Here is a 115,343-nt window from a genome sequence, read left to right on the forward strand (position 1 = left end):
TAACCTTTCCTTCCACTGCTATATATGAGACTGCACAAAATTATCAAATTTATTAATTTTTCTGTCTTAATCTTAAGTAAGAAAGAAAGAAGAAGTAACCAGGAAAAGGGAAGCAGGAAAAAAATTACTTTCTCTGAGTTTTAAGTTCTCGATCTTTCTTAACCTTTCCTTCCACTGCTATATATGAGACTGCATAGAATTATCAAATTTATTAATTTGTCTGTCTTAATTTCAAGTCAGGAAGAAAAAAGAAGGAAGAAGGAAAAGGGAAGCAGGAAAAATATTACTTTCTCTGAGTTTTAAGCTCTCGATATTTCCTCACCTTTCCTTCCACTGCTATATATGAGACTGCACAGAATTATCAAATTTATTAATTTGTCTGTCTTAATTTCAAGTCAACTCTGATTAAAATATTGTTCTATGCAATTTAGAAATGAATTTGGCATTAGACTTTTAGGGAAAAGTAAATAGGAAATGGCAAATAGCAACCAATAAAATTTTCACTATTGAAGAAGAAAGAAGAAGGAAGAAAAAATGGATGGGGACTCAAACCCCAACCAATTGTTAATATCGTGTAGACGGTGGGGTATTAAACCCAAAATAAAAAGATAATTTAGGACTGCTATATAGTGTTTCTCAAGTTACTGATTTACAGTTATTTTTCTTTTTTTCTACTCCCTACTCCCTACTCTCTACTCCCTAAAGCAAAATAATTTTGTACCTCACGCTTTTTGGGAATTGCTATATATAATTTCACTTTGTTTTACCCATGTAATAAACTATGTTCAAACGCCTACTAAAAATCATCATTTATTGGCTCGACTCACCATGCTAAACCAATTATTTTTAATATTAAACTACAGAATTTCAAAAAAATCATTATTATCAATTATATTAGGAGGATTTTTAGCGATAAATAACCAAACTATCGCTCAGGGTAAAGTAATTGCAAGTCAAAGTTTACCAACCAATAAAAGTCAAAGCAAAACTACAACTTTTAGTTCCAATAGCAATACAAAAAAACAGACATCATTAATAGCAGAAAATTCCAGTTTTCCCAAAAATTTTGAAGTATTACCTCCATCAACAGTAAGACCATCAATTCGACAACAAGAACCAATATTTAATCCCATCGAAGTAAATCCATTTCCCAATTTACGATATGTTGTCTATATTGAATCAGACAGTGCCTTATTGTTAGGAATTATTCGGCGAAAAATCGAACCAAGGGCAGTATTGCGCTCTTTTGCAGGCAACGACGTAATTCAAGTAGGAAGTTTTTCTCAGTTATTTTTCGCTTTAGATTTGTTAGATTATTTGGAAGAAAGAGGAATTAATGCCCAACTAGAAAAACTTGATTCAAATGAAGCTTTTGGTGAACCTGTAAAACCTGCAATTTTAGCAGCTAGTGTATATCCTCCAGTTAAACGTTCAATTGCTTATGGACTAAGTAATAGTAAATCTTATTATTTATTAATTCCTAGTAAGTCAACAAATTTAGCTTTAATTACATATAAATTGCGATTATTAGGAATTCCCGACCAAGGTATTCAAGTGACAGAAATTCCCGAAAATGTAGCGATAGGACCTTTTGAAAAGGAAGAAATAGCAGAAAAGTGGCAACGCTATTTATTAGATTCGGGGTTTGTTAATGTGGTTATTTACTTTGGTCGTTAAAAGTCAGTCAGAAGTTAAATTTAAAAGTTGATTGAAATACATTTTTAGGCAACAGGCAACAGGGAATATAGAATAGGGAATAGAGAATAGGGAATATATAGGAAAAAAGTATTTTTGTAAATATGAGATGCACCCTCCAAAACTGCTTTAAGTAAAATTTCAAGTCCCTTATGTATCAAGAAGAAAAAAGACAAAAAATCCTTTTAGTAAGTCCTATACTTTTAAACATAGGTAATTAGGGTTTGCTGAATCTTATATAGCGTTTCTCAAGTTATTGAGGTACATTTTTTCTTCTTTTCTACTCCCTACTCCCTACTCTCTACTCCCTACTCCCTAAAATCAATGAACAATACTAAAGAAAAATTTGTAGTTACTGCTGCCCAAATGCGACAAATAGAAGAACGAATATTTGTTGCCGGAATGCCAGTAGCAGCATTAATGGAAAAAGTTGCAGGATTAGTAACACGAAGAATCGTAAAATTATTCAATCGTAATATTAGTAAAATTGGTATATTAGTAGGTCCTGGTCATAATGGCGGAGATGCTTTAGTCATAGCCAGAGAATTATATTTCCAAGGTTATGAAATAATAGTTTACTGCCCGATACCAAAACTTAAAGAATTAACAAATGCTCATAGTAAGTATCTCCAATCTTTAGGAGTTAATTTTGTTGATAATATTTCCCCGGTCAAAAATTGCGACTTGCTCATAGACGGTTTATTTGGCTTTGGTTTAGAACGAGAAATTACCGGAGATTTAGCTGTAGCAATCAATCAAATTAATAGTTGGAAAAAACAGATATTTAGTATCGACTTACCTTCTGGAATTCATACAGATACAGGAGAAGTTTTAGGAACAGCAATTTCTGCTAAACACACATTTTGTTTAGGTCTGTGGAAACAAGCATTTTTACAAGACCAAGCCTTAGAATATATAGGTACATCCGAATTAATAGATTTTGATATTCCTCTGGCAGATATTACAGAAATTTTAGGAGAATTTCCCACTATTGAAAGAATCACAAAAACATCTGCTATAACAAATTTCCCCTTACCTCTTTCTCCAACAACCTATAAATATAAAAACGGTAATTTATTATTAATTGTAGGTTCCCATCGTTATAGTGGAGCAGCAATTTTAACAGGATTAGGAGCTAGAGCAACAGGTGTCGGAATGTTATCAATTGCCGTACCAAAATCAATTAAACCTATACTAAATAATCATTTACCAGAAGTACTAATTATTGGTTGTCCCGAAACAGAAACCGGAACAATAAAACAATTACCAAAAGATATAGATTTAAGTAAATTTGAAGCGATCGCCTGCGGACCTGGTTTAACCACAGAACCTAAATCTATAATAGAAGCAATATTATCCGTAAATTGTCCGATAGTTCTAGATGCTGATGCTTTAAATATTTGTGATAATTTAGAGAAAAATTATTTAGTCAGTCAACGTCAAGCACCAACAATTATTACACCCCACCCAGGAGAATTTAAACGTCTATTTCCACACCTAGAAAATCAACTCAATAATCGGATATTATCGGCTAAAAAAGTAACTAAAAACAGTAACCTGATTTTAGTTTTCAAAGGAGCAAAAACAATTATTGCCAATAGTCAAAAAATATTGATTAATCCAGAAAGTACCCCTGCATTAGCAAGAGGAGGTAGTGGAGATGTATTAACAGGATTAGTTGGAGGTTTATTAGCTATTACTTCAACTCAAACTCCACCACTAGAAGCTGTCAAAACAGCAGTTTGGTGGCACGCTCAAGCAGCAATATTAGCAGCAAAAAAACGAACCGAGTTAGGAGTAGATGCTTTTACTTTAACTCAGTATTTAATCCCCGCACTAGAAAAAATATATAGCAATTCCTAAGAAGCGTGAACTACAAAATTCCTTGGTTTTAGGGAATAGGGAGTAGTAATTCGGGCAACAGGGAATAGCGGTGTGACCCCGCGAGGTGCGTTTGTCGCACCTAATAGCGCACTCCTGTGAGAAAAGAAGAAATGTCATTGCACCTCAGTAACTTGAGAAATGCTATAACCTTTCTTAGTTTGATAAGAAACCAAAATCTGGAAACTGAAATACCTCCTTATTTATGCCTCAAAATTCTATCAGCACTTATTAACTAGGCAGGCATAAAAATATATATAAAACTGGGATATGGTGTTAAGTATTGAGGAGTCAAAATAATCCTTTTTCTCTTTTAAATTAACAAAAAATATCCGGCCTCAATTTTTATCTTTATAAAGAGATAAAAAAGAAAATCCTGAATCTTCAAAGCTTCCCTATTCCAGGAGTTACTGATAACTGATAACTGAATAGACCATTACTAGGTTTTTATTCCCTCGTTTAATTGTTCTTTTTTTAATTTAAACTATAGTTTTTTTATATGAGATGTAAATGTAGGTTAAGGTTTTTTATAATAAAAAAAGCACGCTTATTGATTGCTTTACCTCCTTGTATTTGCTAATATTTAATGCTGTTCTCCCTTCTTTACTATTCCCTCCATACCTTTTTCATAACACTTGGTTTCCACATCCCACATAAAAACGCCATACCGACTTTAAGTCTAAAAATGCTACAATTAAATGTTTATTCGGAGGAAAACCATCAATGGCAGGTGCTAAACTTAATACAAACTTATGGTTCGCTGAACAAATTACACCTTGGGATATTTATAAACATGGCATCGATCGAGTGCTGGTTTATCAAAAAACTAAATACCAGGAAATGCATATTGTTGAAGGTATTTATGGCAAAGCTTTAATACTAGATAATAAGTGGCAGTCGTGCACCAAAGAAGAATTTCTCTACCATGAATGCTTAGTACATCCAGCAATGATTTTTCATGGGTCGCCACAAAAAGTCTTAGTACTTGGAGGTGCAGAAGGAGCAACATTACGAGAAGTATTACGCTGGAAAACTGTAGAAAAATTAGTTATGGTTGATATAGATGGGGAAGTAGTAGATGCCTGCAAAAAGTATCTACCAGAAATGCACCAAAATTCTTTTGAAGACCCTCGGGTAGAACTAATTATTGATGATGCTCAGAATTTTTTAAACTCTTCTTCAGAAACTTGGGATGTGATTATTTCCGATCTGACAGACCCTATTGAGTCTGGTCCGTCTTTTCCCTTATTTACTCAGGAATACTTTCAAAAAATTCGCCAAATTTTATCTCCTGATGGAGTTGTTATGATACAAGCAGGTTCAATTTCTCCTGCCGAAATGTATCTTCATGTCCGCGTGCTTAAAACTTTACAAACTGTGTTTAATTATACTTATTCTGTAGAGCCTTATTCTGCCAGTTTTGGAACTCCATTAGGATTTGTTATTGCTTCCGACCAAGAACTTTCCTCTACACCAAACCCAGAAAAAGTAGACCTTTTATTAGCAGAAAAAACTATCGGTAGTTTAAAAGTTATGGATGGTATTTCTTTGTTAGGAATGTTGCAAATACCTTTGAATGTACGACAGGCGATCGCTACAGAAACTCAGATATATACTTTGAAATCTCCACCAAAATCTCTTCAGATTTCAGGTTGAAAACTAACAAGAAAATTACTACTCAATCAAGCAGTTGTAAATAATTTCATAAATTAAATTTTATCGGATAAAGCCATTGGTAGAAAAACATACAGGAGTCAGAATGAATAGCTTCTGTAGGATTTCTTAAGTCGGAACTTCTACCAATTTGAAAAAAGAATGTGTTCAAATAATAAGTGCGATCAAAAGATTTTGTAGGAAATGTCCCTTTGACGAAAAAGAGAATTTACGACCGTTCAAACTGGTATTGAAGCAATTATCGTGTGACTCGGTCCGACTGACTTCCCCTCCTGGGAGGGGTTAGGGGTGGGTTTACTCCTAAGAAATAGCCTAACTATTTGTAGCAAACATTTATCAAATTGGTATTATCTATCTTTTTAGTCAAAGAGATATCTACTGTAAAGTCTTTTAATGGCCAAAATTAATTCGTAACATTCTTTATTCTACGTTTGCTATTAGATATCTTAAAGTTAGAATATGAAGCACATTCGTACTCCTAATTAGCTAGGTTTTAAAATGTTAAAACCTTAAAATTTAGACAACACAAATTTTTCCAACTTCCTTCTTCCTTCTGCTATATTTATCCTTCATATAATAAATAAAATCTAGTTTTAATTATTAAAGTAATTTGATTAGAAAAAGGTGTAAAAGTTTAGCCAAAAACTTTGCAATTATTCCAGGAAATACACCAACTGGTGAAAAGATTAACAATTGATATCAAATGATATCAAATGATTTCGATATTTGAGTGTGTAGTTATATCATGTCCGCTGGTATCGTTATGTATAAACCCAAGGGTGAATATCTACAAAAAATTTAAGTTTTTTTGGACTTTTAAGTCTTCCGTTCTAGATAACTAAAGCCTTCTTCCCTCTTCCAACTTCGGTCCTTCCTTACCTTTACAATACTGATGCTACCAGACTTGATATTACACCTTATATATCTTTCAACAGCACTTTAGAGAGTGTTTGTCAAATAAATATAAGACCGCGTAGGGTACCAAGGGTGTTACGTAATGCACTATCCAACAGCACGCGGTTCGTGAGGTGTCAAACCGACCATTATTCCATAAATTAAATTGTAAGCGTACCGTCACACACCCTACTTAGTTCTTAGGGCCACTTTCAATTTATTATAGATAAGTAAAAAACCACATAGAATAATCTTCTAACAATTCAGCATTCTCAGAATCTTCCATAACAGCTTCTAATTCAGCTAGTGGCAATATAAATTTTTGACTATCTGTAGTGCGCTCCAATTCTGCTAAGATTCCAGACTCTAAATCTAATTTATCATCTAACTTTAGCAGATTAAACACATCTGTATAGGATGGTTTTTTCTTCTTCAGCTTCTGATATTCTTTTTTACTCCCTGGACCCATAGTATAATATACTTCCCACTCAAATTCTTCTATTCCTGTTACTAAACAAGGAAATTCAAGATTTTGCTTGAGATATTTAAAAAAAGATTTTAAATTACTTTGATTAACTTTGAAATTACTTGTATTGAAAATTTCCTCTAACTTTTGCTCAAAAACTTCTAAATTAATTTGTTCTGCTTGATCATCATCTTCCATCCCTTGAAAAGCACCGATCTGCTGTAAAAAATTATCAATAGGTACACTAATAGTTATATTTTCTCCATTATTCAACTTACCAGTTTTCCCTGATATAATAGTCTCATCAATCTCAATTGGTTTTAGTTTTCTGGTATCAGGTTGAGACTTATTTTTATTTTGTTTTTGATTAGATTTTGGCATAAAGTTCTCCCCTTATCCAGGTTTATGATTAAAGAATATCTATAAATTAAAAAAATCAGTCGATCTATATTTCTTTAGGAGTAAATTATGACACAAATACTACAATCTCCAGAACCGATAGTTTATCAAGGACATTTTGGAGAATTTACTATCACAAAAAGCGATCGCCTTAGTGTCATTATTTATCGTAGTGGCCTGATGATAGCTGCCCTTAGTTTTGCATTAGGCAGCACCTTAGTCTTATGGCAAGGCAACAACCCAGCAGTGATTAAAGCACTAACACCCATCTATGGCTGTTTTTGTCTAGCTTTAGGTCTAAGTTTAGTCACTATTCATATCTATATGGCCATTTTACACCGACTACTCCAACTATTTTGGATTATAGGGACTATTACTACAGTAATCTTAGCAATTAACAGTACTCAGCCCCTGTTCTTAGTAGTTTACACTAATCCAATTACCATTTTGGGTGTTGGTTTTACCTTTGCTGCCTTGACTGGTATTTATTTCAAAGAAGCTTTTTGTTTTAACCGCCTAGAAACAAAATTCCTCACACCTTTAGTACCTTTTTTACTACTATCTCATATGGCTGACTTTTTATTACTTGAAGTCAAAGAGTTTTTATTGGGAATTTGGGCATTTCTATTTATAGTTTTTGCTATCCGAAAGGTATTCCAAGCAATACCTCCAGATATTGGTGATAAGAGTGTTTTTGAGTATTTACACAAAAAACAAGAAGAAGTAGCTCATAGCTAGAAAGAGCTATTAACAGTAAATATTACTGAAGTTAAATCAAGAAGATTGAGTCTTTTTGAATAGATAGCAGTTATAGCAAATCTAAAAAATTTTGCTACCTACATTTAGTTAAGAGTAAAAGTAATCAATAGTCAGTAGTCAGGAAAAACAGAATAACAACATTTACAGCAGATTCCAAGTATATGAAGACATATATTAACAATTAAATGTTACCACTGCGGGCATCTTGCCCGCTATAGTTGTACCTCAACCCTGATGGAATCTACTCTACCAAAAGTCCTACTACGCTCATAACTTTGATTTTGCAAACTTATAAAGCACTCAAGTATAGCAAGATTTTTAGTAATTGATATTATCTAAAATTCAGTTTAAATAAATTACTTATGAAGGTCAAGAGTAAAGAACAGAAAAAAATTATAAATCTGTTTTATTAACCGGATTTAGTGTGAGATGAAATCTGTTACTTTCTTTCTTCTTTACTTCTTAGTTGATTACTTAAATGTATCCAAAAAACATTTTATTACAATGGCAGGAAAAATTAATTTTAATAATCCAGGTATGGATATTAATTCTAGGATTAATTATCTTTCTAATTACGATTTGCTGCTTTAATATTTATTCATTCTTAGCACTAACCTCCCCCATAAAAGCAGATATACTAATAGTTGAGGGTTGGATGTCTGACTATGCAGTAAAGTTAGCGATCACTGAATTTCAGCAAGGTGCTTATCAAAAATTAATTACCACAGGTTCGCCCATAGGTAAGGGATATTATCTATCAGAATACAATAACTTTGCCGAACTAACAGCCGCAACTTTAATTGCCTTGGGTGTCGATCCAGACCGAGTAGTTGCGATACCAACTCCTCAAGTTGTTAAGTATCGCACTGCTGCCTCTGCTATTGCGGTTAAAGAATGGCTAAAAACTTCTCATATGAAAGTAAACTCTATCAATATCTATACCTTAGGACCCCACGCTCGCCGTAGCTGGATGATTTATCGAAATATTTTCAGTCCAGATATTCAGGTAGGTGTGATTGCTCTTGAACCTAAAGATTATAATCCTCACAGATGGTGGCAGTCTAGTGCAGGTATGCGGACTGTTGTTGGAGAGGCGATCGCTTATTTTTATACCCGTTTTGTCAATTGGACATCTTGAAGAAGAAATTAGGAGTTAGTAGACAGGAAAAAGCATTAATTAGGCATTTAAGACCCATCACTCATTAAAGACTACCAAATTTTATGTTTGCTAGAGGGTCTTAAACGCACTTGCGAAACATAAAAATTTTACAGAATTCAATTCAAAATTCTGCACTTTGTTAATCCAACGTTTCCCTTACCTAAATTCTTTCTTGATAATTATAGGAGCTAAACTAAGTCCTATAATTAACTTTAATAATAAAAATGAATTAAATTAGTAGCGACGAGAGTTGTTTCTGCGACCACCGCCACCAAAGGAAGGTCTTTCCTCCCGTGGCTTAGCTTTATTAACTTTTATTTCGCGATCCATCCATTCAGCACCATCAAGTGCAGCAATGGCCGCTTCTTCTTCTGCCTCAGTATCCATTTCCACGAATCCAAAACCACGAACGCGTCCTGTTTCACGGTCAGTTGGTAAATGAACCCGTTTAACAGAACCATATTCCTTAAAAACCTCAGATAGATCATCCTGCGTGACATCGTAGGATAAGTTGCCTACATAAATTGACATAGATATTCTCCAAAATTAAGATTTTTGTAGAGATTTAGATTTCGGAGAGAAGCTTGTCAATAGCGACAGGAAAGTAGCCCTCAATATAAACAAACATTATAACCGAATTTATTCTCACCTTCTATAATAGCACAATAGATATTTATATTCAGAGACTTTTTTGAAAATATTGAAAATATTTAAGACGAGAAAATGACCAACTAAGTTCGTTTCACTAAAGTCAGAAGTCAAAAGTCAGAAGTCAGAAGTGATATTTTAGACACTTATATAAAATCCGGTTATACAGTTATCGCACTTTCTACTTCCATTCAATGCAGACTTGAAGAAGGAGACAGGAGACAGGAGACAGGAGGAAAATTACATGGGGATAGTCAACAAAGGGCCGCTCCGCGTCTACGCTCCCCCAAGTAATTTTGAACACCCCCGTTGACGGTGGGGTATTAAACCCACAAAGAAAATGATAAAATGCCGGAATATCCCCAGATAATTCCAACTCTCATCCTTTCTTCTTACTGACTCGTGAGTTCTGAGTTCTGACTCCTCTCATCATACAATAACTAATTATCCGGAACTATATTAAAACCTCTACTCTACAGTAATTTTAGCTTATTATTTGACTTCATCAGTTACCAACTATTTGTGACATTTTTTAAGTGAATTGGTATAAGTTCGTGTAGTCTTCTGTAAGGAATAACAAGAGCAAACAAAATAATGAAAAATAATTTACTCTGGAACACTTAAAATGAGCATTGCTCAATGAACAATGCTCAGTATTGAATGGGTTAGAGGTAAGCGCTTTGAGACAAATATTATGCGCTTACCACAGCTAAATTTAATTTTAAGACCCCGAATTAAAGTTGCTTAACCTCAGAAACCAACTTAGCAACCATATCCTTAGCACTGCCAAATAGCATCATAGTTTTATCCTTGTAGAACAAGTCATTGTCCACACCAGCAAAACCAGTGCTAAGACCGCGCTTAATCACAATAGTATGCTTTGCCTTATCAACATCGAGAATGGGCATTCCATAAATCGGACTATTCTGATCCGCACGCGCCGCCGGATTAACCACGTCATTCGCTCCAATCACCAAAGCTACATCTGCCTGGTCAAACTGAGGATTAATGTCATCCATATCATATAACTGGGGATAAGGCACATTTGCCTCTGCCAACAATACATTCATGTGTCCAGGCATCCGTCCTGCAACTGGGTGAATAGCATACTTAACCTCAACACCCAATCCTTCCAACTGGTCTGTCAACTCACGGACAGAATGTTGTGCTTGAGCAACAGCCATACCATAACCAGGTACAATTACCACAGAACGCGCATAACCCAACATCATTGCACCCTCTTCAGGGTCAATACTACGAACAGACTTATCAGTTGTACCACCAGCAGCAGCAGGACCACCACCTTCACCAGTACCAAATGCAGCAAACAGTACATTAGTCAAGGAACGGTTCATACCCTTACACATAATTACTGTGAGAATAATTCCAGAAGCACCAACCAATGCACCAGCAATGATCAACATATTGTTCATCACCACAAAACCAGCAGCACTAGCAGCTAGTCCAGAAAATGAGTTCAACAAAGAAATCACAACTGGCATATCGCCACCACCGATGGGGATAACAAACATTATACCCAATATTAGGGATACACCTACCAATGCTAAAAATATGGGTAAGTTGAATGGTGTGACACATAGATAAACGCTACCAACAATAAACCCACCAAATAGGAGAGCATTAACAGGTTGTTGCAATGGGAAAGTGATCGGAGAACCACTCATAATTCCCTGTAGTTTAGCAAAAGCAATTACAGAACCTGTAAAAGTTACACCACCAATTAATACGCCCAATAATGCTGTAATAGTAGTAGGCAATGGAGGAGACTGAGCAACAGCCAAATACCGCCAAAACTCACCTACTGCCACCATCGCAGAAGCAGCACCACCCAAACCGTTGAACAAACCAACCATTTGAGGCATATCAGTCATTTCTACTTTGTAAGCACCGATCGCTCCAATAATTGAACCGACAACAATTGCTACCAAAATCATTTCATAGTTGATTACTTCTTTTTCTAGCAGGGTTGCTACAATAGCAATCAACATTCCCACTGATGCTAATAAATTACCATTACGAGCTGTAGCTGGAGAACCCAACTTTTTCAGTCCCACGAAAAACAAGGATACCGCTACCAAGTAGCTTAATTGGATTCCGGTAGGTATAAAATCGCTCATTATGCAGCCTCCTTCTTCTTGAACATTTGCAACATCCGGTCTGTAACCAAAAATCCACCAACTACGTTAATGGTGGCAAATACTACAGCAATTAAACCTAAAATCACAGTGACATTCCAATCTTTGTCACCAGCGATAATTAGTGCGCCCAAAACAGCAATCCCTGAAATAGCATTAGCTCCAGACATCAGGGGTGTATGCAGAGTTGGAGGCACTTTATTAATTACTTCAAATCCGGCAAATGATGCCAAGACGAATACGAATAAAGCTGCAATTAATGTTTCACTCATAGTCCTTTTACAGTTAATTTTTGACTTTTATACGGCATTAGCAAGGTTTTCAATTCCTTCTCAACAAGAAAAAACGCTCTTGCTGAGTGCCGATCGCTGACTGCTGACTGCTTAACTAACTACCAACAGCAACACCTAAAGCATCTTTGACTCTTTGATTGCGAATTTCACCACCATGGGCAACACAAGCACCAGCAATGATATCATCCTCAAAATCAAGATTTAGCTCTCCATCCTTAATCATCAACTTGAGCAAAGCAGAAATATTTTTGGCATACAATTCACTAGCATGAACTGGCATAGTTGCTGGCAAGTTGACCGGACCAATAATAGTCACACCATTCCACTGTACGTTTTTGCCTGCTTCAGTACATTCACAGTTTCCACCCTGTGATGCTGCCATATCAACTATCACTGCACCTGGTTTCATTTGGTCTACCATTTCTTTAGTTACTAGCAATGGTGCTTTTTTACCAGGAACTTGAGCAGTAGTAATTACAATATCTGAAGCAGCAACGTGTTGGGTGAGAACTTCGCGAGTGTGTTGTTTAGCTTGCTCAGAAAGTTCTTTGGCATAACCACCCTCAGCAACAGTATCTTCCTGGAGAGTTACATCTACAAACTTTGCTCCCAAACTTTGCACTTGCTCTTTAACTTCTGGACGAATATCAAACGCTTCTACCACCGCACCTAGACGACGAGCAGTAGCTATCGCCTGTAAACCTGCAACCCCCGCACCCATTACTAATACCTTTGCAGGTTTAATAGTACCTGCTGCAGTAGTTAGCATTGGGAAAAACTTGGGTAAAGCAGCAGAGGCAAGCAAAACTGCTTTATATCCACCAATATTAGCTTGGGAAGATAAAGCATCCATAACTTGCGCTCTACTGGTACGAGGAATCAACTCCATACTGAATGCAGTTATTTTCCGTTCCGCTAAACGTTGGACGATAGCAGGGTTTCCTAAAGGATCGAGAAAACTAATTAAAACAGTACCCTCTGGTAATTTATCAATTTCTGATTCCTGTAGTACCCCAATTTTTAGAAGTACTTCTGTTTCACGCCACAGGGCGTCACTATCAGAAATTATTTTTGCTCCAGCTTGTTCGTAAGCTCCATCAAAGAAGAAAGACTTTTCTCCCGCACTTGCTTCTACCTGGATTTCTAATCCCTGTTTAACTAATCGTGCTATAACATCGGGAACTAAGGCCACACGGGATTCATTGACCAGAGTTTCCTTAGCTACTGCTATTCTCATAAATTCTCCTTGTCTACTTAAAGTTTGATTTCCTTACCTAAGAACCCTACCTAAAATAATGGGCCTGAGTTAGCTAGCTATAGCTATATTTATTGTTCTTTTACTAATAATTATTAGGCTGATATTTCGTTGCTCATTGCTATCTTTAACTTGTCTTATGAATTCAAGGTGGACATTAAGAAAATATGTGATTTTTAAGACTAAATACTTGGTCATTATTGAAGCTTGAACAAATTCAAAAAAATTGCTAAATAAAGAGGGTATTAAATAAATTTGTGGAGATTACTCTCAAAGTCAATATTTTTAATTTGTCAGTTTGAATAGAGATACTACTCCCTACTCCCTACTTTGGTGGAAATATCTATTTTAAAAATCCTGTTTATACTATTAGGCATCTCCAAAAATCAAAAATCAAATCAATTATCATAAATAAATCATCAATTATTTCCCCTACTCCCTACTCCCTACTCTCTCAGATGTCTATTTTCAAAATCCCTAATGCAGGATGGCGAAAATAACTGACCAGTTACAAAAATTACAAATCAATTTTGACTGTCAGATGTGCGTCTTACATTCTGTTCGCGGAGTGTTTCTGGAGGAAACGGAAACCTCGCCAATTAGCACTCGCTTTTGACTTTTAACTTTTGACTTTTAACTTCCGCGTAGCAGCACTAGCCGTATATATAAAATCTTGATAAAGTTTTAGTGAAGAGATTTTAAAATTAGAGGAAGTTTTATGAAACGTATACTTTCTACTTTGCTGGTTAGCAGTTGCTTATTAACAGGTGTACCAATTGCTAGCTTGGCTCAAGGGATGCCAGGATTTACATTATTTGGTGGCCCAGAACAAAAAAATCAGTTAAACTTCCGTTTAGATTCTGGTAGGTCTGGGACTTGGGATCGTTATCGACTACGGATACCAGCAAACAAATTAAATTTAGCAGTTGCCCAGTTATCAATTTTTTATCCCAATTACTACAAAGGTTCATTTGATACTGACAAAATAGAAATTCGTGTTGGGGGAGGAAGTTCAGAAAAACCAGAATCAATACCTATTGATGAAATAGTATGGGACAAAGAAAATAATTTTGTCGAAATTTACCCTGCTGAACCTATTCCTGCGGGTAATAAAATTGAAGTAGTTTTCAGCAATGTCAGAAATCCCAGATTTGGTGGAATGTACCACTTTAATGCCAATATTAGGACTCCTGGTGATGTGCCTTTACTACGTTATATTGGCACATGGCTTTTGACCATAGAATAGAATATTTGATTGAAAAATAGACGATAGATTTGCCCTGTTTTACTTTATATGATATACGTGCTATGATTAGGGATTGTGACTTTAAATTGTTATTAGATTAGTGGCTAAGGAGTAGAAAAAATGACTCAAAGGACTTTACATGGAACAAGTAGAAAAAGAAGAAGAGTATCTGGCTTTAGAACAAGAATGCGTACTAGAAATGGCCGAGCAGTAATTAAAGCACGTCGGCAAAAAGGGCGGGAGCGTCTAGCAGTCTATTAGAAAAAGAAAATTAGTGCAGGATGGCAGAAATAACTAACAAGTTACAAAATCCTAAAAGCCTTACCAATCAATACTTTAGAGGGCGTTAGCGGCAGCTTGGCGCTAGCCAATGCCATTTTTTCCTACGACTTTTGACTTCCGCGTAGCGACACTAGAAATAATTCTGATGATTATAGACAAATTTTAAATAATCTCACTATGTTGCCTATCGAAAACAGGCTGCGTCATTATAAAGATTTTGGTGCTGTATATCAAAAAGGAATTCGCAAGAATAGTTCTGATCTGACATTAAAGGCTCTGCGTCATCAGCAAGAGCCTAAATTACCTCAAGGTACAGATAATTTAGAATCTCTGCGACCTACTCGCATAGGCATTACTATTAGCAAAAAAGTGAGCAAAGGAGCAGTAGTCCGAAATCGAATTAAACGCCAAATTAGAGCAGCTTTACGTCAAATGTTGCCATTCATTTCCAAAGGATGGGATATAGTGATTGTAGTTAAACCAACAGCTCAACAGTGCAATTATTCTCAATTTCTGCAACAATTAGAAGAGTTATTGACACAAGTGGAGGTGTTGGATGGGTATTCGAGAGGAAGCCTTTTATGAAGGTGGTCCCCACATAGGAGATTTAATTCTTAACTTATTAATTGGTTTAACAATTATTGGCCTACCTCTAACTGTTGCTGCTATTGTTAGAGCTTTATGGCTACGTTATAGGATTACTAATAGGCGAGTTTCCGTGATTGGAGGCTGGATGGGACAAGATAGAACAGATATTGTTTACTCAGAAATTGTCAAAATAGCAAAAGTCCCCAGAGGATTAGGAGCTTGGGGGGACTTAGTAGTTACTCTCAGAAATGGTACTCGTTTAGAACTAAGAGCAATACCAAGATTTAGAGAAATTGAATCTTACATAACTGAAAAGATGGCTGCAAAAGCTCAAAAAACTAATAGTCCTACTAATTGATAGTTATTTAACTATTATTTTTCAAAGCTACTATGTCTTTCAATTAGCTACTACTATAATATCGACCTAGTAAATGTTCTTATAAATGACTAATTTATATGTATTGAACTAGATACCTTTATTATATAGTAATCAAAAATTAAAAATAGTCGAAATTAGAAATATCACCAGCCCCAAGGTTGACATAAAATAATGGATTTTGGTATAGGTTTTCTTTCCAACAATATAATGCTGCCGATCCTAGATTTTTTCTACGGGATCGTACCAAGTTATGGTCTAGCGATCGTAGCTTTAACTCTTGTAATTCGCGCAAGTCTCTACCCGTTAAATGCGGGGTCAATTAGGAATATGCGTAAGATGAAAGTTACGCAACCTTTGATGAAAAAGCGACAAGAGGAGATTCAAAAACGCTATAAAGACGATCCACAAAAACAGCAGGAAGAAATGGCTAAACTGATGAAAGAGTTTAATCCATTGGCAGGATGTTTACCATTGCTATTTCAAATGCCTATACTGTTTGCCTTATTTGCAACTCTGCGTGGATCGCCCTTTACTAATATTAACTACACTGTAGATGTACAAATATTTCCTCAAGAACAACTAGAGCGAATTCAGCCACAAGCTTATACAACTTCACCTCAAAATATATATGTTAATGATGGTGTCCACTTTCCGATTTTGGCCTTGATGCCTAGTGGTAATAAGTTAGTTGTTGGAGATAAAACTCACGTCGAATTTCAAACAGTAGAGGGTAAATCTCTAGAAACTCTGAAACAGGAATATAATCAAACTGAAGTTAAACCTACATGGACTATAACTAAAGGTTCAGAAAGAGTTCAAATTGATGGAGACGGTAACTTAGTAGCTTTACAACCAGGGGACGCTACAATTCAAGGTACTATCCCAGGAATTGCAGCAAACAAAGGATTTCTATTTATCAAAGCTCTTGGTCGTGTAGGTGCATTTGATGACAATGGGGCGATTCACTGGGATATATTAATTATGGTGATTGGTTTTGGAGTTAGTATCTATGCTAGTCAGACAATATCAGGAAAAGGACCTGGTGCTAACAATGCTAATCCTAATCAAGACTCCATCAACAAAATTACTCCCATTTTGTTTTCAGGAATATTTTTGTTTACTCCTTTACCAGCAGGTGTGCTACTTTATATGCTCATCGCTAATATATTTCAAACGGTTCAGGCTTTTATTTTATCTAAAGAACCATTACCTGAAAACCTGCAGAAATTAGTAGAAGAGTCACAACCAAAAACAACAAAAACAGGAAAGGGAAGAGAAGCACTACCCTTTGAACCAGGACGTTCTAAGAAGAAAGCTTAATGCTAGTAATGAACGATAGTTATTATATAGAGCAAGGACTAGACCAAGGAAAGCGATGGCTAGAGAAACTGCTAAACTTAGCAGAAATTCCAGCAAAAGTCATAGCTCAAGAGCAAGAAGACGGCTATTGGTTAATCATAGATGAGACTAATCTGACACAAGAACAAATTTCTACTCTACTAGGATTTGATGGCAAAGTAATTGATGCAATTCAGTACCTTGTTAATACAATTCTGAATATAGGTAACGATTCAGAACAACATTTGTCCTACACTGTGGAAATAGCAGGTTATCGAGTTCGCCGTCAAGAAGAACTCTTGTTAATAGCAGAGTATGCAGCAAAAAAAGTACGTTTGACTGGTGAAGAGCATGAGTTAACATCTCTATCTTCTGCCGAACGTCGTCAAATACATACTATGCTTCAAGACTGTGAAGATTTAGAAACTTACAGTCATGGACAGGAACCAGACCGCCGTTTAGTAGTGAAAATTAGAAGCTAACTACCAATAGAAAATATATAGAAAATATTTGGAGAAAAGAATGAGTTATAGAGATTAAAATCATTAGTGTAAGTAAAGCAAATTCAGAATTCTATCAAAAATGGAGCGAGAGGACTCCCGGTAAATCTGAGATTATACCGGGAGATGGATCGCGACCAAACAAACAATAAGCACTCCATTAAGAAAGTATCTGTAAAATAAATCTTAAGAGATGCTCAAAAGTTTAGGTTTTACTGGGTTACGGTGAATCACAAAGCTAACTATTAACTTTAACCATGTAATCTGCGCAATCCAAATCGTGAGGTTTGGGAGTCTCACGTTATAATCGCGAGATTTAATGGGAGAGGATGTCAAACTCAGAATTCTGAATAGCTGATATGGAATAAGTGAGGTATAAGGAAGATGGAAGTAATACATATTCCCAGTCTACTAAAAAAAACTGAGCAGACTGAGGCTATTAAGTTTGAAGAATTTATATCAGACTTGGACACACTGACTCCAGTTAGAGGCTATTTACAAGTAACTCATCATGGCAATTATCTGGAAGTTAAAGGAAAATCAGAAACAATTATTACTCTCACTTGTGATAGATGTTTAAAACAGTACAACTATAAATTGGCGATCGCTCCAAAAGAATTAATTTGGTTTCAAGAAATTAAAGAGCAAAAGGATTTATTTCAGATAGAAGTAGAAAATTCTGTGGAAGATTTGGTGGAAACTTTACCTCCAGATGGATATTTTAACCCTAAAGAATGGGTATATGAACAGTTGTGTTTGGCAGTTCCTCCCAGAAAGTTATGCGATAAAAATTGCCAGGGAATTAAATTATCTGAAAAAAATGGCTCTTCATTAATGATAGACCGGCGATGGGCTGGTTTAGAATCTATCAAAAAACAACTGAATATAAATAATAATTGAAATTTTAATCAGAACAGTTAGCTGTTAAATATTAAATATAAAAAAATGTTTTTTACTGGCAATACACTGAAGATTATCAAAGTGGCAACTGACAAAAAAATATTATGAGTTTTCAAGAAGAATTTGAACTACTACTACGTTCGCGCTACTCGATAATTTATATCCAAACTAGGGAAGAAGAGCGAGTCGAAAATGCAATTATTCAATCAGCAAAAAGACAGGCTAATAGAGCGGTTTATATATGGGATTTTGTCGAAGGATATCAAAATAATCCTAATGATATAGGGTGGGGAAAAAGAAATCCTCTCCAAGGTTTAGAGCTTTTGGAAAAGTTACCGGAATCTGCTCCGGCAGTCTTTATTTTGCGTGATTTTCAAAGATTTTTGGAAGATATTTCTATTTCGAGAAAACTACGAAATTTGGCAAAAAAGTTAAAATCTCAACCTAAAAATCTAGTTATTCTTGCTCCTCAAATATCTGTTCCAGAAGATTTAACTGAAGTTATCACAATTATAGAATTCCCACTGCCAAATAGTCAAGAAATTTCCCAAGAGGTAGAACATCTATTAGTGGCAATGGGTCAATCTTTAGACAAACGTTTATTAGATGAAGTTGTTCGAGCAGCTCAAGGATTATCTATTGAAAGAATTAGAAGAGTTTTGGCTAAGGCAATTGCTACTCACGGAGAACTACAGCTTAATGATGTTGATTTAATATTAGAAGAAAAACGTCAAAATATCCGCCAAACTCAAATATTAGATTTCTATCCTGCTCGTGAAAATATTTCTGATATTGGGGGTTTAGATAACCTTAAAGATTGGTTATTGCGACGTGGAGGAGCATTTTCTGAAAGGGCCAGACAATATGGTTTGCCTCATCCAAGAGGTTTACTTTTGGTAGGAATACAAGGTACTGGCAAATCTCTTACTGCTAAAGCGATCGCTCATCATTGGCATTTGCCTCTACTACGTTTGGACGTGGGACGTTTGTTTGGAGGGTTGGTCGGAGAGTCGGAGTCTCGTACAAGACAGATGATTTCTATTGCGGAAGCTTTAGCACCTTGTGTTCTCTGGATCGATGAAATTGATAAGGGTTTTGCAGGGTTGAAAAGTCAAGGAGATGCTGGTACTACCAGTCGTGTTTTTGGTACATTTATTACTTGGTTAGCTGAGAAAAAATCTCCTGTATTTGTGGTAGCTACTGCTAATAATATTCAATCTTTACCTCCTGAGATATTAAGAAAGGGCAGGTTTGATGAAATATTTTTTGTTGGTTTGCCTAACCAAGAAGAAAGAACAGCTATTTTTGAGGTACATTTATCTCGACTAAGACCTCACAATATCAAAAATTATGATATAAATCGCCTAGCTTATGAAACTCCAGATTTTTCTGGTGCAGAAATAGAACAATCTCTAATTGAAGCTATGCACATTGGATTTAGTCAAAATCGTGAGTTTACTACTGAGGATATTTTAGAGTCTGCTAGTCAAATTATCCCTCTTGCTAGGACTGCAGAAGAACAAATTAAGTTTTTACAAGATTGGGCAGCAGCAGGTAAAGCACGTCTTGCTTCTAGATATGGTGGCTTAAAAGGTAATTTTTAGAATAGCAGAAGAAGGAAGAGGAAAGAAGGAAGAGGGAAGAAGAAAATAGTGATACTTAATTATTGATAAATGTTTCCTACAAATAACTTTCTAGGTGTTAGGTGTTAGGCAAATTATTAATTGTTAGTTATTAATTATTAATTATTTACTAGCCAGTTTATTTTTAACGTTCTTTTTTCACCCTTGGTATTACATCTTAATTTGTGATTGATTCCTACAATAAAAAAATCTATATTCCATAAAATAAAAAAATCAACCTTTTTGATTATGTTTTTCTTTCTCTATTCCCTATTCCCTGTATTGTGACTGTAGTAATATTTTATGAAATTGGTTATTAAAGTTATGAATTTTTATAGCTTATTCAAGTTTTTAGTAGGGTTTATTTTAGCAATACTATTGCTCATTGGTGCTAGTGCAGCATCAGTGCTCTACTTTGCAGCAAAACTAACGAAAATGCCTGAAAAACCAATATTTACTAATGAAAAACCTATCGCCCAAAAAGTGAGTACGTCTTCTCCAGGAACTACAAATAAAAATTTATCTAATCAATTAGACCCTGGAGCTTACAGAGCTATTGTAGTTGAACCTATTGGTTTGATTTTACGGGATACTCCTAGCAGAGATGCTAATCGTATTGGTGGTGTTTCTTATCAAGAAAAAGTTATAGTTTTGGAAGACAGTTCAGATAAAAGATGGCAAAGAATTCGAGTGGATGATGGGAGTAATCGTACAGGGTGGGTATCAGGTGGTAATACTGAAAAATTGGAGTAAATTCTCTATTCTTTAATATCATTGAAAACTTACCTAATAAATATAAATTTTGAGTATAAAAACATATTTCTAGGTAATTATTTAATTTTTTTATCTTCTCTGCTACCTTTTCCCAACTTCTGCAAAAAATTTATCATTAAATAGTCTTGATTTGTTAAGAAATTTAGAGAAATTTTAATCTTAATTGCAAAACCAGGATAATTTCCATCTTAATTATTAATTCAGTGATAGGCTGAAACAACGTTGTTAGTTATGAATTGTTTAACAAATCTATCTGGAATTAATAATTATGTACAAAAATCGTTCAAACCGCGATCCATTGGTTGCTGCCGTTACTGCTGCTTTAGGAGCTGGTGTAGTGACTTCTTTTGCTGTTAGTCAGGGTCAAAATCCTTTAACTGCTTTAGGAATAACTATTTTTGCTGCTTTAGTAGCTCTGATTTTTGACCGGGCAGGTTTAGTTTAAGCATTTTATAGTACGGCAAAATGATAGAACATTAGATAGGAAATTTTAAATTAAATTAACCTATATATGTTCTTTCAGTACGTTATTCTACCTAATAATTTAATACACTAATAGCAGTTTAATAAAGAATAAACATAAACTAAAATATAGAAGTCTTTACAAGGAGAGAAAAAAGCCTCTATATTTAATAGGGAAATTTATGTGAATATTTGAAGTGATAGATTCAAATATTCCCCTCTCTTGATCGGCTAGAAATTTTATTATAGTTATATATAAATATATAAAGTCTCAATTTCTATTCATAATAATTTTCTGAATTATACTCTGTTGAGAATTGCTATAATACCAAATTAATATGAAGTTGTTATAAAATAATATTTTAATCAGAGTTAACTGTAGATCGAGGCAGACAAGTAATAAATTTCATGATTTTGTGCAGCCTCACATAAAATTGGTATAACTTCTTTAAGATAACAAACTAAATTGATTGAGTTTGTTAGTATTAAAATGTTAAAGTACCCCAGGAAAATTTATGGAATCTCTTGCATATATAGAAGTTTTTCTGGCTAATCAAGAAAACAAAGACTTCAAACTTATTGAAGGACTCAAATGGGAAAAACTTTCTAGCTTCGCTTACATAAACTTTTTATCAAAAATGATAATTAATTTAATTATTATTGATTCTTGTTGGGCTAGAAGGCCAGAAATTCCTAGTCCTGAAACAAATAGTTATTTTAATGTTAGTCAAACATACCAAGGACAAATAGCAACAAGCTCTTTTTTTTCTGGCACTTCTAACTTTAGACCAGAAAGCAATGCAATTCTTTCCCCTAATAGTGCAGTCTATCTAAGACGTGGAGATAATGCCGCAACGGTGGCTGCAGTTCAAAGAAAACTTAGAGAATTAGGCTATTTTTCTGCTAATCTAACTGGTTATTATGGTCCTATTACAGAAAGAGCTGTAAGACAGTTCCAGCAAGACAATGGTATTACAGTAACAGGCCAAATTGAACCTACTACTTGGTCATTACTATTTGTAGGTAAGAGGTCTAATCAAATTAATTCTTCCCTATTAAATTCTTCAACAAGACCATTATCTTTTGGACAAGTTAGCCCTCAAGTAGCAATTATTCAAAGAAGGTTAGCAGAATTAGGGTTTTACAGAGGTCCAATCAATAGTATTTATGACCAAAATACTAGAACTGCAGTTATCAGATTTCAAAACTCTCACAGAATTACGCCTACGGGTCAGGTAGGTATTACAACTAGAGAATATTTGTTTGGCACTAGACCTGTTCCTGTGGAGAAAGTATTTCTTCGACCTGGAGAAACAGGTGTAGAGATAGGAAAATTACAACAACGTTTGAAAAATTTAGGTTATTATCAAGGACAAATAACTAACTATTTTGATCGAAGTACTGAGATAGCAGTAATTGAATTTCAAAGGAGGAATAGAATTACTCCTACAGGTATAGTAGGACCAACAACTCAATCATTTCTATTTAATCCTAGTCAAGTTCTGCCCCCAGGTCCTGTGTCTGACTCCAGGCAAAACTACACCACTAGGCAATACTCCTACTCAAGTTCTCTCAGAAGGGGTGATCGAGGTTTGGCGGTAAAACAACTCCAGATTTTGTTAACAAGATTGGGTTATTATCCTGGTGTCATTGATGGTGTTTTTGGACCTGCGACTGAGTTTGCTGTCAGACGTTTTCAGCAAGATGCGGGAACAAACGCCAGTGGAGTAGCTACAAGAAATACATTGCAAGCTCTAAGGCATCCTATGATTGTTAATCCAAGTGCTTCCAAAGGGGGAGCTACTTATATAGGTAGTCAAGCAAATGTCTTAGAACTGCAAAAGAGACTTCGGCTACAAGGATTTTATTTTGGTCCATTAAATGGAGTTTACAACTCAGAAACAAGAGTAGCAGTGGCGAAAGCTCATCTGCATTATGGTTTAAGTGCTAAAGATATTGGAAACTAATTATTAGATTTATAAATCTTTTTTTATTTACCCCACTCAGAGATTAAGTGGGGTTGTTTATTTTATTCAGAGTTTTTTTATTCAGAATTTTCCGCATCTGCAAGTGCTCGTGGACAAGACCATTCACAAGATACTAGAGAAGGCCAGCCCATTCTTAGGGCTTCATAACAAATTGTATGAATAGTTAATTGACAATCTAAGAGATGTAACCCAGATTTTTCTGTCTGCTTAAGACCAATTTTTAAAATAGAATCATTCTTAAATTCAACAGTTTTATTGCATTGTACGCAGACAAGATGGTGGTGATGATGGGGATAAGGTTGATTTATCTCATAATGTTTATGTCCCTCCGCTAGTTCTAGTTCTCTGAGAATTCCCATCCTTGCCATTAACTTTAAAGTTCTGTAAATGGTAGATAGACTAATTCTTTCACCCCGATTTTGTAGCATATTATAAAGATCTTCGGCACTCAGATGATTGCCTTTAGGAAGATTTTGAAAAACGTGCAAAATGGTCTCCCGTTGGGGAGTCATTCGCCAACCTTTGTCATTTAGTTCTGCTTTAAATGAAGATGGTGTGTAAAGGGCCACGGTACTTTATCAAAAATGTACGCCTATTGATAATCATACACAATAACTAAACGATTGTCAAAAAAAGATATTATTGAAAATTGCCTGAAAATTTTTGGGAGCTTGAGAGTAATATCATGTCCGGTTGAATACTTATAAATCAGGGAGTAGGGAGCGGGAAGCAGCGATAATAGGGAGATTTGCCCTGTGTAAGAGGATAGGTTTTTTTATAACTAATTATCCGGACTTAATATCATAGACAGTAGATAGAAATACCGAATACACTTTATCCTATAGGCAAAAAAAAGATTATTTAGAGTTTGCAGAAAAACCCTTCAGAGTTTTAAAATGATAAACTTGTCGCTAAATAAAACCCTAAAAGTGGCAAAACAAAATTGTAAAATTGTGGGTTGGAGCTATCAAAATTAAGCGACAAGTCTAAGGATCGATCTTCTTAATTTTGGATTAAAGGTTGAAAAACTTCTAGTTGAGAGCTTTTTATAGTATCAAAAGTAATATCTTTTTTGAAGATAAAGGAGTAAAATTCTGGGGTTGTAACAAGAAAAATTTCCCTACTTTCTGTTCCTTAAGCTAAAACTTAGGACTTTTGAGGATACCCTAATTATTAGTATTTAACCATACAATACATAGTTTAATTTTCATTAAAACTCATTAGGTAATCCTCTGTAACTATTCCAAACTTTCCACAGGAACAGGTTTCCAAACTTCACCATATTTTTCTTTCAACCCTTGCCAAGATTCTACCTGTCCAGGTTCATATTCTCCTGGTTTTCCCCATTGTAAAAATGCACTCAAAGCAATTTTATCTTCACTATCTAAGAAACGAATTGCATAAGTAGTAAAATTTCCTCTTTTTGCCTCCCCAGTCTCAAACTTTACCTGTTTAATCATATCCATGTTTAGATGGAACTCAACAATATCGGTGTGCATATTGGCATACTTGCCTTTAGGAAGTTCAGCATAAAATAACTTTTGAATTTTGCCCCTAACTTCCAATACGGCAGCAGTACTTGTCACAATTAAACGTAAAGTTCCCAATTGTTCACAAGCTTCTAAAAAATCTTTTAGGTTAGTAGTCATAGATAAAAATATTATTTAATTATTTATTTTTGGCGTTGGCGATTTAAGATATGATATAATAACTAGACAACTAGGGATAAAACTCCGTTCCGCGCTCCGCCTTACATATCGCGTAGCTAAACAAAAAAACTTTCTCCTTCTATTCTTCTGTTGTTTCTTCTTCTTTCTCCCCTCCTAACTCCTGTTCCCCTCCTGGGAGGGGTTAGGGGTGGGTTGACTCCTAAGTAATTAATACTAATATCATACACTAATTCAGCAACGTCTTATTTTTCATACTGCTCGTAAGCAGCAACTATTCTCTGTACTAGAGGATGTCGTACCACATCTGCTTGGGATAGTTCACAAATAGCAATACCCTCTACATTTCGCAGAATTTTCATAGCAACTGTTAAACCAGATTTTTGACTTAGGGGTAAATCTGTTTGAGTAATATCTCCCGTTACCACCATTCTTGAGCGGAAACCCAAGCGAGTTAATACCATTTTCATCTGAGCAGGAGTGGTATTTTGAGCTTCATCAAGAATCACGAAAGAGTTATTCAGAGTTCGACCTCTCATATATGCTAAAGGCGCAACTTCAATAGTGCCTTTCTCCATCAAAGTAGTTACTTTTTCTGGTTCTATTAATTCATAAAGAGCATCATATAGAGGTCGTAAATAGGGATTAATTTTCTGTTGCAAATCACCTGGTAAAAATCCCAATTTTTCTCCAGCTTCTACAGCAGGTCTAGTTAAAATCAAACGTTCATATTGGTTATCTAAAAGTGCTTTAACTGCTAGAAGTGCTGCCAAAAATGTTTTACCTGTACCAGCAGGACCCACACAAAAAGTCATATCGCGGGTGCGGATAGCTTGTGCATATTTTCGTTGACGGAAAGTTTTAGCACGAATTTCTAACCCACGACGGGTTTTAACTAGAACGTCTTGTTGAAGTTCTTGTAGGTCATCTTGACGGTTAGTATCAATAGCATGGCGAGCAGTGATAATTTCTACTCCAGTAATTATTTTACCATGTTTCCAGAGGCTTTCGAGCGATCGCACAATTTGTTGGCATCGTTCTATTTGAGTTGCCGTGCCACTGATAAATAATTCTTGTCCACGCAGTACAACATTTGCCCCTGTATGTCGTGCCAGTAGTTTAATATTTTCTTCCTGATAACCAGAAAGATTGATCGCGCTATCAATACTAGGCAACTCTACTCTTACTGTCTCTGTCATGCCAACATGGTTCTCCATTCCATATTTGCTAAGACTCCCTAACAAATACTTTCTGTTTTTTTATCATTTTCTTTGTGGGTTTAATACCCCACCGTCAACGGGGGTGTTCACGCATTACTTGGGGGAGCGTAGACGCGGAGCGGCCCTTCGTTGACTATCCCCATGTAATTTTCCTCCTGTCTCCTGTCTCCTGTCTCCTGTCTCCTTCTTCAACCAAGTGCTAGCACTAGATAACCCAAAGGCTGTCACAGTTGTTGGCAGTAGCAAAGCAAGTTGCTCAATGACCGCCCAACGCAAATTTATCTTATCGGTTTTTAAACTAGGAAACCATCTATATATTTTTATCAATAAATAGTCCTCCAATCTTAGAATAATGAAAGTAATGCCCCACTATTCCTAATAAAAGTTTTAGTGGTGGCATTGTGATAATTTTTACCTCATTCCACGATCGTCTCGTTTATATATAATTGGACTTGGAGTTGTACTACGACTACGAGATACTCTTTGTCTGTTGTAGGATGGGCGACTAATTGGCATAGTCTTTCTATCATAAGTCCCTTCTTCTCGATTGCTATCAGAGTAAGAAGGAGAAGGGCGTGGTGTCTCTGAATGGTCTTCGTATATCTCCAAATGCACAGATTGACCTGCTGTTTGAGCTAATGCTGCTAACACAGTACGAACCGCTTGGATATTACGTCCTCCACGACCATATACTCGTCCTTTTTCGAGTTCATCAAAAGCTAGACGAATCCAGGCTTTTGCTTGCCGAGGATTTACTTCACAGTCCACTCGTAAAGACTCTGGTGAATCTAGAAATGGCTCAATTAAAAATCTTACTATTTCCGCGTAATCAGGGTTAGCTGAGTGAGAATTATTCCTCAGACTCGGTAGCTGCTGTTTCAGTTGACTCACTGTCACTGGTTTGGCTGGCTTCGGTATTGGCAGTTTCTTCGCTTGGTTGATTATTGGCAATGGCTTCTGTCGATTCTGCATGGGAAACTGATACGTTCTCTTGGGTGTTAATTCCGGTTCTTGGTGATTCAAGGACATTAGCTTTTCTCAATATGTCACGCACTGTTTGTGTTGGTTGAGCGCCTTGTTCAAGACGTCTGGTAATTCCTGGTACATCTAGCCTAGTTTCATCTGTTCTGGGATTGTAAAAGCCGAGTTCTTCTAATGGACGGCCATCACGTCGGGAACTGCTGTTCATTGCTACTATCCGGTAGCTAGTCTCCCGTTTTTTTCCATATTTCTTTAATCGCAGTTTGATCATTTCGAGTGATTATACTCCTGTTTGGAATTGTAAGCTATTATGTTTCATGGTAACGAAGAAATTATTAGGCATCTTTTGTCAAATTTACAGTTTGCCACCATATATTTATATTTTAGGACTCTTAATACCTGCTACCGTATTCTTAAAGTTGCCCAAAGCCCTTTTTCTTTTTCTGTTTCTTTTTCTTTTTGCCACCACCCATACCGGGGTAGTTTGGCAATCCTGGAGGTGTTCTGCCTCCTAGCATTCCTGGCATTCCCATACCTGGCATTCCTGGCATCCCCATACCTGGCATTCCTCCTTGGCCCATTTGTTGCATGAGCGATCGCATTTTTTGGAAGTCACTCACCAGTTTACTAACATCTTTTTCAGCATAACCTGAACCACGAGCAATACGTTTTCGTCGAGAAGGAGACTTGGCTAAAAGTTCTGGGGTTTGGCGCTCTTGCTTTGTCATTGAATTAATCATTGACTCACAGCGTTTGAGTTGAGTTTCTCCCTGCTGTAACTGATCGTCACTCAATTTATTCATTCCAGGAATTAATTTCATAATTCCTCCCAGAGAACCCATGTTCTTCATCAGTCGCGTTTGCTTCAGGAAGTCAGTAAAGTCAAACTTAGCTGAGAGAATTTTCTCTTGCATTTTTTCTGCATCAGCTATGTCAAACTCTTCCTGAGCTTTTTCTACCAGGGTCAGTACATCTCCCATCCCCAGAATCCGAGAAGCCATCCTCTCTGGGTAGAAAGGTTGTAGGGCTTCTACTTTTTCTCCCACCCCCACAAATTTTATGGGCTGACCAGAAATTCTACGTACTGATAATGCTGCCCCACCTCTTGTATCCCCGTCCATTTTTGTGAGGATTGCCCCTGTAATCCCAATTTGATCGTTGAAGGTACGGGTTAATGTTGCCGCTTCTTGACCTGTCATTGCATCCACTACTAGCAATGTTTCTTGGGGCTTAACTGCTGCTTTAATTTTGGCGAGCTCCGCCATCATATCTTGGTCAATCTGTAGCCGACCTGCTGTATCTATAATTACAGTATCTATGCCCTCTGTCTTTGCTTTTTCAACACCTTTTTGAGCAATTTCTACAGGATCTATATCTATGCCTAATTCAAATACGGATACATCTATCTGCTTACCTAGAGTAACTAGCTGGTCTATAGCAGCAGGTCTATAGATATCAGTAGCTACTAGCAAGGTACTTCTGTCTTGCTTCCGTAGATGTAAGGCCAATTTAGCTGAGGCAGTGGTTTTACCTGTCCCTTGTAAACCTGCCATCAGAACAATAGTTGGTGCTTGTTCAGCTTTTGCTAGGGGAGCATTGGTTTCTCCCATGACGCGCACTAGCTCATCATGGACTATTTTGATGAACTGTTGATCTGGCCTTACTCCTGTTAATACATCTGCCCCTTTAGCCTTATTGCTAACCTCGGCTATAAAGTCTTTCACAACCTGTAAGTTAACATCTGCCTCTAATAGAGCACGACGGACTTCTCGTAGGGCTTCTTGAATATTGGAGTCTGTAATTTTATCTTGACCCCTTAGTTTTTTCCAGGCGACTTCTAAGCGGTCGGCAAGGGCTTCAAACATAAAGCAATTTCAGCTAGCTAGTAGTAGTTTTTTATTATATATCATCTGAAAGGTTTTTTCTTTTTTTTACCTAACTTTTTTTCCAACTGTGAAATTCAAAGCGTTCTGAATATAGACAGTTAGCTTCTGTTTAAATTTTATTTATTGCTTCTTTAAAGTAAAAAAAATTTTCGTTAAATCATTGCTTTTTCTCTTTTACAACAATGTAATCTTTTATTCCTAACCTAATTTCCTATTTCCATAATCGATAACTATTTTGGTTTTTTATTCAGCTCTTCATAGATATATAGAAAATTCAGTGCATATTTTTTTCATATCTGCAATGTTGGATATCTTTCAATATTTTTAGTACAAAATATTTCTCGGCATTTTTTGTAGCAAAACAAAAATTATATAATTTACTTCTTCAAAACAACATAAATCACGATTTTCTAACTTTAACTCTACTCAATATTCAAGCAAATCGTAAATATTAATCTATATCTTTATCTTTAATTATATTATATTTACCATAGTGTATATATTCTGTCAATAGTTTCCATTTTATGGGGTTTTACCCATAATATTATTAACCTATCAGTAAATATTTGTCCAGTATCAAGCTTACTTGTCCAGATATATAGCTTCGATCTTGGATTTTATGGCCTATTATTAAAAACTCGGCCTAGTTTAAGATCGTATATATAACCCATTTGAGAGTTATCTAATTGATATAGTTTAAACATGGGGAGATGGGGAGATAGGGATATGGGAGCATTTTTCTACCTGCTTGGTGCGCGTTCCCTTGCGCCGTGCGAAGGCGCGGGGTCGCATCTGCTTTTTCCCCTATTCTATTTCTGAATTTCCTGACTTCACCAGGACTGAGTTCTGAATTCTATGCCAAAAACACATACCGTGTGCAAAGAGACCAAATGGGTTCTCATAGATACATAAAATAAATATTCAAAACATCAGGTGTAAAACAGATGCATACTTCCAAACAAAAAATTACAGATAAACATAACAAATATTATACAAAAGCTTTACCAGGGAAAACTTCTTCCATCCCAAACCATCAAAACAGTGAGGATATCAATATAGAGCAACTATTGCAAGCTCTAGCATCTCAACTATCCAATCACCATAATCAAGTCGATCAACTAAAAATTTGGAGACAAATAATAGAGCGACTTGAAGATTTTCCACACCAAAGCAGAATATTAACAGCAATTGTAGAACCAAGTAACCTCAGCATTAAATATGCTAATCATGCTTTTTGCCAGCTAATGGGAATGAATCAGATCGATGAAATAGAATCAAAGCAAAACATTAAGCTGAATGAGTTGGTAAGTGATTGGGAGAAAACAGAACTAGAAAAAATTTACCGCCTGCAAATTTTGCACTGGATACTCAAAGAACTTTATCAAATAAATACAGCAAATCTACAATTTCAACATTATTCAATCATATCAACCATTAATTGCCCACAAAACTCAGAACCACAGTATATAGAATTCTGGTTTTGTTGCTCACAACAAAAAGTACAAAGAGTTGAGAAAACTGTAGACGATTTTACAGATATCAATTTCCAATCAATGTCAACATCTGAACAAATAGCTTGGTTGATACAACCGGGAAATCTAGAAATTTTAGCCCAACAGTTAAAATTGGAAAATTTCCAACTAGAGGGTTTGTTTTTACTCGAAGGATTGGATGTAACTGTTAAAGAACAAAAACGAAGACTAACTCAACTGTTAGTAGAACCAGAATCATTGATGCAGCAAGAAAAATTTCAGCAAATTGACAAACAAATGCGGTCGCTATTCCGGGCAGATGATATGATTCTACTGCGCAATGAAGGAGAAAAACAACTAAAATTATTTATCAGCAGTGAGTATTTAACCACAAGCAACTACCCTGGACTATATTCCACGCAGAGTCTACAGGATTCTCCAATCTTCAAAACTGTTAAAGATAATCAAATTCAGAATATTCCCGACCTGAAGATACATTGTCAAACTGAGTGTGAACAAAATCTATATCAAAAAGGAGTTCGCTCCTTGCTACTAATTCCTCTAGTAATTAAAGCTGCCTGTCCACAAGATAGTTCTGGACTTCAAGCAGTTTTGGGAATAGTAGGATTAACTAGCAAGCTCCCCAACAATTTTTATACCTCTGATTACAAACACGCTCAGGAACTTATTTCACCTTTAACCACTGCGGTTCGTCAAACAATTCAACAACGGTTCACAAATATTCGTAATATTCACCCGGCAGTTGAATGGCGATTTTTGCAAGAAGCAGAACGCCGTCGTTGGGGATTACCGCCAGAAATAATCGTTTTTGAAGATGTCTATCCTCTTTATGGTATCTGTGATATTCGTGGATCTTCCAGCGAACGCAATCGAGCAATTCAAACCGATCTGCTGACACAATTTTGCTTAGGATTGACAATTGTCGAAACTGTTTGTCAAATCAAAGATAGTGCTTTTTGTCAGCAACTACGGCAAGATCTGTTGGAATATATTAAGTCTCTAGAAGCAAAAGTATCAGTGGATAGTGAAATTACAGCGAGAGATTATCTACATTTACATTTAGAAATCTACTTTGATTATTTTGTGGAATGTGGAGATGCTGTTAAAACTGCTGTAGAAGCTTATCGAGCTGCTTGTAGCAATGAACATCATAGCGTATATCAAGCTCGCGATCGCTACGACCAGATGTTGCACAAAATTAACTACCATCTTCAAAATACTTGGGAAAAGTGGCAAAAGCAGATGCAGCAAATTATACCCCACCATTGTGATTTTGAGGCTACCGATGGCATAGACCACATGATGTATCTGGGGAAATCTATTAATCCTAAATTTAGTCAATTTCATCTCTGTAGTTTGCGTTATGAGCAACTACGAGCAATTTGTGATTGTGCTAGAACAATTTTGCGCCTGAAAGCTGAATCTGAGGAAGTTACTTTGGGAGTTGTGCATCTGATCTTAGTGCAGAATTCTACAATTGATATTTATCACAATGAAAGTACAGAAAGATTGTTTGATGTCAAAGGTAGTCGCGATATTCGTTATGAAATTGTTAAAAAGCGAATTGATAAAGGTGTGGATCAGGAAACAAAGGAGCGGATAACTCAGCCAGGGATGTTGACTGTGGTTTATTCTACTGATGAAGAGTGGCAAGAATATCAACAGTATTTCCGTTATCTAGTTCGTGAAGGTTGGGTGGAGGATAAATTTGAGAGTGGTTTGGTTGAACCTCTACAGGGAGTAAGTGGTTTACGGTTTGTTCGAGCAAAGGTACTGTTGCCTGAAGAAGCTACATCTACTAAGTAGGTCGATAAAGTTGGCGTTGTCAGAAAAGAAGATGATTGAGAGAATGATCAGCGTGTAAAGTTCAAGGAAAAATGCAATGGAATGTCCAGAATGCCACAGTTACCACATCCATAAAAATGGTCACGCGAAAAGGTAAACAAAATTATAGCAATGTGCGCTGGCATATTTACAAATTACAAGAACTGTCCAGTAGCTAAAAGTCTTATATTATAGGTTTTTTATTCCCCCTTCCGGAGCTGTTGCCTTCCGGAGCTGTTGCCTGCGCACAGCGCTATATGTCTGTGTCAAGTGTGGCCGTCAATTGATCCCAGAATATCAACCCATACGGATATAGTGATGATGCCAAACGCAACTGCTGGAAAATGTATGTTAATGGCATGGGTTTTCGTGCCATAGAGAGAATTACAGGAGTTTCACGCACAACTATTATAGATGGGGTTAAACTCGTGGGAACACTTCTACCAGATACCTATGAGGCAGAAACTATGCCAGAGGTAGGAGAATTGGAGCAACTGGAAACCTTTGTTGGAAAAAAAAATCAAATCTGGCAGAGGAGCTGCTGTTGGGTGAGGGATGGTAATCCAGTTTATAGCAAATTTATTCCAGCAGGAGATCAGATTGTGAGCAAGACTTACATGACTGGTGTAGAGGAAGAAAATACACCTTTACGTCATTACTGAGCTATGTTAGATGGCAAAACCTTGTGCTATTCCAAGTCTGTTGAAATGTTAAAGCACTCAATTCAACTACTGATTCATTACCTTAAGTTTAAAGAGGTCTCTGTTCCCACCCTGTCCCTATAATTTATCTTTTAATCTGACAACGCCATAAAGTTATTATTATGATAGCAGGAGTCGGGGGTTGGGGAAAATCAGGTAAGAAAGGTATTTCTACTGAACTCGTCAATCTGATAGTTTTATAGATTGTGTATTATCCAGACATGATATAATATCAAGTCCGGTTGAACAACCTCACTTCAATTTAGTAGTCAGTAGTTAGTGGGACTTAAACATTTTTAGGTCGAAAAATGGCGCTCGTGTCAGTCTAGATAAAGGAATTACGTCAATGGCCTAAAAATGCCTAAAACCCTTGGTAATTAAGAATTTATGCCTTTTTGATGTCAAAGCCTCTTTCTGTCTATATTTGAGCCTATTTTCGACTTCTATTTTGTGTAAGTCCCATTAGTAATCAGTACGCGGATGCCAAACCCTTAAATGTTAATTATTGCTAAAAATTTGCTTCTGCTCAAAGAGTTACCCTCTAAAAACTCCAAAATCGCACCTTGGAGTTGGTAGGACTCAATCACTTATCCCACATTTTACTGATGCACTACCGTAATTCTTAGCGATGATAGCGGGTGAGGATTCTCGTCCTGGTGGTATAGTTGCTGTTCGCGTTCCTTAGCACTCAGTTTGAGACTGTCTGGGAGCATAAATGTATCAAGAGCCTCGATCTTTACAGTCCGTGTTTCGATCTTCTCATTCCCCTTTTTAAAGTTCCAGCGGGCAGCTAGAACTCCTATACGCAGTCCTCCTGTCGCAATCCAGTTAGCATAACCCGGGTCCAATTCAGAAACAATAATTCGGACCTTACCATCGGTATCTGTCACAACGTCTTGATTATTGATTTGCACTGGAATTGAGGAATGCTCCAACCCTTGAAACCAAAAGTTGTGGGCAGCGACTGACCAGTAGGCCGCTTCTGTGGGAACAATCTCGATAAGAAGCACCTCGTCTTCGGAAAGGTTCCAGGAACCTATATAGTATTCATTTTCTTGTGAGGCACCAAGGTCAGCCTTGAGGTCATCCGGGAGAGGCTCAAGAGCATTAGGCATAGAAATCGCCAAACGACTCGTGTCAAGGTAGGCCAAGGCCAAGTTTTTAATGAACCCTGTGACATTGGATAGCTTTTCGGCAAGTGCTTCTGGCTTGTCATATTCCTTGGGAACTGTCAGAGGCCGATCAATTCGATCAATCCTCAAAGCATAAAGATTTCCTCGCGAATCATCAGGAATATATTGTCTCGCCATGAGATGGGTAATATCTGGTGTCAGCTCCATGTAATTCCCACTTCGACTGGGGCCACCGATAATCATTTCAAAGCTTCCATCAGGCTCGAGATCGAAGTCGAAAATACTTTGTGTCTTCACTGTTTTGTTGGGCAGTCCGGGTGTCCACCATCCCGACATGGTTTGAATCGTTGCAGTAGCCGGCAGTCCGCCCTGAGCTTTACCAATAATCCTGTAGACTCCGGATGGATCGATCTGGGTGGAATGGTAAGTCCCGTCTCGTTGGTCTCCACCATACCGAGCATAATTTGTGAAAGTGACAGTCCATTGTGGACGATCCGGATCGGCATTGAGCAAATGAATATCTAATCCAACATTAAGCAATGTCGCCAAGTAGCGATAACCATCCGAATGAATCTGCGGATCGTCTTGAGGTACGCCTTCCTGGCTCATTAGCCAAGGTCCTAGTTCTCCAATTTGTTTTGAGAAATCATCCCAAGCTGTAAATTTTTTCATGGTTATTTGGTATTGTCGGGGGTTGGTTTTCCGGTCGTGAATTAGATATAGGTATAGTAATGTTTCTCAAATGTTTACTGCGGAGCAATCCGAAAATGTTTCTCAAATATTTACTGCGGAGCAATCCGAACTGGTCCGAATATTCCCGTCAAATAGATGCCACCATCAGGAGTGGGCATTGCAAATGTGCCACCAGTATTAAATTTGACGCTCTGACCGAAAGAGATGTCAGCGACCTTTTCTCCAGTCTCCCAATCAAATCCAACCAATCCGTACACGCCCTCTCCTACGGTTGCAAGGTAAGCCGTGCCATCCTTGACAGAAACAGGCGAAAGCGTCCAAGTGAAAGTCTTTTCGTCATAGACCCAATCACTCTTGAATTCGTTTTTCTCCCAATCCCAACTGAACTTTTCAGCACCACGAGGAGCTGGACGTGTTAATCCCATGGTCACCTGAGTTGAGACTAGATCAAATTCTCCATCTAAGTAGACAGGTTCGGGAAACTCTGAAGCAAACATCATCATGCCATTTCCGAAGACGTGCGGCGACCATTCAATTGTTGTCGCAACCGGAAAAGAAAGCGGAATAGACGCAGCAGTTCTCTGAGTCTTCGCGCCTTCTACTTTTTTGGCATCCTCTGGTATTTCATCACGCCAGAAAGCCACTGCTTTTACCGGATCGCCTTGATCGGCGATTATTACAAGTTTGTCCTCTTCCTCTCCAAATCCCAGCAATGTTGGGGTCGTGCCGCTGCCATTTGAAAGAGACCCCTCTTTTTTCACCCAGTCATAGGGTTCTTTCCAAGCGCCATCTGCTTCCTCTAGGGATATATCGGTGCCAGTCCAAACGAGTTTTCTCATGTACTGGTCTGTGACGACGTAAATACCACCTTTCTCATCTACACTGACGCCGTTATCAACAATTTCACCAGGGATTGGGGCGATCTTGACATTAGACATATCGCGGTCTACAATCGCAATTGCTCCTGCCATGGCCACTACAATCTTTCCGTCATAGGTCATATTTACCCCAAGGAAACGGCTAATCTGCTCTTGCAAATCCTCAGGCGCATCCAGGCGAAGGTCTCTGGAGTTCACAATTTCGATTTCAGAAGCAGGATCATCAGGTGATATATCGCCGACTTTTATCAGTTCTGTTCCATACCCTGGGTAGTAAAAGCCATCCACATCCATCATCGTGTAGAGGCCGTTAGACCAATTTTCCGTTTTGATTCCAGTCTCTCGCACTACCGGTTGCAAACGAGCGAGTAAGGTTTCCTCATCTGTCTCTGCAGCATCAAGGTCATCAACCAGACTCGCTGTTTCTTCTTGTGACAGGTACTGTTGTTCAAAGCCGGGAATTTGAATTTCCGAGACGAGTTGAAGTCCGCCATTATCAAACAAATATTTGGCAACCCGTCCCAGTCCCGAAACAAAAATCACCTCGCTGCCATCGGGGTATTTTCGATATGCCAAACCGGTATTTCCAATACCACCGGGAGCAAAGGTGACATCCTCTGGTTCTACTTCGACCTCACCTTTCCAGGCAGGAAATTCGATTATGTCTGTTTGCGCAACATTGAAATGAATTATCGGGTAGAAACTCTCCTGGATCAGTCAGGGATTAACAGGGGGGAGGTCGGCACGGGCCGTTCCCGGAGCAAATATCACCAGCAATACTGTTATTGCAAGGATTGTCGCTTTAGTAAGAATTTTATGATACATTGAGTGATCCCTTGATAAAGTAGAACTAAATCATCGCAATACTATCGATAGTACAAAGTCTCAAAAGTTTTTCTGACGCATAGCTTCGCTTCAAAGTGAAAGTTTGTAGGGAAACTGGGCAATAGTAGCCTTATTTGTTTACTGATTTTATCATGTTTATAGAACCCATTTTAAGATATTCCAAGGAAATTAAGTTTTGAAACTTCTCAGTGGTTGGGGGTTGAAAACCTCTAAAATCTTACTTTTGACTTTAAATTTTCCCTATTTCCCTAATACATATTCATCGAAATAGCATTACTTATTAATTAAAATTTCAACAACTTTATTAAGTTCTACAGAATGAGAAGCCTTAAAAAGAACCCGATCGCCTGGTTGTAAAAACTCCTGCAAATGTGTTGCTAATTTCTGATGAACATCATTATAACTAATATTTTCTACCTCTATAAACTGCAAACCAGCAGCACCAATAGCCATTGCCTGTGCTTCTTCAAAATCAGCCAAAATAAATAAACCATTAATATTCAAATTTCGCACAACATTCCCAACCTGTTCATGGAAGAAAACTGATTTATCTCCCAATTCTTTCATAGTTCCCAACACAGCAATATGACGTTTTCCCGGAGTTTCAACTAACAAATTCAGAGCAGCTATCATCGACTCTAAACCAGCATTATAACTTTCATCTAAAATCACAATATCATTCTCTAAATCATATCTTTTTGCCCTGCCTCCTGGTAATTGAACCGATAAATTATTAGTCAAAGGTTCAAACAAAGTTTTTGTCGAAATATTTTTTCCATGTAGCACTTTCAACACTGCCAATGCTGCCAAATAATTAGAAGCATTATGACTACCAGGTAAAGGTAAAGGTAAATCTACACCCTCAACATTTATAGTTTGAGAACCAATTAATTTTCCCTGTAAATCTCCACCTTCTAAACCATAAGTAAAAGTTTCTCCAGACCAAAACTTAGCCGCAGTTTCTATCAACCGTTGATTATCATAATTCAGAATAGCAATACTATTATTAGACATTTCTCTTAATAATTCACACTTAGCTTCAGCGATCGCTTCAACAGAACCCAAACGACCAATATGAGCAGTACCAACATTAGTAATTAAGCCAATTGTCGGATTGGCAATATGTGTTAATTCTGCTATTTCCCCTGGTCCTCGCATTGCCATCTCTACCACAGCATAATTATCATCAGAGGAAAGTCTTAGTAGAGTTTTAGGCACACCTATTTCATTATTATAGTTAGCTTCAGTTTTCAGCACTTGACCCTGAATAGCCAAGACTTTAGCAATTAATTCCTTAGTAGTAGTTTTACCAACTGAACCTGTGACCGCGATTACAGGAATAGCAAACCTATCTCGCCACCAACGAGCAATTTTTTGGTAAGCTTCTAAAGTATTTTCTACTTGTAATATAGATACGCTATTTGACTCTTGTGTAACTCTATCCTTTAAGGTATATTCTTCCTCAACAATGATGCAAGAAGCCCCTTTTTCTATTGCCTGTTTCACAAATTTATGGCCATCAAACTTTTCACCTCGTAATGCCACAAATCCTTCACCAGATTGTAAGTTACGAGTGTCTGTATTTATGCCTGTAATTAATGTTTTTTCAGGAATCTGAAAATTTTTAAGTGTTGTAGCAGCCAAGATTTCAATTAATTGAGATAAGGTAATGTGACAGACCATAACGATTGGCAGTCCTACTCAAATATGTATAATACATATATTAGAGTATTTATTATTTTTGAAGTCAATTTATTTTTTTGGAGCTAACTGAGCAATCAGGAAAAAATAAAAAGTATAAATAATTCTCTAGGGGAAAAAAAAATTTTAAGTTTGGTAAATTTTGTCATAATTTAGAGCTGACACCAGACAAAATAACTAAAACTTTGCCGAGCAAGGATTAATAAAATTTAGACTATCTTATGTATATTACAATCAGTAACGAAAAATTTGTATGGAGTTGGAAGTAGATGCTACTAATAAATCAGTAAAATCAAAATTGACCGATGTAGGAGAGTTTTTAATCAAGCAAAATCTTTACTGAAACTTCACACAAATTCAGTAAGTTTTTAAGATAATGAAAGTTATGGGTTTTAGTCAACTGTAGGGTATCGATGTTAGGTATAGAATAATCTAAGGGTTTTAATACTGAGTTATAGATAAAAATTATACCTAGTATAGTAAAGTAAATATCAACCTAAAATTTGGAATTAAATATACAATTTTATACAAACTATAGACGCTAATTAATCGTCAAACTAGCCCTGGAAGATAAAAATCTTAAAGTAGGTAGGAAGTATATAAAATGAAAAATATTATGGACGAATATAACAAATACAAATCTCAAGATGAACAAGATATCTATAACCATTTTATCCAATTGATAGATCTAAAGTCTTCAAAAGAAGTAATTGAAAGATTTAGAATGTTATTTATTAATGGTTCGGGATATCCTGACAGAGAAATATCTCAAGCACTAGATAGAATTACAGCATTGCCAGAAATTGAAGAAGATTTTAATTTTATCTTAAATCGCTGCTGTCATATAGTTATCAATAGAAAACAACCATATAACTATAAAAAAGATGTTTTACTAGACTTAATGAAGCTTTTCGCTCGAGTTGAAAATCAACCAGCACGCCGCCACTACTACGGTTCTCATAATAGTAAGAAATTATTAGAACTGGTTCAAGCATTCACAAGAAGCGAGCAATATCTCTCCTTAAAACGCTTAACAGAATTAATTAACCAACAAACAGGAAGTTGCAGAAACACTAATAGTGCTCTAGCTCAACCTTTAAGAACTCTAATTCCACGCTATCCTTACATATACCAACATTGTTTAGTTACCCCAGATAGTAGTTATGAATACCAACAAGTTATCAGAAAAATTCAACGACACAAACAAAGAAAATTTGAAATAGACTTATCCAAATATGTAACTCATAAAATTAGACAGAGAGTAGTAACAACTGCCTCTGAAAGAGAAGCTGCACTTTCAAACTTGACAGCATTTCCTTGGGAAGACACCAACAATATTCAAAATCCTACTCTTTTGAGCGAGCGGGAAGTATTATCAGCAATTAAAAAATTTGTAGGTAAAGTTGAAAATGGTAATAACTATCGAGATAATGCAAAAAGTTTCCTAACCCATGTCAGACAACCTCAATCCTATGGTTCTTTTAAAGAAAGTTTCTATGAATATTTAAGTACATCTTTTGATGTAGATTCCAAATCTATTAAGCATCAGTTTCAAGATAAACTATATAAGCAGCTAAAAAATACTATGTCTCACAGTAATGACAAACAGTTTAATGACTTTTTGCTGATGAGAACTTGTAATCAAATGTTAGGATTTCTAGTTGTAGAAAGTACCCAAAAACCACAACACTTTCTATTTCTCAATTTAATGGGTAACCTGGGTCCGATCACAACAACTGGCCTTTTACTGAAAATAGTTTTGGTCTGCTATAGAGTCAAACCATACCTAGAAAAACGATTTTCTATACTATTTAACCATTACGAATCACATACTAGAGAAACAGTTATGTGGTTAGTTAAAGCTCTAGAAAATATGCAGGTTGCTTTAAGTACTAACTTTGGAAGGATTGATTTATCTTTGATTCGTTAGAATATTTTAAATAAGCACTCAGCACTCAGCAGTAAATGTTTAGAAGGAGATTTTAACCCCTCCGCGCACCTTCCGGTTTATAGAAGAAACCGGGGACTTAAACAGAGCTACTAAAAGCTGTTAAAGCTTCCGAAATCTAGAATAAGCTAAGTTAACATTAGGAATAATATTGCAATGTTAAAATAAAGCTCAGAGTAAAGTTTTCAAGTATCATTTACATGATGGAATTATAGTTAATCTAAATATTTGAAGAAGGAGACAGGAGACAGGAGACAGGAGGAAAATTACATGGGGATTCGCTCCCCCAAGTAATGCGTGAACACCCTGTAGACGGTGGGGTATTAAACCCACAAAGAAAATGATAAAATAAATAAAAAATACGGTAAACATTAAAAAGATTAAATATGTTGCCTAATTTAGCTATCGTATTATAAATAATAAATAATTAGATAACCTCTTAGCTTGTAGCTGTGGGTAGTTAAATACTAAGCATAGGTTAAGTAAAGACAAAAAGAAAAAGTAATGACCCAAGTGTTATATCAAATCCGTTTAATTGGACATAAAAAAAATCTTCAATCGTCATAACTAAGCTCATCTTTGTAATTCTTTCTTCTCCTGACTCCTGACTCCTGACTTCCCCTCCTGGGAGGGGCGAGGGGTGGGTTGACTCCTCCTAACTTAACCATTCTATGGTTGTTTAACCGGATTTGATATTACTAGGTAAAAACGAAGGTATAGAGTTGGCCCTCCGGCGATTCAAGCGTCAAGTTTCTAGAGCAGGTATCCTTGCAGATGTGAAAAAACGTCGGTACTTTGAAACTTCTCAGGAAAAACGAAAGAAAAAGGTAGTAGCAGCACGACGTCAAAAACAATTTTATTAAAGCAAAAAATTTACAGTGGCAAATATTATAGAAGTGTTGAAATAAATTTTATAGAGCTTTAGCTAGTATTTTATGATATTAGTAATGTCTAATTTGAAGAAGGAAGAAGGAAGAAGGTCTAATTGCTTATGCATAGTCAACGACAGACCACGCGCGTGTATGATAACCCCAAACAATTTTCAGCACCTCCGTTGACGGTGTAGGGTTAATTTATTGTCACGCTTAGAAAAATTGTATCCTTTGAAATTTCCTAGATCTTGCTAGAACTAGTTAACCAAAAATATAGAGTTGTAAATATTCTCTGACGACAAAGAATTAGCCCTGTGGGTAGGGGACACTCCTCCTGCCTTTTGCCTTATTCAATAAAGTTGAAATCAACAACTAGAATAGGGAATTAATTATTAAATGAAAACTATCCAGAAATGAATGTATATCGAGAACTAGACAATACAATACTAAGTTTTGCAGATATTCAAGCAGAACTTAATATCCGCAATGCAAAAGATGCTTTAAAAGAAATCGTAGATAATATAGATTTAACTCCCGAAGAAAGAACCGGATTAGACTCAGAAATTTCTGGTTTAGAATCAATGTTAGAAAAACTGGAAAAAGCCTCTGTACATATTGCCGTATTCGGTATGGTAGGAAGAGGTAAATCTTCAGTTCTCAATGCTTTGTTAGGTGAAAAAGTATTTGAAACAGGCCCAATTCATGGTGTTACCAAAACTACAGAAATTAAGCAATGGCAATTAGGGAAAGATAACTTAGAAGAAACAGAACCCTCATCTGATACCTCTCTAGTTTCTTACAGAATATCCCAAATTGAACTGATCGATACTCCCGGTATTGATGAAGTAGATGGAGAAACTCGCGAACTGATGGCCCGACAGGTGGCAAAGCAGGCAGACTTACTCTTGTTTATTGTGGCAGGAGATATTACTCAAGTAGAATATGAAGCTCTTTCCCAATTACGAGACGCTGGTAAACCGATGTTGTTGGTATTTAATAAAATAGACCAGTATCCAGAAGCAGATAGACTAGCTATATACAATAAAATCCGAGATGAGCGAGTCCGTGAGCTACTATCTCCCAAGGAAATAGTCATGGCAGCAGCTTATCCACTTGTAGCTAAGGTATTGCGACAACCTGACAGTAATATTACAGTACAGATGGAGCGGGGGGAACCCCAGATAGAAGATTTAAAGCTAAAAATATTAGAAATTTTAGACCAAGAAGGTAAATCTCTGGTAGCTCTCAATAGTATGCTCTATGCTGATAATGTCAACGAGCAGTTGGTGCGTCGGAAAATAGAAATTCGCGAACAAAGTGCTAATCAAGTAATCTGGAAAGCAGTAATGGCCAAAGCCATGGCGATCGCTCTTAACCCTGTAACTGTGGTAGATATTCTGAGTGGAGCTGTGATTGATGTAGCTATGATATTGACTTTATCAAAGTTGTATGGTATAAGCATGAGCCAAAGCGGAGCAATAGATTTACTGCAAAAGATAGCTATTAGTATGGGTGGCATTACAGCTAGTGAATTAGTGGCAAATCTAGGACTAAGTTCTGTGAAAGGATTATTGGGTTTAGCTGCACCTGCTACTGGTGGGTTGTCTTTAGCGCCTTATTTATCTGTAGCGGTAACTCAAGCTGCAGTGGCAGGTTTATCATCTTATGGAATTGGACAAGTAAGCAAAACTTATCTTGCTAATGGTGCATCTTGGGGAGAAGAAGGTCCAAAAGCTGTAGTGAGTCATATTTTAGAATCTCTGGATGAAACTTCAATTATGGGTCGAATTAAGGAAGAGTTAATAGCTAAGTTAAACATCAAAAATTTCAGTAATCAGCAATAGCAAAATAGCAAAATCAGGAAAGTTTTACTAACGAAAAAATAGTATTGCAGAGTAATAGTAAAGTGTGAAAGAAGAATGTTACGAATAATTTGAATCATTGAAAGATTTTACACATCATGTTTCTTTCAGAGTGCGGGGCAAAATTACCTGATTAAATTACAGCAGTTTTCGAGTTGATAAGGTAAAAAGTTTTATTCTTTTAGGGAATAGGGAATAGGAAATAGGGAACAAGGAATGAATAAAAATTATAGATTAGTCTCAAACTTTACCTCACTATGAAGAAAACAGAAGATATTTTTATTTTAGCTGTGGAGGATATCCAAATATTAATTATTCCTGCTACAGAGGTAAAAATTCTGTGATCAAGGCTAATTTTCCAACAATGAGTAAATTGAATTCAGAAATTATGTTCTGGTTCACCTAGAGAATATGGAGACATTTTATGCTTTGTTAGATCCTCTCAAAGAAAAACTACAAAGAACTTTATCAGAAAAAAAAATAGATAATTTATCCGAAATTTTGGCAGACAAAAAGCACAATAGTTTAGTTATTGATGCATGGCAATAGTTTGAGATTTTGACTAGGTGGAGAGTAAGCATTCAGCTATTAGCAGTCAGCTATTCCTACGGAATGCTCTCGTAGTCAGCTTTTTAATGAATGAAGCAAGCATTTTGTTAACTTCTACTACATTTTTATACGAAGAATTGAAGTACAAGAACAACAAGCTTAAATTGTCCACTAAAGGTAATAAAGCTGATAGCTGATAGCTGACCGCTGAATGCTTACGGTGGAGAGAGGATGATTAAAATCTTTAAAATTTTTTCTACTCTCCCCAATACAATACTTTTGCAGTAGCTTTAACTACTTATTATTTCTTATTTTTGAACTGCTCTAACCATTCTTGAATTTTAGAAGAAGCAATATCTCGTCCTCCTAAACCAAAAGCTAAAGCAATAGCTACTGCCATTGCTCCCATGAAAAGTCCAAAAGCTAGATTCACAATACTAGGAGCAATTCCCATTTGTTGCAAAGCCATAGCTGAGACTAATACAATAATCCCAATTCGAGCTAGCTGGCCCAAAAGTCTAGCTTGAGAATTGCCAGAACTGGTGATTAAATTATAAGCAAGGTTAGCCAAGTATAGACCTATAGCCAATACTACTAAACCATAAAGAACCCGACCTGCAATATAAATTACAACATTGACAATTAAGGTCAGAGCTTCCAACTCCATAATCTGGGTAGCTGAAACTGTGGCAAAAAGGATAATACCCACAAAAGCTACAATACCAGCAATTTCTGAAGGAGTCCGTGCAGTAGGTTTAGCCCCAGGAGTACCAGGTTCACCCTGAATTACAGTAGCATTTGGATCAGAAGCTGGTTGTGTTGAACTTAAACCAAGCCAGTTGAAAAGGTTATTGAAACCAACGCTAGTCAGAAGATTAGTAACTAAATCACTAACAAATCTACCAACAAAATAAGCAACTACCAAAATCACAGCAGCAGCAAAGATTTTCGGTATAAACGTCAGAATATCATTGAGCATCGCCACTGCTGGAGTAGTAATGGCCAAAATATCCAGAGCGCTCAGAGCAGCGATCGCTACAGGAATCAATATCAGAACATAAACAACTGTGCCAATAATGGAAGAAAGATTTTGACCCCCAGTAGTTTGACTCATACCAAACCTACTACCTATTTGGTCTACACCTGTAGCAGCCAGAAGATTAGTAACAACTTTCTTAACCACAGTAGCAACTAACCAACCTACTCCAGCTAGAATAACAGCCTTGAGAATTCTGGGAAGAGACTGCAGGATTTGGTCAACAATGTTCTGAACAGGTTGTAGTGCAATCTGTAGTTGTAAAGCTTCCAGGATTACAGGCAAGAATAACAAGAAAATCAACCAATAGATAGCATTAGCAATAGTATCGCTAATTTGCACTTGATTTTCTGTTTGTCCATCACTAACTTGCTGGTTCAGACGGTCATCTAAACCAAATGTCCTCAGTCCTTTAGTAACTGCTAATTTAGCTATAGTTGCCACTAACCAGGCAATACCTAGCCAAATTAGGGCAGCTGCTACATTAGGTAAGAAGCTAGTTATTTCGGTCAGGAAAGCATTGAGAGGTTCAGAAACTGCGGTGAGGTTGAGCTTATCGAAGAAAGCTATCAGAACAAAGATCATGATGATCCAGAAAATCAAAGAGGAGATCCATTTCTCCACTGGTAAATTCTGAGCTTGTTCTTGACTACCCGTTACCCAACCAGCAATTTTGTTATCGATTTTGGTCTTCTTGAATAGTCCTCCAAGGAAGCTGGAGAGAATCCAAGCCACTATCCAGCCTACAACTAGAATTGCAATTGCTGTTACTATGTCCAAAATTGCAATTGCTGTAAAATTTTGGGACACTATATTTACAGGATTTGCTTCAGTTTGTGCCAAAATATTTGAGGCTAACATCAAATTAGCCTGAATTGGCTCACTGATTGATTGTGTAATAATTTGCCAAGTGCCATTCATGCTTTTTTTGGGTTAATGTGACCTTTAAATTAGCAACCTGATGAGATTACCAATATATGCCTTATAGCTTGAAGGTAACTATGTCATTTAGTCAAGTTTTTCAGCAATTTATTTTAATTCGTGCCAGTGCCACTATTGTAGAGGATTGTATTACTAATAACATTCTTATGCACAAGTGGTTAAATCCAATGTTACGTTGTGAACCTGTGGGCAAATGGGATACATTTGTGGGAAGTCGTAGTAGATTTATCATAAATATTCCCTTTTTATATCCATCTTTAGATAGTGTTGTGGTAGAACGAGAACCTGGTTTAATTGTCTGGGAGTTTAAGGGCTTTTTTCGAGGTCGAGATCGCTGGGAATGTCAACCAGAAGCTGAAGGTACTTGTTTATTAAATCGTTTTGAATTTGAGATACCGAATCCTGTAATTCAATTCGGTTTTAATAAGTTTGCTGCCTCATGGACAAAAGCAGATATGGAAGCTCAACTGCGACGTTTGAAGAGAGTAGCAGAAGAACAATACTATTATAAATGTTGAAAGAGGACTCCAGTTATAATCGCGAGATTTAACGGTGAGACGGGGCGTATAAACGGAGCGGGAAACCTAAATTGTTAACAGATAATTAACCTGAATCCTCAAAAAAAGTCTGATGATAACAGGGGATTAAAAGCTCTGTCAATCTTAGATAATACTTAACTAGGGCTTGCTGATTAAATCTAAAAGTATTTACAGATAAAGGTTTTAGCCTTTTTTGGGTCGAAAAAAGTACCTGGTTTTCAGCTCTTCACGCTCAAAAAGGAGCGTATTTTAGGCGCATAGTTGGGCAGAATAATCTTGGGACAAAACTTAGCTCCTACCTCCTCGCTCCCGATCCATTTCTCCCCTCCTGGGAGGGGGAGGGGCGAGGGGTGGGTTGTCTCCTGTCTCCTACCCTCACCCATAAGACTTTATTCAGCAAACCCTAACTATTTACACTCAATGTCTTACCTTTCATCTGATGATTAAACAATTTTCAATTGACTTACATAAATGTTCTAAGATACATTTGATTGAACAATGAATCAATGTAATTTGTGGTGTTGGTTAGCGTTGGCGGAGCCTAGCGGCAGCTATATCGCGAACCCACACCCTCACTAATAATGATGATCCCACTCCTATAAAAAACCTCAATTTTTGACAGAGTGGATATCCTTTAAATCCTTACAAACAATAGTTTTGAAGTGCTTGTCACCCCGTGAGGTAAACTCCTTATTTTCAATTTTATCTTCTTACTTTCTGCGCAGCACTCGGGTTAAATTTATCAAAAATTATGACAACAAATTAGTTTTCAACAATTAATAATTATAGTAGTCAGCATGACTGTATTTGACATATCAAAAACTTAAAACTCAGACAACGAAAATTTTTATTTCGGCCTTCTACCTTCTTAAAAGAAGAGGTTTTCAACCTTAATTATTCAGTAAAAAATATTAATTTTAGCTGAAATAATTGAGAATTAACCTTCTTCTTTCTTGCTTCTTTTACCTTCCTGACCTGTAGACTACTCACAGAATAATTTTTGTACCTGTGGCTGGGCCTTGAGAAAATCTAGCCCTCTTTTTGCAACATCAATAGTCTCTACAAAAAATGTTTCAATACCTTTAGCATCAATCAAAATTTTATCTGTCCATTTAAACTCTTGCACCATTTCTAAAAATGATATTTCTCCATCACTAATCATTCGATTAACTGTATCAATAATATCGTTAGTTACTTGAGATACATTACTATCTGGAGAAAAATAACGACTAAATTGTTCTACACCAAGTTTACCATAACGCGATTCTAATAATGTATTTACAAAATCAGCTTCAACTTCTAATTTATAATTTAAAATTTCCCGAACTGTATCGATATTTTCCTGAGTAGCATTTGCAGTTAAAAACAGTGACTTTAGTTGCTCAGACTGTTCTCCTGTCTCAGCAAAAGTTACTAGATCGGCAATAGCTATGGGTATATTCAAACCGTCATAGGTAATTTTAATTTCATCTATAGCATCTGCTGGTTGAGCAGTAAAGATTAAAACACTACTAATAATTGCCAAAAATCCGGCAAAAAAAAGGTAGAAAAAATTTGATATTCCTTGATTAAAATCAGCAATTTTTTTGGATTTATTGTTCCACTGCCCTGAATTAAAAATATTTTTCATTCTACTATTCCTCAAAAATTAATAATTACATTTGTTCAATGTATTTTCACTCTTGTATATAAGGTCTGAAAGATGAGAGATGGGGTTCCCCAAATCTGTCATATTCAGTTATAAATCTTGACTCATACTAGCCAGTAATTGTCTAATTATATCTGCATCCTCTGCTTGAGGAAGATTTACTAGATAACTCTCTAAATCTTGACGAGCTTCTGCCCAAAAATTTAACTGATAATATAATACGCCTCGGTCTCGCTTTTCTACAATTGCATCAGGAAATAATAATAAAATCCGGTCGATAGCTGCAATAGCTTTTAACCCCTCATTTCGGTTCAAATAAATTCCTTTAAGATTTGTCAACATTCGTGCTAAAAATTGTTTTTTACTTACCTTTGCCAAAAACTGAGGTTGTAGCTCTACCGCTCGACCATAAATCCTGGCCAATCTTTCTTGACAATCTTGAGGAAAAAGAATTTCACCTCGATCAAAAGCATCTACATATATGCCAGCTTCTTCAAAATCAGGTCGAATTAAAAAATGTCCTGGCATTCCAATACCAACCATCGGAAAATTAATTCTATGAGCAATTTCTAGATAAACGAGGGATAAAGTAATTGGAATACCAGTGCGTCTTTCTATTACTTGATTCAGAAAACTATTCTGTGGATCGTAATAGTCAATTGTATTTCCAGCAAAGCCTAAATCATCATAGAGATAGTTATTAATACTTTTAATAATTTGTAGAGGGTAAAGCGTTTCTGGTAGTTTTTCTCGAACTTCATCTGCCATGGTATCCAGAGCATTCAGATATTCATCAGGGTCAAATTCTAGTTCATATTCTAAAGCTAAATAAAGAGCAGCTTTAGCTAAATCTATTTTTTCATCAGGTTGATTAATTTCTGAATAAAATGACTGTCGATATTGGGAATAATTCATCTTGAAAATATTAAGTATTAGGTGGTAGTTTGGCAGTTTTTAACAATTAACAATTACCTCTCAAGGAGAGGGTATCTGTAAATAAAATATTAAATTCTGGTGTAGGGTGGGTTAGGCGCAGATTAATAGTTAAACTTCATAGTTGTCGCTATGATTAGCCGTAACCCACTAGAACCAATTTTTTAACATCCCTGAAGATTTATTTTATAGATACCTTCTGAAAAGAAAAGGATTAACTAAAAGGAAAATTTTTTATTTTTTCCTCTTTAAAGGAAAGGCTTTAAAATTTAATTATTTGGTAAATGAGAAAGTTTGCCTAATGGGACAAACTTTATAGGTGACAAAGCGCCTAAAAGTCCCTCTAGGGAGTGGAATAATATCAATGTTCTAAAAATGTATGAAATCCTTAGCAATTTATAATTTATACCTTTTTGAGGTAAATACTGTAACTCACCAATCTGACAGATATCTTACCTGAGTTCTGCCTTGTTATTTATAACTATTCAACAGAAGATGATATTAAGTAGATGAGCATAAATAAAAGCAATATTAGAGGGCGGGTTTTTAGAACTAGATCGCGCTGAAGTCAAAGCTGTCGGTTAAACCTGCCCCTACAATTTTTTTACGTTTAATTAGACCTACCTACTTATACAAAATTGATAAATTTTTGCTACAAATAGCTAGGATATTTCTTAGGAGTCAACCCACCCCTAACCCCGACCGTGGAGGAGAAGTCAGTCTGACTGAGTCAGAATGAATAGCTTTAATAGCAATTTTTAGGTCTGAACTTATCTTTTTCCTCCAAGAGACATCTCCTATAAAGTATTTTAATTGCCCTGATTATTCGTAACATTCTTTTTTCGGCGTTGCACAGTGGCGAATGATTTGAGATTTTTGATTGAATTTGATTTTGGATTTGATAATTGCTAGAACAATTAATATTAGGTTTTTTTAGTCAAAGTCTAAACCTCTTTTTGGCAGTATCATTCCATAATGTGCAACCCCCTTTTTTCACGCTTGGTATTATACCAATTCCCAAAAGTATTGCCCAAGTATAGCAATACTTCAGTTGTCAACTAATCAGCACAAGTAAAATCACTTTTTTGCTAATTTCAGCTAAGTTAATGTTAATTATTCTTATGTTTGATTCTCCCCACACTACCCCACTACCATACTCCCCTGCTCAACAAAGTGTAGAAAAGTTTTTGATAAATGGTATTACTTACCTAAAACCTAATAGGTAATAAAGTGTCTAAAAGTCAGTCTATGGAGTGGAATAATATCAATGTTCTAAAAATGTATAAAACCCTTTTGGATGTAAATACTCTAATACCATGTATCTTTAAATGCCCACAATAAAAATTTTAGGGAACAGGGAACAGGTAACAGGGAAAAATTTATCATAGAAAACATTTTTATTATGGCTAATTAATGAGACTTGATATAACTCGCCAATATGACAGATATACAACCTGAGTTCTGCCTTGTTATTTATAAGTATTCAATAGAACATAGTATTACTTACCTAAAACCTAAAAGCTACCACCTAATAGCTGACAAAGCGCCTAAAAGTTATTCTAGGGAGTGGAATAATATCAATGTTCTCAAAATATATGAAATCCTTGGCAATTTATAATTTATACCTTTTGGAGGTAAATACTGCAACTCACCAATCTGACAGATATCTTACCTGAGTTCTGTCTTGTTATTTATAACTATTCAACAGAACATAATATTACTTATCTAACACCTACCACCTACCACCTTCTTCCTTCAAATACCATGACTTTTTCCAATTACCCAATGTCGCCGAAAGAAACGAGCTAAAGCTGATTCTTCTAAAGATAAATAAATCGGTCTGCCATGAGGACAAGTACGAGGGTTGCGAGTAAGTCGCCATTGATTTAATAAACTTTGCATTTCTGACAGACTTAAAGGAGTTCCATTTCTAATAGCACTTCGACAAGAAGTAGCTACTTTAGCAGATTCTAAATCACCACCTTTACTCAGTTCAATTAAAGCTTCAGCACAGTCATTTCTTTTAGCTAAAATTGCTGGAGCAGTACGAGCTGCCCAAAGGAAATCTCCAAAAATTTCTACTTCTATATTTAAACGTTGAAGTTGTTCTATTTGAGCTGAAGATAAATTATGCAAAATAATTGGTGGCTCTAAATAAATTATTTCCCAAGCATCACATAATTTTTCATATAAAACTCTTTCATGGGCAATATGTTGCTCAATTAACCAAATGCCATTCGGATGTTCAGCTACTATATAAGTATTGTGTAATTGAGCGATCGCTTTGAGTTCTATCAATCCAAATTCTTGATTTTTTTCTGCTGTATTATCTGGAGAAACTTGTATCGACCGACGAGTTTGATAATTCCCTGTATTTTCAGATACTTTTAATATTTTTTCCACTCTTTCTGATAAAGGAAATTCTGGCATTACTTCCATATTAAATTGTAATGCCTTAGCAATTACTAGCTCAATTTGTTGTTGCCAAAAACTGAGATTATGAAGATAAACTTCTGTTTTCGCCGGATGACGATTCCAATTTATTTGATGAGGAAAAATTTGGAAATGAATAAAACATATAGGATAGCGATCGCGAGGGCAAGTCCGCGCCAAAGAACTAATAATTTTTTGTTCTAATTCTGGTACTTTTACCACTCTTCCATTAATAGCAACTTTCACCCAATCTGGTCGTCTACGATGACATCTATCTGGCAAACCTAAGACTAATTCTAATGATTGTCTATCCAAAAATTGAGAATCTTGATATTGGAAAAAATTTGATGTTTTGAGATTTAATTCTTCTGCTTCTTGTTCATCAATTTCTTTTTGAATATACTGTAAATCACTCAATCTTACCGTAGATAAAATTTGAGGTAAAATTTGTTTTGCCGTAGCGCCAGGACTAATTTGTATCCATAACTTACTACCCTGCCAAATTTGCCAAGTAACATCAGGATAACAAAGCGCTATTTGCTGAATAACTAATTGTATACCTCGCATTTGTTGTGCCGAAGAAGGCATTCCTTGACGACGTACAGGCCATTTTCCAAAAAGATTAGAAACCTTAACAATAGTACCAGGAGCAACAGCAACTCTTTCAACTTCAACAGCCTTTCCTTGCTCGTTATAAACAACTTGCCAACCTTCATTTTCATTCTCTAAAAGAGGCGACTTAGGACGACTTAATATTTCCAAAGTTGAGAGATTAGCTAAACTATGAAGTGCCTCTCCACGAAATCCCAAACTGGTAATTTTTGTGAGGTCTTGAAGATGAGTAATTTTGCTCGTACTATGAGGATTAGCTGCTTGTTTTAAATTAGCTAAATTCATACCCATACCATTATCAGAAATTTGCACTCGCCACTGTTCAGAAATGATAGAAATTATGATGCGAGTTGCACCAGCATCCAGAGAATTTTCTACTAATTCCCGTACTACTGCTGCTAAAGAATCAATCACTTCTCCAGCGGCAATTAAATTAACAACTTCTTTGGGTAAGGTTTGAATTTTAGATTGCATTTGCAGACACAGATTTGGCCACGGATTTACGGATTAGTCCAGTAAGGAAAATAATCATAATGCCAGCCCGCGATTATTATCATAATACTGTCAAATCTGCTATTCAAAAAGACGGATGGAGAATCACTGAGGATTCATATCTTCTTAAACTTACAAGGAGGAAAAATTTATTTGTTGATCTAGGTGCAGAACGTCTAATTGCGGCAGAAAAAGGACTAGAAAAAATTGCTATTGAAGTCAAAAGCTTTGGGAGTGCTTCAGAAATGAAGGATTTAGAACAAGCTATTGGTCAATTTGTATTGTATGAACATATTTTAAATCGTTACGAACCTGAGCGAAAATTATACTTAGCTGTTTCTGAAGAAATACGTCAATCAGTGTTTGAAGAAGAAGCTGGAATAATATTAATAGAAGATCGAATATTACGTCTTGTTAGCTTTAATCCCACTCAAGAGGAAATTGTTAAATGGATATTCTAAACATTGAACTCAAGGAAGCAATTATCAAAGTATTACAAGACTATGTTGAATATATCGGAAATGACCCAGAAATGCAATGTCAATTAGTCATAGATGAAACTGGAAATCATTACTTACTAATAGAAATAGGTTGGCAAAATAGTAGGCGAATTTATGGAACTCTTATTCATATCGACATTATCAACCAAAAAATTTGGATACAACATGATGGCACAGAAGAGGGTATTGCTAATGAACTTGTTAATTTAGGTATATCTCATCAGCAAATTGTACTTGGTTTCAAAACACCTGAGCGACGTAAAATTACTGATTTTGCTGTTTATTAATTAAAAAGAGGGAACAGGGAATAGGGAACAGGTAACTATGACTAAGATTTAGACAAAAATCACAAGATTATCCTATGGCACTGGAGAAATATCAACAAGCCCTGGAATTGTGGCGACAACAGGAGATTTCGTTTGGACAAATGGTTTCATTATCAGGAATGGTTAGAACCTACGAGTCATTAAAGAAGTATTCCCAGGCTTTGGATAGAGGCAAGGAAGCTTTATCGTTGTCCAGTGAACTGAAAAATGACTTGCTCAAAGCTAATACTTTTATTTTAATAGGTAGGGTCTATCAAGCTGAAAATAACTATCAAGAAGCCTTGTCACATTTAAAACAGTAGTGGGAGCATATTGCTCCCATTAAGCAGCGCTGTTCATCGCCATCTACCATTACGCGAGTACAACTACCGATTAATCTAAACAAAGTTTAGCTATAAATCACTATTTACTTAACTTACTAATAGGACTTACGCATGAGGTACGAAAAATTAGGATTTGAGATTGCTTTCCGTTCCGGACTGCTCCGCAAACCCTGTCGCTCGCAATGACGAAAATACCTTGTACTGCGTAAGTCCTAACTAATAGGCATCTCCAATAATAAAAAATAAAATCAATTATTCCAGAGAAATTATCAATTCTTTCCCCCTACTCTGTACGGACGCCCTTATGCAACGTCCCTACTGCCTACTCCCTCCTTTCTCACCGTAATAACTAGCAACAATAGCCACCATCAACCACCAAAGCGTATTAATTTGAGGACGATACCAAACAGTATCCACCAAACCATGAGCCATTAACCCTACCATCGCCACCATTGCCCCAATTAACCAATACCCTTGACGATCGCCTGCATCTCGCAAACGTCTTAAATTTAATACACCTTGATTGAATGTCACCAACAGCAACCATAAAAAAGCAGTAAAACCAATAAAACCAGTTTCCACAATAATTTCTAAAGGTACTGAATAAGCACTCAAAGCACTATAACGGGGTCGCTGATAAAGAGGATAAATTTTGTTAAACACATCATTTCCCGGTCCAATACCCAAAACCGGGCGATCGCGAATCATATCAAACACAGACATCCAGACATTCATCCGAAAATTATTACTACTATCTTGACGACCTGCAAAAATACTAAAAACGCGATCGCGCAAAGGCTCTAATAACACGACCGCCAGAATTAATAACCCTGCCAAACTTCCTACAGCTATTGGCAGCGACCAAGTTTGCCAAAAACTGGGCATATAGATGCTCCACCAATACCACATTAAAATTAACAGAGCAAACATCAAAGCTATAAACCCTATCCAACTGCCTCTACTACCTGTATAACGCAAACAAGCACAATTCACTAGCAACATTGTTACTGCCAACAATTTCTGTGGCCAACTACGCCAGGCGATAATTGCGACAAAGCTCAAAGCAATGGCAGGTAGTAAATATCCACCTAATAAATTAGGATTTCCCAAGTAACTATATACGCGAGTAATACCAGCTTGAGCAGAAGTAGGGTCGTTCCAGGTAGCAAGGGGTTCAACTTTGTCTATCCATTGACGAATACCGTAGAAACTGACTACCAAAGAAACCAATAAATATATACTAATTAACCAAGAGCGGAGTTTCGGCGATCGCAATACCATTGCTCCTAAAACAAATAACAATAGATAAAGAGTTAACTTGACCCATCCACTAAAAGCAGCCATTCTTGCTGGCGAAGTTGCCATTGCTAATGTGGCAATACCCCAATAAACGAATATCAGTAGATGAATAGGAGTTAAATATTCCTGAGTGTTATCTGAAACAGCAAGCAATACCCAAAACCCTGCACCAGCAAGTAATAATAAACCAATCAGAGCAGTATTTACAAAAGGAGCTAGACTAAATACAATTGCCAGCAAGACAAAACCCAAAGCTTCTCCCCATTGCATTAACCAACTACCTCGTCGCCAGTTATGGAGGGAACCATTAATTAAACCATAGAGGTAGCTAGCATTTAGCCATGGAGAGTTAGAAAAAGAAAGATTAGTTAATGTTAATTTCTGCCAAACTGAGTTCATGTTGTTACCAATTAAATAAATAATCTTACAAATAGTATAAGCAAGTAAAGAAAGTTATTTTTGAGAAAAATATAGCACTAATACCAATTCCCAAAAATAATGCTATACTTCCAATGCAACTTCAGTTATCAACTGATAATAATAATTCAGTAATGTTTGTAAGGATTATCGGCATTAATACAAAATATCTTATGCCTTTAAACCCTACTCCCTACTCCCTACTCCCTACTCCCTACTCCCAAGGAAATGTAGCAAGACTTTTTATAAATGGTATAAGTACCTATGCAAAATTAATTACACATCCTACTGACTCCCTATTGCCTGTTGCCTGTTGCCTCTCTCAAATAGGAAATTTATTTTGCACGACTACTTACAAGAATTGGTTAAGACATTTTTCAATCCTGTTTGCGGAGTGTTCCTGCAGGAAAAACCCTTTTTACAGTTAGCTATTCCCTGTTCCCTGTTCCCTATTCCCTATTTTAAATAAGAAGAAAACTATTCCCTATTCCCTACTTAGAAAGTGGCAGAGTTAAAATATATCGATAGCCTAATTCCGTAGAACCTTGAACCCAGAAAGAGCCACCATTTTGTTCAGCTAACTGACAACTTAACAGTAATCCCAATAGCTCGCGGGTAGGTTCAGCTGCAATATTTTCTCCTTGTATTGACGTTTTGTCAAAAACTATTGTTGTTAGTTCATCAAATGTTAGCTGTAATCTATTTAGTATTAAGCTAGACTGATTATCCTGGTTTTCAATCTCTGATAACTTGTGAGAATATAGTTGAGCATGAGGAAGATTATCTCCAAGGATAGGATGAGAAACCCACAGTGCAATCTTAAAATCTTCTTGCTTTTCAGACAAATGAATTTTTACTTCACTCCCTGAAACTGTAGATTTAATTACACTATAAATTAAGTTGTATAATGTTTGTTCTAAAATTGTTTTATCAAAAAAACAAACCCGGTCGCTAGATCCAGCTAATAATTGAACTTTGATCTGCTGATGAACTGTTTCTGCTTCTAGGTCTGTTACTATTTGCTGACAGATATTTTTCACATCAACAGGAGTTTTTTCTGAATTTTGGCCATACTCATATAGTTTTGTTAAACCAATAATTTCTTCAACTAGCAATCGTAAATATTGACTTCTTTCATGAATCACTTCTACATATTTTCTCTGCTTATCAGTTAGAGAACCATAGATTTCTTGGTGGAGAACACTTGCCATCCCCATCACAGAAGTTAAGGGAGTTAACATTTCTTGGCTCAAAAGACTTAGTAGCTTATTTTTAATTAAATTAGAGGATTTAATAATAGATTCTTTAGTCATTACAAAAAATTAGGCGGGGGATAGTTTTGTCAAGTTTTATTAGTGGTATAGTAGAAGGAAGAAGGCAGAAGAAAAAATATTGTGTTGTCTGAGTTTTAAGCTTTTGATATGTCCTCACCTCCCCTTCAACTGCTATACTAATTCACTCAAATTATTTCACAAATAATTCAAAACTTGGTATTTGAAATAATTTTCTAAATTTATTTTCAGTCAAAGCTTTTAATCTATATATTTATAATTTTATAGCAGATAACAGTGAAAAAAAATTTATCCTGATTGGGACATCATCAGTCTATATCCGCGCCCTACTTGTCTATTGCTATAATTTTTAACTTTCGATTTCTGTTTAAGTAGTTAACTAGCTATCAACATTTCAGCATTTCCGTACCGGAATGCTCCGCAAACAGCCTTCAGCGGGCTAAAAGCTTGGGTTTAAATTCTCGACTTCTAGCTTATCGTTTAATTTTATAGCACTAGGCAAATAGGGCGCGGACATTTATAAATGCTCAAAGTTAGTCAGGGATTATTTTTGTACGGACAAACGGCCGAAAGCTTGCGCATAACGATCGTTAACGCCACTACTGACTTATGACTTTTGACTTGCGCGTAGCGTTATAGGAGGGGTCGCGTATCCACTTCTCAAAAGCTGACTGCTAAACACCTAGCGGCTGTTTGCGGAGCATTTCAGACCGAAACGCTTTTTAAACCGAATAACCGAATTAATTGTATATTTTATTTTCTATTCCCTATTCCCTTTTCCCTACAAATGTTAAATTAATTTTTGGCACAGATACTATCATTTAATCGTTTCTTCCAGTGCCTCTTGCAAATCTTGAGTCAGCTCTGATATAGCTGTACGACGTTTAGTTTTGTAACTCTCCCAACGCTGGGAAACAGAAATTGGTTGTCCCACTGTCATGTATACTATTTGTTTTCCTAGTATCGGACGCTTGAGAGGATTACCGCCCTTAATGCGATTAATCATATCCCATATTAGTAGAGTTGTATCAGAAAACCTTTCTACTGTCGGTTTTTCCGTAATATATTTGCCACTAACCGCAACAAAACTTTCGACTAATCTCATGTGCCACATTCGCAGACTAGCCTCTTGTGCAAGTCGGTTTGCAAGACCTCTGTCTACAGGAGAAAGAGTCGCCAAATTTTCAATATCTTCTCTATATATAAAATCCCAACCCGCTTGTTCTAAACGACGACAACGATCTATAAAATTACCGTTGGCCTGAATTTGAAAATATTCTTCTGCCACTTCCAAAGCAACATCAAGAAGAGCATTGAGGCGAGTGGCGATCATTTCATTCATTTGGTCATCTATTAAAGATTGTTGGGAAGAACTTTCTTGAGTTGACTTGGGTAAATCTCGGTGGTAAAATTTTCGGTAAAATTCTTCCATTTTTTCTAATAAATGAACTCCTAATCTCAAAAGTCGTTGGTATAGTGCAGAAGGTGCTAATTTTTGCTGATGAAAAAGATTTTCTGAACTTGAAAACAAACCACTATCTTTTTCCAGCTTACTTAAAAGTCGCTCTATATTTTCCCATGGTTCACCCAAGTACTTGTATTGAATACCTATTGGTACAATTAAAACTTCTTCAGAACGAGTTGCTTGATGTATATCTTCAACACACCAAAATCCCATCTGGGCAATACCAGGCTCTAAGGGACTAACTCTTTCATTGTGGCCATTAGTACCTCCTTCTGGAGCAGCCATCATTGGTAAATTGCCATTGGCAAATAATTCACGAGCTGATTTTAGTCCCTGACGGTCTATTTTTCCTCGGTGAATTGAACTTCCTCCCAAATATGAATACCATTTACCTACAAAATCACCAGCCCATAAAGGAATACCTCGGTCAAAGAGAAAATGATAGTGGAGAAGAGATGGAAGGGTAATTCCTTGTTGTTTAGCAAATTTGGGCAATAGATACCAGATCATATACCCTAGACAGTAAGGGTCGTTGGCATTAGGATGACGAAATGCCATCAGAAAGCGGTTTTTCCCCTGATGGAAGTTTTGATATAGTTGGGCTAGGGTTTCTAGGTTATCTGCTTGTACGTCGGCGACAGACACTTGGTACTTAAGCCACCAAGGTAACATTAGCTTTGTACCTAGTCGTACCAGTGGCTTGAAGTTGGGTGGAATATATTTTAGGGGTGGTTGAACGTGGATGGTTGAGTGGGACATTAAAATTTATCAGTTACTTATGGGTTAAATATTAGATTTTCCTGCGAGCTATTTGTCTATTCCCTACTTTCTAATGCTTCTACCCTTTTTTCTAATAATAGTATTGTATGAATTGGGGTTGGCTTTCTTTATACTCCAAAAATTCCGCCAATACACTTACCACTACTTCTGTTTTAGACATCTTTGTTTGATTAATATAATCTTTAAACTTATGCAAAAGTTGGAGCGAGATTATAACTTGAAGAAGGAGACAGGAGACAGGAGACAGGAGGAAAATTACATGGGGATTCGCTCCCCCAAGTAATTTTGAACACCCTGTAGACGGTGGGGTATTAAACCCACAAAGAAAATGATAAATCTGATATTTTTTTCTAACTAATCATTACTGTCTGTCCTGTTTGTGTATATGAACAACATCATATTACATGGCAAAAACTTTAACATAATTTTATATACTAGAAAATATTTCTACTTTGATATATGTATATAGCAATCCTATTTAAGTTGCGGGTAACAATCTCTTTAAATTTAGGGAACAGGGAATAGGGGTAAAAGTTTCAGAGTTTTTATATATCCTTATATTTTTTACAAATCATATCAAATCCGTTTAATATGGTATGAAAATATTGTCCATATTCACCATTACCAAATCTTGATAACTTTTTTTCTTCTTGTACGAGCGTTAATAGCAATGCTACCGGATTTAAATCATTTGGGATTACTGTATGATCGTATTTTTGACAAAATATTTGGGTGCATCTCACATTTGCAAAAATACTTTTTTCCTATATATTCCCTATTCCCTGTTGCCTGTTGCCTGTTCCCTAAAAGCGATAAATTTTTAGCTTTATTCAAAATTGAGATGCACCCAAAGATTTCCTACTGCTATAGTCTTAATAGTTAAAGGCTAGAAATAAATATTTTAATTTCTAGCAGATATATATTTTTGATTTTTTTTCACTGCCACTCTTCTAATTATTCTATCCAATTTTGCAATAAATTATTAATTTGTTCTCGTCGAGTTTCAAAACTTGCAGCTATCCAAATAAAGACAATTCCTACTATTAAACCGATGCTCCACTTGAAAAAAGAGTAAAGAGAGTTCAGGATAATTAGTTGATTAAAAGCGTTGATGAAAAATGTGACTGTTCCTATATAAAGAAAAGCTCTAGTTGGTAACACTAATCCTGGAAAAATAACAATTACACTAATTATTCCTGGTAGTAAACTAGTCTATTGATTTTCTAATAAAGCTATAAAACAAATTATTTCACTGCCAAAAAGTCGTAAGTTATGCCGAATATTTCTGTTTTTAGGTAATTTCAAAATAGGATCGACTTTAGCGATATAAAGTATAATATATATGCTAAAAGTACTAAATATTGTCCGGTTAAAAGCCCTGTAAAAAAAAGAATGCTACAAAAAGGTGCATATCGTTTAAAGATACTTAAAAAAAACCGATCCAATTAATTTTAGATGGTTATATATATATGATTTTTACTGATAACTGAATTCCGCAGTTCCGACCACAAGAGGCTAACTGAAATTACCTTTTTTTATTCAATCTTTCTTCCCTCTTCCTTCTTCCCTCTTCCTTACTTCTACCATTTGTAAAAAACATCGATATCCCTCAGTATAAAACCTAAATCCTACTAAAAAAATCGGGAATAATTACAGCATTTTTGAGGAAGGGCAAGATACTGTTTAATACTAATCTCTATTCCCTGTTCCCAATTCCCTATTCCTTAAACTCACAAAACTTTGTACCTTATAACTCCAAAACTGCTTTAAGCAATTTTCGCTAAAGGTTCTGAAAAGAAACCAACTTTACCTCCATAAGCACGATATAAATTTTCTTCCTGCAATACAACCTGCCGATCGCCCACAGCAATTAACTCTTTATTTAACAGAATCAAATCATCAAAATTAGTAATAGATTCCCCTAAATCATGATTAACGACTATGACAATTTTTCCAGAATTTGCTAATTCGTGAAAAATCCCAAAAATAATATTTTCGGTTTTCTGGTCAACCCCAACAAACGGTTCATCAAAACAAAAAATATCAGCTTCCTGAGCTAATGACCGTGCTAAAAATACCCGTTGCTGCTGACCGCCAGAAAGTTGACCAATAGGGCGATCGCGATAACCATCCATGCCTACTCTGGCCAACGCCTCCATCCCTATCTGCCGACTCACTGTAGAAAAGCGACGAAACCAACCTGTTTTTGCTACCCGTCCCATCATTACCACATCCCAGACAGTGGCCGGATAAGTCCAATCAATTTGCGACCTCTGAGGTACATAAGCAACTATTTTTAACTGCTCTGAAAGAGGTTTGTCATTATAGATAATAGAACCCTCACTTAAGGGAATTAACCCTAACATTCCCTTCAAGAGGGTACTTTTACCTGCGCCATTTGGTCCAATAATACCAGTTAATTTTCCTGCTTGTACTTGTAGGGTAATGTCTCGCAACGCTTCAACGGTACGATAATGGACTCTTAAATGACTTACTGTAATTTTAGTCTGATTCATTAATTTAGATTCCTATAAATATTCCCTAGCTATTACCCTTTCTATAACTCAAGAAGGAAGATTCGATAAAAAAGAATCTTCTTAAATAGGGTTTGCTGAAAAAGTATTTTAGTAGGGGTAGGAGACAGGAGACAGGAGACAGGAGACAGGAGACAGGAGACAGGAGACATGGGAATTTAGAGGAAGTAGGAGCTAAGTTTTGTCCCAAGATTGTTCTGCCCAACTATGCGCCTAAAATACTAACTTTTTGAGCGTTTTAGACTGAAACAGGCGCACTTTTTTCGTTCCCAAAAAGGCACTTGTCTTTATATGTCAATGCTTTTATATTTAATCAGCAAGCCCTAAATAAAGGTGTGCATCAAAAATCTGTTCTGGAATATAGCAGTCAAAACAAAGGGCGCGGACAGTTCAAAAGTTTAAAACTCAGACAAAGTAATACTTTTCCTTCTTTCTTCTTCCTTTTTCTTTCTTCCTTCTGCCATATCAAAAATATGAAAACAATATGATATACATTATGAAAGGAATATGAAAAATTGTCAATTAAAATTAAAATGAAATTAAGCAGTATTTCTACTAAAGGTTTCCCACAAAAGTTGTGGCCAGCATTAGGAATTTTATTGGGATTATGGATAAGTACCTGTGCCGCGCCATTTTCAGACGGTAATGAAAAAAAACCTAAAGTAGTTTCTACTAGCACCATAATTGCCGATATGACAGAAAAAATAGGTGAGGATGAAATTGAGCATCAGGGAATTATGGAACCCGGAGCTGACCCCCATATTTATGAACCTGTGCCTGCTGATAGTGTGGCTTTTGAGGAAGCGGACTTAATTGTTTACAATGGCTACAATTTGGAACCTGGTTTAATTAAACTGATGAATGCTGCTGGTATAAAAGCCCAAAAATTGGCCGTGGGGGAAAAGGTTACACCATTGCAAAATCCAGATCAGGGCGAGTTAGTGCCAGACCCCCATGTTTGGGGTGATGCAAAAAATGGGATTTTGATGGTAAATGGAATTCGGGATGCTTTGATTAATTTGTCGCCGGAAGATAAAGAGTTGTTTACGGAGAATGCAGCGAGACTAACTGAGGAGTTACTGGCAGTTGATACTTGGATTAGCGAACAAATAGCAACTATTCCAGAAAGTAAGCGCCGATTGGTGACAACCCATGATGCTTTTGAATATTATGTCAGAGCTTATGGTTTAGAGATGACTGGAACTTTAATTGGGATGAGTACCGAAGAGCAACCCAGTGCAAAGACAGTGAAAAATTTGGCAGAGGAAATTAAGAAAACTGGAGTACCTGCAATTTTTGCTGAGACAACAATTAATCCTCAGTTGATCACAACTGTAGCTCAGGAAGCAGGAGTAAAGTTAGCGCCAAGAGAGTTATATTCTGATTCTATTGGCGCTCCAGGTAGTGAGGGAGATAGTTACGTTAAAATGTTAGTGTCTAATACTCAAGTAATAGTAGAAGCTTTAGGTGGGAAATATACTGCCTTTGAGTGGGAAAAAAAATCTACTCCGGCAGTACAACCGCAGTAACTAGATTTACCGCATAATTAATAATTAAATAATTAAATAATTAAACAATTCAGCTTACTCTGCCTCCCCTTTCAAGGGGAAAAAAATAAATTTTTTCCTTATTGGTCAATCCTCTCCCTAAAAGGGAGAGGTAATTATCCATTATCCATTAATTAACCTGTTGCATAACGGTTAGCTACAAAGATTTTAGATTAAATCCGGTAGCATTTTTATAAATTTATGATTCTGCTTCTTTATAACGCTACGCATTAAGGTTAGGACATTTCTCAACCCTGTTATCGGAGCGTTTCCGCAGGAAAAACCCTTTAAAAGTTTACTATTTCCTATTCCTTATTCCCTAGCGGGTAGCGCTATCAAGTAAAAATTTCAGTATTTTATTCCTGATAACTTAATAAGTTTTTAGTATAATTAAAATATGTTCTCATACCATTTTGAAAAAAGTAGGAAAAAACAATGACATTAAGTAAAAAAGAAAGAAAAGATAAGATTCGTATAATCGCCAAAAATTCAGGTATAAGACAAGAGTACCTGGATTTAAAACTGACAGATGACGACATCTTGGAAGTGTATGAAAACTTACGTCCTTTGCAAATTGTCAAACCTGCCAATACTTACAACAGATATATGTTAAGTCAAAATACAGGTAAAGCAAATAAAAAGGCAAAGATGGCAGAAACCAAAGCTAATGCAGAAAAAGAAAGAGCAGATCGAGCTGAGAGTCAACTACAGCAATTTTTAAATCCGGAAAATTCTGAGCTTCTACAAATAGGTCGATGGTTAAAAAATGCACTATCTAAAGTAGGTAAAGAACGTGCTGAATTATTAAAAGAAAAAGACTTAGTGCATCAGACTGACTACGAACATCATGTAGAAGATATAAAAGATGCTATGGAAGAGCATCAAGAAATTGCAGAGGAAGTTGTTTTAGAAAGTCATCAACTCAAAAAAGAAGTTAACACTAAGCTTGATGTATTAAGACACCAACAAAATATGACCAAGAAATATATTATCAAGTATTACGGTATGGATGTATGGCAGAAAATTGAATATTATTTTGATAAAAAAGTAGTTTAAAAGAGGTAGTCTTAATGAAGATAGTTCAAGGTTTAAATTATCAGCAATGGCAACGAAGAAATACAGATAAATTCAAAACTCTGACAGTTGCACAACAAAAGGAAGCTCGAACACAAGGATTTTTCAATCGAGGATGGGATAGAGTTCAAAAATCATGGGACATACTTATGCCTTTTGTCAATATAGTGAATAACAATGTTGTCACTATGTTCGACCATAAACTTAATAAAGGGGATCTTATTGGTGCCATTGATCGCTCGCTCCATGAAACAGAACATATTGAAGAAGTTTTAGACCAGCAAGTTGACAAAATTGACCAAATTTTGCAGAAAGCAACAGATATATTTAAGAAAACTAAAAAACGGTTTGCCACATACGAAACAGCAATGGAGCATAGATACAATGAGCAAAGTAAGACTTGATAAACTATATACACTATATGACGCTTCTGAAATCAAAGATATTTGGGATGCAGCTCAAACAGTACTCTGTATCAAAGACCCAAAAGGAGATTTTATCAGTCCATATAAGTATCGAACTAATAAAAGCTTCAAACCATGTCCCTATTGTGGAAAAAAAATGGTGCATGGTAGACAATATTCTACTCAGTCCAAAGAAGAAGCTAAAAAACGAGGTTATGAGTACAAAACGGTTGATGGGAAACCATACATAAATCAAGCGGGTTCATTTTACTATCACGAACATTACGTTACCATTGACCACAAATTGAATAAAGCACGTTTCCCAGAAAAAATGTTTGATTATGATAACCTGGAAGCAATTTGTTGGCGTTGCAATAATGAAAAAAGTGATAATCTTATATTTGAATTAGAACACAAATTAGAACATCTTAAATCATTAAAGGAGTCTGTTTTTAACAGGTATCCAAATGCACATTAATGAAATATTTGGAAATATTTGGAAATATTTGGTATAGGAGAGTTGCTCCCTAGTGCCAACAAATTTTATAGTTACAGCAGTTTTGGAGTTGATAAGGTACAAAATTTTAGGACTTTAGGGAGTAGGGAGTAGGGAGTAGGGAAAAAAAGATTAGCCTTAAAAGCGTACCTTACTATCCTAAAAAGTGCTGTAAATTTTTACTGCCACTAGCGATCGCCTGTCAAATTCTAGCTAAAGTATTATGACTTCTTCCTTCTTTTTCCATTCAGCTATTTTGACATCACATTCCAGACAGCTAGGATTTTCTATTTTCAACAGCTTGATTTGATCGAACAATCCGCCATATAATTCCTGATTAATTGTTACAAATAATAATGAGTTAACTACTACAATAACTTGACTAATAACTGTTAGTGTAGCTCCTCCGTAGGAGGCTAACTGTTCGCTAAAATGACCTATTTTCATTGGGCTTAATTTGATTTTGCTTCAATAAAACTGCTTATTTATGTTATGACCCTTAATATTTATATATGACTTATTTCTTTATGCTTAATTCAGATTTTTTTAAAATTTCTTAATAAAAAAAAAACATAAAATCAAGATTAAGTTTACTGCTTTAATTGATACAAAACAACTCGATTATGTCCTGCTTTCTTCGCCTGATACAAAGCTTCATCAGTCCGTTGAATAATATTTTCTCCTGTAATTCCATGTAGAGGAAAACAAGCCACTCCAAGAGAAACAGTGATATGTAGCAGAGTTTATCCTTGATTTTGTAATGATAATTACCTCACTCCAGAACAAATCATTTATGCTCTTTGTTGAGCAATCTTTAGAGGAGTATTAGTTGATATCACAGTCATTTATTCTCCACCGTGACGACAAACAATATCATATTTTCTAACTTGTTTCTGTAAAAACTGCGCTACTTTTTGGAGAACAATATCTCCTACATTGTGACCATAAGTATCGTTAAACTGTTTAAAGCGATCGATATCTACCATGATAATACTTAGAGGTTGTTGATAACGTTTCGCTTTGATAACAAAATGTCAGAAAACCCTGGAAACAGTTTTTTGATAAATTATGCTAGCATTTTTTTCGTATCTTCAATTTTTTCGCAAGCTTGTAAAAAATCTATCATTTGGTTAATAGTTGCCATTTCTTGGTTGTGTTGCTCCAGTCTATTTACTGATTCTTGCAAACTCTCTACCTGTTGCTCTAGATGATTATTATTACGATGCAACATTTCAATTTTTTCAGTTTGTAGGCGATCGACTTCCTGTTGCAATATCTGAATCATTCCATGCATATCCACAGGATTCAGATTTTCCAACAAGCTAGTTTGCGTGACGAGTCCTAACAATTGGCCATCACTACCACATACTACTAATCGTTGTACTCGCAACCTTTGCATTTGTTGATGAGCTTTCCATAAGCTATCAAACGGAGTCAAACTCTGTAAAGGAGTACTCATAACTTCTGAAGCTTTGAATTGTTTGATATTCATCCCCAGTGCTTGAAATTGCACAATATCTCTTTGTGTGACAATTCCAATATGATATAATCTCTGTTGTGGATCTGTGCGAATTATTACTATACAACTAATATCATGTCCGGTTGAACAGTGATAAATAAATAACTACGGAGGAGTCAGGAGTCAGGAGTCAGGAGTCAGGAGGGAAGAAAGAAGAAGGAAGAAGGAAGAAGAAGAACAGGAGAAGAAGGAGAGAGTTTTTTTGATCACTAATTATCCGGACATGATATAACTCGATACTTTACCATTTTTTCTACCAAAGTAAATATAGATAGATCTGGCGTTCCATGAATAACATCAGTAGTCATATCAAATCCGTTTAATTCGGTATAAAAAAATGTTCCATCTTCAACCATTTCCAAATATTTCTCGATCTCCCCACATTCCCCTCCTGGGAGGGGTTAGGGGTGGGTTCCCACACTCCCCCACTCCCTATCTTTAATATTGACGCGATTTAGCAATTTTCAAACTGAGTAAAATTACTGGTATAATCCCTACCAAAACAATTGCTAAAGCTGGACCTGCTGCCTCCGTTAGCCGCTCATCAGAAGCCAAATTATAAACCCTCACTGCTAAGGTATCAAAATTAAACGGACGAATTACCATTGTTGCAGGTAACTCTTTCATCACATCCACAAAAGTTAGCATTGCTCCAGTTAATAACCCTCCCCACATCATCGGTGCATGAACTTTAACCAGAGTCTTCGTAGCTCCATAACCTAAACTTCGGGAAGCATCATCTAAACTTGGTTTGATTTTAAGCAAGCTTGACTCCACAGCACCAAATGCTACCGCCATAAACCTCACCAAATAAGCAAACACTAATGCTGTAATAGTTCCACTGAATAATAAACCAGTTGATATCCCAAATCTTGAACGCATGAAGCTATCAATGATATTATCAACCGCACCTATAGGAATCAAAATTCCTACTGCAATAACTGAACCCGGTACAGCATAACCCATTGCAGCAATGCGGGTTGATAAACGCATTCCCAAATTTCGATTCAACCGCACGCCATAAGCCATAATTAAGGCGATCGCTACAGCAAAAACAGCAGTAACTCCTGCCAAAATCAAACTATGGGAAGCATAATTCCAAAACTGTCCCCGAAAACTTTCCCCACTTTCAGCAATAGTCATTTCTAATAATAATCCTGCTGGCAACAGAAAACCCAACAAGACTGGCAGCAAACAAGCAAATAAACTGACTATCCCACGTATTCCACCTAAATGAAACTGCTGCAATTTTTGATACTGACTGCTAGTTTGATAATATTTTGCCTGCCGACGCGACCATAACTCCAGCAAAATTAACCATAAAATAAATAACATTAATACTGCTGCCAACTGTGCTGCTGCAACTCTCTCTCCCATGCCAAACCAAGTTCGATAAATGCCAGTGGTAAATGTTTCGACTCCAAAATATTGCACTGTTCCGAAATCATTGAGAGTCTCCATCAGTGCTAGAGCTAAACCTGCCATTATTGCTGGTCGAGCTAGAGGTAAAGCTATTTTATAAAAGCTACGCCAAGGGTTGCATCCCAGGGAGCGACTAGCTTCTAAAGTACAGGTTGATTGTTCTAAAAAAGCGACCCGTGTTAATAAGTAAACATAAGGATATAGGGTAAGGGTTAACAAAGCGATCGCTCCTCCAATGGAACGAATCTCCGGAAACCAATAATCACTGACACTTGCCCAACCAAATACCTCTCGCAACCACATTTGTACAGGTCCATAAAATTCTAGTAATTCTGTGTAGGTGTAGGCAAGAATATAGGCGGGAGTTGCCAATGGTAGCAGCATTGCCCATTCAAAGATGCGACTACCAGGAAAGCGACACATTGTGACTAACCATGCTACCCCTACTCCGATGACGACAACTCCACAACCTACTCCTACCATTAAGATGAAGGAGTTTAACAGATAACGGGGTAAAACTGTAGAAGCTAAATGACTCCAAATTTCTCCTGTATCCGAGAAAATACTGCTGAGAATAAATACTACAGGAGCTGAGATTAATAAAGCGATCGCTATGACAAATACTGTCCAAGCATTCCAGTTGAAATAGTTAAATTTTTTCACATTATCAAACATTTTGATTTTATACATTAGAGACTATAGCGCTGCGCGCAGGCAACAGGCAATAGGCAACAGCGGTGCGACCCCGCGTCGGCGTCAGACGCAAGGGAATGCGCACCAAGAGAGGCAATAGGGGAAATAAAAAACCGTTGGCGCAAGCATTCCGTAGGAAATCATATAAGACTTTTAGTTATTAGACATCTCCAAAAATAAAAAATAAAATCAATTATCATACAGAAATTATCAATTATTTTCCCCCTCCATACCTATTCCCTATTCCCTCTTTTCTGGAGATGTCTATTACGTAATACTATTTCTGAATAGAAAAGTAATACTATCAGGACTTATATCATATAGCAATATGATTTTAGTTGTGAGATATTGAAGACTTTTGTTTTAGGTATGGAGGGAATAGGGAATAGGGAATAGGAAAGAAATGAATACATAAGAATAAGATAACTACTATATTCTATGCTTTAAAGGAATACCTCAATTCTCACATCTGATTTCTGATTGCTATATATAGAATTTTCTCTTCAGCATAGCTGCCTTCTGCCCTCTGCCATCTAGAAATAGTAAGCGTACCGTCACACACCCTACTTTATTGGCAAATAGCCTCTTAGAAAATTTCCAGAAACTTAATGAGAATATCTCCTAAAAATTAGGTTAATATAATTGAGAAGTAAATAATGTTCTAGACATATTTTAAGAATTTAAGGGAGGTTAAACAATAAATGGCCCAATCTGTAATTCTCTGTTTGGAGAGTGTCAGCAAACAATTTTCTCGCACTGCTACCCCTGCGGTGCAAAATGTCAATTTAACATTGTACCAAGGGGATATACTAGGGTTATTGGGGCCTTCAGGTTGTGGCAAAACAACTTTATTGAGAATGATTGCTGGATTTGAGCAACCACAGTCAGGTATTATTACTATTAATGAGCGAGTAGTTGCTGGTGTAAATGATTGGGTGCCACCGGAAAAACGAGATGTTGGTATGGTCTTCCAAGATTATGCCTTATTTCCCCATCTAACGGTAGCTAAAAATATTGCATTTGGTTTACATAATTCTGGCAAAAAGTCAAGTAGGCAAATTAATCATCAGGTTGCAGATGCTCTGGAGTTAGTTGGTTTATCTGGTTTGGAAAGTCGTTATCCCCACGAACTTTCTGGGGGTCAACAGCAACGGGTAGCTTTGGCGCGTGCTTTGGCACCAAATCCAGCTTTAGTATTATTGGATGAACCTTTGAGTAATTTGGATGTACAAGTCAGAATTAGATTACGGCAAGAATTACGAGATATTCTCAAAAATGCTGGTGCTTCGGGAATTTTTGTTACTCACGATCAAGAAGAGGCAATGGCTATTTCTGATCGGGTGGCAGTAATGCGAGCTGGATGTGTGGAACAGTTTGGTACTCCGGAAGATATTTATACTGAACCTGCTTCTCAGTTTGTGGCTGAATTTGTAACTCAGGCTAATTTTTTATCTGCACGTCGTCAAGGTCAGGTGTGGGAAACGGAACTTGGGGGTTTTGAATTAACAGATAATCATTTATTTTGTGGAAAAATTGGTAGCTTAGATGAATTTGATCGAGTTGAGTTAATGATTCGTCAGGAAGATTTGATGTTAAAACCTGATGATGGCGGGTCTGTAGTGATTCGCGATCGCCAATTTTTAGGTCGTGAATTTCGTTATTCTTTACGCACTGAATCTGGACAAGAATTAATTGCTCGTACAACTCCACAAGTAGCATTGCCCATTGGAATTAAGGTTAAGGTATCTATTACAGAGGATTGTTTGAGGGTCTTTCCTTCTACATCTACTAAAAATCTGGCGTTAGTGAAATCACTGGGTGATTTTGTACGGCAGGCGAGGTAAAAAATACGTTGTTGCCGACCTATTTATAGAACCCTTATGGAATCTATTTAAAAATATAGGGGGAGTGTGGGGAGTGTGGGGAGTGTGAGGAGATGGTGAATCTGGAGGGAAATTTCCACCTTTTTCCCTATTCTATTTCTCTAGATCCTGATCTCAAATCCGTTTTATTGGACATAAAAAAATTCTCCAATCGTTATAACTACGCTCATCTTTGTAATTCTCTCTCCTCCTGAGGACTGAGGACTGACTCCTCCTGACTTAAGCATTCTATAACTGTTTAACCGGATTTGATCTGAGAAAGTCCTCCTGACTCCTTTGCCAAAAACCCGTATCGCGTGCAAAGATACCATGAGACTTCTATAGGTATTCAATTTTTAACAATAGATGAGTTGATTGCAAGCTGGAGTAATAAAGCGATGGTGTTAGTGGAGTCGCACCCAGACTTTTATCAAAACTTAGACTATAGAAATAAAGTTAGCGGTTTGTAGCATTAACTAGGACATTGGAGTTATGGCCTTATCATTGCTAAGGTTTTACTGTTAAACCTGTTTATCAGTATGATTTTTTTCTTTAATACAAATCCTGACAAACGATGTACTGACTCGAACGGATAGGGATATGCTAACTGGAGTAGCGATCACTGTTTTAGTAATAAACGCCATCGCTGTTAGTCTCAAATTTATCCAATCAATGCTCATTGCTCACCTTGCCCAATGCTTGGAGCTAGATATCATCTTAGAATTTTGGATAAAGTTTTTCGAGCACTAATTATCCCCAGTCAGCAGGTGCAGAAACCGGGTTTCTCTAGATAGTAATAAATTTTGCCTTGATCGCTAACTAACTGATAGCTACAGCCTCTTCAACAGCATTATCATGTTCTACTCGGAAAACATTCGCACTTAGGTTCGCTACTATCTTTTTTCCTTGTTGAGTAAGATTTAGATAAGCGATCGCATCCTTAACGTAGCTATAAACTACATTCCAGTAAAACTTAGGATAGCCCCGACGTAAATCACCTGGATTATGATATCCCAGTATTTTATTCTGGCCTGTTTCCTCAAACTCATAGAAAAGGGCACTAATTTTTTGTAAATAACGGGGGTCGCTTAATTGACCTATTAGATCTGCTGCCCTCACCAAACCAGGATAGTTTTCCTTATCCTGATGATCTTCATCTGCTGGTACTGGAAAACGAGTCAGTTCTATGTTACGCTTAATTACTTCTGCATCAATTAACTTATGACCTCCAAAGCGTTCCTCAATAAATAGTTTACCTCGGTCAACATGATAAGGAGTTAGGTTAGCATCCGTAGCGCCTCTAGGTAAAGATACACTGGTACCATCTATGCCTGTAGCATACAATCTTAAGTCTCCTCTATCTTGACGACATACACCTTTGACATATCCAATATCGTGACAAAGTAAGGAAATGTGGTAGTGTAGCCAATCTTCACAAGAAACTCCGCCCTCACGGATATGCTTCCCGCGTAAAATTTCTTGTCCCACTAAAGTTACAAGAATAGTATGTTCTACATTGTGATACAGGGCATCACTATTAGCAATATTTTCTAATGCCATTCCGGCCGCCCAGGCAATAATATCAGCATAATCTGCTTTATATCCACCATAAGTATGACGATAGCCATTAGTCAGCCGTTTTATGAAGGCATCAATTAAAAGTTCTGTGGAGTTAAACATCTGCAGTCTCCTAATTTAAATTTTCTATTTCACTGAATTTCAGTTTAATGAACTTATACACTTTTTTATTTACCATCATCAACAAATTATCTCACTTCATTTTCTTTTTTTCATTCCTCTATACTACTTATTATTATTTTTAGCCATAGTGAAAAAGTTAATTTCAGGTTTCAATATATAGCAATTTTATTTGTGATATCTCCTAGGCTTTTAGAGAACAGGGAACAGGGAATAGGGAATGAGAAACACCTAAGCAATAAAATCCTCACGAATGATTTAGGATTGCTATATCTACATTGATTGAATACTTAGATGCTATCCAAAGTTTGAGGTGGAAGATTATCTATTAATCATTTTGTAATAGTTTTTCCATTGCATATCTCAAACTAGATTGTCATCTTTTATTTTACAAATAGTTCTGTGAACCCTGCAACTTTTCTCTCAAATATTTGATTTTATATTGATATTTTAAATATTGATTTTATACATTACTTTCTTGTTATGTAATTGTCAAAAATCTCTTATAAGCTTCTAATAAAGAACAAAGTATTACAGCTTAATAGTGTAAAAAAATCTGTATATATTGATGATATTTTGTAAATTTTACACAAACTGCTATATTTATTTTTGAAGTTATTTAGCAAAAAAAAGATATTTACAATGATAAAAAAAAATCTCTACACTTCATTTTTTCCTGCTTTTTCGTCAATATAATATTTACAGCTAAAATGTAAATGCCACATATTTCTGTGTTATTTACTATTGACACATTAAGTTTACCATTCTATATTCGAGATAGCTTGATTTAACTATAAAATCACAAAAATAAAATTATAGTCCCGTCCTGTGATTGACGATTATGGTTAATATTCTTTTCAAAAATTATAGTTATTATAATTTAATTACCAATATACTTCAAACCTTGATAGTAATTTTTTTAATAACTATTATATGTAATTTAATCTCGATTTGTCAGTGATTAACATCTACTATTGGTTGTGATAGTAAAAAATCACTAATGTGATTTTAATCACAATAATAAAAAAATATTATATTAACATCCGTAAAAATCAAAATAGTAATAATGAAAAATCGCAAAAATAAATATCAAAATATATTTTATTAACCCAATTATGAAGACAGTGTCTTTAATAAACTAACCCAAAAAGTTAAACAATTGCCGGCTAGTTTACCTTGGCATCAACGCTGTTATGTTTGATCTTTTTCTTATATTTTATGTGGTTATTCTCCAGAAAAACAAGCAGATTTTTTAGATGATTATATAGCTGATGGTTTAGCAGTAAACATGATACAAGATATAGATAAGATTAACAGGGTGAACAAATATCTAAGACGGTTTCGTACTCAAACAAAAATCAATCAAAATGTACTCATAAATTATATTAGACAATATTATATTCATTCTGCTCAAGATGTACGCTGTCAAACTCTACAATATTTATAATTGGCATTAAAATGAGTCATTAATACAGAAAAAAAAATCAAATATTTAACTATATTTTGGGATTTGAAATGAGAAACTAGCTCGTATTCAAACAAATCAATATAATTTTATTAAAACATATATAAAACCAATTCAGCACGCTCATCTTAATGGCATTATTGTACCTAAAGATAAAGGAATATTTTTTGCAAAAAGAGATTATTATGTGCAAATACCTGAACTATCTCCAAAAAAGTTAGTGACTTTAGTAATAGCAACTTTTACGACTGATAAAGTTACTAAGTGTGGTTTTCTGATCGCTCGCCATATTAAAGCTTTAAAATTTGATTTTGATTATATATTTCAACAGCAAGAGGAAGAATAAATTTTTCCTCTAGAATTTTAGTCTCTAGTTAATTAGAAGAAAATCCTTCAAATATCTCTGTTAGAAATATATTAAATAATTAAATATTTAGCTGCTTTGATCTACAGTATTTTCAGACTAGTTATAATATAGGAATATTAAATAATTTATGATAAATTGATTACTTGATGTCTCTTAAACCCTAAATATCTACAATATCTCACAGTTAAAATGTAAATGCTATACTTCAATAAAGTAATAATATCCTGATAATCTAAGCCCTAGGACATAGACCAAAGATGTTAAATATACTGATACCATTAAAAATATAAATAAACCAAATTTAGGAGCCTGTTGTGCTGCTATCGAAAGGATTTGAAGTAGAAATGTACACTGGCACACCCCAAGGTAATACTGTTGGCCTGTCAGACCAAATTGTGGCCAAAGTAGAGGGGTTTGTTAGGGAGCCAGATAGTAGAAATGTAGAATACACAACTGCACCATTGTGTAGCTACGCTCAACTTTTATGTGCTCTAGTAAAGCCAAGACTGAAATTGAGAAGTTATTTAAACACTTTAGGGGATTACACAATAATTCCAGGAAGTACCTTATCTTTAGGAGGTAGTGATACCTTTGAACGCTCTGACCCTAACAACCCATATCACACATATATACAACAAACTTACGGTGCAAAAGTCGTTACAACCAGTATTCATATAAATATTGGTATTAGTGAACCAGAATTATTGATGCGAGCCATTCGCTTGATCCGAATGGAAGCCCCTTTATATTTAGCCCTAAGTGCCTCTTCTCCTTTTATAGATGGCCAGGCTACAGGCTTTCACTCTACTCGTTGGACTACTTTTCCGAAAACTCCAGCTTATGTCCCTCTATTTGAAAGTCATAGTCATTTCATCAAATGGACTGAAGAGAAAGTTGCTACAGGTGTTATGCAAAATGTCCGCCATCTTTGGTGTTCTGTGCGGCCTAATGGCGATCGCCGTCCCTATAATCTTAATCGTCTAGAATTAAGAATTTGTGACTTCGTGAGTAACCCAGTTATGCAGCTGGCCTTGGTAGCTTTATTAGAAGCTCGTTTATGGCAATTATTTGACGATCCTAGTCTCGACCCCTTAGAAAAAAGTAATTTATCTGCAACTAACCGTTTGGAAGATTTAGTCGCTTTAGCAGATAATAATGAAATAGCAGCAGCTCATCATAGCCTTGAAGCTCAACTCTCCCATTGGCAAGATGGTAGAACTATTTTAGCGAAAAATTGGATTGAGGAAATTTATCAACAGGTTTTACCTTATGCCAAAAAACTTGGCTTTAGTTGCTTTCTTTCTCCAATCAAAAAAATTATTCGGGAAGGCAATACAGCACAAAAATGGTTAGATCAATATAACAGTAGTCTTGACAGTCGGAGCGTAATTAAAGCAGCAATTTTGGAGATGGCACAACAAGAAGAAGAGCTAGAAGATCAATTATGTCAATCAATGGTGGCCTAACTTAATACCATTTCATTTAGTTCAGCTACATAGGTTGAAAGGAGTCAGGAATCAGGAGTTATACCAAATCTCAAAAGTTTTGCTACATATCCTTTCCTTGTAATGGGGAGATGAAATGGTAACTAAATATAGCATTTATACATGAGAAAATTGATTAAGAGTCAGGAATTAAGGTAAATAGCATTCTTTATTTGAATTGTTATAACTTCTACTATATCAAAATTTTTTTCTGAACTAGGGGTAGTGGCAAAGGAAGCACCAGGAGCGTGGGGAGATGGGGAGATGGGGAGTACCGGGTACCGGGAGTGTGGGAGAAATTAAAAAATATATTATATATCCTCATCATTATCATGCAAGACTACCGAACTAGGAAATCAAAATATAGTGTTTCTAGGATCAGAACGGTGAGGCACGACACTAGCCTAGAAAGTAAAACTAACAAAACTAAGATAAGATTAGGGGAGAAAAACCTAATTGCTATATTAGGCATATAGTTAAGTTTTTATTATACCTATATTGTATTGAATTATTGAATTTTCAGAGAAATCCTAAAACTTAAAGGTAGGATCTTCTAGCTAACAACTTTAATGTTCTCAATATCAAAATAAATTGATTTAATGCCTCAAATTGTTCTAGTATATCCGCAAATTCCCCCAAATACAGGAAATGTTGCTCGTACTTGTGCTGCTACTAATACAGAATTACATCTAGTAAAACCTTTGGGTTTTGAAATTAGCGATCGCTATTTGAAACGGGCAGGTTTAGATTACTGGCCTTATGTTAAACTATATGACCACGATAACTTCAAAGAGTTTCAAACCTATCATCAGCAACGAGGTGGAAGACTGGTAGGTTTTAGTGCAAAGGGAGCTTCTAATTATACTAAATTTCAATACCAAACAAATGATTGGCTATTGTTTGGTTCAGAAACTAATGGACTACCACAAGATGTCCTAGAGTATTGTGTAGCAACTCTCTATATACCAATGACACAGCCAAAGGTTCGTAGTTTAAATCTTTCTGTTAGTGCTGCCTTGGGTTTATTTGAAGCCAGGCGTCAATTGGATTATCTGAGTTAAAATCATTATTCTGATAATATCTATACATCTATAATCTTTATTTACTATTTACAGATATGTATATTAATGATGAAAAACATCATATATCCCTAATTAAAACTATACTGCCACACTAAATATAGTTTTGATCGCTCAAAAATCTTTAACTTCTTAAATATTCCAATTATAAGTATTTAATGGGTCATTTTGCTCTGTATAAGTATGACGCATACAGTCTGTAATTCTATATCTATCTATATATAAGAAATTTCTATATATCTAATAATTGCCACAACTGCCAAGTTAGTGTATACCAAAATTTAGATGATATTTTCTCCTGAAATCCTTTTGTTCGTCTAGAGGGTATTTACTAAAGGACTAAATAATTCAGAGAAAAATACAATTGGATTATTTCCAAATAACATGGCAAAAATAAACTACGAGCAAGAATGTTGTAATATTTAGTGCCTTAAAAGTTAGTTACTTTTTTTGTGCTATTTTTGGCCATTAAATAAAAATCAAATTAAAATTATCCTTGCTTTTTTTATGAAACCAAGATACCCTAGCCTAAGTTTGATGTTTGTCAGTGATCTTGATCTCTAAAATAGAGTGAATTATGTCATTGACAAAGAAAAATTAATTAAGGATAGTTAAACCCTTGTCGATAGGAGGTCGTTCTTTGAAACGAACATTTCCAAGTAAAGGAAAATCTGCCGCTATCTGTGAACTTCACACAGAAGCAACTATTGATCAGTCAAAACAAATAAGTATAGTTGGTAGCAAAAAAACTTCTTCCGCTGCTGCCATGATTGGACTTGCTGCCATTTCAACCACTATGGGTGCATCAGGCATCCTGTTGTCTGGGAAAGGCAATATCGCAGTCGCAGCCGAACTTCCTGGAGTGGACACTAACAAACATGAACTTTCAACTAGAGAGTTAAATGTTACTGGAGTTAGTAGGTCAAAAGGTCTACTACTTCAGAAATTAACCCAAGGGTATGTAGAGGTAGAAGAAAATACTGATTCTGAAGTTGAAGCAACTCAACCTGAGACTGTCCTGCCCTCAGAACATACACTAGGAGAAAAATCCTTTTTTCCTATAGAACTTCAACACAAATATAGCCAGACTAAAGCCAGAAAATCTGAACAAGAGAAAGAGACTTTAGTTTTTTCTGAACCGAAAATTAATAAATTAGAAACTAATGAGTTGCCTCCTCTAGGACTTCTGGCTAAAGTGCAGGACAAGGAGCCAATAGGCAGTAATAGTAAGCTAATTGACCGATTAAAAGTAGAAATTAATCCTGTCCAAAAACCAGAAAACCTCTCGACAAAAAGTTCGCTGGAGTTGAGGTATGAGCAGTATATTTCTGATCCCGTAGGAAAGTCATTTGATAAATCAAAGGAAAAATTCCTAGAAAATAGAAATGGCAAATCAGAAAATTTAGTTGTTGAAGAACCAGCTCTACAGATGGCCACATCCTCTGAATCAGACAATAGTCCCACAGCTAAACAAGTAGGTGATAGTCAAATAGATATTGCTCAAGAGTCAATCAAGGCTCAAGGGACTAAACTACAGGGGGCAGTGGTTATTGATTCTGAGATGACATCTACACCAGTTTCATTGGTATATAAGGTGCGTGTGGGAGACACGCTAAGTTTAATTGCCAAGGAAAACAATGTATCTGTCGAAGTATTAGCTAGAGCTAATAATATCAAAAATCTAGACGTAATTGAAGCAGCTAAATTACTTAAAATTCCTCAGCAACCATTTTCTGAATCATTAAAACTGGTAAGTTCTACCAGTAGCAATTCTACAAAAGAGGAATTTAGTCAACCTTCTTTGGAAACTACAGCTAACCAATTCAATATTCCTGAAGCCAAGCTTCCTAATATAAAATCTAATTATTTATCGTACAGCGTACCAAGTTTGACTGGAGCTGAAGTTGCACCACAGAGAAGTGTACAACTAGTTTCTTGGTCTGAAGGTCTAAACGATCAAGAACATCAAATACACAAGAAACCAAAAGAATTTTCAACTTTAACACAGTTGGTTGTTACAGATAGCCCTAAAAATCCCTTAGTTAATAAAGTATGGCCTGATAATCTAGGTGCAAGGGAATCTAGACAAAATTCTTTTAGTAATAGTCAACCCGTTCAACCACTACCAGTGGACATAAATACTGAGAGTGATGAGTTACTACCAACAGCAAAATCTGAAGGTCAAAACAATCCTTATGCTAACCGTTTAAGGTCAGAAATAAGCAGGCTAAGAGAGGAATATAATAATCAAAAAGAACTTGAAGATTCTCAAATAATAACCTCAGAAGCAATAAATATTCCAGTGCCTGAGCCGTCGTCTTCACAACAGAATTTACCGAATAATTCTCAAATTCTGACTGAGAACAATAGTAGTAGGTACTTACAACCAACTTATCAGGAAGAAGTAAGTAGCAGCCAGACCACACAATGGTCTGAAGAAATGGGAACTAACAGACCTGAAATCAGAAATCCTGCTACAGTTGTTAAAGAACTACCCCTAGAAAGAGAAATTAGTCAATCTCAAGGGTCATCATTCATGGCCACATCACCAACAGGAGCTAACTTTAATGAGATTCTGAATAATCCTTCACTAGGAAAAATGGTTTCTCCAGACTTGCCACCTTTGGGTAAAGCTGATACCTATTTACCTGGTGGTTCAATGCAATTTACTGGGTATACATGGCCTAGTAAGGGTACTCTAACATCTGGTTATGGTTGGCGGTGGGGAAGAATGCACCGTGGTATTGATATAGCAGCACCTACTGGTACTCCTATTGTTGCTGCTGCTCCTGGTGTTGTCACCTATGCTAATTGGAATAGCGGAGGGTATGGTAACTTAGTGGAAATTAAGCATCCCAATGGTAGTCTGACAGTCTATGCTCATAACAGTCAAATTCTTGTGAGAGAAGGTCAAAAAGTTGCTCAGGGTGAACTAATTGCTAAAATGGGAAGCACTGGACGTAGTACTGGCCCACACTTACATTTTGAAATTCATCCAACAGGAAATGGAGCTGTTAATCCAATGGCTCTTTTACGTTCGGGAGTGGCATATCATTAGGTTAGGTATTGCATAATCATCGTAAAATTTCGGTAAGTCGGAAAAGTGCCAGTTTGAACAGCTGGATGCAAAGGACTCAAAGGATTTTTATCCGTAGTCAAAAAAATGTGTTATAATTAACCAAAAATTTCAAAGGTAGCCTCAATGGTATTTTGGCCGGAGAGAGTAGTGGCAATTGATGCCCCCTAGTGAATTACTGGTGTATACGTACTACGGTATGCTACTGACAATTTAGTTAAAGCAATGTGAAAATCGTGGTTTTTACCCGATTTACAACTCCTAGTCACAAATCCACGCTGATTTATGCCGTGGAGTGCCAAAATTGGGATGATTTTATATAGTACAGTTATTTTTATCCCAACACATGTAAATATGTAATGGGAACAAATCAAGACCTCCTAGTACTCAGAACTTATTCTAACTCCCTAATCCCATCTGAAAATCTTCCTATTTTCAGTACAACGTCTCCAACTTGAAAAATGTTAATATCCCCATTCTTGTAAGTTAAAATGGGGACAGGGATATAAATAAATTTAGGGCGCAAATTAAATCTAGTTTGGTTTTTTTAAGAAAAAAATAGTAAAGGATTGAATAAATTACAATATTCTGTGCTATGATTATGAATGGTTAAAAATTTAGGCTCAGTAGCTCAGTGGTTAGAGCAGGGGACTCATAAGCCCAAGGTCGCAGGTTCAAATCCCGCCTGAGCCATATATATAAATAAGTAATTTTTTTTTGATTTATTGCAATAGATCACGATAGTCTAACCTTAGTCAACAACTGGCGTTTAAGTTAAAGTATTTGGTTATTTATTGAATCGTTAGCTTCCAAAGGAGGAAGTAGGTGTATGATTGGGGAGTTAAACAGTTATTAGTATAGTGGTTCGGCATTTAAATTGTATAGTCATTTCAGTTGAGATTAAGATAAGCGTTTCTTGCATTGAAAGAGTTTCAGCCGAAAAAGTGTTTCATTCTTATCTGAAATGACTATATATCCCAATTGGAACTAAGGAAACAATGGATATGGGAACAGCGGTATACCCTGGATCGGCGAAGCAGGTTAGCTCCTCTATAAGAAGCTAGACAAGCTATCGAGGGATATCAACGTTCCTTTGCCTACGGGAAGCTTTGTGCAGCGCAAAAACGCTATATCCAATCGACCCAGAAAGGGAATCTTTACTCCTGTGAGGACACAGGGAATACAAAATCTCAATAGGCCTGAGTTGAGTTCCGGTTCAATTTTTACCATCAACTGGAGTTGGAAAAAGTTAACTGATAACTGAAATAGTGGAGGTCAATTAAGAACCTATTAGAGCTGATTTATAAACTTAGCTAAAAGTATTGCATTACCAAGCTTTCAGGAATTTGGGTCTACAGGACGATAACTAGCAAAACCTAAGTATAGCGAGAAATTCAGCCTCTTAATATTTACTTTATAAATCAGATATTAAAAACATTAACTGATGACTATAACATATATGACTGATAATATCTTTATATACCCTTAGAACTAAACTTTAAAAAACTAAAATAGTTGATCGATCCTTACTGGTCAATCCAATATGGAATGAGAAACCAAGTCTGAAAATATTCGAGCTGCTAAGTTGGTCTAGCTATGTCCGAAAGGAGACATTCTATGGTTTTGTTTGTACTTAAGGTCTAGTATGAAGAGGTAAGATTGAAGAATAAAGAATCTCAAACCATAAGTTTTCTTTGAGTTTTGAGTGTCAACAAGTTATTTTAAGGAGAATTAAATCATGACAGAGGAATGCCTGCGTGTAGGCCAGGAAGCCCCGGATTTCACTGCTACAGGTGTAGTGGATCAGGAATTCGAGACAATTAAACTGTCTGATTATCGTGGTAAGTATATAGTTTTATTCTTCTATCCCCTGGACTTTACTTTTGTTTGTCCAACAGAAATTACGGCATTTAGCGATCGCTACAAAGAGTTTGAATCACTTAACACAGAAATTCTAGGAGTTTCAGTAGATAGTGAATTTTCGCATTTAGCTTGGATTCAAACAGATCGTAAGTCTGGTGGAGTTGGAGACCTTAACTATCCGCTATTATCTGACATTAAGAAAGAGATTAGTTCTGCCTATAACGTCTTAGACCCAGAAGCAGGTATTGCTCTGCGGGGTTTGTTCATTATTGATAGAGAAGGTACTATTCAACACGCCACAATTAATAATCTTGCTTTTGGTCGTAACGTGGATGAAACCTTACGTACTCTACAAGCTATTCAGTATGTACAGGCTAACCCAGATGAAGTTTGCCCTGCAGGTTGGAAACCAGGAGATAAAACTATGAATCCCGACCCAATCAAATCTAAGGAATTCTTTGCAGCTATTAAATAAATTGATTTAAGCAGTCTATAAAGTACCTAATAATTAAAAAAAATGTCAACTCTAACACTTTCATATATATTCTAGCTCTAAAAGTGTTGGAGTTGTAAATTTAGAGGAGATTTAAACACATTAAAGTTTTGAATTTTAACTTTTAAATTATATCAAGATTATGCTAACTTCCTATGATTTTAGAGGTTTAATAAATCAACGTTTTGTTCAAAATTTATTACCTATTCCACCTATTAATAGTTTGGATAACGGAAAAAGAACACCAGATTTTGAATTGCCAGATATCACAAATGGTAAATTAGTTCGTTTATCAGACTATTGGGGGTTAAAACCTGTCATACTTGCTTTGACTCGTATCTTTACTGAGAAACAGTATTGTCCATTTTGTTTTCCTCATATCTTAGCTTTAAATAATAATTATGAAAAATTTTTAGAGCGGGGAATAGAAATATTAATGATTACGAGTACAGATAGGGAACAAAGTAAGACTGTTGTGAGCGATCTAAGTTTAAAAATGCCTTTACTCAGTGATTCTAGTTGTCAGGTATTTAAAAATTATCAAGTCGGTCAAGCTTTGGGAGCACCTCTTCCAGGACAATTTGTATTAGATAAACAAGGTAGACTTAGCTATAAACATTTGTTTTCTTTTCTAGATCATAATGCTAGTATTGAAGATTTACTAGAAGTTTTAGATAATTATATAGTTGAGCAAAATAACTATTAGTAGCTGAATTCTATCTTAGAGCTGATTTATAAAGTAAATATTAAGAGGCTGAATTTCTGACAGGACAAAGTTTTTACCGATTGTAGGCCAGTAAAGTATAAATTGATGAGACCTAGATAGCATAAGAGTTTTCCTGCGGAATGCTGCGCAAACAGCTCAGTTAATCAATCACCTCTTAGTGCAAGTAGCTCTTTTTTATAGACTAATTTCTTTATAGACTAATTTCGCAGGTAAATTTAGCCTGTGGTGTTGAGATTAAGTCTGATAGCCTGTTAGTTATATACTCAAATTTTAACTGCAAATATTGCCAATTTTAATTATGGTTAAGTATCTTAGTTTTTCTGAACATAAGATAACTCAAATCTAATTTATAGCAATTCTAAATCATTCGTGATAATTTTCTTGCTTCGGTGTTTCTCATTCCCTGTTCCCTCACACCGAGTGCCCATTGCCTCACAAGAGACTGAAAAGCCTATTGGTATAATTATGATTGATGTAGATTATTTTAAAAGTTTTAATGATGAATTTGGTCATGCTGCTGGAGATATTATTCTCAAAAATTTAGGCTCTTTTTTAAAATAGAAAGTTCGAGATTATTATATAGCTTGTCGTTATGGTGGGGAAGAATTGATTATGATATTACCAGGAAGTTCTTTAGAAAATACCAAGTGAAGAGCTGAACAAATACGGAAAAAAATCCAACAATTATGTGTAGAATATGATGGTATACTGCTAAGTTATATTACTATTTATTTGGGAGTTGCTTGCTTTCCTAAGCATGGCAAAACAGGGGAAAAGGTCATTCAAACTGCTGATTTTGCTCTTTATCAGGCTAAGTATGAGGGACGTAACCGAGTTGTAGTAGCTTCAAATTATTGAATATTTTATTTATATTACATTGTTTAAATTAATACAGTCTATTTTCGGTTAATCAGTTATTTATTATTACTACTTAATTAGGGCTTGCTGATTAAATATAAAAGCATTTACAGATAAAGGTTTTAGCATTTTTAGAGCGAAAAAAAAGTGCAATTTTTTAAGGTTAAGTGGCCAAAAAGTTACAATTTTTGGCTAACTATGGCAAAAAAAATAAAGGGATAAATATATCCAACCACCTCCTCTAAATTCCCTATCCCTCCTGACTCCTACCCCTGCCAAAAGACTTTTTCAGCAAACCCTAATTAAATATAAATAGTACATGTGTACAGATGAAAATTATAGTAGTTTAACTTAAAAATGAGACGTTTTTTCGTCTGAAACTCCCTCATAGCAAGAAAGCTTTGTCTCAATCTAAAGTTAAATGACTATATATTCAAGTCTCAATCAACCATAAAGTTGACTTTTAGGTAGGTTTTAGAGGAAAAAATTTATAATCGAAAATAATACAAAGATCAACTATAAATTTCCTCATGGATCATCCTGCCTACTGCTTTATGAAAAAATCTACCGCGTCGCAGTATTCTTGAAAAATTGATAAAAATTGAAACTAAAGTTCTTAGAAATTTGGTTGGAAATCATTCATACCCAGACAATTCATAAGAGGTTTGAGGAATCACATTTATATTACGATGAGAATAACGACTAATGGCCAATAAAGGCAAGGCCAGAGTCAGAACAGCGATCGCTGTTCCCAAAATATTTGCAATTCTTTGAGGAGGTTCATCGTCTGAGTAACTGGCAGGTTGACTATCTGATTCCATATTGAGAAAGCTTCTAAAAAACTTAAAATTGTTAGTAGCAATACAAGCTGTATTATGATTTCTTGGGAATAGCCCTAAACTTTGATTGTTAAGAACTACGATTTTTTTTCAACAACTTTGTCCTTAATCTCTTTAGCTGTTTGTGCCAGTACCAGAGATCTTTGACCCATACTTACAGGTAGTCTAGGTATATCTGCCAAAGAAGCACGAGATAAATCCAACAAAAGTTGACGGACTTTTTCTACCCATTCTAATGAATCTGGAGGAATAACTTGGCCATCAGCTTTTTCTTGAATAATTTTTGCTTTCTGTGCTAGTGGTAGAGCTTTTTCTGCAAGATTTTCTGGTAGTTTAGGCTTATCCGACAAGGAAGTACGGACAATCTCAAATAATAATTGATGAATCTGCTCTATCCACTCAGTATCTGAGTAGTGGGAATTTAAATTAGTCATAACTAGGGCTAGTTTTTTTTCAAAATGAGAGTTAACATTCTATTCTTATTTAGATAGATATTGTTTACTTTTCAGTTAAATTCCAGACTCCATCCCAATTTTTTGGAGGAAGCTCGGCCTGAAATAGCTGACAACGATCGCGGTGCAACTTAGCAGCTTTGTTGTTTGGATCGATTTTCAATACTTCTTTAAATTCAGCTTCAGCTAGTGCAAAAGCTTCTTTTATAGAGAGGTCTGTTAAATTTTTTTCTTTGGATGGTCTTAAGTAATACTCTCGTCCTTGATGATAATGTTCAACTATATGGTGTTGTTTCTCCGTTAGCTCTTGCTTCAGATCCCCTTCCTTAAAGCCTAACAGTTCATATATTCTAACAGGCTTACTTTTTCCCTTCACAGTAATTAGGTCTAGTTCCCGAACCCAAAGCATATCTTTGTAAGGTTGATAAGTATTATCACTGATGACCAAATCTGTACCATACTGCTTGCTTGTACCTTCAAGGCGAGAAGCTAGATTAACACCATCTCCAATAGAAGTTAGCTCCATACGCTTACTAGAGCCAATATTACCACTAACCACTTCGTCTGAGTGAATGCCCATACCAATTCTAATAGACATTTTTTTCTTAACTACACGGTCTCTATTGAAGATTTTCAGGCGTTGACGCATTTCTACAGCACTTTGCATAGCACACAAAGGATGATGTTCTAGAGGAGCTGGAGAACCAAATACTGCCATAATGGCATCTCCTATATATTTGTCAAGAGTACCTTTGTATTTGAATACAGCATCTACCATCTCTTCAAAGTATTCGTTCAGCATCGTGACAACCTGTTCAGCTTCCATGCCTTCTGTCAAAGTAGTGTAGCTACGAATATCACTGAAAAGCACAGATACCTGTTGACGTTTTCCTCCTAAACCAGTATCACCACTTGCTAATAATTGTTCTGCAACTTCTGGTGTCATGTAGCGATACATCAAGTTTTTCACTTGTTTTTCTCCACTAATATCCTCCATCACTACTAAAACGCCATTAACTTTCTTAGGGTCACAAACATCAATCATAGAGTTAATTGACAGATTAATACTTTGAGGAGGCAAATTTCCCAAAGGTAACAAAGTTCGATCTGGATAATACTGTTGGTACTCTTTGCTATAATTCGGAGAAAGGGCTAAATCTAACCACTTAGAAAACTCACCTTCCTTGAGACGTACTAATTCACTTACAGACTTACCTTCTAGTATCTCTGTGTCACTGATTCCTAGTAAATGTCTAGCACTTTCATTTGTCGCAATAACTTTGCCTTTTTGATCCGTAGATATTACCCCGTTGGTCAGACTCCGTAGAATATCCCTTTGTCTTTGTTGCTCTTGTTTGACTGTATCAAATAATTTAGCATTTTGGAGGGCTACACCTGCTTGAATATTAAAAGCCCTCATAAATTCTAAATCGTTGCGATTAAAACTAGCTTTCCACTGCTCTGGTGCTTCAGGCCAGTTTGCATGGTTATATGGTGGATAATCTCCCTGTTTCTTTTTATTAATTAGCTGAGTTACACCAATTAATTCATTGTCAGCATTAAAAACAGGCATACACAACAAACTACAGGTACGATAACCTGTTTTTTCATCTGTTTCCTTGGCTGTAACTGAGTGGGTATCTTTATAAACGTCAAAAGGAATGAGTAGTGGTTGGCCAGATTTTGCAACCATACCAGCAAAGCCTTTATCTTTAGCAATCCTGATTTCTATTAGCTGTCCATTAATCGGGATTTTTGTCCATAGTTGATTTTTATCGTTATCTATGAGCCACAAGGTACTGCGGTCTGCGTTCATAAGTTCCTTGGCCTGCTCCATGACTTTTCCCAGAGTATCTTCTAAGTCTAGACTACTTTTGCTGAGGGAGTCTACAGCTTTCATTAAAGCTTCTGCTGCTCTCTGTCTTTGAGTTGCTGAATAAAATGACTTAGAAGATTCTAGAATTAGACTAATGGAAGGGGCAAATTCACGAAATACTCTTTCATCTTCTTCAGTAAATCCCTTTTTATCTATTTTTTCTCCTAGTTGTTCATATTGTTCGTGGCCTTGTTTTAACTTGTTGAGGAGTTGGACAACTGCGATTAAATCCCCTGTTTCTTCTTGCAGTAATGGCATTACTACCATAGTATAGGTACGATATCCATTCTGTTTGTCAAATTTTTGGGCTGAAGCTGAACGTGGATCGTTATAGAAATCGTAGGGTATGTTGATTACTTTTTTCTCTTGAGCTGATTCTCCTGCTATTCCTACATTGGCTGAAATTCTTAACTCTAATAGTTTTCCATCAGCTCCTTTAGCTACTGTTGACCAAAGTTCACTTTTTTCTTCATCTAATAACCAAATTGTTGTCCGGTCTGCGTTCAATAATTCTCCTGTTTTGAGAGTAATTGAGCGCAACATTTCATGTAGAATTGCATCAAATCCTTGAGCCTCTAACAAATTATTGAGCATCCCCAAAGTGCGATTAACTGTCTTTAGCTTTTCTTCAACATCTTTAACTCCTTCGACAAAGTTTTCTTTTGTTAGGGCAGCTAGATAGCTTGAAAAGCTAGACCCAGGATGAACTAATGCACTACTTTCGTTGACTCTTGAATTACTTTTGGGGTTATTCCTATTATGACGATTATTTTCTGGACTATTATAAGTATTATTGTTATCAGAGTAGCTTTGAGGGTGAGACACCTGATTGTTAGGACCCTCTATAACTTCCACATCCTCTTTTTTTGGGATTGTGTACTCTGTTGCTATTTGGTTTGGAGATGCAGATGTCATAACGCTTTAATTAAATATTTAGATGCTCTTTACTATTAAGGCTTTTAAATAATTCAAGCTCAGTTTGTTAATTAATATTAAGATAGGAACTGAATAATTTTTAAATCATTCATACCTGTACTTTAGTCTAACATGATTAAATTTTTACTCTTCTGTCAAAAAAATTATTATAAATATTTTTTAGATAAGATTTGCTATACAGGTTCTAGGTGTGAGCTTGGAGAACATCGGTTTTAGGAATATTTTTTCTTGATTTTTACCTCATTACTTGAATGCTCGAACTTCAATAAGCATATTAGTTTTGATGGTATAGAATTTTATTTTTTGTACTTGCTGCTGAAGTTTGAATTAATAATTATCAAAACTATCATTACTCAAAGTTTTAAATTTATTCATCACACCTTTGATAGAAATAGAAGTAAGCAAGTTTTTATTTGTTAAAATTATGCCCTCTAGTTTTATAATCATAATGTAGCACAAAAAGTTGCTATAAATACTATGTATAGTGTTATATCTAAGGTAAGGATTCAGGTCATAGCGTGATCGTAGTGTGGATTCTCAGAAGGGAAATTCAAGAATATTGGTTCGCTTGACAAAAAAACAAACTAGTGCAGCTACGCGGAAGTCAAAAGTCAAAAGTATTTATTGGTAAGGCTTTTAGGATTTTGTAACTGGTTAGTTATTTCTGCCATCCTGCACTAGGGTAAAGTCAAAGCATGAGTCAATCACAGCCCCCAGTAAATCGTAAACGCCTCAACCAGTTGTCAAAAGAAGAACTGGTAGAAATGTTATTGACTCAACAGAAACTAATCGAGAAACTGCAAAAACAAATTGATAAATTAGAACAGAGTCAAAACCTAGACAGTAAGAACTCCTCGAAACCCCCATCAACCGATCTACTGAAAAAATCGGAAAAAGCCAAGCCAAAACAAGAGTCTCCCAGTTCCGAAGAAAAGAAGAGACGACCAGGAGGACAAATAGGCCATCATAGTAAGACTCGTAAAGGGTTTTCCAGAATAGACAGAATAGAAATATTGCAACCTTCTGTTTGTAGTCAGTGTGGTCAAGCAGAATTTTTAGATGAACCAGTGGTAGCTGTAGTGGCCAGCAATGTGCGATTCGTTTCTAGGGGAAATAGCCTAGAGTGTCGGTTTAACAAAAATCCAGAATCTTATGGAGGTTAAAGAATAGTAGAAGGTATACCGACATAACTTGTTCAGTAATCAGGGTGAAAGTCCCTCCCGTCAGAGGATGACGTTATACCAAACCTACCCACATAGAGGTTAATCACCACTCTGGAAGCTGGGATTAGAGAAGAATCAGAGATATACTTACTACATCACACTGCTGCTAGGTAGGTCGTCATAGTTAGCAGAAAGCGAAATCAGCTGAAAAAGTGTCCAAGCCACAGTAAGGAAAGTCAGGAATTGGACTTTGGACAAAAATTGTGTCCGACGAGAATAATTTTCCGGTCCATTGTCTTGGTTTATAACCAATGTCTTAACTAGGGGAAATCGGCGTTGGTAAATTACAGGATGAAATTTGTAGGGGCAATCCCCCAATGATTAACCGGGGTAGGTTACACAGCCCTACCCCAAAATATAAATCATCCCATCAATTACCAACACCAATTTATTGACTGTGGTACAAACTTGTCGTCGTCAGGGGCGTTCTGTCATTGAATTCTTTGAGCAGTCCCTGGTGGCTAGGGTTTTAAGCGATCGCTCATCAAGTCTTTCTCTTATTCCTATTTTGCATACCTGAATCCTTACTATTTAAGTTTACAACTCAACATAATCTACATAATTTTTTTTTGCCCTTTGTTAAAGTCAATTGTTAATATTATTCTATAATGTATTTTTAATAGAACTGATATTATGGATTAAGATTCTCCTCTAGAACTGGAAATAGGTATAGTCAAATTTTGCCGACGTTTAGTAGCAGCTTCAGTTAAAAGAGATTCTGCAAAAGCTATAGCTTCTTGAGCTGGCCTACCACTAGCTAATTGTGCCAACTCTTCCCGCCGTTGATAATTATTTAGATTTTTAACTCTTACTATAGTCCGTACTTCAGAGTTTTGATTATTTAAGTTTAAGTCCATAGTAGATATTTCCTCGACTACTTGTTTACTGACATTAAAGTGATTATCAGCCATTGCAGCTACTATCGGTTGATGGGTTACACAGAGGACTTGATGTTTCCTACTAAGTTGATGTAGTTTTTCTGAAATGGCTCCTGCTACTCTTCCTGAGACTCCAACATCTATTTCATCAAATACTAGAGTACCAGATCCTTCTATTTGAGAAAAACAAGCCTTTAATGCCAATAAAAATCGACTCATTTCCCCACCAGAAGCTATTGAATTTAGAGGTTGTAGTGGTTCACCAGGGTTAGGACTGAAGCAGAATGTAATCTGGTCAGCTCCTGTGATTGTTGGGGTAGTGGGAGTAATCTCTACCTGAAATTTCACTTTTTCCATAGCGAGGGGTTTTAATTCCTCTACCAAATTTGTCTCTAATTTAGCAGCCGCACTATGACGTTTTAAGCTAAGTTCGCTACATTTATCTTGTAATTGTTTTTGAGTTTCTAGGTATACTTTTTCTAGTGCTTCAACAGACTCTCCACCATCTTGTAGTTCTTTGAGTTCTGCTTGTATTTTGTAATAATAATTAATAGCTTCTTCTAGGGTTGGACCATACTTGCGACAAATTTGTTTAAGTTCTTGAATTCTTTCTTCTACATCTTCTAATCTTTGGGGATCTGCTTCTAATTCTTCGCCATAACTACTAATTTGTCGGCTAGCTTCAACAACTTGAGATAAAGCTTCATTAATCATTTCCAATATAGGTTTTAATGTGGAGTCGTAGTTTACCATATCGTTTAAGATGGTTTCTGCTTCTCCAAGGAGGTCTGCTGCTGCTGAATTATCTCCTTCATTTTGATATAAAGCTTGATATATTTGATAGCTTTGATGTTGAAGTTCAACTGCATGACTAAGGCGTTGACTTTCTTGTGCTAGTTGTTCTAATTCTTGAGGTTCGGTAAGATTAGATTTATCTAATTCTTGTACTTGGTATTCTAATAAATCTATTCTTTGTAAACGTTTCTGCTCTGACTGGCGACGATTTTCTAATGTTGCTTTGGCTTTTTGAGCTTTTTGATAGGCAATACTTACTGCTTCTCGGCATTGTACTAGGGGATGACTACCATATAAATCTAGCCATTCCCTTTGGAGATTGGGATTTCCTAATTGTAGAGTTTGGCCTTGGGCTGTAATTTCTAATAGGCGGTCACGCAGTTGGTCCATTATTTTGCGATTGACCAGAATACCATTGAGACGAGACCTAGTACGGAGAGAGGTTTGAGCGCAAGTAATTTCACGACTACAGACTACTAATGTACCATCTACTGGATCTATTTCTTGATTTCCTAACCATTCGGCCAGGGATGAGTTTAGCTCAAAGGTTGCTTCTAAGATAGCTCGTTTAGTTCCTGTTCGGATTACACGACGGTCTACTTTTCCGCCTAGAGTTGCATCGAGAGCATCTAGGATAATGGACTTACCAGCACCTGTCTCTCCTGTGAAGACATTTAGACCAGGACTTAATTCTAGGTCTAGATGATCTATAAGGGCAAAGTTATTAATGCGAAGAGATATAAGCATTTATTCAAGGAGGTAATTAAGAAGGAAGAAGGAAGAAGGAAAAAGTGAAGATTAAATGTTTGCACTTTACTTTTATCCTGCTTCGGTCAAACATAATTTTTGAGTTTATGACTTGAATCTTTGACTAAAATTATGCCAGTAAATCCTCTCTTTTCTTGGAGGTCTTCTATTCAAGGAAGAAGGAAGAAGTGAAGATTAAATGTTTGCACTTTACTTTTATCCTGCTTCGGTCAAACATAATTTTTGAGTTTATGGCTTGAATCTCTGACTAAAATTATGCCAGTAAATCCTCTCTTTTCTTGGAGGTATTCAAGATAAAATTATAATATAGCAATCCTATTTAAATTGTAATATTTCTGTGGTAGTTAGGAGTCAGGAGTCAGGACTCAGGACTCAGAATTTTCAAGGTTTTTCGTCAATATTAACTATTATAAAAATTCTCACAAATCATTTAGGATTGCTATATAGCCTTTTCATTTGAAATGCGGAGACAGAGTCTTACTCAAAAGGGAACAGGGAACAGGGAACAGGGAACAGTAAAGAAGAAAAAACAGCATTAAATAGTAGCTTTGCACAATAATTAATGGATACTCAAGACAGGATTTTTTGATTATAAAAAAGCTCAATATAGATTTACATCTCATTTTAAAATACTATATATAATTAGAAGAATACATGAATGTTTAATTGGATTAGGGATAATTTTTTTTATTTTGTTTGTTAGTAGAATATCAATTAATAACTCTAGTAATTGTTTATGAGTGAAGAATTATTTAGATTTTCTTGCCTTCTCAATCACGATTGATTTTAATTTGATAAACAATTGACATTGGGTTTATTGTCGGAAATTTCACACTAACTAAGTGGAATTATCTTTTTCAATTATTTCTCTATACTGATGACTATCTCAAAATGCTACTATAAATTTTGAATTTATGACTTAACTATAGCAGTCCTATGTAATATTTCTGTAGTAATCAGGAGTTAGGAGTTAGGAGTCAGGAGTCAGGAGTCAGGAGTCAGATTTATCGAGGTTTTTCGTCAATCTTAACTATTATAAAAATTCTCACAAATCATTTAGGATTGCTATACTAACTCAGTAACTTTTTCCCTAAAAAATTACAATTAAAATAGAATGGCAAGAGATATAAATTAGTCTTTATTTAGCAAGATGAGTTATACATAAACTTGGATCGAGTAAGTAAAATAAATCTCACTCATCATATAGTGTTTTTATTGGAGAGTTGAAACTTAGATGAGATTTTTTTACACATAATTTGCCGATATTATATAAACATCCTAAATAGTAAAGGTATATCAAGGAAAGTTGGGTTAAGTTGTTAGGGTGCATCTCAATTTTTAATAAAGCCAAAAACTTATCACTTTTAGGCAACAGGCAACAGGGAATAGGGAATATATAGGAAAAAAGTATTTTTGCAAATATGAGATGCACCCAGTTGTTAGATGTTCCTTTTCAGAATAACGTCTTTTTCATAACCTATTTAAAGTCACTATAACAATCCTAAAGTATTTGTAAAAATTTTCAAATATAGTTCAAAATATTTAAGTTTGATAATTGCTATAAGAGACCGCATTATTGATCTCTATTTGTGTTGTGGCAAAATTACAATTACAGAATACATAATATAAACCAGATAATATAGCGGGAATTTGTTGACTATTTTCACTTTTTGTATTTAGGTTTAAGCCCTCATTTATCACCAATTAGCTGATGACTAAATGAAGTCGGAATCAAGATTGAGTGACTAATAAATAATTAAAAGTATGGATAAAACCGCATCAAACCAGATTTTATCTACCTGGCAACTTCTACATTTTTTGAGGAAAATTTGTCTGGACTAACTTTTCTAATTAGTATAGCGTTTTGATAGCTGACTACTAATAACTGAGAGCTAAATGCTTACTCCTAGATAGATTATTTTTTGTCTATAATTTAAAGTAGATAAGTAAATTAGGTCAGAGGTAATGTTATGACTCCAAATCCTGCGATAATAACAGCCGTGGAGAATTTGGACTACCGTGTTACAGTGGGAGATGTGGCGGCTAAAGCTGGATTAGATGTGAAAGTGGCAGAACAAGGATTATTAGCTTTAGCTACAGATGCTGGTGGTCATTTACAAGTATCAGAAACAGGGGAAATTGCTTATTTATTTCCTAAGAATTTTAGGGGTATTTTAAGGAATAAATTCTGGCGGTTAAGATGGCGAGAATGGTGGGAGAAAGTTTGGCGAGTATTGTTTTATTTAATCCGAATTTCTTTTGGTATTTTGTTGATACTTTCTCTTGTAATTATACTAGCTGCTATTACTATTATTGTGATTTCTCTTAATTCTAGTGGCGATCGAAATGATTCAGGTAGTAGGGGTAAAAATTTTGGTGGCGGGATGATGTTTCTCCCTCGGTTTTGGTTTAATTATAATTGGTTTTTGTTGTTTGATTGGGGTTATTACGATCGCCCCTACAGATATCAACGTCAAAGACAAAAATATCATTCTCAAGGTCAAAAAAATGGGATGAATTTTTTTGAAGCTGTGTTTTCTTTTTTGTTTGGAGATGGTAACCCAAATTACAATTTAGATGAGCGACGTTGGCAAGCGATCGCTACTGTGATTAAGAATAATCAAGGGGCGGTAGTTGCTGAACAAATTGCTCCTTATTTAGATGATTTGGGTAAAGGTTATGCTTTGGAATATGAAGAGTATATTTTACCAGTATTAATTCGTTTTAATGGTCGTCCAGAGGTTAGTCCTGAAGGTCAAATTGTTTATCATTTTCCTGAGTTACAAGCAACGGCAAAAGGGTGGAATTCTCAGCCTGTTTCTGCATTTTTAAAGGAAAAACTTTGGCGGTTTAGTGAGGCAACTTCTGGTCAAATAATGTTAGCAACTGGGTTGGGTGCTATAAATTTTGTTGGTGCTTTAGTTTTAGGTTCTTTGCTAGAAGATGGTACAGTAGCAGCTCAGTTAGGAGGATTTATTTCTTTTGTTGAAGTTATTTATCCTCTTCTACTGGTTTATGGTGTTGGTTTTTTAGTTTTACCTTTAATTCGTTATTTTTGGGTACAATGGCAGAATAGTAAAGTAGAGGTACGGAATCAACAAAGACAAAAAAGAGTTATTACTTTGAATCATAGCGATCATCAGTTAAAACAGAAAATTGAATATGCTAAAAAATTTGCTAGTGAAACTATTATTGGTCGCGAAAGTTTAGCATATACAACTGAAAATAGTATCCTAGAACAGGAAACTGAACAAGCAGATAAAATTGATGCTGAATGGCAAAAAAGATTAAATCAATCAGATACTAAGGAATAAGTTATTTACTTTATTAAACTGAAAATACCTGTGAATATAGAATTATCATATAAATCTAAGCTGAACAAAAGTTGTTTGAGAATAAGCTAATCAATAAAATCATAGATATACCTACATCAGGAGTATTTTTGTATTTCAACAGCTTTAATTAAACCAATCTAACTCTTTTATTTTTAGTAAAATCTAGGTTTTTGAGATTTATTTACTTAACAGTAGAAGTAGAATTTATTGACTTAAGTAGGTAGGCACGAAAAAAACTAACTATGTAACAAAAAGTAAAGTGGCTCTAAAAGTTCTTCCCTTATGCCTTTTGGCCTTTGTCTCCTGCCTTCATCTAACAATAAACTTTAACGTCTACCTACTTAGATTTAGAAAATAATGTCTAAACTTTAATTTTAGCGTATATCAATTCTCGCTAAATTTGCACCTTGGTAATAGTACAACAAAATCTGCTGGTAATTATATCCGTTCCGAGCTAAATTATAAGCTCCCCATTGACTCATTCCTACAGCGTGACCAAAACCTTTTCCAGTAATTTGGAAACTGCTGGGAATTTGTTGGCCTTCATCTTTATTAGGAGTAACTGTAAACCTGGTACTTTTTAATCCCAGAGCTGCTGTAATATCTGTACCTTGAAGAGTTTTAACTCCTGCATCCCCTAAAACTTTGATAGTAATAACACTATTGTGAGGAGTAGTAGTCTGAGGTGTCATAGATATGATATTTCCTACACCTGATATTCGCTGTTTCAATTCTGCTTGAGTAAATGATTCTGTCCATTCATAAACTGGAGCATCTTGATCGAAGTCGGGAACCGCGCGGAGGTAGGGAAGTGGATTTGACCAAACATCCTCTACATTTTCCGTGTGGCCTCCAGAAGATGAATGGAATAAGGCTAAAATAATTTGACCATTGTAGGTAAGCACTTGACCCTTTGTAGCATCAACAGCAGCATAAGTACCTTGAGACTCTGTTTTAATTCCTTGATATACTTGCCATAGTTGGTCATTGCCTAAGTCGTAGAAATTATTACTATTTTCTTGACGCTTATTCAGAGCATAGGAGCGGGCAGCCACTGCTTGGGCCTTTAAAGCTTCTTGAGGCCAGTTGCCATTCATTTCTGCTCCAATAACACTATATAGATATTGTTCTATATCAATGTAATTGATCGCTGTAACTCCTGATTTGCTAGGGATAATGTGAGTACGTCCACGATACCACTGATCGCCTATCCATACATAACCTTCTCCTTTGGGTTCGATCCACATTTGACCAGATACCCAGTTTGCCAAAGCAACTTTTCCTGATTTTAATTCGGCGACAAAACCTTTAGTTGGCTGTAGTTCCCCAATAGCTCTACCAGCACCATCTCTAATGGTAGCATTTGTGGAACTTCCTACTTTAACTTCTTTTGCCCCTTCTTGAATGGCAATTCGCAAGACTAGGGAAGCTTGGGCAGGGGCGATCGCTAGTAACCAGAATAGAATAGATGTCCAAAAGTAGTGTTTTAGTGGTTTAATGGAACGATTAATAACTGAAATAAATAGCAATCCAGAACTCATCAGATTTTAGATTTTATATTTAACTTTAAGGTTAACTAATGTAGGCAAAAGCCAGAATAAATCTCACAGGGTAAAATTAGAAAATAATTATCACTGTGGATATACTTATCATATTTTTTTAGTTTATTGAGGAAGTTTGAAGTTTTGCAGGTAACTTTTCTAGGAACTAGCTCTGGTGTCCCGACGCGATCGCGTAATGTTTCGAGTGTTGCTTTACGCTTGCCTCAGCGAGGAGAATTATGGTTGTTTGACTGTGGGGAAGGAACTCAACATCAGTTTCTCCGCAGTGAACTTAAGGTCAGTCAACTGACTCGTATTTTTATTACTCATATGCACGGCGACCATATTTTCGGTTTGATGGGGTTATTAGCTAGTTGTGGTTTGGGGGGAAATGTTAAAAGTATCGATATATATGGCCCCCCTGCTCTGGAGGATTACTTGCAAGGTTGTATTCGATATTCTCAAACTCGTTTGGCTTATCCTTTGAAGATTTACCAATCTAGACCTGGTGTAATTTATGAGGATGATGAATATGTTGTTAGTTGTGGTTATTTAAAACATCGGGTTCCTGCTGTTGGTTATCGGGTAACGGAAAAGGACCGACCAGGACATTTTGATGTGGAAAAGGCTAAAGCTTTGGGTATTCCTCCTGGTCCTATATATGGCAAGTTAAAACGGGGTGAGTGGATTACTTTGTCTGATGGACGCAGAATTAGTGGGGTTGATTTATGTGGGGCACCTCAGATTGGCCGGAAGTTTGTTTATTGTACTGATACTGTTTTTTGTGATGGGGCGGTGGAACTGGCACAGGATGCAGATTTACTTGTTCACGAGGCTACTTTTTCTCATCGGGATGCTGATATGGCTTTTCAAAGATTACATTCTACTTCGACTATGGCTGCACAGGTGGCTTTGGCCGCAGGTGCTAAACGTTTGATGATGACTCATTTTAGTCCTAGATATGCTCCTGGGAATCCGATTTTGTTGGATGATTTGCTACAGGAGGCGCGTGCTATTTTTCCTAATACTGATATGGCTTATGATTTTTTGAGTTATGAAATTCCTAGATTTGATCAGAATTGTCAGTTATAGCAGAAGGAAGAAGGAAGAAGAAAGAAGGGAGAAGGGAGAAGGGAGAAGGTGTTTAGTTATCTAGGACAGAAGGAAGAAGGGAGAAGGCGTTTCGTTATCTGGGACAGAAGGAAAAGTCTTATTTTGTCTAAGTTTTAAACTTGGTGATGCTGCATTGTAATGGTTGTATATTTTCATTATTTTTGTTACGAGGCACGGCAGTGGGAGCATCTTGCTCCCGTGCCAGGTATTCCTTTTTCCGGCGTTGCATAAATGCGGAATTATTTTAATTCATAGTTTTGTGGAATGGGCCTCTTGCCCGTTCCTGATATTTTCAGGGCAGGCAGGGACAGGCAGGATGGAGACAGGTAGGATGCCTGCTCCCACTTAACTTACCACTTATATTCATTCCACCCCTCAGCAATGCCCTTTTTCCTGTATACATTACTATGCAGGACTATCTTAAACTTTTGAACAGTCCTAACCTTTCTTTCGACTGCCATATTATGAGGACTAAATCTTAGGATTATTCATTTTGTGAAGCACCACAGGGGAATAAAATTAGAAGTGGCTTTTGATTTGCTTGGTTTGAGGTTTGAAAATTTTTTTTGATGGCCAAATTTGATTGACATTTACGGATGGGGGTGGTGGGACTTGAACCCACACGACTGTTAAGGTCAACGGATTTTAAGTCCGTAGCGTCTACCATTCCGCCACACCCCCGTTTTTATGTCGAGTGTTGAACTTACTGCATTTGCATAAAAAGCTCATTTATTTATTTAATCACAATGTTCAAATTTTTGGCAAGTCTTTTGAAAAAAAATTTTAAATTTCTTGTATGGCGCTTTGCGCAGGCAACAGGCAATAGGTAACAGGCAACAGGGGAAATAAAAAACCTTTGGCGTTTGCGTAGGATTCCGTAGGGAAATATTCCGCAGGAATCTTATGAGACTTTTAGCTACTGGGTAGTTCCTGCAGTTTGTAAATATACCAGTGCGCACTGTTATGGAAGAAGTTGAGAATAGAAGTTCCTCAAAAAGGGAAAATCAAGGTATTTAAGGCTGGCCAAATCAATTTTAAGTTTGGGCTAAGGTGAAGGTTTAGAGTACTCTCCTGCATCTGGGCCGAGCTTTTCTATCTGGAGGTTTACTCAACTTGAGAATTTTTTTCTCAAAAAACTGAGTCCTGCCAAAATATGCAATAATTTGGAGGGTTGAGGGAAAAATACCCATTAAACTAATAATATATTAAACAGAACACAATTAACTATTGCAATTTCTAAATAAATATTGTTTATGAACTTAGAACTAGACGGGAACCTGATAATTCTAATTATTTATGCAGTCCTAGCAGGAACTTACCTTCTGGTAATGCCAGCTATAGTCTATGCTTACTTGAATATGCGTTGGTATGTTGTTAGTTCCTTTGAACGAGGCTTTATGTATTTCTTGATGTTCTTCTTCTTCCCTGGTATGTTAGTTTTGTCCCCATTTTTGAACTTTCGCCCCAGACGGCGACAAATTGAAGGTTAATGCGACGAATTGAGGCTATTGGAATAAGTGTCGGTATTTTTGCTGCTGGTGGTATCCTTTACTTAATATTGCAGGTAGTAGGAGTAAATGGTGTAGATGCTGGTATCTGGACACAAGCTGTATTGGTCGGTGGCTTGGTTGGCTGGCTACTGACCTATTTGTTTCGGGTTACGAATAGCAATATGACCTATAACCAACAGTTAAAGGATTATGAGGAAGCAGTGATCCAAAAGCGTCTGGAAGAAATGACTCCAGAGGAGTTGGCTCAGTTGCAGGCAGAAGTTGAGCAAGAAAGGGCAGCTCAGAATAAGCAGGAATAATTGAAGAAGGCAGAAGGCAGAAGGCAGAAGGCAGAAGGCAGAAGGCAGAAGGCAGAAGGCAGAAGGAAAAATTGCTCATGGATAGTCAACGACCGACCATTTCGTGTCTTACCAAATAACTAAGGTTTAAAGCTTCTCCTTTAAAAGGGAAAAAAGAAAAAATTTTCCTTAAGCTTCAATCCTCTTCTTTTCAAGGAGAGGTAATTATTAATTATTAATTGTTGAAAACCCCAAGCAATTTGAAGTACCCCCGACGGTAGGGTATTAAACCCGCAACAGATTAACGAAGTCAGAAGTTAACCCACCCCTCGCCCCTCCCCCTCCCAGGAGGGGAAGTAGGGGATTTGAGCAAACCTCCAAAAATATTTGGCCTTAAAAGGCGGGGTTGCGCGACCCAATTATTTTGACAAATTATTTATCCAATATTGAAAATTAAAAATGATTTCAGTTTCTCATCGCTTTGAATCTCTACGCAATTCGGAAAATGGTCGCCAGTGTGCTTTTATTCCTTTTATTACGGCAGGCGATCCAGATTTGGAAACTACGGCCAAAGCTTTGGAGGTATTGGATAATAGTGGGGCCGATCTGATTGAGTTGGGTGTGCCCTATTCTGACCCTTTGGCTGACGGTCCAGTAATTCAGGCTGCTGCTACTCGCTCTTTGGGGCGGGGGACTACTTTGGAGTCGGTGTTGGAGGTGGTGCAGACGACGAGCAAGAAGTTGCGATCGCCAATTATTTTGTTTACTTACTATAATCCGATTTTGTCTCGAGGGGTGGAGAGCTTCCTGAAAAAAGTTTATGATGCTGGTGCTAGGGGTTTGGTTGTGCCGGATCTGCCGTTGGAGGAGGCGGATATTTTGTTGAAACCTGCTGCGGATATTGGGGTTGAGTTGACTTTGTTGGTGGCTCCTACTAGCCCAAAAGAGAGAATAGAGGCGATCGCTCGTCAGTCTCAAGGGTTTATTTATCTGGTGAGTGTGACTGGGGTGACGGGAATGCGTAATCAAGTACAGACCCGGGTTGAAGATTTGTTGGTAGAAATGCGAGGGGTGACAGATAAACCTATTGGTGTTGGTTTTGGCATTTCTCAACCGGAACACGCTGTGCAAGTCAAAAATTGGGGGAGTGATGCGGTTATTGTGGGTAGTGCTGTGGTGAAGCGTTTGGCTGAGGGAACGCCGGATGAGGGTTTGGAGGCGATCGGGCAGTTTTGTCGAAGTTTGAAGGGTGCTATTAGTTTATAGTATGGAAGAAGGAAGAAGAAAGAAGGAAGAAGGAAAAATCTTACATTGTTTGAGTTTTAAGCTGTCGATCTATCCTAACCTTTCCTTAGACTACTATATTATTGTTAGAAGAAGTATTTAGTAGAAGTCTGTTTATTGCCTGAAGAATTAAGAAAGATTTTAATTGGAATTTTTGGCATTGCTGATTCTAGGTATGATTTGAGAATTTTGTATTTGGGATTCTGTGTTTTGGATGGCTTTAGTTACTTGTTAATATTAACTGTTCCCTATTCCCTGTTATTTAGTATTTCTAAAAATTGGTCGGATAGTTGTTGAGAAAGTTTCTAGATAAAGATTTTTTCCTATCACTTCAGTAGAGCGATCGCTAGTGTCAAATAGATCGTAAAATTGAGAAATAATTAGAAATTTCCAGTTGTTTTATGTAAGCCGTTGTCCGGTAGTAGGGAGAAGTGAAATTATGAATTATCGTCCAATCATTCTAGGAATTGTCGGTGATAGCGCTGCGGGTAAAACTACTTTGACTAGAGGAATTGCTCAAGTCTTAGGGCCAGAAAATGTGACTGTCATTTGTACAGATGACTACCATCGCTATGACCGCAAACAAAGGGCGGAAATAGGTATTACAGCCCTACACCCAGATTGTAACCATCTTGACATAATGCAGCAACATTTGACTCTGCTGCGTACTGGACAAGCAATTCTTAAGCCCATTTATAATCACTCAACGGGAAAATTTGACCCGCCAGAATATATTAAGCCTAGCAAGTTTGTGATTGTTGAAGGACTATTGGGTTATTCGACTAGGGGGGCGAGAGATTGTTACGATGTGAAGGTGTATCTTGCACCACCAGAGGATTTAAGGGCGAAGTGGAAAGTAAAACGGGATACTATGAAGAGGGGATATAGTGAAGAACAGGTTCTCAAAGAGATGGAAAAACGAGAACCAGATTCGGAGGCTTTTATTCGTCCCCAACGCAAGTGGGCAGATGTCGTTGTTACTTTTTATCCTCCTTCAAATGATGAAAATAGCTCTCAACTTCATGTACGCTTGGTGCTTAGGCCAACTATTCCTCACCCAGATTTTCTAGAGATTATTGGCCAAGGTAGCCCTAGTTTTCAGCCAGCAGTGCGCTTGGGGTTAGACCGGGATATGGGTAAACCAGTGGATGTTTTGGAAATTGATAGTCATGCGACTAAGGAACAGGTAAATGAGTTAGAGATGATTTTATGTCAGGATACCCCTTACTTAAGGGATTTTTGTTCGCCGAAAGGAGATCCAGATCTTGGTAAGTTAGTTGGTACAACTGGGGAACTGCTTCAGAGTTATCCTTTGGCTTTGACTCAGTTACTTGTTGCTTATCATATGATTAAGGCAACTAATATTTATCAGTAATATTTAGTTTTTAACTGTCGTATTCTTGTCATATTTTTTATCACTAAAGTTTGGTTGGATCGGTAGATTAAGTATCAGTAAATATTGAAATAGAAACTATGCTGAACAAAATTTCCGCCGAAGAATTTTATGACAATTATGCTATCAAATATTATGATGATGTTGTGTTTAAGGGTAAGTGTAATGCACAGCATTTGAATGAAGCTTTCAAAATATTCCATTGACACAATTATCATCAAGACAGGATTTTAGATATAGGTTGTGGAACAGGGTTTATAAGTGGATGATTGCAGGGAAATTTTGAATATATAGGGATTAATATTTCAGCTAATATGCTAGATTATGCAGCCCAAAAAGGAGGCTACAAAAATACGGAATTCTCTTTTCTCTTGCTCCATTGGATATGACTCTGAGACCTTCCCATTGCACCTTACAGGAAGCTCCGAAGAGAGAACTCCGTTCCGCTGTCGCGAACGACAGCTTTTTATCTCCTTAAAAGAGGAGGGTTTAGACCAAAATTTTTCGGTAAAAAATACAAGTCTTGTGGAGAAGTTCTATGGAAGGTTTATATTGTGGTCTAAGAATTAAAACTTTTGTCAGTCTAGTTATATTTTGAAATAGAAATTATGCTGAACAAAATTTCCGCCGAAGAATTTTATGATAAATTTGCTGATAACTATGATGATGCGATCGAAGACTCTAAGTCTAAAGTACAGTATGTAAATGAAGCGCTTAAAATGTTCCAACAACGCAATTACCATCAAGGCAGTGTTTTAGATATAGGTTGTGGAACTGGACTTCTAAGTGGATTATTGCAGGGAAATTTTGAATATACAGGGATTGATATTTCAGCTAAGATGCTAGAATATGCAGCTAAAAGAGGTTATAAAACTATTCATAAACCGATAGAAACTGCTTTAGCTGAAATTGATTCTCAGTCGTATGATTTTGTTTTTTGTTTGGGTTCATTGTATTTTGTTGAAGATGCTGCAACAGCAATTAAGCATATTTATCGCATTGCTCGTAAAAATATTATAATCAGCTTAGATGAGGCAACTGAGGAATTTATTAAAAACGTTGTTGTGCCAGTTTACGACCATTCAAAAATAGTAATTGAAAATGCTATTGAAGATTATTTTATATTAGGTTGGACTTCTCCAACTACAGGTATTCCTATCCGAACTCGGATGATTTATATTGAGCAAAAAAACTAAGGTAATGGTTTAATTAAGGTTTGACATTTAATATGGCCTATTTATCATACTATATAGGATGGTAAATATAAATAAATTTTGAACTATAAATTATGGTAAATAAAATTTCTGCTGAAGAATTTTATGATGAACTTGCTGCTAACTATGACGATGTGCTAAAAGACCCTAAGTGTAATGTACAACACATTCATGAGGCAGCTAAAATATTCCATCAATATAATTACCATCAAGGTAGTATTTTAGATATTGGTTGTGGCACAGGTTTTCTAAGTGAATTATTACAGGGAAATTTTGAATATACAGGTATTGATATTTCTAGTAAAATTCTAGATTATGCAGCTAAAAGAGGTTATAAAACTATCCACAAATCAATTGAAACAGCTTTACCTGAAATTGATACAAATTCCTACGATTTTGTTTTTTGTCTGGGTTCATTATTATTTGTTGAAGATTCTCAAACAGCAATCGAGCATATTACTCGAATAGCTCGTCAAGCTATTTTGATTAGTATTGATGAGACAACGGAGGAATTTATTAAAAACGTTGTTGTGCCAGTTTACGACCATTCAAAAATTACAATTGAAAATGCTATTGAAGATTATTTTATATTAGGTTGGACTTCTCCAACTACAGGTATTCCTATCAGAACTCGGATGATTTATATTGAACAAAAAAACTAAAGTAATTTCAGTTATCAGTTAGCCTCCTAACGGAGTGCGGGATAGTAAAAATAAATCAATTTTGAACTATAAATTATGGTAAATAAAATTTCTGCTGAAGAATTTTATGATGATTTTGCTGCCAACTATGATGATGTAGTCAAAGACCCCAAATGTAATGCACAACACATGAGGCAGCTAAAATATTCCATCAATATAATTACCATCAAGGTAGTATTTTAGATATTGGTTGTGGTACAGGTTTTTTGAGTCAATTATTGCAGGGAAATTTTGAATATACAGGTATTGATATTTCGGCTAAGATGCTGGAATATGCAACTAAAAGAGGTTATCAAACTATTCATAAACCAATAGAAACGGCTTTACCTGAAATTGATACTCAATCCTATGATTTTGTTTTTTGTTTAAGTTCATTGCATTGTGTCGAAGATGCTCAAACAACAATTGAACATCTTTATAGAATTGCTCGTCAAGCTATTTTAATTAGTATTGATGAAGCGACAGAGCAATATATTAAAAATTTTGTTGTGCCAGTTTACGAGCATTCAAAAATGGTAATTGACAATGCTATGGAAGATTATTTGATATTAGGTTGGACTTCTCCAACTACAGGTATTCCTATCAGAACTCGGATGATTTATATTGAATAAAAAAGCTAAAGTAATAGTTGAATATTTAATAATATTTAAGGTTCAACGCTCGCCTATTTATTATACTATTACTATGCTGGATGATAGAGCTAAGTCAATTTTGGATTGTAAGTTATGGTAAACAAAATTTCTGCTACAGAATTTTATGACGATTTGGCGGCAAAGTATGATGATGATTGGCTCAATAATAGTCAGTATAATGTACAACTTGTAAATGAAGCAGTTAAAATATTCCAACGACACGATTATCGTCAAGGGAGTATTTTAGATATTGCTTGTGGAACAGGAGCTATTAGTGAATTATTACAGGGAAATTTTGATATACAGGTATCGATCTTTCTACTCAGATGCTAGAATATGCAGCTAAAAGGGGCTTTGAAGAAGGAGACAGGAGACAGGAGACAGGAGACAGGAGACAGGAGGAAAATTACATGGGGATAGTCAACGAAGGGCCGCTCCGCGTCTACGCTCCCCCAAGTAATTTTGAACACCGTGTAGACGGTGGGGTATTAAACCCACAAAGAAAATGATAAAACTATCAACAAATCAATTGAAACAGCTTTACCTGAAATTGATACAAATTCCTACGATTTTGTTTTTTGTCTGGGTTCATTATTATTTGTTGAAGATGCTCAATTGCGGTTTGATCATCATCGATCAAATTGCTCGTCAAGCTATTTTGATTAGTATTGATGAAACAACGGAGGAATTTATTAAAAATTTTGTTGTGCCAGTTTACGAGCATTCAAAAATGGTAATTGGCAATGCTATGGAAGATTATTTTATATTAGGTTGGACTTCTCAAACTACAGGTATTCCTATCAGAACTCGGATGATTTATATTGAACAAAACAATTAAATTTAATTATAGATTAAGTAGTGATTTTTTAGTTTACCTCCTGACAATTAAAAGGATGTACTGAACTAATATCACTACTTCTAAAAGACTATATTTTTTTTAAAATACGAAAGGTAATATTGAAGTGGGGGCAGGTATCATTTCACTACCTCTAAGATCTAGTAGTTGTACAATAATTAAATAAGCGATCGCCAAAGCGATAGAAATAGCTCCAGTAATAATAGCCACAATTTTTCCACGATCCATAATTTTCTACTCCTGAACTTATTTCATAATTAAAAAAATTAGCTTTTTGTTGGTTGGGTGGAGGAACGTTCTTCGTCGCTTATCTGCAGGATAAACTCAACAAACTCGTTTTGTCTGTTGGGTTGCGCTACCGCTTAACCCAACCTACAGTATTATAACTGACTCCTGAGTTCTAACTTCTAACTTCTAACTTCTAACTTTTGACTTTTGACTTTTGACTTTTGATTTCTAATCCAGAACGTCTACGCAAAACCTCAACCAAAGTGAGAAAATCTTCTGGCAAAGGAGCGATCGCCTCCACTAACTCTTCAGAAACAGGATGTTGTAACTCTAGTCGCCAAGCATGAAGCGCTTGACCATTTAAATTCACTCCTACCGAACGACCTTTTCCATAAATAGTATCCCCCACAATAGGATACCCTATTTTAGCACTATGAACCCGAATTTGATGAGTCCTGCCAGTCTCTAACCGAAACAACATCATAGAAAAATTTCCCAAACGTTCCTTAACTTCCCAATGAGTAACGGCGACTTTTCCGCCTCTTTCCACTGGTGTCACTGCCATCTTTTTGCGGTCTACCCGATGACGACCAATAGGTAAGTCTATTATACCACTATCTGTTTTCGGACTACCATAAACCACTCCTAAATATTCCCGCCTCGCCGTTTTTGCCTGCAACTGTGCTTGCAAATGTTGATACGCTTGGTCTGTTTTCGCCACCATTATTGCTCCAGTCGTATCCTTATCCAAACGATGTACAATACCCGGTCGTTGCACTCCACCAATACCCGCCAAAGAATCACAATGAGCTAAAAGTGCATTCACCAAAGTACCATCAGAATGTCCGGGAGCTGGATGTACGACTAAACCTGCTGGTTTGTTGATAATTAATAAAGTATCATCTTCGTAGAGAATATCCAGAGGAATATCATTAGCTTCTATTTCTAAAGGTACTGGTGGGGGAATAGTTAAAATAATCCGATCGTCATGCTGTACTATTACTTTTTTAGAGGTGCAGAGTTGGTCATTTATTTTCACATTACCTTGGGATATTAACTTTTGAATATGTGATCGCGATAGGTCAGGTATTTGCTCAGATATCCAGATATCCAAACGCTGATTTATTTGCTTGACAAATTCACCCTTACTCTTTACCTCTAAAATTATTGAACTTTCATCAGCCATAAGTTGTACAAATTGTTAGTGGGATAAAAACCCGATTAAACCTAAACTTAAGTATAAAATAACAAAATATCAAATATAGCACTACGCAAATAGGGAGCGGACATTTTTAACGAAGTCAGAAGTCAGAAGTCAGAAGCGAGTGTGTAATTCTGAGGTCCCCTCAGAATGTAAGACACACTCAAGACAGTCAGAAGTTATTTTTGTAACGGGAATTTAAGTCCCGCTCCAAAAATATTTCGCCTTAAAAGGCGGGGTTGAGCGACCCATATTATTTTGATAAATGATCAAAGTTAGTCAGGGATTACTTCTGACTTCTGTACGTCGCCAATCCGATGGCTCCCCTATCTGACTTACGCGTAGCGCTATAGGTTGGCCAAGATAGCTACTGAATTAGAGAATGAAACATACTCTTTCTGTTTTAGTTGAAGACGAAGCGGGAGTTTTGACCCGCATTGCTGGTTTATTTGCCCGTCGTGGTTTTAATATTGAAAGTCTGGCGGTTGGCCCAGCAGAACAATCTGGTGTTTCTCGAATTACAATGGTGGTGCCTGGGGACGACCATGTGATCGAACAGTTGACCAAACAACTATATAAGTTGATTAATGTTTTGAAAGTACAAGATATTACTGCTATTCCCTGTGTGGAACGAGAGTTAATGTTACTCAAGATTAATGCTACTACAAATATGCGATCGGAAGTGGTTGAAATTGCAAATATTTTTCGGGCGCGGGTGGTAGACTTAGGTGACGACTCATTAACTATTGAAGTAGTAGGAGACCCAGGAAAAATGGTTGCCATTGTCCAAATGCTTGCTAAATATGGTATCCGTGAAATTGCTAGGACAGGCAAAATAGCTTTAACTCGTGAGTCTGGAGTTAATACTGAGTTCCTAAAATTGAGAGCTTTGGAAGTAAAAATGTAAGTATTTTCTAGGATGTTAATTAGGAAAGGGTTAATCCTATAGGAGAGGGAATGGTGATTTAAGCTTTTATCTGATTTATAAAACTACTATTTTTTCTCTTTTTAAACTTGACTTTCCTTGAAATTTTACTGATTTAATTTTTCTCCTAATCCTAGTTATTTTCAATTAAATATCCTACCTTAAGTAATTACTCCTTTTTTGAGTGCAACCTCATTAGAAGTAATTACTTTTTTTTATTAATATTTTTTTGTGTTAATTAAATAGAACGACTAACAATATCCTTAAGGATATCCGACGGTAATATCGCTAAAAATACGATTTTTAGCTTAAAAAAAATTAAGGAAAGTGTTTTGACTTAAGACAAATATACTAACTTTTTTATATTGCAAAATTGCTCCCGGAAATCTACAAAGTTCCATGTAGATCTAGATAGAAAATTAAATAATTTCTTGTTCTTAAAACACAAAACAAGTAGTTAAATTATTTCAATTAATTATGAATTTTAACTACATGATTTGGCTGATTTTTCGAGCAATATTTAATTACTAAAAACCTGAATTTACAAGGGAAATCATCCCTATTTTTCAACTACTGTCCTTTAAATTTACAACACAACAAACTATGGCTACTACACTTCCTTCCGCCCAAGATCAATATATGCTCGAATTGATCAACAGAGGTCGCCAAGACCCTGCTGCAGAAGCAGATCACTATAATATTGATCTAAATGAAGGACTCGCACAAGATACAATCTCCACTGATGCCAAACAACCTCTAGCATTTAGTCTCAACCTCAATACTGCTGCTAACGAACACAGTCAATGGATGCTAGATAACAACGAATTTAGCCACACAGGAGAAAATGGTACACAATTCTGGGAACGTATGACGAATGCGGGGTACCAATGGTTTGGTGCTGGGGAAAATATCAGTTTTGATTCACCACTAGCTTCCGGTATTTCCGACTTCACCGGTCTTGTGGAGGAAAACCACAAAGATCTATTCATAAGTCCAGGTCATCGTGAAAATCTTATGAATGCTAGCTTTGAGGCAATCGGAATTTCTTCATTACAAGCAACGACGTATACTTGGAACGGGACAACTTACACTGATGTAGTGATGACTACCCAAAAGTTTGGCCGTAATAACGATGGTCCATTTATCACAGGTGTTGCCTACACTGATGCAGTTACTGATGACGACTTCTATACAGTCGGTGAAGGAATAGGCGGCATAACAGTTACAGCAGTTGATACTGCCAATAGTGCTAATACTTTCACAACTACTACTTGGGATGCAGGTGGTTATAGTTTAGATGTAAGTCCAAATGCGACTTACGATGTTACCTTCTCTGGGGATCTTGATGGGGATGGTCAGGCAGATGATACAGCAACTTATCAAGTTACTGTTGGTTCCGAAAACGTCAAACAAGATGTAGTTAGCGACAACTTACCTCCATCTACTCCCACCAATAATCCTCCCACCGCAGTAGAAATAGATAACGATACTATTGCCGAAAATACTAGCAATAATACAGTGGTAGGTAACTTAACTACTTCTGACCCTGATGCTGGGGATACTCACAGTTATCAATTGTTAGATAATGCTAATGGTCGTTTTGCTCTAGATGGAGACCAAATAGTAGTTGCTGATGGTTCTGGGTTGGATTTTGAAAGTGATGCGAATCATAATATTACTGTGCGAACTACTGATGCTGGGGGTGAAAGTTTCGAGCAACAGTTAACTATTAATGTAAGTAATGTGGATGAGACTCCCACTGAACCAGATAACTTCAATACTATCTATGGAAGTGACAACAACGATAATCTACGTGGCACAGTAGATAATGATGCGATCTACGGTGAAGGTGGCAATGATTTAATTATTGGACGGAAAGGTGACGATCTGCTCAATGGCGACAGTGGAAATGACGAAATTAATGGTGGTTCTGGTAACGATATCCTCAATGGTGGTTCTGATAACGATATCCTCAATGGTGGAAGAGGTATGGATACTCTTACAGGAGTAGACATAACTTCTGCTCAACCTGGTTATAATGAGATAGATATTTTGCGGGGCAATGCTGATGCCGATCTATTTATCTTAGGCGATAGTAGTCAAGTTTACTACACTGGAAATGGTGTCAACGATTATGCTCGGATTGATACTTTCAATAGTGGTCAAGGCGATCGAATTCAACTATCTGGAAGTAGTGGTGACTATACATTAGAAGAAAATGTTCCTGGATTGCCAAAAGGAACTGCTATTTACAATAATGATGATTTGATTGGTATTGTCAATAATGTTGTAGATATGGATTTGAATAGCAGTGATTTTTCTTTTGTATAAATCTCTAGTTTGGTCTAAATTGATTTGGTTGGTAGTGGTGCATTTGATGATTTTGGTAAAGGTATGGTGAGCATTTTAGCCACCATACACCACTACTATAGCGCTACGCGCAAGTCAGAAGTCATATCATGTCCGGTAGCATCGGTATTGTATAGCAAAGGTAGGCAACAGGCAACAGTTAGGAAGGCTTAAGAGCAAGAAAAAAACTTATAGCAATGAGCGCTGGTATATTTACAAATTGCAGGAGGGGCCAAATAGCTAAAAGTCTTATATTATCGGCAATTTATTCCCCCTTCCGGAGCTGTTGCTTTCCGGAGCTGTTGCCTGCGCACAGCGCTATAAATTTCCTGTAGATATCCACGCTAACTTTTATACAAACGATACCAACGGACATGATATCATACCCAGAATCAGCAACGCCCTCTTCCTATTTCCACTTATTTGTAAGTATTAAACAGGATATGATATTATATCATGTCCAGATAATTAGTGATCAAAAAACTTTCTCCTTTTCCTCCTCTTTATTCTTTCTTCTTGCTTCTTTCTTCTTATTTCTTCCCTCCTGACTCCTGAGTTCTGACTCCTGACTCCTCCGTCGTTTATTTGTAAGTATTCAACTGGACATGATATTAGTCTACTCGACCCTCAAGCAAATGATTTTTGTGCGAAAAGATCAAATTTTTTTCACTATTTTCCCTTCTACCTTGAAGCCAATAAGTAATCATTTCTCCTCTACCTCTAACTGAAATATTTCCCCGTGGTTCTAATAAATATTTATCTTTTAAAACTTGATAAGTAGCTTCAGTAACTTGAATTTTTCCAGGTATTCCACTTGCTTCCATTCGAGATGCCACATTAACTGTATCACCCCACAAATCATAAATAAACTTTTTAGTACCAATTACTCCTGCTACAACAGTTCCAGTATTAACACCAATCCGAATTTGGAAAGGTTTTCCCAAGTCATTTAAAAATTTAGTAATGGCCTGCTGCATATCTATTGCCATTTCAGCGATCGCTTCTGCATGATCGTCTCTAGCTGCGGGTAAACCACCAACGACCATATAAGAATCCCCAATAGTTTTAATTTTTTCTAAATCATGTTGTTCAGTCAATTGATCGAAAGCTGAGAAAATTCGATTGAGCAGATCAACTAATTGATTAGGAGATATCCGAGCTGAAAAACCAGTAAAATCGACAATATCAGCAAACAAAATAGTTACATTTTCAAACCGTTTAGCAATTGGATGTTGATTTTGTTTTAATTTTTCAGCAATCTTCGCAGGCAAAATATTCAACAATAAACGGTCAGATTTTTCTTGTTCTAATCGTAGTGCACTCTCTACATGCTTACGTTTTGTAATATCTTGAATTGTACCTTCATAATAAAGTATTTCTCCCTCAAAATTACGAACTACACGAGCATTTTCAGAAATCCAGATTATAGTACCATCAACACGATAAGCTTCTGATTCAAAGGATGATATAGAACCATCTTTGTCAAGGGCAGCAATAAACTCAGAGCGACGATTTGGATTAACATACAGTTGTTGTGCAATGTCAGTCATTTGATTTTTCAACTCTGCTTCCGAGGAACAACCATACATCTTCGCTAAAGCTGGATTTGCACTAATGAAATATCCTTCTGGGGAAGTTTGAAATATACCTTCTGCAGTATTTTCAAAAATGCTACGATATTTTTCTTCAGCTCGCTGTAGTGCATCTAGCACCCGTTTGCGTTCTGTAATATTACGCGCTACCCAAATCACACAGTTATCTGGTAATGGTGAAATGTTAGCAGTAAACCAAATTTCATTAGGATTAGGAAGAGGAGAATAGGGATAGGGAGGCAAATCAGAAGATTTGTAATTAGGAACTTTGCATGAAATTCCCCATAGAGAGTTAGGCTTTTGAATATTGCCGTTCTGTGGATTTACAAGCAGACTATATTCTAAATTAACAGTTTCATGTGTATTCAGCACCCGCTGAATATTAATCATAAATAGGTTTGCTTGTTGAGGAGGCAAAACTTCATAAACACTTTTACCAATCAATTCATTGATGGGACTATATAACACTTCTGAATTAGTAGATAAGATTTTGACATATCTACCTTTAGCATCGAAGACAGTAATTACATCAGTCATTGCCTCAAACAAAACCCGCAGTTCCGCTTCTGATTTTCGTAAGGCGGTTTCTACTCGTTGACGCTCTGTAACTTCCATCATTAACAAACGATTTGATTCTTTGAGAGCAGCAGTACGTTCCTCCACTTTTGTTTCTAACTGCTGATTAGCTCTTTGCAATGCTTCTTGTGCTTGTTTACGTGCTGTAATATCTTCAACAGTTCCTTCGTAACGAATTAAATTACCATCTCGGTCTCGTACAGCTCTGGCATTTTCAGAAGTCCAGATCAGACTACTATCTCGGCGATAAACTTGTGACTGAAAGTTAACTACAACATCATGCTCCCGTAGTATTTGCATAAGTTGATAGCGGCTTTCTTGATTACCGTAAAGTCGATGTTGTAAGGAAGTAAGGTTAGTAATCATCTCTTCAGGAGATTCATAGCCATAAATTCTAGCTAATGCGGGGTTAACACTTATGAAGTAACCATCGGGAGTTGCTTGGAAAATTCCCTCGACGGCATTTTCAAAGATGGTACGATATTTCTCTTCTGCTTGTTTGAGTGCTGCTTCTGCATCTTTGCGTTCGGTAATATCAATACCTACAGCAAAAGCAGCTTTACCTTCAGCATATTTTTGGGAAACAATTAAATAATTCCGAGCAACACCATTCGCATAAGCAGATACTTCTCGACAGTCATCCCGAGCGTGACTGGCAAAAAATTGGCGCATAAATTCACTAAATTCTTCGCTGGCTTTCAGAAAGCCAATATTTTGGCCAATAAAAGCTTCTTTTGGTAAATTGTAAGTTTGTGCTAAGTGTTTATTAACTCCCAAGTAATGTAAATCTGAGCTGATCCAAGAGACAATTCCTGGAACTGCTTCTAAAACAGCTCCTAACTGTTCTTTAGTTGCTCCAAGGTCTGATTCAGCTTGTCTGCGTTCGGTAATATCAATACCTACCACAAAAGCAGCTTGATTTCGATCATATTTGCGAGCAACAATTAAGTGATTTTTGGTTTGATTTTGGTAATTTGAAATAATCTCAGAAGTTATTTCCTGCTGAGAACTTGCAAAAAATTCTTTAATTAAGGTATTAAATTCAGAGCTTTTATCTATAAAACCAATATCTTTACCGACAAAATCTGTTCTCGATCGTTTAAAGATATCAGCTAATTGTTGATTTACTTCAATATAGGTTAAGTCTGAATTAATCCATGAAACCATTCCTGGAACTGCTTCTAATACTGTTTCTAGTTTTTCTTTAGCTGCTAAAAGATTTTGTTCTGCTTGTTTGCGTTCGGTAATATCAATACCTACCACAAATGCAGCTTGATTTTGATTGTATTTTTCTGCTACAATCAAATAATTTCGAGGTTCTCCATGAATTTGTGATACTATTTCACCTGTGATTTCAGACTCAGAACTAGCAAAAAATTTATCAACAAATTTATTGAATTCAGAACTTATGCCTAAAAAACCAATGTTTTTACCCATAAATTCTTTTCTGGGCATACTAAAAATATCAGCTAACTTTTGATTAACTTCTATATAACATAAATCCGAACTAATCCAAGATACTGTACCTGGTACTGCTGCTAATACTGTTTGTAACTGTTCTTTAGCATTTATTAGGTCATTTTCTGCTTGTTTGCGTTCTGTAATATCAATACCTACCACAAAAGCAGCTTGGTTTTTGTTGTACTTTTCTGCGACAACCAAATAGTTGCGAGGTTGTCCATGAACTATTGATGTAATTTCACGACTTGTTTCTAAATTTGAACTTTCAAAAAATTCTTGTAGAAAGTCATTAAACTCAGAACTTGCGCCTAAAAAACCAATATTTTTACCCGCAAATTCTTCTCTGGGCATACCAAACATCTCAGCTAACTGCTGATTGACTTCTATGTAGTGTAAATCCGAACTCACCCAAGATACTGTACCAGGTACTGCTGCCAAAACTGTTTGTAATTGCTCTTGAGCTGCTTTCAGAGCTGTTTCTGCTTGCTGGTGTTTAACAATTTCTTGCACTAACCGATCGTTTGATTCTTTGAGTGCTGCAGTGCGGTCTTCAATGATCATATTTAACTCTTGCTCATTTAAAATGCAACTTGAATTTGCTGTTTTTAGTTCACTAACACTTTGGCGCAGAGCAATCAATTCCTGAATCAATTCCTTTTTAGTTTTATCTTGGTCATTCATAATTTTCAAAGTTTATGATGATCTAGGAGTATATTAATTTGTATTTAATCGTGCACTTATTTATACAAAGTTCTCTTGATTCCTATTTAATTTGTGGGCAATAAATATAATCATTTTGAATAGCAAAATGTTATACATTATTATCAATTAATACTAACTGTTGATAACAAATATTAATTATTCTCTCTCTCCTACCATAATAGTAGTTTTAATTTGGGTCGGGTGGACTTGAAGAATTTGAGAATATTAAAAATTTTTTCCTTTAAATCCTCCTATTTTCTGCTTTCAAAGCATCTATTCTAAAAATTAATTAAATTGAGAAAGGCGACAATTTAACAATTGTTTATATTTAGATGAATAGATTGGTAGATACCAGAGGGCTATCTACCAATCTATTCATCGATCTAGTAGACATTTCCTGATATAATTTGTATCAATTATGATGTTTTTTTCCTGGTTTGATATCTATGTATTCCTTATTTTGAGAAGGTTACAGATGGATATGCCCTATGATAGCAAAAAAACTGATGATATTGTAACACTCTCATATCTTAATGTCAAAATTTGGCCATGGATATGAAATAAATTGTTACTTTATCAAATAACCAATTAATTAAATTTGATATATGGTAATTTTTAGATGTAGTTATATAGACAATATTCTGGCAATAAGCAAAAACTCTATAATAGATAAAAATATCAGAATTATTTTTAGGTATTTACTACTACTTAGATTAGTAGAAATCTACTTCATATTGGGATTATCGGCGAGTTAAAACCTTGTAGTCAACAACACCAATTATTGTAAAATTTCTCATAGTAGTGAGATGTAATTTTATTCAATTTCCTACTTTTTCAGCAATTTCACTTTCAAAAATATTTAACACAACCACCTTGAGGAAATATTAGGGGAGATGGGGAGTGTGGAGAGTGTGAGATCCCACCCCTAATATCATGTCCGGTTGAATAATTAGACTTTGCTGGAAGGAAGGCAGAAGGCAGGAGGCAGGAGGCAGAAGGTTTTATCCTATTGTCACCTTAATTTTATACACGCTCCGATGCTACCGGACATGATATAACCCCTCCCAGGAGGAGAATGTGGGAATATCAAGAAAGATTTGGCAATGGCGCTCAGATAGAACATTTTTTTATACCGAACCCGAGCAGATTTGATATTAGCGGAGAAGTTTTGGATATATGCACTCTAGAGAAAATCTTCTTTTGATATCAAGTCTGCTTCAGTACTTATTAGGACTTATACCATGTCCGGTTGATTACTTATAAATAAACTACGGAGGAGTTAGGAGGGAACAAAGAAGAATAAACAGGAGTAGAAGCAGAAAGTTTTTTGTTTGCTGGCGCACAACGCACGTTAACGCGGAGCGCGGAACAGAG

The 115,343-nt window shown here is 36.1% G+C and carries 91 protein-coding genes, 2 tRNA genes and 6 pseudogenes; 59 read left to right on the forward strand and 40 right to left on the reverse strand.

Translation table 11 applies throughout. The features are described from left to right. The first annotated feature begins 828 nt into the window (after positions 1-828). From F6K06_RS05745 to F6K06_RS05755, 3 genes are all read left to right on the forward strand, one after another. Positions 829-1,677: a hypothetical protein gene (locus F6K06_RS05745; RefSeq protein WP_124154985.1), complete on the forward strand. Its 849-nt coding sequence runs from the start codon at positions 829-831 to the stop codon at positions 1,675-1,677. Positions 1,678-2,019: 342 nt separating this feature from the next. After that, on the forward strand, positions 2,020-3,558 hold the full coding sequence (locus F6K06_RS05750; protein ID WP_124147101.1) for an NAD(P)H-hydrate dehydratase: 1,539 nt from the start codon (positions 2,020-2,022) through the stop codon (positions 3,556-3,558). A 741-nt stretch (positions 3,559-4,299) separates the two neighbouring features. After that, complete coding sequence (locus F6K06_RS05755) at positions 4,300-5,232, forward strand: spermidine synthase (RefSeq protein ID WP_124147102.1); 933 nt, start codon at positions 4,300-4,302, stop codon at positions 5,230-5,232. 1,132 nt (positions 5,233-6,364) lie between these two features. Here F6K06_RS05755 and F6K06_RS05760 read toward each other — a convergent pair. Continuing rightward, the gene (locus tag F6K06_RS05760) at positions 6,365-6,991 is read right to left on the reverse strand and encodes a calcium-binding protein (protein ID WP_124154982.1); all 627 of its coding nucleotides are present in this window, start codon (positions 6,989-6,991) and stop codon (positions 6,365-6,367) included. Between the two features lie 87 nt (positions 6,992-7,078). Here F6K06_RS05760 and F6K06_RS05765 point away from each other — a divergent pair, with 87 nt between their 5' ends. Both F6K06_RS05765 and F6K06_RS05770 read left to right on the forward strand, forming a co-directional pair. Continuing rightward, positions 7,079-7,747 carry a DUF2301 domain-containing membrane protein gene (locus tag F6K06_RS05765; RefSeq protein WP_192901197.1) on the forward strand — a complete coding sequence of 223 codons (669 nt, stop codon included), beginning with the start codon at positions 7,079-7,081 and terminating at the stop codon, positions 7,745-7,747. Between the two features lie 499 nt (positions 7,748-8,246). After that, the gene (locus F6K06_RS05770) at positions 8,247-8,906 is read left to right on the forward strand and encodes an ElyC/SanA/YdcF family protein (protein ID WP_124147105.1); all 660 of its coding nucleotides are present in this window, start codon (positions 8,247-8,249) and stop codon (positions 8,904-8,906) included. Positions 8,907-9,161: 255 nt separating this feature from the next. Here F6K06_RS05770 and F6K06_RS05775 read toward each other — a convergent pair whose 3' ends face one another. The 4 genes from F6K06_RS05775 to F6K06_RS05790 form a co-directional block, all read right to left on the reverse strand. Further along, positions 9,162-9,458, reverse strand: coding sequence for an RNA-binding protein (locus F6K06_RS05775; protein ID WP_124147106.1), 297 nt, complete (start codon positions 9,456-9,458; stop codon positions 9,162-9,164). An 851-nt stretch (positions 9,459-10,309) separates the two neighbouring features. Next, entirely contained in the window at positions 10,310-11,713 is a 1,404-nt protein-coding gene (locus tag F6K06_RS05780; RefSeq protein ID WP_287240376.1) for an NAD(P)(+) transhydrogenase (Re/Si-specific) subunit beta, read from the reverse strand. Beyond that, positions 11,713-12,003 (reverse strand): NAD(P) transhydrogenase subunit alpha, encoded by a 291-nt coding sequence (locus F6K06_RS05785; protein ID WP_094678584.1) that lies wholly within the window; start codon positions 12,001-12,003, stop codon positions 11,713-11,715. The genes F6K06_RS05780 and F6K06_RS05785 overlap by 1 nt, the downstream gene beginning before the upstream one ends. A 115-nt stretch (positions 12,004-12,118) precedes the next feature. Next, a complete protein-coding gene (locus F6K06_RS05790; protein WP_124147108.1) occupies positions 12,119-13,261 on the reverse strand; it encodes a Re/Si-specific NAD(P)(+) transhydrogenase subunit alpha in 1,143 nt (380 codons plus the stop codon). Positions 13,262-13,997: 736 nt separating this feature from the next. Here F6K06_RS05790 and F6K06_RS05795 point away from each other — a divergent pair. The 11 genes from F6K06_RS05795 (at position 13,998) to F6K06_RS05845 (ending at position 23,337) form a co-directional block, all read left to right on the forward strand. Next, positions 13,998-14,525 carry a DUF2808 domain-containing protein gene (locus tag F6K06_RS05795; protein ID WP_124147109.1) on the forward strand — a complete coding sequence of 176 codons (528 nt, stop codon included), beginning with the start codon at positions 13,998-14,000 and terminating at the stop codon, positions 14,523-14,525. Between the two features lie 120 nt (positions 14,526-14,645). After that, positions 14,646-14,786 carry a 50S ribosomal protein L34 gene (gene rpmH / locus F6K06_RS05800; protein WP_124147110.1) on the forward strand — a complete coding sequence of 47 codons (141 nt, stop codon included), beginning with the start codon at positions 14,646-14,648 and terminating at the stop codon, positions 14,784-14,786. Positions 14,787-14,984: 198 nt separating this feature from the next. Beyond that, positions 14,985-15,392, forward strand: coding sequence for a ribonuclease P protein component (gene rnpA, locus F6K06_RS05805; RefSeq protein ID WP_124147111.1), 408 nt, complete (start codon positions 14,985-14,987; stop codon positions 15,390-15,392). Continuing rightward, a complete protein-coding gene (locus tag F6K06_RS05810) occupies positions 15,364-15,753 on the forward strand; it encodes a PH domain-containing protein (RefSeq protein WP_124147112.1) in 390 nt (129 codons plus the stop codon). The genes rnpA and F6K06_RS05810 overlap by 29 nt, the downstream gene beginning before the upstream one ends. Positions 15,754-15,945: 192 nt before the next feature. Continuing rightward, positions 15,946-17,094 carry a membrane protein insertase YidC gene (gene yidC / locus F6K06_RS05815; RefSeq protein WP_124147113.1) on the forward strand — a complete coding sequence of 383 codons (1,149 nt, stop codon included), beginning with the start codon at positions 15,946-15,948 and terminating at the stop codon, positions 17,092-17,094. Beyond that, on the forward strand, positions 17,094-17,594 hold the full coding sequence (locus F6K06_RS05820; RefSeq protein ID WP_124147114.1) for a R3H domain-containing nucleic acid-binding protein: 501 nt from the start codon (positions 17,094-17,096) through the stop codon (positions 17,592-17,594). The genes yidC and F6K06_RS05820 overlap by 1 nt, the downstream gene beginning before the upstream one ends. A 402-nt stretch (positions 17,595-17,996) precedes the next feature. Continuing rightward, a complete protein-coding gene (locus F6K06_RS05825; RefSeq protein ID WP_124147115.1) occupies positions 17,997-18,512 on the forward strand; it encodes a DUF177 domain-containing protein in 516 nt (171 codons plus the stop codon). Positions 18,513-18,616: 104 nt separating this feature from the next. Then, positions 18,617-20,116, forward strand: coding sequence for an AAA family ATPase (locus F6K06_RS05830; protein WP_124147116.1), 1,500 nt, complete (start codon positions 18,617-18,619; stop codon positions 20,114-20,116). Positions 20,117-20,458: 342 nt separating this feature from the next. Beyond that, entirely contained in the window at positions 20,459-20,887 is a 429-nt protein-coding gene (locus tag F6K06_RS05835) for an SH3 domain-containing protein (protein ID WP_124147117.1), read from the forward strand. A 289-nt stretch (positions 20,888-21,176) separates the two neighbouring features. Next, positions 21,177-21,353 carry a hypothetical protein gene (locus F6K06_RS05840; RefSeq protein WP_192901198.1) on the forward strand — a complete coding sequence of 59 codons (177 nt, stop codon included), beginning with the start codon at positions 21,177-21,179 and terminating at the stop codon, positions 21,351-21,353. A 532-nt stretch (positions 21,354-21,885) separates the two neighbouring features. Beyond that, entirely contained in the window at positions 21,886-23,337 is a 1,452-nt protein-coding gene (locus F6K06_RS05845) for a peptidoglycan-binding protein (RefSeq protein ID WP_124147118.1), read from the forward strand. A 77-nt stretch (positions 23,338-23,414) separates the two neighbouring features. Here F6K06_RS05845 and F6K06_RS05850 read toward each other — a convergent pair whose 3' ends face one another. The 8 genes and pseudogenes from F6K06_RS05850 to ffh form a co-directional block, all read right to left on the reverse strand. Beyond that, a complete protein-coding gene (locus F6K06_RS05850) occupies positions 23,415-23,927 on the reverse strand; it encodes a transcriptional repressor (protein ID WP_124147119.1) in 513 nt (170 codons plus the stop codon). A 669-nt stretch (positions 23,928-24,596) separates the two neighbouring features. Continuing rightward, a complete protein-coding gene (locus tag F6K06_RS05855; protein WP_124147120.1) occupies positions 24,597-25,007 on the reverse strand; it encodes a ChuX/HutX family heme-like substrate-binding protein in 411 nt (136 codons plus the stop codon). A 116-nt stretch (positions 25,008-25,123) separates the two neighbouring features. Continuing rightward, positions 25,124-25,255 (reverse strand): hypothetical protein, encoded by a 132-nt coding sequence (locus tag F6K06_RS05860; RefSeq protein ID WP_287308797.1) that lies wholly within the window; start codon positions 25,253-25,255, stop codon positions 25,124-25,126. A 15-nt stretch (positions 25,256-25,270) separates the two neighbouring features. Next, the gene (locus tag F6K06_RS05865) at positions 25,271-26,224 is read right to left on the reverse strand and encodes a PhoH family protein (protein WP_287240666.1); all 954 of its coding nucleotides are present in this window, start codon (positions 26,222-26,224) and stop codon (positions 25,271-25,273) included. A gap of 114 nt (positions 26,225-26,338) precedes the next feature. After that, the gene (locus tag F6K06_RS05870) at positions 26,339-26,572 is read right to left on the reverse strand and encodes a hypothetical protein (RefSeq protein ID WP_287240362.1); all 234 of its coding nucleotides are present in this window, start codon (positions 26,570-26,572) and stop codon (positions 26,339-26,341) included. 84 nt (positions 26,573-26,656) lie between these two features. Continuing rightward, positions 26,657-27,136, reverse strand: coding sequence for a KH domain-containing protein (locus tag F6K06_RS05875; protein WP_192901299.1), 480 nt, complete (start codon positions 27,134-27,136; stop codon positions 26,657-26,659). A 91-nt stretch (positions 27,137-27,227) separates the two neighbouring features. Then, positions 27,228-27,497 (reverse strand): annotated as a pseudogene (rpsP, locus tag F6K06_RS33785) (30S ribosomal protein S16); the annotation flags it as partial. Between the two features lie 142 nt (positions 27,498-27,639). Beyond that, on the reverse strand, positions 27,640-29,091 hold the full coding sequence (gene ffh, locus F6K06_RS05885; protein ID WP_124145993.1) for a signal recognition particle protein: 1,452 nt from the start codon (positions 29,089-29,091) through the stop codon (positions 27,640-27,642). A gap of 965 nt (positions 29,092-30,056) precedes the next feature. On the opposite strand from ffh, the gene F6K06_RS05890 reads away from it, so the two are divergent. After that, complete coding sequence (locus F6K06_RS05890; RefSeq protein ID WP_124155170.1) at positions 30,057-32,411, forward strand: GAF domain-containing protein; 2,355 nt, start codon at positions 30,057-30,059, stop codon at positions 32,409-32,411. 563 nt (positions 32,412-32,974) lie between these two features. Continuing rightward, a pseudogene (locus F6K06_RS34510) lies at positions 32,975-33,214 on the forward strand (IS1 family transposase); the annotation flags it as partial. Between the two features lie 515 nt (positions 33,215-33,729). On the opposite strand, the gene F6K06_RS05900 reads toward F6K06_RS34510, so the two are convergent. The 3 genes from F6K06_RS05900 to murF all read right to left on the reverse strand — a co-directional run bounded on the left by F6K06_RS05900 (position 33,730) and on the right by murF (position 38,363). Beyond that, the gene (locus tag F6K06_RS05900; RefSeq protein WP_124145996.1) at positions 33,730-34,935 is read right to left on the reverse strand and encodes a DUF1214 domain-containing protein; all 1,206 of its coding nucleotides are present in this window, start codon (positions 34,933-34,935) and stop codon (positions 33,730-33,732) included. Between the two features lie 110 nt (positions 34,936-35,045). Beyond that, a complete protein-coding gene (locus F6K06_RS05905) occupies positions 35,046-36,410 on the reverse strand; it encodes a hypothetical protein (protein ID WP_124155168.1) in 1,365 nt (454 codons plus the stop codon). 543 nt (positions 36,411-36,953) lie between these two features. After that, positions 36,954-38,363 carry a UDP-N-acetylmuramoyl-tripeptide--D-alanyl-D-alanine ligase gene (gene murF / locus F6K06_RS05910; protein WP_124145998.1) on the reverse strand — a complete coding sequence of 470 codons (1,410 nt, stop codon included), beginning with the start codon at positions 38,361-38,363 and terminating at the stop codon, positions 36,954-36,956. A 622-nt stretch (positions 38,364-38,985) separates the two neighbouring features. On the opposite strand from murF, the gene F6K06_RS05915 reads away from it, so the two are divergent. The 4 genes from F6K06_RS05915 to F6K06_RS05930 all read left to right on the forward strand — a co-directional run bounded on the left by F6K06_RS05915 (position 38,986) and on the right by F6K06_RS05930 (position 43,612). After that, positions 38,986-40,311 (forward strand): hypothetical protein, encoded by a 1,326-nt coding sequence (locus F6K06_RS05915; protein ID WP_287240352.1) that lies wholly within the window; start codon positions 38,986-38,988, stop codon positions 40,309-40,311. A gap of 707 nt (positions 40,312-41,018) precedes the next feature. Beyond that, the gene (rpsU, locus tag F6K06_RS05920) at positions 41,019-41,192 is read left to right on the forward strand and encodes a 30S ribosomal protein S21 (RefSeq protein WP_124146000.1); all 174 of its coding nucleotides are present in this window, start codon (positions 41,019-41,021) and stop codon (positions 41,190-41,192) included. A 422-nt stretch (positions 41,193-41,614) separates the two neighbouring features. Continuing rightward, a complete protein-coding gene (locus F6K06_RS05925; protein WP_124155166.1) occupies positions 41,615-43,045 on the forward strand; it encodes a GTP-binding protein in 1,431 nt (476 codons plus the stop codon). A gap of 390 nt (positions 43,046-43,435) precedes the next feature. Then, positions 43,436-43,612, forward strand: a complete 177-nt coding sequence (locus tag F6K06_RS05930; protein WP_375339400.1) for a hypothetical protein — start codon at positions 43,436-43,438, stop codon at positions 43,610-43,612. A gap of 301 nt (positions 43,613-43,913) precedes the next feature. Here F6K06_RS05930 and F6K06_RS05935 read toward each other — a convergent pair whose 3' ends face one another. Then, entirely contained in the window at positions 43,914-45,569 is a 1,656-nt protein-coding gene (locus tag F6K06_RS05935) for a mechanosensitive ion channel (protein ID WP_124146002.1), read from the reverse strand. 80 nt (positions 45,570-45,649) lie between these two features. Here F6K06_RS05935 and F6K06_RS05940 point away from each other — a divergent pair, with 80 nt between their 5' ends. Then, positions 45,650-46,108, forward strand: coding sequence for an SRPBCC family protein (locus F6K06_RS05940; RefSeq protein ID WP_124146003.1), 459 nt, complete (start codon positions 45,650-45,652; stop codon positions 46,106-46,108). Between the two features lie 1,003 nt (positions 46,109-47,111). Here the strand turns inward: F6K06_RS05940 and F6K06_RS05945 are convergent. From F6K06_RS05945 to mutL, 3 genes are all read right to left on the reverse strand, one after another. Then, positions 47,112-47,759, reverse strand: coding sequence for an alpha/beta hydrolase (locus F6K06_RS05945; RefSeq protein WP_124147089.1), 648 nt, complete (start codon positions 47,757-47,759; stop codon positions 47,112-47,114). Positions 47,760-47,867: 108 nt separating this feature from the next. Next, positions 47,868-48,692 carry a SirB1 family protein gene (locus F6K06_RS05950; RefSeq protein ID WP_124147090.1) on the reverse strand — a complete coding sequence of 275 codons (825 nt, stop codon included), beginning with the start codon at positions 48,690-48,692 and terminating at the stop codon, positions 47,868-47,870. 1,773 nt (positions 48,693-50,465) lie between these two features. Beyond that, on the reverse strand, positions 50,466-52,229 hold the full coding sequence (gene mutL / locus F6K06_RS05955; protein ID WP_124147091.1) for a DNA mismatch repair endonuclease MutL: 1,764 nt from the start codon (positions 52,227-52,229) through the stop codon (positions 50,466-50,468). A 59-nt stretch (positions 52,230-52,288) separates the two neighbouring features. On the opposite strand from mutL, the gene F6K06_RS05960 reads away from it, so the two are divergent. The 3 genes and pseudogenes from F6K06_RS05960 to F6K06_RS05970 all read left to right on the forward strand — a co-directional run. Continuing rightward, a complete protein-coding gene (locus F6K06_RS05960) occupies positions 52,289-52,708 on the forward strand; it encodes an element excision factor XisH family protein (RefSeq protein WP_124147092.1) in 420 nt (139 codons plus the stop codon). Further along, positions 52,696-53,034: a XisI protein gene (locus F6K06_RS05965; protein WP_124147093.1), complete on the forward strand. Its 339-nt coding sequence runs from the start codon at positions 52,696-52,698 to the stop codon at positions 53,032-53,034. Before F6K06_RS05960 ends, F6K06_RS05965 begins: the two co-directional genes overlap by 13 nt. Positions 53,035-53,096: 62 nt before the next feature. Then, a pseudogene (locus F6K06_RS05970) lies at positions 53,097-53,375 on the forward strand (tetratricopeptide repeat protein); the annotation flags it as partial. 336 nt (positions 53,376-53,711) lie between these two features. Here the strand turns inward: F6K06_RS05970 and F6K06_RS05975 are convergent. The 5 genes from F6K06_RS05975 to F6K06_RS05995 form a co-directional block, all read right to left on the reverse strand. Then, positions 53,712-55,094: an IctB family putative bicarbonate transporter gene (locus F6K06_RS05975; protein ID WP_124147094.1), complete on the reverse strand. Its 1,383-nt coding sequence runs from the start codon at positions 55,092-55,094 to the stop codon at positions 53,712-53,714. Between the two features lie 509 nt (positions 55,095-55,603). Next, positions 55,604-56,425, reverse strand: a complete 822-nt coding sequence (locus F6K06_RS05980; protein WP_124155306.1) for a sensor histidine kinase KdpD — start codon at positions 56,423-56,425, stop codon at positions 55,604-55,606. 796 nt (positions 56,426-57,221) lie between these two features. Then, complete coding sequence (locus tag F6K06_RS05985) at positions 57,222-58,628, reverse strand: 1-acyl-sn-glycerol-3-phosphate acyltransferase (protein WP_287240344.1); 1,407 nt, start codon at positions 58,626-58,628, stop codon at positions 57,222-57,224. A 975-nt stretch (positions 58,629-59,603) separates the two neighbouring features. Beyond that, positions 59,604-59,810, reverse strand: a complete 207-nt coding sequence (locus F6K06_RS05990) for a hypothetical protein (RefSeq protein ID WP_124147097.1) — start codon at positions 59,808-59,810, stop codon at positions 59,604-59,606. 605 nt (positions 59,811-60,415) lie between these two features. Next, entirely contained in the window at positions 60,416-61,165 is a 750-nt protein-coding gene (locus tag F6K06_RS05995) for a metal ABC transporter ATP-binding protein (protein WP_124147098.1), read from the reverse strand. A gap of 92 nt (positions 61,166-61,257) precedes the next feature. Here F6K06_RS05995 and F6K06_RS06000 point away from each other — a divergent pair, with 92 nt between their 5' ends. The 5 genes from F6K06_RS06000 to F6K06_RS06020 all read left to right on the forward strand — a co-directional run bounded on the left by F6K06_RS06000 (position 61,258) and on the right by F6K06_RS06020 (position 64,686). Next, positions 61,258-61,416 carry a hypothetical protein gene (locus F6K06_RS06000; RefSeq protein WP_287240338.1) on the forward strand — a complete coding sequence of 53 codons (159 nt, stop codon included), beginning with the start codon at positions 61,258-61,260 and terminating at the stop codon, positions 61,414-61,416. Between the two features lie 300 nt (positions 61,417-61,716). Beyond that, complete coding sequence (locus tag F6K06_RS06005; RefSeq protein ID WP_124147608.1) at positions 61,717-62,712, forward strand: metal ABC transporter solute-binding protein, Zn/Mn family; 996 nt, start codon at positions 61,717-61,719, stop codon at positions 62,710-62,712. Between the two features lie 453 nt (positions 62,713-63,165). Beyond that, complete coding sequence (locus F6K06_RS06010; protein WP_124147604.1) at positions 63,166-63,786, forward strand: hypothetical protein; 621 nt, start codon at positions 63,166-63,168, stop codon at positions 63,784-63,786. Between the two features lie 14 nt (positions 63,787-63,800). Next, positions 63,801-64,208 carry a hypothetical protein gene (locus F6K06_RS06015; protein ID WP_124147603.1) on the forward strand — a complete coding sequence of 136 codons (408 nt, stop codon included), beginning with the start codon at positions 63,801-63,803 and terminating at the stop codon, positions 64,206-64,208. Continuing rightward, positions 64,189-64,686: an HNH endonuclease gene (locus tag F6K06_RS06020; protein ID WP_124147602.1), complete on the forward strand. Its 498-nt coding sequence runs from the start codon at positions 64,189-64,191 to the stop codon at positions 64,684-64,686. Before F6K06_RS06015 ends, F6K06_RS06020 begins: the two co-directional genes overlap by 20 nt. Positions 64,687-64,917: 231 nt before the next feature. Here F6K06_RS06020 and F6K06_RS06025 read toward each other — a convergent pair whose 3' ends face one another. The 4 genes and pseudogenes from F6K06_RS06025 to F6K06_RS06040 form a co-directional block, all read right to left on the reverse strand. Further along, positions 64,918-65,151 (reverse strand): hypothetical protein, encoded by a 234-nt coding sequence (locus F6K06_RS06025; protein WP_124147601.1) that lies wholly within the window; start codon positions 65,149-65,151, stop codon positions 64,918-64,920. A 143-nt stretch (positions 65,152-65,294) separates the two neighbouring features. Continuing rightward, positions 65,295-65,729: pseudogene (locus tag F6K06_RS06030) on the reverse strand (diguanylate cyclase). A 41-nt stretch (positions 65,730-65,770) separates the two neighbouring features. Further along, complete coding sequence (locus tag F6K06_RS06035) at positions 65,771-66,196, reverse strand: CBS domain-containing protein (protein WP_287323191.1); 426 nt, start codon at positions 66,194-66,196, stop codon at positions 65,771-65,773. 465 nt (positions 66,197-66,661) lie between these two features. Then, positions 66,662-68,335, reverse strand: coding sequence for an iron ABC transporter permease (locus F6K06_RS06040; protein ID WP_240039192.1), 1,674 nt, complete (start codon positions 68,333-68,335; stop codon positions 66,662-66,664). Between the two features lie 704 nt (positions 68,336-69,039). Between F6K06_RS06040 and F6K06_RS06045 the strand changes: the two genes are divergently transcribed. Further along, on the forward strand, positions 69,040-70,182 hold the full coding sequence (locus F6K06_RS06045) for an ABC transporter ATP-binding protein (RefSeq protein ID WP_124147597.1): 1,143 nt from the start codon (positions 69,040-69,042) through the stop codon (positions 70,180-70,182). A gap of 837 nt (positions 70,183-71,019) precedes the next feature. Here F6K06_RS06045 and F6K06_RS06050 read toward each other — a convergent pair. Further along, on the reverse strand, positions 71,020-71,880 hold the full coding sequence (locus tag F6K06_RS06050; protein ID WP_287240328.1) for an Npun_R2479 family HD domain-containing metalloprotein: 861 nt from the start codon (positions 71,878-71,880) through the stop codon (positions 71,020-71,022). Positions 71,881-73,550: 1,670 nt separating this feature from the next. Between F6K06_RS06050 and F6K06_RS33790 the strand changes: the two genes are divergently transcribed. The 8 genes and pseudogenes from F6K06_RS33790 (at position 73,551) to F6K06_RS06090 (ending at position 83,310) form a co-directional block, all read left to right on the forward strand. After that, a complete protein-coding gene (locus F6K06_RS33790) occupies positions 73,551-73,709 on the forward strand; it encodes a hypothetical protein (protein WP_338043266.1) in 159 nt (52 codons plus the stop codon). 335 nt (positions 73,710-74,044) lie between these two features. After that, positions 74,045-75,196, forward strand: a complete 1,152-nt coding sequence (gshA, locus tag F6K06_RS06060; RefSeq protein ID WP_124147595.1) for a glutamate--cysteine ligase — start codon at positions 74,045-74,047, stop codon at positions 75,194-75,196. A gap of 617 nt (positions 75,197-75,813) precedes the next feature. After that, positions 75,814-76,275 (forward strand): tRNA (cytidine(34)-2'-O)-methyltransferase, encoded by a 462-nt coding sequence (locus F6K06_RS06065; RefSeq protein ID WP_124147594.1) that lies wholly within the window; start codon positions 75,814-75,816, stop codon positions 76,273-76,275. 658 nt (positions 76,276-76,933) lie between these two features. Next, positions 76,934-79,351, forward strand: coding sequence for a peptidoglycan DD-metalloendopeptidase family protein (locus tag F6K06_RS06070; RefSeq protein ID WP_124154908.1), 2,418 nt, complete (start codon positions 76,934-76,936; stop codon positions 79,349-79,351). Between the two features lie 638 nt (positions 79,352-79,989). Beyond that, positions 79,990-80,062: transfer RNA gene (locus tag F6K06_RS06075), tRNA-Met, on the forward strand. Between the two features lie 1,045 nt (positions 80,063-81,107). After that, positions 81,108-81,707, forward strand: a complete 600-nt coding sequence (locus F6K06_RS06080) for a peroxiredoxin (RefSeq protein WP_124147592.1) — start codon at positions 81,108-81,110, stop codon at positions 81,705-81,707. Positions 81,708-81,867: 160 nt separating this feature from the next. Then, positions 81,868-82,431: a peroxiredoxin gene (locus tag F6K06_RS06085; protein ID WP_124147591.1), complete on the forward strand. Its 564-nt coding sequence runs from the start codon at positions 81,868-81,870 to the stop codon at positions 82,429-82,431. 441 nt (positions 82,432-82,872) lie between these two features. After that, positions 82,873-83,310: pseudogene (locus tag F6K06_RS06090) on the forward strand (GGDEF domain-containing protein). A 635-nt stretch (positions 83,311-83,945) separates the two neighbouring features. On the opposite strand, the gene F6K06_RS06095 reads toward F6K06_RS06090, so the two are convergent. From F6K06_RS06095 to F6K06_RS06105, 3 genes are all read right to left on the reverse strand, one after another. Then, positions 83,946-84,131 carry a hypothetical protein gene (locus F6K06_RS06095; RefSeq protein ID WP_124147590.1) on the reverse strand — a complete coding sequence of 62 codons (186 nt, stop codon included), beginning with the start codon at positions 84,129-84,131 and terminating at the stop codon, positions 83,946-83,948. A 95-nt stretch (positions 84,132-84,226) separates the two neighbouring features. Then, the gene (locus tag F6K06_RS06100) at positions 84,227-84,583 is read right to left on the reverse strand and encodes a hypothetical protein (protein WP_124147589.1); all 357 of its coding nucleotides are present in this window, start codon (positions 84,581-84,583) and stop codon (positions 84,227-84,229) included. 64 nt (positions 84,584-84,647) lie between these two features. After that, the gene (locus F6K06_RS06105; protein ID WP_287240321.1) at positions 84,648-87,392 is read right to left on the reverse strand and encodes an adenylate/guanylate cyclase domain-containing protein; all 2,745 of its coding nucleotides are present in this window, start codon (positions 87,390-87,392) and stop codon (positions 84,648-84,650) included. Positions 87,393-88,108: 716 nt separating this feature from the next. Here F6K06_RS06105 and F6K06_RS06110 point away from each other — a divergent pair. Beyond that, positions 88,109-88,483 (forward strand): annotated as a pseudogene (locus F6K06_RS06110) (DUF6444 domain-containing protein); the annotation flags it as partial. 550 nt (positions 88,484-89,033) lie between these two features. Then, complete coding sequence (locus F6K06_RS06115; protein ID WP_275670466.1) at positions 89,034-89,156, forward strand: hypothetical protein; 123 nt, start codon at positions 89,034-89,036, stop codon at positions 89,154-89,156. Positions 89,157-89,274: 118 nt separating this feature from the next. Here the strand turns inward: F6K06_RS06115 and recN are convergent, their stop codons facing one another. Beyond that, positions 89,275-91,056, reverse strand: coding sequence for a DNA repair protein RecN (recN, locus tag F6K06_RS06120; RefSeq protein ID WP_124155811.1), 1,782 nt, complete (start codon positions 91,054-91,056; stop codon positions 89,275-89,277). A 1,991-nt stretch (positions 91,057-93,047) separates the two neighbouring features. Here recN and F6K06_RS06125 point away from each other — a divergent pair. Beyond that, the gene (locus tag F6K06_RS06125) at positions 93,048-94,391 is read left to right on the forward strand and encodes a hypothetical protein (protein WP_124147587.1); all 1,344 of its coding nucleotides are present in this window, start codon (positions 93,048-93,050) and stop codon (positions 94,389-94,391) included. A gap of 395 nt (positions 94,392-94,786) precedes the next feature. Here F6K06_RS06125 and F6K06_RS06130 read toward each other — a convergent pair whose 3' ends face one another. Further along, positions 94,787-95,953, reverse strand: a complete 1,167-nt coding sequence (locus F6K06_RS06130; protein ID WP_124147586.1) for a SpoIID/LytB domain-containing protein — start codon at positions 95,951-95,953, stop codon at positions 94,787-94,789. A gap of 144 nt (positions 95,954-96,097) precedes the next feature. On the opposite strand from F6K06_RS06130, the gene F6K06_RS06135 reads away from it, so the two are divergent. Then, entirely contained in the window at positions 96,098-97,045 is a 948-nt protein-coding gene (locus tag F6K06_RS06135; RefSeq protein WP_124147585.1) for a ribonuclease Z, read from the forward strand. Positions 97,046-97,172: 127 nt separating this feature from the next. On the opposite strand, the gene F6K06_RS06140 is transcribed toward F6K06_RS06135, so the two are convergent. Continuing rightward, a complete protein-coding gene (locus F6K06_RS06140; protein WP_275670465.1) occupies positions 97,173-97,295 on the reverse strand; it encodes a hypothetical protein in 123 nt (40 codons plus the stop codon). A 368-nt stretch (positions 97,296-97,663) separates the two neighbouring features. Further along, a tRNA-Leu gene (locus tag F6K06_RS06145) sits at positions 97,664-97,747 on the reverse strand. 572 nt (positions 97,748-98,319) lie between these two features. On the opposite strand from F6K06_RS06145, the gene ndhL reads away from it, so the two are divergent. The 12 genes from ndhL (at position 98,320) to F6K06_RS06205 (ending at position 104,917) form a co-directional block, all read left to right on the forward strand. Beyond that, positions 98,320-98,556: an NAD(P)H-quinone oxidoreductase subunit L gene (ndhL, locus tag F6K06_RS06150; RefSeq protein ID WP_124155385.1), complete on the forward strand. Its 237-nt coding sequence runs from the start codon at positions 98,320-98,322 to the stop codon at positions 98,554-98,556. Then, complete coding sequence (locus tag F6K06_RS06155; protein ID WP_202223766.1) at positions 98,556-98,876, forward strand: DUF3007 family protein; 321 nt, start codon at positions 98,556-98,558, stop codon at positions 98,874-98,876. Before ndhL ends, F6K06_RS06155 begins: the two co-directional genes overlap by 1 nt. Continuing rightward, on the forward strand, positions 98,877-98,999 hold the full coding sequence (locus F6K06_RS06160) for a hypothetical protein (RefSeq protein ID WP_287240312.1): 123 nt from the start codon (positions 98,877-98,879) through the stop codon (positions 98,997-98,999). It begins immediately after the preceding gene. Between the two features lie 315 nt (positions 99,000-99,314). Further along, a complete protein-coding gene (trpA, locus tag F6K06_RS06165) occupies positions 99,315-100,121 on the forward strand; it encodes a tryptophan synthase subunit alpha (protein ID WP_124147583.1) in 807 nt (268 codons plus the stop codon). Between the two features lie 457 nt (positions 100,122-100,578). After that, complete coding sequence (locus F6K06_RS06170) at positions 100,579-101,514, forward strand: phosphoribulokinase (protein WP_124147582.1); 936 nt, start codon at positions 100,579-100,581, stop codon at positions 101,512-101,514. A 626-nt stretch (positions 101,515-102,140) separates the two neighbouring features. Further along, on the forward strand, positions 102,141-102,728 hold the full coding sequence (locus tag F6K06_RS06175) for a class I SAM-dependent methyltransferase (protein ID WP_124155384.1): 588 nt from the start codon (positions 102,141-102,143) through the stop codon (positions 102,726-102,728). Positions 102,729-102,820: 92 nt separating this feature from the next. Further along, positions 102,821-103,408, forward strand: a complete 588-nt coding sequence (locus tag F6K06_RS06180; protein WP_124155383.1) for a class I SAM-dependent methyltransferase — start codon at positions 102,821-102,823, stop codon at positions 103,406-103,408. Between the two features lie 75 nt (positions 103,409-103,483). Beyond that, entirely contained in the window at positions 103,484-103,630 is a 147-nt protein-coding gene (locus tag F6K06_RS06185; protein WP_192901307.1) for a hypothetical protein, read from the forward strand. A 23-nt stretch (positions 103,631-103,653) separates the two neighbouring features. After that, positions 103,654-104,058, forward strand: coding sequence for a class I SAM-dependent methyltransferase (locus tag F6K06_RS06190; RefSeq protein ID WP_287240304.1), 405 nt, complete (start codon positions 103,654-103,656; stop codon positions 104,056-104,058). A 114-nt stretch (positions 104,059-104,172) separates the two neighbouring features. Next, positions 104,173-104,412, forward strand: a complete 240-nt coding sequence (locus F6K06_RS06195; protein ID WP_287240302.1) for a hypothetical protein — start codon at positions 104,173-104,175, stop codon at positions 104,410-104,412. Further along, complete coding sequence (locus F6K06_RS06200; protein ID WP_287240299.1) at positions 104,406-104,588, forward strand: hypothetical protein; 183 nt, start codon at positions 104,406-104,408, stop codon at positions 104,586-104,588. Before F6K06_RS06195 ends, F6K06_RS06200 begins: the two co-directional genes overlap by 7 nt. Further along, positions 104,585-104,917: a hypothetical protein gene (locus tag F6K06_RS06205; RefSeq protein ID WP_287308809.1), complete on the forward strand. Its 333-nt coding sequence runs from the start codon at positions 104,585-104,587 to the stop codon at positions 104,915-104,917. Before F6K06_RS06200 ends, F6K06_RS06205 begins: the two co-directional genes overlap by 4 nt. A gap of 99 nt (positions 104,918-105,016) precedes the next feature. Here the strand turns inward: F6K06_RS06205 and F6K06_RS06210 are convergent, their stop codons facing one another. Both F6K06_RS06210 and F6K06_RS06215 read right to left on the reverse strand, forming a co-directional pair. Beyond that, complete coding sequence (locus F6K06_RS06210; RefSeq protein WP_192901216.1) at positions 105,017-105,163, reverse strand: hypothetical protein; 147 nt, start codon at positions 105,161-105,163, stop codon at positions 105,017-105,019. A 193-nt stretch (positions 105,164-105,356) separates the two neighbouring features. Then, positions 105,357-106,349, reverse strand: a complete 993-nt coding sequence (locus F6K06_RS06215) for an RluA family pseudouridine synthase (RefSeq protein ID WP_287240293.1) — start codon at positions 106,347-106,349, stop codon at positions 105,357-105,359. A 397-nt stretch (positions 106,350-106,746) separates the two neighbouring features. Between F6K06_RS06215 and ilvN the strand changes: the two genes are divergently transcribed. The 3 genes from ilvN (at position 106,747) to F6K06_RS06230 (ending at position 109,812) form a co-directional block, all read left to right on the forward strand. Further along, complete coding sequence (gene ilvN, locus F6K06_RS06220; protein ID WP_124147476.1) at positions 106,747-107,271, forward strand: acetolactate synthase small subunit; 525 nt, start codon at positions 106,747-106,749, stop codon at positions 107,269-107,271. A gap of 621 nt (positions 107,272-107,892) precedes the next feature. Then, a complete protein-coding gene (locus F6K06_RS06225) occupies positions 107,893-109,620 on the forward strand; it encodes a CAP domain-containing protein (RefSeq protein WP_287240290.1) in 1,728 nt (575 codons plus the stop codon). 24 nt (positions 109,621-109,644) lie between these two features. Continuing rightward, on the forward strand, positions 109,645-109,812 hold the full coding sequence (locus F6K06_RS06230) for a hypothetical protein (protein WP_161564446.1): 168 nt from the start codon (positions 109,645-109,647) through the stop codon (positions 109,810-109,812). 437 nt (positions 109,813-110,249) lie between these two features. Here F6K06_RS06230 and F6K06_RS06235 read toward each other — a convergent pair whose 3' ends face one another. Further along, the gene (locus F6K06_RS06235; RefSeq protein WP_124144339.1) at positions 110,250-113,948 is read right to left on the reverse strand and encodes an adenylate/guanylate cyclase domain-containing protein; all 3,699 of its coding nucleotides are present in this window, start codon (positions 113,946-113,948) and stop codon (positions 110,250-110,252) included. Positions 113,949-115,343 lie beyond the last annotated feature (1,395 nt).

This window comes from Okeania sp. SIO1H4 (genome assembly GCF_010672695.1).
Taxonomy (GTDB): domain Bacteria; phylum Cyanobacteriota; class Cyanobacteriia; order Cyanobacteriales; family Microcoleaceae; genus Okeania; species Okeania hirsuta.

Excerpts from the sequence above, each read along its gene's own strand:
- F6K06_RS05745 (WP_124154985.1), top strand. The coding sequence starts at position 829 with ATGCTAAACCAATTATTTTTAATATTAAACTACAGAATTTCAAAAAAA.
- F6K06_RS05750 (WP_124147101.1), top strand. The coding sequence starts at position 2,020 with ATGAACAATACTAAAGAAAAATTTGTAGTTACTGCTGCCCAAATGCGA.
- F6K06_RS05755 (WP_124147102.1), top strand. The coding sequence starts at position 4,300 with ATGGCAGGTGCTAAACTTAATACAAACTTATGGTTCGCTGAACAAATT.
- F6K06_RS05760 (WP_124154982.1), bottom strand. The coding sequence starts at position 6,991 with ATGCCAAAATCTAATCAAAAACAAAATAAAAATAAGTCTCAACCTGAT.
- F6K06_RS05765 (WP_192901197.1), top strand. The coding sequence starts at position 7,079 with ATGACACAAATACTACAATCTCCAGAACCGATAGTTTATCAAGGACAT.
- F6K06_RS05770 (WP_124147105.1), top strand. The coding sequence starts at position 8,247 with ATGTATCCAAAAAACATTTTATTACAATGGCAGGAAAAATTAATTTTA.
- F6K06_RS05775 (WP_124147106.1), bottom strand. The coding sequence starts at position 9,458 with ATGTCAATTTATGTAGGCAACTTATCCTACGATGTCACGCAGGATGAT.
- F6K06_RS05780 (WP_287240376.1), bottom strand. The coding sequence starts at position 11,713 with ATGAGCGATTTTATACCTACCGGAATCCAATTAAGCTACTTGGTAGCG.
- F6K06_RS05785 (WP_094678584.1), bottom strand. The coding sequence starts at position 12,003 with ATGAGTGAAACATTAATTGCAGCTTTATTCGTATTCGTCTTGGCATCA.
- F6K06_RS05790 (WP_124147108.1), bottom strand. The coding sequence starts at position 13,261 with ATGAGAATAGCAGTAGCTAAGGAAACTCTGGTCAATGAATCCCGTGTG.
- F6K06_RS05795 (WP_124147109.1), top strand. The coding sequence starts at position 13,998 with ATGAAACGTATACTTTCTACTTTGCTGGTTAGCAGTTGCTTATTAACA.
- rpmH (WP_124147110.1), top strand. The coding sequence starts at position 14,646 with ATGACTCAAAGGACTTTACATGGAACAAGTAGAAAAAGAAGAAGAGTA.
- rnpA (WP_124147111.1), top strand. The coding sequence starts at position 14,985 with ATGTTGCCTATCGAAAACAGGCTGCGTCATTATAAAGATTTTGGTGCT.
- F6K06_RS05810 (WP_124147112.1), top strand. The coding sequence starts at position 15,364 with ATGGGTATTCGAGAGGAAGCCTTTTATGAAGGTGGTCCCCACATAGGA.
- yidC (WP_124147113.1), top strand. The coding sequence starts at position 15,946 with ATGGATTTTGGTATAGGTTTTCTTTCCAACAATATAATGCTGCCGATC.
- F6K06_RS05820 (WP_124147114.1), top strand. The coding sequence starts at position 17,094 with ATGCTAGTAATGAACGATAGTTATTATATAGAGCAAGGACTAGACCAA.
- F6K06_RS05825 (WP_124147115.1), top strand. The coding sequence starts at position 17,997 with ATGGAAGTAATACATATTCCCAGTCTACTAAAAAAAACTGAGCAGACT.
- F6K06_RS05830 (WP_124147116.1), top strand. The coding sequence starts at position 18,617 with ATGAGTTTTCAAGAAGAATTTGAACTACTACTACGTTCGCGCTACTCG.
- F6K06_RS05835 (WP_124147117.1), top strand. The coding sequence starts at position 20,459 with ATGAATTTTTATAGCTTATTCAAGTTTTTAGTAGGGTTTATTTTAGCA.
- F6K06_RS05840 (WP_192901198.1), top strand. The coding sequence starts at position 21,177 with ATGTACAAAAATCGTTCAAACCGCGATCCATTGGTTGCTGCCGTTACT.
- F6K06_RS05845 (WP_124147118.1), top strand. The coding sequence starts at position 21,886 with ATGGAATCTCTTGCATATATAGAAGTTTTTCTGGCTAATCAAGAAAAC.
- F6K06_RS05855 (WP_124147120.1), bottom strand. The coding sequence starts at position 25,007 with ATGACTACTAACCTAAAAGATTTTTTAGAAGCTTGTGAACAATTGGGA.
- F6K06_RS05865 (WP_287240666.1), bottom strand. The coding sequence starts at position 26,224 with ATGACAGAGACAGTAAGAGTAGAGTTGCCTAGTATTGATAGCGCGATC.
- ffh (WP_124145993.1), bottom strand. The coding sequence starts at position 29,091 with ATGTTTGAAGCCCTTGCCGACCGCTTAGAAGTCGCCTGGAAAAAACTA.
- F6K06_RS05890 (WP_124155170.1), top strand. The coding sequence starts at position 30,057 with ATGCATACTTCCAAACAAAAAATTACAGATAAACATAACAAATATTAT.
- F6K06_RS05900 (WP_124145996.1), bottom strand. The coding sequence starts at position 34,935 with ATGAAAAAATTTACAGCTTGGGATGATTTCTCAAAACAAATTGGAGAA.
- murF (WP_124145998.1), bottom strand. The coding sequence starts at position 38,363 with ATGGTCTGTCACATTACCTTATCTCAATTAATTGAAATCTTGGCTGCT.
- F6K06_RS05915 (WP_287240352.1), top strand. The coding sequence starts at position 38,986 with ATGAAAAATATTATGGACGAATATAACAAATACAAATCTCAAGATGAA.
- F6K06_RS05925 (WP_124155166.1), top strand. The coding sequence starts at position 41,615 with ATGAATGTATATCGAGAACTAGACAATACAATACTAAGTTTTGCAGAT.
- F6K06_RS05935 (WP_124146002.1), bottom strand. The coding sequence starts at position 45,569 with ATGAATGGCACTTGGCAAATTATTACACAATCAATCAGTGAGCCAATT.
- F6K06_RS05940 (WP_124146003.1), top strand. The coding sequence starts at position 45,650 with ATGTCATTTAGTCAAGTTTTTCAGCAATTTATTTTAATTCGTGCCAGT.
- F6K06_RS05945 (WP_124147089.1), bottom strand. The coding sequence starts at position 47,759 with ATGAAAAATATTTTTAATTCAGGGCAGTGGAACAATAAATCCAAAAAA.
- F6K06_RS05950 (WP_124147090.1), bottom strand. The coding sequence starts at position 48,692 with ATGAATTATTCCCAATATCGACAGTCATTTTATTCAGAAATTAATCAA.
- mutL (WP_124147091.1), bottom strand. The coding sequence starts at position 52,229 with ATGCAATCTAAAATTCAAACCTTACCCAAAGAAGTTGTTAATTTAATT.
- F6K06_RS05960 (WP_124147092.1), top strand. The coding sequence starts at position 52,289 with ATGCCAGCCCGCGATTATTATCATAATACTGTCAAATCTGCTATTCAA.
- F6K06_RS05965 (WP_124147093.1), top strand. The coding sequence starts at position 52,696 with ATGGATATTCTAAACATTGAACTCAAGGAAGCAATTATCAAAGTATTA.
- F6K06_RS05975 (WP_124147094.1), bottom strand. The coding sequence starts at position 55,094 with ATGAACTCAGTTTGGCAGAAATTAACATTAACTAATCTTTCTTTTTCT.
- F6K06_RS05980 (WP_124155306.1), bottom strand. The coding sequence starts at position 56,425 with ATGACTAAAGAATCTATTATTAAATCCTCTAATTTAATTAAAAATAAG.
- F6K06_RS05985 (WP_287240344.1), bottom strand. The coding sequence starts at position 58,628 with ATGTCCCACTCAACCATCCACGTTCAACCACCCCTAAAATATATTCCA.
- F6K06_RS05995 (WP_124147098.1), bottom strand. The coding sequence starts at position 61,165 with ATGAATCAGACTAAAATTACAGTAAGTCATTTAAGAGTCCATTATCGT.
- F6K06_RS06005 (WP_124147608.1), top strand. The coding sequence starts at position 61,717 with ATGAAATTAAGCAGTATTTCTACTAAAGGTTTCCCACAAAAGTTGTGG.
- F6K06_RS06010 (WP_124147604.1), top strand. The coding sequence starts at position 63,166 with ATGACATTAAGTAAAAAAGAAAGAAAAGATAAGATTCGTATAATCGCC.
- F6K06_RS06015 (WP_124147603.1), top strand. The coding sequence starts at position 63,801 with ATGAAGATAGTTCAAGGTTTAAATTATCAGCAATGGCAACGAAGAAAT.
- F6K06_RS06020 (WP_124147602.1), top strand. The coding sequence starts at position 64,189 with ATGAGCAAAGTAAGACTTGATAAACTATATACACTATATGACGCTTCT.
- F6K06_RS06025 (WP_124147601.1), bottom strand. The coding sequence starts at position 65,151 with ATGAAAATAGGTCATTTTAGCGAACAGTTAGCCTCCTACGGAGGAGCT.
- F6K06_RS06035 (WP_287323191.1), bottom strand. The coding sequence starts at position 66,196 with ATGAATATCAAACAATTCAAAGCTTCAGAAGTTATGAGTACTCCTTTA.
- F6K06_RS06040 (WP_240039192.1), bottom strand. The coding sequence starts at position 68,335 with ATGTATAAAATCAAAATGTTTGATAATGTGAAAAAATTTAACTATTTC.
- F6K06_RS06045 (WP_124147597.1), top strand. The coding sequence starts at position 69,040 with ATGGCCCAATCTGTAATTCTCTGTTTGGAGAGTGTCAGCAAACAATTT.
- F6K06_RS06050 (WP_287240328.1), bottom strand. The coding sequence starts at position 71,880 with ATGTTTAACTCCACAGAACTTTTAATTGATGCCTTCATAAAACGGCTG.
- F6K06_RS06065 (WP_124147594.1), top strand. The coding sequence starts at position 75,814 with ATGCCTCAAATTGTTCTAGTATATCCGCAAATTCCCCCAAATACAGGA.
- F6K06_RS06080 (WP_124147592.1), top strand. The coding sequence starts at position 81,108 with ATGACAGAGGAATGCCTGCGTGTAGGCCAGGAAGCCCCGGATTTCACT.
- F6K06_RS06085 (WP_124147591.1), top strand. The coding sequence starts at position 81,868 with ATGCTAACTTCCTATGATTTTAGAGGTTTAATAAATCAACGTTTTGTT.
- F6K06_RS06095 (WP_124147590.1), bottom strand. The coding sequence starts at position 84,131 with ATGGAATCAGATAGTCAACCTGCCAGTTACTCAGACGATGAACCTCCT.
- F6K06_RS06100 (WP_124147589.1), bottom strand. The coding sequence starts at position 84,583 with ATGACTAATTTAAATTCCCACTACTCAGATACTGAGTGGATAGAGCAG.
- F6K06_RS06105 (WP_287240321.1), bottom strand. The coding sequence starts at position 87,392 with ATGACATCTGCATCTCCAAACCAAATAGCAACAGAGTACACAATCCCA.
- recN (WP_124155811.1), bottom strand. The coding sequence starts at position 91,056 with ATGCTTATATCTCTTCGCATTAATAACTTTGCCCTTATAGATCATCTA.
- F6K06_RS06125 (WP_124147587.1), top strand. The coding sequence starts at position 93,048 with ATGACTCCAAATCCTGCGATAATAACAGCCGTGGAGAATTTGGACTAC.
- F6K06_RS06130 (WP_124147586.1), bottom strand. The coding sequence starts at position 95,953 with ATGAGTTCTGGATTGCTATTTATTTCAGTTATTAATCGTTCCATTAAA.
- F6K06_RS06140 (WP_275670465.1), bottom strand. The coding sequence starts at position 97,295 with ATGCAACGCCGGAAAAAGGAATACCTGGCACGGGAGCAAGATGCTCCC.
- ndhL (WP_124155385.1), top strand. The coding sequence starts at position 98,320 with ATGAACTTAGAACTAGACGGGAACCTGATAATTCTAATTATTTATGCA.
- F6K06_RS06155 (WP_202223766.1), top strand. The coding sequence starts at position 98,556 with ATGCGACGAATTGAGGCTATTGGAATAAGTGTCGGTATTTTTGCTGCT.
- trpA (WP_124147583.1), top strand. The coding sequence starts at position 99,315 with ATGATTTCAGTTTCTCATCGCTTTGAATCTCTACGCAATTCGGAAAAT.
- F6K06_RS06170 (WP_124147582.1), top strand. The coding sequence starts at position 100,579 with ATGAATTATCGTCCAATCATTCTAGGAATTGTCGGTGATAGCGCTGCG.
- F6K06_RS06175 (WP_124155384.1), top strand. The coding sequence starts at position 102,141 with ATGCTGAACAAAATTTCCGCCGAAGAATTTTATGATAAATTTGCTGAT.
- F6K06_RS06180 (WP_124155383.1), top strand. The coding sequence starts at position 102,821 with ATGGTAAATAAAATTTCTGCTGAAGAATTTTATGATGAACTTGCTGCT.
- F6K06_RS06185 (WP_192901307.1), top strand. The coding sequence starts at position 103,484 with ATGGTAAATAAAATTTCTGCTGAAGAATTTTATGATGATTTTGCTGCC.
- F6K06_RS06195 (WP_287240302.1), top strand. The coding sequence starts at position 104,173 with ATGGTAAACAAAATTTCTGCTACAGAATTTTATGACGATTTGGCGGCA.
- F6K06_RS06200 (WP_287240299.1), top strand. The coding sequence starts at position 104,406 with ATGCTAGAATATGCAGCTAAAAGGGGCTTTGAAGAAGGAGACAGGAGA.
- F6K06_RS06205 (WP_287308809.1), top strand. The coding sequence starts at position 104,585 with ATGATAAAACTATCAACAAATCAATTGAAACAGCTTTACCTGAAATTG.
- F6K06_RS06210 (WP_192901216.1), bottom strand. The coding sequence starts at position 105,163 with ATGGATCGTGGAAAAATTGTGGCTATTATTACTGGAGCTATTTCTATC.
- F6K06_RS06215 (WP_287240293.1), bottom strand. The coding sequence starts at position 106,349 with ATGGCTGATGAAAGTTCAATAATTTTAGAGGTAAAGAGTAAGGGTGAA.
- ilvN (WP_124147476.1), top strand. The coding sequence starts at position 106,747 with ATGAAACATACTCTTTCTGTTTTAGTTGAAGACGAAGCGGGAGTTTTG.
- F6K06_RS06225 (WP_287240290.1), top strand. The coding sequence starts at position 107,893 with ATGGCTACTACACTTCCTTCCGCCCAAGATCAATATATGCTCGAATTG.
- F6K06_RS06235 (WP_124144339.1), bottom strand. The coding sequence starts at position 113,948 with ATGAATGACCAAGATAAAACTAAAAAGGAATTGATTCAGGAATTGATT.